99 protein-coding genes, 4 pseudogenes and 1 riboswitch (1 of these 104 running past the window's edge) are annotated in these 115,343 nt (G+C 53.9%); of the genes and pseudogenes, 59 read left to right on the top strand and 44 right to left on the bottom strand.

What is annotated here, in order from left to right; all coding sequences use genetic code 11:
• The 6 genes and pseudogenes from ACLD4F_RS16990 to ACLD4F_RS16965 form a co-directional block, all read left to right on the top strand.
• A protein-coding gene (locus ACLD4F_RS16990; RefSeq protein ID WP_001287773.1) for an FAD-dependent oxidoreductase crosses the window boundary here: on the top strand, window positions 1–562 show its final stretch. The gene continues 725 nt to the left of window position 1, outside the view; the window shows 562 of its 1,287 coding nt (coding positions 726–1,287); its start codon lies beyond the left edge, outside the window; its stop codon occupies window positions 560–562.
• The gene (gene fixX / locus ACLD4F_RS16985; protein ID WP_000203736.1) at window positions 559–846 is read left to right on the top strand and encodes a ferredoxin-like protein FixX; all 288 of its coding nucleotides are present in this window, start codon (window positions 559–561) and stop codon (window positions 844–846) included. Before ACLD4F_RS16990 ends, fixX begins: the two co-directional genes overlap by 4 nt.
• A 146-nt stretch (window positions 847–992) precedes the next feature.
• Entirely contained in the window at window positions 993–2,333 is a 1,341-nt protein-coding gene (locus ACLD4F_RS16980) for an MFS transporter (protein WP_001187057.1), read from the top strand.
• 88 nt (window positions 2,334–2,421) lie between these two features.
• Complete coding sequence (locus ACLD4F_RS16975; protein ID WP_001172089.1) at window positions 2,422–2,652, top strand: YgdI/YgdR family lipoprotein; 231 nt, start codon at window positions 2,422–2,424, stop codon at window positions 2,650–2,652.
• Between the two features lie 26 nt (window positions 2,653–2,678).
• Window positions 2,679–2,773, top strand: a pseudogene (locus ACLD4F_RS16970) (glutathione-regulated potassium-efflux system ancillary protein KefF); the annotation flags it as partial.
• Window positions 2,774–2,943: 170 nt separating this feature from the next.
• Entirely contained in the window at window positions 2,944–3,360 is a 417-nt protein-coding gene (locus ACLD4F_RS16965) for a hypothetical protein (RefSeq protein WP_161976238.1), read from the top strand.
• Window positions 3,361–3,583: 223 nt separating this feature from the next.
• On the opposite strand, the gene srfN is transcribed toward ACLD4F_RS16965, so the two are convergent.
• Window positions 3,584–3,874: a DUF1471 family virulence protein SrfN gene (srfN, locus tag ACLD4F_RS16960; protein ID WP_411010949.1), complete on the bottom strand. Its 291-nt coding sequence runs from the start codon at window positions 3,872–3,874 to the stop codon at window positions 3,584–3,586.
• 898 nt (window positions 3,875–4,772) lie between these two features.
• Between srfN and ACLD4F_RS16955 the strand changes: the two genes are divergently transcribed.
• Window positions 4,773–6,662 carry a sulfatase-like hydrolase/transferase gene (locus ACLD4F_RS16955; protein WP_000066316.1) on the top strand — a complete coding sequence of 630 codons (1,890 nt, stop codon included), beginning with the start codon at window positions 4,773–4,775 and terminating at the stop codon, window positions 6,660–6,662.
• Between the two features lie 350 nt (window positions 6,663–7,012).
• Here ACLD4F_RS16955 and ACLD4F_RS16950 read toward each other — a convergent pair.
• Window positions 7,013–7,093, bottom strand: a pseudogene (locus ACLD4F_RS16950) (hypothetical protein); the annotation flags it as partial.
• 120 nt (window positions 7,094–7,213) lie between these two features.
• On the opposite strand from ACLD4F_RS16950, the gene kefF reads away from it, so the two are divergent.
• The 3 genes from kefF (at window position 7,214) to folA (ending at window position 10,278) form a co-directional block, all read left to right on the top strand.
• A complete protein-coding gene (gene kefF / locus ACLD4F_RS16945; RefSeq protein ID WP_023202441.1) occupies window positions 7,214–7,744 on the top strand; it encodes a glutathione-regulated potassium-efflux system oxidoreductase KefF in 531 nt (176 codons plus the stop codon).
• Window positions 7,737–9,599: a glutathione-regulated potassium-efflux system protein KefC gene (gene kefC / locus ACLD4F_RS16940; RefSeq protein ID WP_001748918.1), complete on the top strand. Its 1,863-nt coding sequence runs from the start codon at window positions 7,737–7,739 to the stop codon at window positions 9,597–9,599. Before kefF ends, kefC begins: the two co-directional genes overlap by 8 nt.
• 199 nt (window positions 9,600–9,798) lie before the next feature.
• Complete coding sequence (gene folA / locus ACLD4F_RS16935; protein WP_000624378.1) at window positions 9,799–10,278, top strand: type 3 dihydrofolate reductase; 480 nt, start codon at window positions 9,799–9,801, stop codon at window positions 10,276–10,278.
• 148 nt (window positions 10,279–10,426) lie between these two features.
• Here folA and apaH read toward each other — a convergent pair whose 3' ends face one another.
• Genes apaH through lptD form a run of 6 tightly spaced genes read right to left on the bottom strand, consistent with a single transcriptional unit; the run spans window position 10,427 to window position 17,173 of the window.
• The gene (apaH, locus tag ACLD4F_RS16930; RefSeq protein WP_000257211.1) at window positions 10,427–11,275 is read right to left on the bottom strand and encodes a bis(5'-nucleosyl)-tetraphosphatase (symmetrical) ApaH; all 849 of its coding nucleotides are present in this window, start codon (window positions 11,273–11,275) and stop codon (window positions 10,427–10,429) included.
• A gap of 10 nt (window positions 11,276–11,285) precedes the next feature.
• Entirely contained in the window at window positions 11,286–11,663 is a 378-nt protein-coding gene (gene apaG, locus ACLD4F_RS16925) for a Co2+/Mg2+ efflux protein ApaG (protein WP_000610894.1), read from the bottom strand.
• A 2-nt stretch (window positions 11,664–11,665) separates the two neighbouring features.
• The gene (gene rsmA, locus ACLD4F_RS16920; protein WP_411010948.1) at window positions 11,666–12,487 is read right to left on the bottom strand and encodes a 16S rRNA (adenine(1518)-N(6)/adenine(1519)-N(6))-dimethyltransferase RsmA; all 822 of its coding nucleotides are present in this window, start codon (window positions 12,485–12,487) and stop codon (window positions 11,666–11,668) included.
• Window positions 12,484–13,473: a 4-hydroxythreonine-4-phosphate dehydrogenase PdxA gene (gene pdxA, locus ACLD4F_RS16915; protein WP_080095133.1), complete on the bottom strand. Its 990-nt coding sequence runs from the start codon at window positions 13,471–13,473 to the stop codon at window positions 12,484–12,486. The genes rsmA and pdxA overlap by 4 nt, the downstream gene beginning before the upstream one ends.
• The gene (gene surA, locus ACLD4F_RS16910) at window positions 13,473–14,759 is read right to left on the bottom strand and encodes a peptidylprolyl isomerase SurA (protein ID WP_000800482.1); all 1,287 of its coding nucleotides are present in this window, start codon (window positions 14,757–14,759) and stop codon (window positions 13,473–13,475) included. The genes pdxA and surA overlap by 1 nt, the downstream gene beginning before the upstream one ends.
• Window positions 14,760–14,812: 53 nt before the next feature.
• Window positions 14,813–17,173: an LPS assembly protein LptD gene (lptD, locus tag ACLD4F_RS16905; protein ID WP_000746127.1), complete on the bottom strand. Its 2,361-nt coding sequence runs from the start codon at window positions 17,171–17,173 to the stop codon at window positions 14,813–14,815.
• 253 nt (window positions 17,174–17,426) lie between these two features.
• On the opposite strand from lptD, the gene djlA reads away from it, so the two are divergent.
• Complete coding sequence (djlA, locus tag ACLD4F_RS16900; RefSeq protein WP_001200591.1) at window positions 17,427–18,239, top strand: co-chaperone DjlA; 813 nt, start codon at window positions 17,427–17,429, stop codon at window positions 18,237–18,239.
• 94 nt (window positions 18,240–18,333) lie between these two features.
• Here the strand turns inward: djlA and rluA are convergent, their stop codons facing one another.
• From rluA to ACLD4F_RS16880, 4 genes are all read right to left on the bottom strand, one after another.
• Window positions 18,334–18,993, bottom strand: a complete 660-nt coding sequence (rluA, locus tag ACLD4F_RS16895; protein ID WP_000525196.1) for a bifunctional tRNA pseudouridine(32) synthase/23S rRNA pseudouridine(746) synthase RluA — start codon at window positions 18,991–18,993, stop codon at window positions 18,334–18,336.
• An 11-nt stretch (window positions 18,994–19,004) separates the two neighbouring features.
• Entirely contained in the window at window positions 19,005–21,911 is a 2,907-nt protein-coding gene (gene rapA / locus ACLD4F_RS16890; protein WP_001116966.1) for an RNA polymerase-associated protein RapA, read from the bottom strand.
• A 173-nt stretch (window positions 21,912–22,084) separates the two neighbouring features.
• The gene (polB, locus tag ACLD4F_RS16885; protein WP_411010947.1) at window positions 22,085–24,436 is read right to left on the bottom strand and encodes a DNA polymerase II; all 2,352 of its coding nucleotides are present in this window, start codon (window positions 24,434–24,436) and stop codon (window positions 22,085–22,087) included.
• 43 nt (window positions 24,437–24,479) lie between these two features.
• A complete protein-coding gene (locus ACLD4F_RS16880; RefSeq protein ID WP_411010946.1) occupies window positions 24,480–25,100 on the bottom strand; it encodes a YdcF family protein in 621 nt (206 codons plus the stop codon).
• A 715-nt stretch (window positions 25,101–25,815) separates the two neighbouring features.
• Here ACLD4F_RS16880 and ACLD4F_RS16875 point away from each other — a divergent pair.
• On the top strand, window positions 25,816–26,235 hold the full coding sequence (locus ACLD4F_RS16875; RefSeq protein WP_001102194.1) for a DUF4751 family protein: 420 nt from the start codon (window positions 25,816–25,818) through the stop codon (window positions 26,233–26,235).
• 5 nt (window positions 26,236–26,240) lie between these two features.
• Here ACLD4F_RS16875 and araD read toward each other — a convergent pair whose 3' ends face one another.
• From araD to araB, 3 genes are all read right to left on the bottom strand, one after another.
• Window positions 26,241–26,936 (bottom strand): L-ribulose-5-phosphate 4-epimerase, encoded by a 696-nt coding sequence (gene araD, locus ACLD4F_RS16870; RefSeq protein ID WP_000888690.1) that lies wholly within the window; start codon window positions 26,934–26,936, stop codon window positions 26,241–26,243.
• Window positions 26,937–27,076: 140 nt separating this feature from the next.
• Window positions 27,077–28,579: an L-arabinose isomerase gene (araA, locus tag ACLD4F_RS16865; RefSeq protein ID WP_000151692.1), complete on the bottom strand. Its 1,503-nt coding sequence runs from the start codon at window positions 28,577–28,579 to the stop codon at window positions 27,077–27,079.
• Window positions 28,580–28,589: 10 nt separating this feature from the next.
• Window positions 28,590–30,299, bottom strand: a complete 1,710-nt coding sequence (gene araB / locus ACLD4F_RS16860) for a ribulokinase (RefSeq protein WP_079944277.1) — start codon at window positions 30,297–30,299, stop codon at window positions 28,590–28,592.
• Window positions 30,300–30,639: 340 nt separating this feature from the next.
• Here araB and araC point away from each other — a divergent pair, with 340 nt between their 5' ends.
• Window positions 30,640–31,485 carry an arabinose operon transcriptional regulator AraC gene (gene araC / locus ACLD4F_RS16855; protein ID WP_000852387.1) on the top strand — a complete coding sequence of 282 codons (846 nt, stop codon included), beginning with the start codon at window positions 30,640–30,642 and terminating at the stop codon, window positions 31,483–31,485.
• Window positions 31,486–31,603: 118 nt separating this feature from the next.
• Window positions 31,604–32,371 carry a DedA family protein gene (locus ACLD4F_RS16850; protein WP_061377108.1) on the top strand — a complete coding sequence of 256 codons (768 nt, stop codon included), beginning with the start codon at window positions 31,604–31,606 and terminating at the stop codon, window positions 32,369–32,371.
• Window positions 32,372–32,409: 38 nt separating this feature from the next.
• Here the strand turns inward: ACLD4F_RS16850 and thiQ are convergent, their stop codons facing one another.
• The 4 genes from thiQ to sgrR all read right to left on the bottom strand — a co-directional run bounded on the left by thiQ (window position 32,410) and on the right by sgrR (window position 37,506).
• Window positions 32,410–33,117, bottom strand: a complete 708-nt coding sequence (gene thiQ / locus ACLD4F_RS16845) for a thiamine ABC transporter ATP-binding protein ThiQ (protein WP_000915973.1) — start codon at window positions 33,115–33,117, stop codon at window positions 32,410–32,412.
• On the bottom strand, window positions 33,101–34,711 hold the full coding sequence (gene thiP, locus ACLD4F_RS16840) for a thiamine/thiamine pyrophosphate ABC transporter permease ThiP (RefSeq protein ID WP_076726000.1): 1,611 nt from the start codon (window positions 34,709–34,711) through the stop codon (window positions 33,101–33,103). The genes thiQ and thiP overlap by 17 nt, the downstream gene beginning before the upstream one ends.
• Window positions 34,687–35,670 (bottom strand): thiamine ABC transporter substrate binding subunit, encoded by a 984-nt coding sequence (thiB, locus tag ACLD4F_RS16835; protein ID WP_076726001.1) that lies wholly within the window; start codon window positions 35,668–35,670, stop codon window positions 34,687–34,689. Before thiB ends, thiP begins: the two co-directional genes overlap by 25 nt.
• A 31-nt stretch (window positions 35,671–35,701) precedes the next feature.
• A riboswitch (TPP riboswitch) is annotated at window positions 35,702–35,801 on the bottom strand.
• A 46-nt stretch (window positions 35,802–35,847) separates the two neighbouring features.
• Window positions 35,848–37,506 carry an HTH-type transcriptional regulator SgrR gene (gene sgrR / locus ACLD4F_RS16830; protein ID WP_076726003.1) on the bottom strand — a complete coding sequence of 553 codons (1,659 nt, stop codon included), beginning with the start codon at window positions 37,504–37,506 and terminating at the stop codon, window positions 35,848–35,850.
• Window positions 37,507–37,598: 92 nt separating this feature from the next.
• On the opposite strand from sgrR, the gene sgrT reads away from it, so the two are divergent.
• Window positions 37,599–37,721: a glucose uptake inhibitor SgrT gene (gene sgrT / locus ACLD4F_RS16825; protein ID WP_000553886.1), complete on the top strand. Its 123-nt coding sequence runs from the start codon at window positions 37,599–37,601 to the stop codon at window positions 37,719–37,721.
• 285 nt (window positions 37,722–38,006) lie between these two features.
• Here sgrT and leuD read toward each other — a convergent pair whose 3' ends face one another.
• The 5 genes from leuD to leuL form a co-directional block, all read right to left on the bottom strand.
• Window positions 38,007–38,612 (bottom strand): 3-isopropylmalate dehydratase small subunit, encoded by a 606-nt coding sequence (gene leuD / locus ACLD4F_RS16820; protein ID WP_000818267.1) that lies wholly within the window; start codon window positions 38,610–38,612, stop codon window positions 38,007–38,009.
• Window positions 38,613–38,622: 10 nt separating this feature from the next.
• Entirely contained in the window at window positions 38,623–40,023 is a 1,401-nt protein-coding gene (leuC, locus tag ACLD4F_RS16815; protein ID WP_001140632.1) for a 3-isopropylmalate dehydratase large subunit, read from the bottom strand.
• Between the two features lie 2 nt (window positions 40,024–40,025).
• Window positions 40,026–41,117, bottom strand: coding sequence for a 3-isopropylmalate dehydrogenase (leuB, locus tag ACLD4F_RS16810; protein WP_000042336.1), 1,092 nt, complete (start codon window positions 41,115–41,117; stop codon window positions 40,026–40,028).
• The gene (gene leuA, locus ACLD4F_RS16805; RefSeq protein WP_000082819.1) at window positions 41,117–42,688 is read right to left on the bottom strand and encodes a 2-isopropylmalate synthase; all 1,572 of its coding nucleotides are present in this window, start codon (window positions 42,686–42,688) and stop codon (window positions 41,117–41,119) included. The genes leuB and leuA overlap by 1 nt, the downstream gene beginning before the upstream one ends.
• A gap of 87 nt (window positions 42,689–42,775) precedes the next feature.
• Window positions 42,776–42,862: a leu operon leader peptide gene (gene leuL / locus ACLD4F_RS16800; protein ID WP_001575587.1), complete on the bottom strand. Its 87-nt coding sequence runs from the start codon at window positions 42,860–42,862 to the stop codon at window positions 42,776–42,778.
• A 656-nt stretch (window positions 42,863–43,518) separates the two neighbouring features.
• Between leuL and leuO the strand changes: the two genes are divergently transcribed.
• The 23 genes from leuO (at window position 43,519) to mutT (ending at window position 70,893) form a co-directional block, all read left to right on the top strand.
• Entirely contained in the window at window positions 43,519–44,463 is a 945-nt protein-coding gene (gene leuO, locus ACLD4F_RS16795) for a transcriptional regulator LeuO (RefSeq protein WP_024797379.1), read from the top strand.
• A gap of 321 nt (window positions 44,464–44,784) precedes the next feature.
• Entirely contained in the window at window positions 44,785–46,509 is a 1,725-nt protein-coding gene (ilvI, locus tag ACLD4F_RS16790) for an acetolactate synthase 3 large subunit (RefSeq protein ID WP_000425619.1), read from the top strand.
• 2 nt (window positions 46,510–46,511) lie between these two features.
• Window positions 46,512–47,003, top strand: coding sequence for an acetolactate synthase small subunit (gene ilvN / locus ACLD4F_RS16785; RefSeq protein WP_001563086.1), 492 nt, complete (start codon window positions 46,512–46,514; stop codon window positions 47,001–47,003).
• Between the two features lie 284 nt (window positions 47,004–47,287).
• Entirely contained in the window at window positions 47,288–48,292 is a 1,005-nt protein-coding gene (cra, locus tag ACLD4F_RS16780; RefSeq protein WP_000762407.1) for a catabolite repressor/activator, read from the top strand.
• A 605-nt stretch (window positions 48,293–48,897) separates the two neighbouring features.
• A complete protein-coding gene (gene mraZ / locus ACLD4F_RS16775; RefSeq protein WP_000488294.1) occupies window positions 48,898–49,356 on the top strand; it encodes a division/cell wall cluster transcriptional repressor MraZ in 459 nt (152 codons plus the stop codon).
• A 1-nt stretch (window position 49,357) separates the two neighbouring features.
• Window positions 49,358–50,299 carry a 16S rRNA (cytosine(1402)-N(4))-methyltransferase RsmH gene (gene rsmH, locus ACLD4F_RS16770; protein ID WP_000970433.1) on the top strand — a complete coding sequence of 314 codons (942 nt, stop codon included), beginning with the start codon at window positions 49,358–49,360 and terminating at the stop codon, window positions 50,297–50,299.
• Complete coding sequence (gene ftsL / locus ACLD4F_RS16765) at window positions 50,296–50,661, top strand: cell division protein FtsL (RefSeq protein ID WP_000625651.1); 366 nt, start codon at window positions 50,296–50,298, stop codon at window positions 50,659–50,661. The genes rsmH and ftsL overlap by 4 nt, the downstream gene beginning before the upstream one ends.
• Before the next feature lie 15 nt (window positions 50,662–50,676).
• On the top strand, window positions 50,677–52,443 hold the full coding sequence (ftsI, locus tag ACLD4F_RS16760) for a peptidoglycan glycosyltransferase FtsI (protein ID WP_000642235.1): 1,767 nt from the start codon (window positions 50,677–50,679) through the stop codon (window positions 52,441–52,443).
• Window positions 52,430–53,917: a UDP-N-acetylmuramoyl-L-alanyl-D-glutamate--2,6-diaminopimelate ligase gene (gene murE / locus ACLD4F_RS16755; protein ID WP_000775073.1), complete on the top strand. Its 1,488-nt coding sequence runs from the start codon at window positions 52,430–52,432 to the stop codon at window positions 53,915–53,917. Before ftsI ends, murE begins: the two co-directional genes overlap by 14 nt.
• Window positions 53,914–55,272, top strand: coding sequence for a UDP-N-acetylmuramoyl-tripeptide--D-alanyl-D-alanine ligase (gene murF, locus ACLD4F_RS16750; protein ID WP_208293114.1), 1,359 nt, complete (start codon window positions 53,914–53,916; stop codon window positions 55,270–55,272). The genes murE and murF overlap by 4 nt, the downstream gene beginning before the upstream one ends.
• On the top strand, window positions 55,266–56,348 hold the full coding sequence (gene mraY / locus ACLD4F_RS16745; protein ID WP_000964138.1) for a phospho-N-acetylmuramoyl-pentapeptide-transferase: 1,083 nt from the start codon (window positions 55,266–55,268) through the stop codon (window positions 56,346–56,348). The genes murF and mraY overlap by 7 nt, the downstream gene beginning before the upstream one ends.
• 2 nt (window positions 56,349–56,350) lie before the next feature.
• Entirely contained in the window at window positions 56,351–57,667 is a 1,317-nt protein-coding gene (gene murD / locus ACLD4F_RS16740; RefSeq protein WP_000796443.1) for a UDP-N-acetylmuramoyl-L-alanine--D-glutamate ligase, read from the top strand.
• Window positions 57,667–58,911 (top strand): cell division protein FtsW, encoded by a 1,245-nt coding sequence (gene ftsW, locus ACLD4F_RS16735; RefSeq protein WP_001239803.1) that lies wholly within the window; start codon window positions 57,667–57,669, stop codon window positions 58,909–58,911. Before murD ends, ftsW begins: the two co-directional genes overlap by 1 nt.
• A complete protein-coding gene (gene murG / locus ACLD4F_RS16730) occupies window positions 58,908–59,975 on the top strand; it encodes an undecaprenyldiphospho-muramoylpentapeptide beta-N-acetylglucosaminyltransferase (RefSeq protein WP_052867545.1) in 1,068 nt (355 codons plus the stop codon). The genes ftsW and murG overlap by 4 nt, the downstream gene beginning before the upstream one ends.
• Before the next feature lie 118 nt (window positions 59,976–60,093).
• On the top strand, window positions 60,094–61,569 hold the full coding sequence (gene murC, locus ACLD4F_RS16725; protein ID WP_001096069.1) for a UDP-N-acetylmuramate--L-alanine ligase: 1,476 nt from the start codon (window positions 60,094–60,096) through the stop codon (window positions 61,567–61,569).
• Entirely contained in the window at window positions 61,562–62,482 is a 921-nt protein-coding gene (locus tag ACLD4F_RS16720) for a D-alanine--D-alanine ligase (protein ID WP_000763894.1), read from the top strand. Before murC ends, ACLD4F_RS16720 begins: the two co-directional genes overlap by 8 nt.
• A gap of 1 nt (window position 62,483) precedes the next feature.
• Window positions 62,484–63,314, top strand: a complete 831-nt coding sequence (gene ftsQ, locus ACLD4F_RS16715; RefSeq protein ID WP_000075728.1) for a cell division protein FtsQ — start codon at window positions 62,484–62,486, stop codon at window positions 63,312–63,314.
• Window positions 63,311–64,573, top strand: a complete 1,263-nt coding sequence (ftsA, locus tag ACLD4F_RS16710) for a cell division protein FtsA (RefSeq protein ID WP_000588463.1) — start codon at window positions 63,311–63,313, stop codon at window positions 64,571–64,573. The genes ftsQ and ftsA overlap by 4 nt, the downstream gene beginning before the upstream one ends.
• Window positions 64,574–64,633: 60 nt before the next feature.
• Window positions 64,634–65,785: a cell division protein FtsZ gene (gene ftsZ, locus ACLD4F_RS16705; protein WP_000462785.1), complete on the top strand. Its 1,152-nt coding sequence runs from the start codon at window positions 64,634–64,636 to the stop codon at window positions 65,783–65,785.
• Window positions 65,786–65,885: 100 nt separating this feature from the next.
• The gene (gene lpxC / locus ACLD4F_RS16700) at window positions 65,886–66,803 is read left to right on the top strand and encodes a UDP-3-O-acyl-N-acetylglucosamine deacetylase (RefSeq protein WP_000595487.1); all 918 of its coding nucleotides are present in this window, start codon (window positions 65,886–65,888) and stop codon (window positions 66,801–66,803) included.
• Between the two features lie 278 nt (window positions 66,804–67,081).
• On the top strand, window positions 67,082–67,579 hold the full coding sequence (secM, locus tag ACLD4F_RS16695; protein WP_000014336.1) for a secA translation cis-regulator SecM: 498 nt from the start codon (window positions 67,082–67,084) through the stop codon (window positions 67,577–67,579).
• Between the two features lie 61 nt (window positions 67,580–67,640).
• The gene (gene secA, locus ACLD4F_RS16690) at window positions 67,641–70,346 is read left to right on the top strand and encodes a preprotein translocase subunit SecA (RefSeq protein ID WP_000905756.1); all 2,706 of its coding nucleotides are present in this window, start codon (window positions 67,641–67,643) and stop codon (window positions 70,344–70,346) included.
• Window positions 70,347–70,497: 151 nt separating this feature from the next.
• Window positions 70,498–70,893, top strand: a complete 396-nt coding sequence (gene mutT / locus ACLD4F_RS16685) for an 8-oxo-dGTP diphosphatase MutT (RefSeq protein ID WP_000736063.1) — start codon at window positions 70,498–70,500, stop codon at window positions 70,891–70,893.
• Between the two features lie 33 nt (window positions 70,894–70,926).
• Here mutT and ACLD4F_RS16680 read toward each other — a convergent pair.
• Window positions 70,927–71,079: pseudogene (locus ACLD4F_RS16680) on the bottom strand (aldo/keto reductase); the annotation flags it as partial.
• 37 nt (window positions 71,080–71,116) lie between these two features.
• Here ACLD4F_RS16680 and ACLD4F_RS16675 point away from each other — a divergent pair.
• Window positions 71,117–71,218, top strand: a pseudogene (locus ACLD4F_RS16675) (LysR family transcriptional regulator); the annotation flags it as partial.
• Here ACLD4F_RS16675 and yacG read toward each other — a convergent pair.
• From yacG to coaE, 3 genes are read right to left on the bottom strand one after another with little or no spacing between them, the layout of a single operon-like run.
• On the bottom strand, window positions 71,215–71,406 hold the full coding sequence (gene yacG / locus ACLD4F_RS16670; protein WP_001286419.1) for a DNA gyrase inhibitor YacG: 192 nt from the start codon (window positions 71,404–71,406) through the stop codon (window positions 71,215–71,217). The pseudogene ACLD4F_RS16675 and the gene yacG sit on opposite strands and share 4 nt — an antisense overlap.
• Window positions 71,407–71,415: 9 nt before the next feature.
• Window positions 71,416–72,159: a cell division protein ZapD gene (zapD, locus tag ACLD4F_RS16665; protein WP_000557441.1), complete on the bottom strand. Its 744-nt coding sequence runs from the start codon at window positions 72,157–72,159 to the stop codon at window positions 71,416–71,418.
• Window positions 72,159–72,779 (bottom strand): dephospho-CoA kinase, encoded by a 621-nt coding sequence (coaE, locus tag ACLD4F_RS16660; RefSeq protein ID WP_001270913.1) that lies wholly within the window; start codon window positions 72,777–72,779, stop codon window positions 72,159–72,161. The genes zapD and coaE overlap by 1 nt, the downstream gene beginning before the upstream one ends.
• A 225-nt stretch (window positions 72,780–73,004) precedes the next feature.
• Here coaE and ACLD4F_RS16655 point away from each other — a divergent pair, with 225 nt between their 5' ends.
• Window positions 73,005–74,048 carry a GMP reductase gene (locus ACLD4F_RS16655; RefSeq protein ID WP_001217365.1) on the top strand — a complete coding sequence of 348 codons (1,044 nt, stop codon included), beginning with the start codon at window positions 73,005–73,007 and terminating at the stop codon, window positions 74,046–74,048.
• A 30-nt stretch (window positions 74,049–74,078) separates the two neighbouring features.
• Here ACLD4F_RS16655 and hofC read toward each other — a convergent pair whose 3' ends face one another.
• The 4 genes from hofC to nadC all read right to left on the bottom strand — a co-directional run bounded on the left by hofC (window position 74,079) and on the right by nadC (window position 78,218).
• Window positions 74,079–75,281 carry a protein transport protein HofC gene (gene hofC, locus ACLD4F_RS16650; protein ID WP_080108381.1) on the bottom strand — a complete coding sequence of 401 codons (1,203 nt, stop codon included), beginning with the start codon at window positions 75,279–75,281 and terminating at the stop codon, window positions 74,079–74,081.
• Window positions 75,271–76,656 (bottom strand): type II secretion system protein GspE, encoded by a 1,386-nt coding sequence (gene gspE, locus ACLD4F_RS16645; RefSeq protein ID WP_411010945.1) that lies wholly within the window; start codon window positions 76,654–76,656, stop codon window positions 75,271–75,273. The genes hofC and gspE overlap by 11 nt, the downstream gene beginning before the upstream one ends.
• A gap of 9 nt (window positions 76,657–76,665) precedes the next feature.
• Entirely contained in the window at window positions 76,666–77,103 is a 438-nt protein-coding gene (gene ppdD / locus ACLD4F_RS16640; protein WP_000414982.1) for a prepilin peptidase-dependent pilin, read from the bottom strand.
• 221 nt (window positions 77,104–77,324) lie between these two features.
• Window positions 77,325–78,218 (bottom strand): carboxylating nicotinate-nucleotide diphosphorylase, encoded by an 894-nt coding sequence (nadC, locus tag ACLD4F_RS16635; protein WP_079972944.1) that lies wholly within the window; start codon window positions 78,216–78,218, stop codon window positions 77,325–77,327.
• A gap of 87 nt (window positions 78,219–78,305) precedes the next feature.
• Between nadC and ampD the strand changes: the two genes are divergently transcribed.
• Window positions 78,306–78,869, top strand: a complete 564-nt coding sequence (gene ampD, locus ACLD4F_RS16630; protein WP_079972945.1) for a 1,6-anhydro-N-acetylmuramyl-L-alanine amidase AmpD — start codon at window positions 78,306–78,308, stop codon at window positions 78,867–78,869.
• Window positions 78,866–79,720 carry a beta-lactamase regulator AmpE gene (gene ampE / locus ACLD4F_RS16625; protein WP_001647699.1) on the top strand — a complete coding sequence of 285 codons (855 nt, stop codon included), beginning with the start codon at window positions 78,866–78,868 and terminating at the stop codon, window positions 79,718–79,720. The genes ampD and ampE overlap by 4 nt, the downstream gene beginning before the upstream one ends.
• Before the next feature lie 91 nt (window positions 79,721–79,811).
• Here the strand turns inward: ampE and ACLD4F_RS16620 are convergent, their stop codons facing one another.
• The 3 genes from ACLD4F_RS16620 to aroP all read right to left on the bottom strand — a co-directional run bounded on the left by ACLD4F_RS16620 (window position 79,812) and on the right by aroP (window position 83,706).
• The gene (locus ACLD4F_RS16620) at window positions 79,812–80,762 is read right to left on the bottom strand and encodes a family 43 glycosylhydrolase (protein ID WP_079944281.1); all 951 of its coding nucleotides are present in this window, start codon (window positions 80,760–80,762) and stop codon (window positions 79,812–79,814) included.
• Complete coding sequence (locus ACLD4F_RS16615; protein WP_000357539.1) at window positions 80,762–82,168, bottom strand: glycoside-pentoside-hexuronide (GPH):cation symporter; 1,407 nt, start codon at window positions 82,166–82,168, stop codon at window positions 80,762–80,764. Before ACLD4F_RS16615 ends, ACLD4F_RS16620 begins: the two co-directional genes overlap by 1 nt.
• A 164-nt stretch (window positions 82,169–82,332) precedes the next feature.
• Window positions 82,333–83,706 carry an aromatic amino acid transporter AroP gene (gene aroP, locus ACLD4F_RS16610; RefSeq protein WP_115400776.1) on the bottom strand — a complete coding sequence of 458 codons (1,374 nt, stop codon included), beginning with the start codon at window positions 83,704–83,706 and terminating at the stop codon, window positions 82,333–82,335.
• 562 nt (window positions 83,707–84,268) lie between these two features.
• Between aroP and pdhR the strand changes: the two genes are divergently transcribed.
• The 5 genes from pdhR to ACLD4F_RS16585 all read left to right on the top strand — a co-directional run bounded on the left by pdhR (window position 84,269) and on the right by ACLD4F_RS16585 (window position 91,958).
• Window positions 84,269–85,033 carry a pyruvate dehydrogenase complex transcriptional repressor PdhR gene (pdhR, locus tag ACLD4F_RS16605; protein WP_000331771.1) on the top strand — a complete coding sequence of 255 codons (765 nt, stop codon included), beginning with the start codon at window positions 84,269–84,271 and terminating at the stop codon, window positions 85,031–85,033.
• A gap of 159 nt (window positions 85,034–85,192) precedes the next feature.
• The gene (gene aceE / locus ACLD4F_RS16600) at window positions 85,193–87,856 is read left to right on the top strand and encodes a pyruvate dehydrogenase (acetyl-transferring), homodimeric type (RefSeq protein WP_000003840.1); all 2,664 of its coding nucleotides are present in this window, start codon (window positions 85,193–85,195) and stop codon (window positions 87,854–87,856) included.
• 14 nt (window positions 87,857–87,870) lie between these two features.
• Window positions 87,871–89,760, top strand: a complete 1,890-nt coding sequence (gene aceF, locus ACLD4F_RS16595) for a pyruvate dehydrogenase complex dihydrolipoyllysine-residue acetyltransferase (RefSeq protein ID WP_411010944.1) — start codon at window positions 87,871–87,873, stop codon at window positions 89,758–89,760.
• Between the two features lie 200 nt (window positions 89,761–89,960).
• Window positions 89,961–91,385 (top strand): dihydrolipoyl dehydrogenase, encoded by a 1,425-nt coding sequence (gene lpdA / locus ACLD4F_RS16590; RefSeq protein WP_001529952.1) that lies wholly within the window; start codon window positions 89,961–89,963, stop codon window positions 91,383–91,385.
• 288 nt (window positions 91,386–91,673) lie between these two features.
• Window positions 91,674–91,958, top strand: coding sequence for an outer membrane protein (locus ACLD4F_RS16585; RefSeq protein ID WP_000765363.1), 285 nt, complete (start codon window positions 91,674–91,676; stop codon window positions 91,956–91,958).
• A gap of 37 nt (window positions 91,959–91,995) precedes the next feature.
• Here ACLD4F_RS16585 and ACLD4F_RS16580 read toward each other — a convergent pair whose 3' ends face one another.
• Entirely contained in the window at window positions 91,996–92,787 is a 792-nt protein-coding gene (locus tag ACLD4F_RS16580) for a DUF2950 family protein (RefSeq protein ID WP_076934756.1), read from the bottom strand.
• Between the two features lie 12 nt (window positions 92,788–92,799).
• Window positions 92,800–94,425 (bottom strand): DUF3300 domain-containing protein, encoded by a 1,626-nt coding sequence (locus tag ACLD4F_RS16575; RefSeq protein ID WP_079981123.1) that lies wholly within the window; start codon window positions 94,423–94,425, stop codon window positions 92,800–92,802.
• A 388-nt stretch (window positions 94,426–94,813) separates the two neighbouring features.
• Here ACLD4F_RS16575 and acnB point away from each other — a divergent pair, with 388 nt between their 5' ends.
• The 6 genes from acnB to ACLD4F_RS16545 all read left to right on the top strand — a co-directional run bounded on the left by acnB (window position 94,814) and on the right by ACLD4F_RS16545 (window position 102,167).
• Entirely contained in the window at window positions 94,814–97,411 is a 2,598-nt protein-coding gene (gene acnB / locus ACLD4F_RS16570; RefSeq protein ID WP_000888949.1) for a bifunctional aconitate hydratase 2/2-methylisocitrate dehydratase, read from the top strand.
• 187 nt (window positions 97,412–97,598) lie between these two features.
• Window positions 97,599–97,961: a protein YacL gene (gene yacL / locus ACLD4F_RS16565; RefSeq protein ID WP_000384308.1), complete on the top strand. Its 363-nt coding sequence runs from the start codon at window positions 97,599–97,601 to the stop codon at window positions 97,959–97,961.
• Between the two features lie 234 nt (window positions 97,962–98,195).
• Window positions 98,196–99,149, top strand: coding sequence for a 2-keto-3-deoxygluconate permease 1 (locus tag ACLD4F_RS16560; RefSeq protein ID WP_001022089.1), 954 nt, complete (start codon window positions 98,196–98,198; stop codon window positions 99,147–99,149).
• Entirely contained in the window at window positions 99,146–100,417 is a 1,272-nt protein-coding gene (gene dtnK, locus ACLD4F_RS16555) for a D-threonate kinase (protein WP_175268553.1), read from the top strand. Before ACLD4F_RS16560 ends, dtnK begins: the two co-directional genes overlap by 4 nt.
• Complete coding sequence (locus ACLD4F_RS16550) at window positions 100,407–101,390, top strand: D-threonate 4-phosphate dehydrogenase (protein ID WP_000448749.1); 984 nt, start codon at window positions 100,407–100,409, stop codon at window positions 101,388–101,390. Before dtnK ends, ACLD4F_RS16550 begins: the two co-directional genes overlap by 11 nt.
• A gap of 9 nt (window positions 101,391–101,399) precedes the next feature.
• Window positions 101,400–102,167, top strand: a complete 768-nt coding sequence (locus tag ACLD4F_RS16545; protein ID WP_000678254.1) for a DeoR/GlpR family DNA-binding transcription regulator — start codon at window positions 101,400–101,402, stop codon at window positions 102,165–102,167.
• A 29-nt stretch (window positions 102,168–102,196) separates the two neighbouring features.
• Here ACLD4F_RS16545 and speD read toward each other — a convergent pair whose 3' ends face one another.
• From speD to ACLD4F_RS16530, 3 genes are all read right to left on the bottom strand, one after another.
• On the bottom strand, window positions 102,197–102,991 hold the full coding sequence (gene speD / locus ACLD4F_RS16540) for an adenosylmethionine decarboxylase (protein WP_000734276.1): 795 nt from the start codon (window positions 102,989–102,991) through the stop codon (window positions 102,197–102,199).
• 20 nt (window positions 102,992–103,011) lie between these two features.
• Window positions 103,012–103,872 carry a polyamine aminopropyltransferase gene (gene speE, locus ACLD4F_RS16535; RefSeq protein ID WP_000829968.1) on the bottom strand — a complete coding sequence of 287 codons (861 nt, stop codon included), beginning with the start codon at window positions 103,870–103,872 and terminating at the stop codon, window positions 103,012–103,014.
• A 106-nt stretch (window positions 103,873–103,978) separates the two neighbouring features.
• Entirely contained in the window at window positions 103,979–104,326 is a 348-nt protein-coding gene (locus tag ACLD4F_RS16530; protein ID WP_000846613.1) for a YacC family pilotin-like protein, read from the bottom strand.
• Window positions 104,327–104,527: 201 nt separating this feature from the next.
• Between ACLD4F_RS16530 and cueO the strand changes: the two genes are divergently transcribed.
• The gene (gene cueO, locus ACLD4F_RS16525) at window positions 104,528–106,138 is read left to right on the top strand and encodes a multicopper oxidase CueO (RefSeq protein WP_411010943.1); all 1,611 of its coding nucleotides are present in this window, start codon (window positions 104,528–104,530) and stop codon (window positions 106,136–106,138) included.
• Window positions 106,139–106,215: 77 nt separating this feature from the next.
• Here cueO and ACLD4F_RS16520 read toward each other — a convergent pair whose 3' ends face one another.
• On the bottom strand, window positions 106,216–108,606 hold the full coding sequence (locus ACLD4F_RS16520; RefSeq protein WP_411010942.1) for a glucose/quinate/shikimate family membrane-bound PQQ-dependent dehydrogenase: 2,391 nt from the start codon (window positions 108,604–108,606) through the stop codon (window positions 106,216–106,218).
• 205 nt (window positions 108,607–108,811) lie between these two features.
• Here ACLD4F_RS16520 and hpt point away from each other — a divergent pair, with 205 nt between their 5' ends.
• The gene (gene hpt / locus ACLD4F_RS16515; RefSeq protein WP_000683342.1) at window positions 108,812–109,348 is read left to right on the top strand and encodes a hypoxanthine phosphoribosyltransferase; all 537 of its coding nucleotides are present in this window, start codon (window positions 108,812–108,814) and stop codon (window positions 109,346–109,348) included.
• A gap of 57 nt (window positions 109,349–109,405) precedes the next feature.
• Here the strand turns inward: hpt and can are convergent, their stop codons facing one another.
• Window positions 109,406–110,068 (bottom strand): carbonate dehydratase, encoded by a 663-nt coding sequence (can, locus tag ACLD4F_RS16510; protein ID WP_000651590.1) that lies wholly within the window; start codon window positions 110,066–110,068, stop codon window positions 109,406–109,408.
• Window positions 110,069–110,176: 108 nt separating this feature from the next.
• On the opposite strand from can, the gene ACLD4F_RS16505 reads away from it, so the two are divergent.
• The 4 genes from ACLD4F_RS16505 to ACLD4F_RS16490 all read left to right on the top strand — a co-directional run bounded on the left by ACLD4F_RS16505 (window position 110,177) and on the right by ACLD4F_RS16490 (window position 113,706).
• A complete protein-coding gene (locus tag ACLD4F_RS16505) occupies window positions 110,177–111,103 on the top strand; it encodes an ABC transporter ATP-binding protein (RefSeq protein ID WP_001523220.1) in 927 nt (308 codons plus the stop codon).
• Entirely contained in the window at window positions 111,100–111,870 is a 771-nt protein-coding gene (locus ACLD4F_RS16500; RefSeq protein WP_000983418.1) for an ABC transporter permease, read from the top strand. The genes ACLD4F_RS16505 and ACLD4F_RS16500 overlap by 4 nt, the downstream gene beginning before the upstream one ends.
• Before the next feature lie 104 nt (window positions 111,871–111,974).
• Window positions 111,975–112,415 carry a PTS sugar transporter subunit IIA gene (locus ACLD4F_RS16495; RefSeq protein WP_000901967.1) on the top strand — a complete coding sequence of 147 codons (441 nt, stop codon included), beginning with the start codon at window positions 111,975–111,977 and terminating at the stop codon, window positions 112,413–112,415.
• A gap of 61 nt (window positions 112,416–112,476) precedes the next feature.
• Window positions 112,477–113,706, top strand: coding sequence for a polysaccharide deacetylase family protein (locus tag ACLD4F_RS16490; RefSeq protein WP_079945047.1), 1,230 nt, complete (start codon window positions 112,477–112,479; stop codon window positions 113,704–113,706).
• Between the two features lies 1 nt (window position 113,707).
• Here the strand turns inward: ACLD4F_RS16490 and ACLD4F_RS16485 are convergent, their stop codons facing one another.
• Both ACLD4F_RS16485 and ACLD4F_RS16480 read right to left on the bottom strand, forming a co-directional pair.
• The gene (locus ACLD4F_RS16485) at window positions 113,708–114,769 is read right to left on the bottom strand and encodes a fimbrial protein StkG (protein ID WP_411010941.1); all 1,062 of its coding nucleotides are present in this window, start codon (window positions 114,767–114,769) and stop codon (window positions 113,708–113,710) included.
• Window positions 114,770–114,781: 12 nt separating this feature from the next.
• Window positions 114,782–115,342 carry a fimbrial-like protein gene (locus ACLD4F_RS16480; protein WP_411010940.1) on the bottom strand — a complete coding sequence of 187 codons (561 nt, stop codon included), beginning with the start codon at window positions 115,340–115,342 and terminating at the stop codon, window positions 114,782–114,784.
• Between the last annotated feature and the right edge of the window lies 1 nt (window position 115,343).

Here is a 115,343-nt window from a genome sequence, read left to right as displayed (position 1 = left end):
TCATCTGAAAGACGCGAAAAAATCGGTCCCGCAAATGCTGGAAGATTTCAAACAGCATCCGGCAGTTGCGCCGCTGATCGCCGGTGGCAAGCTGGTGGAATATGCCGCGCACGTTGTACCCGAGGCGGGAATGAATATGCAGCCTGAACTGGTGGGCGATGGCGTACTGATTGCCGGGGATGCTGCCGGCATGTGTATGAACCTCGGCTTTACCATCCGTGGTATGGATCTTGCCATATCCGCAGGCGAAGCGGCGGCGAAGACGGTGCTTTCGGCGATGAAGCGCGACGATTTTAGCAAGCAATCGCTGGGGGAATACCGTCAGCATTTGGACGAAGGTCCGATGCGCGATATGCGCATGTATCAGAAACTACCGGCTTTTCTTGATAATCCCCGCATGTTTACCGCCTATCCCGAAATGGCGGTCAATATCGCGCGCGACCTGTTCACCGTGGATGGCTCCGCGCCGGTGCCGATGCGTAAAAAAATCCTGCGCCATGCGAAGAAAGTGGGCTTCATCAACCTGATGAAAGATGGCCTGAAAGGAGTGACCGTATTATGACATCTCCCGTTAATGTGGACGTCAAACTGGGCGTCAATAAGTTCAATGTGGATGAAGATAGCCCGCACATCATTCTCAAAACCGATCCTGATAAACAGGCGCTGGAGGTGCTGATTAAGGCCTGTCCGGCGGGACTGTATAAAAAGCAGGACGACGGTAGCGTTCGTTTTGATTACGCCGGGTGCCTGGAGTGCGGAACGTGCCGGATCCTCGGCCTTGATACGGCGCTGGAGAAATGGGAATACCCACGCGGGACGTTTGGCGTGGAGTTCCGCTACGGCTAATAAGTACGAAGTTGTGCCCCCGTAGGCCGGATAAGATGCGGTAGCGTCGCCATCCGGCAATCATGTGGCGCCAATGCCGGATGGCGGCGGAAACGCCTTATCCGGCCTACAGATGCGCTTTGCCCGTGTTGAAACAGGACATCACCATGCAGCAGCCCAGGAACTTTGATGACCTTAAATTCTCCTCCATTCATCGCAGAATTATGCTGTGGGGAAGCGGCGGCCCGTTCCTTGATGGCTACGTGCTGGTGATCATTGGCGTGGCGCTGGAACAACTGACGCCGCTATTGCACCTTGATGCTGAATGGATTGGCGCGCTCGGCGCGGCTACGCTTGCCGGACTGTTTATCGGCACCTCGTTGTTTGGCTATATTTGCGATAAAGTCGGGCGGCGTAAAATGTTCCTGCTTGATATTATCGCTATCGGCGTTATCTCCGTGGCGACCATGTTTGTTTCCACGCCGCTTGAATTGCTGGTGATGCGCGTTTTAATTGGCATTGTTATCGGCGCGGATTACCCTATCGCCACTTCCATGATTACGGAGTTTTCCAACACCCGCCAGCGCGCGTTCTCCATCGGTTTTATCGCCGCGATGTGGTACGTCGGCGCGACCTGTGCCAACCTGGTGGGTTACTGGCTGTATGACATGGAAGGCGGTTGGCGCTGGATGCTTGGCAGCGCCTTTATCCCGTGCTTAATCATTTTGATTGGCCGCTTTGACCTGCCGGAATCGCCACGCTGGCTATTGCGAAAAGGACGGGTAAAAGAGTGCGAACAAATGATGATCAAACTGTTCGGCGAACCGGTCTGCTTTGACGATGAGCCGCCGCAGGAGACCCGCTTCCTGCAACTGTTTAACCGCCGTCATTTTCCGTTTGTACTGTTCGTTGCGGCTATCTGGACCTGTCAGGTAATCCCGATGTTCGCTATCTATACCTTTGGGCCGCAGATCGTCGGGTTACTCGGCTGGGAGCAGGGGCGCAACGCGGCGCTCGGCAATGTGGTGATTAGCCTCTTTTTTATGCTGGGCTGTATCCCGGCGATGTTCTGGCTAAACAGTATTGGCCGTCGCCCTCTGCTTATTGGCAGCTTCGCCATGATGACTATCGCGCTGGCGCTGCTGGGGCTGGTGTCAAATCTGGGCATCATACTGGTCGTGGTAGCGTTTGCGGTATACGCCTTCTTTTCCGGCGGGCCGGGCATACTGCAATGGCTTTATCCTAATGAACTCTTCCCGACGGATATTCGCGCTTCGGCCGTGGGGGTCATCATGTCATTAAGCCGCATCGGAACCATTGTCTCCACCTGGGCATTACCGATTTTCATTACTCGTTACGGTATTAATAACGTCATGCTGATTGGCGCGTTGATTTCGTTAGTCGGGCTTGGCGTATCGGTGATGTTTGCCCCGGAAACTCGCGGCTTGACGCTAACACAGACCGGAAACATGACTTTGCGCGGAACGCCATCGGATAACCCGCGTTAAGAGTGTTCTGCATTTCTCCCTGCTTTTCGCCAATAACGCTACAGTTAACAGTCACATGCTAAAACAACTGAAAAGCAGGGAGAACACCATGCAAAAACGTCTTATGACCGCACTGTTTACCGCAGCAACACTATTCACCGTAGCAGGATGCTCTTCTAACCAGGCGGTTGAAACCACGGATGGCAAAACTATTGTCACCGACGGGAAACCCGAGGTCGATAACGATACCGGTATGGTGTCTTACAAAAACGCCGCCACCGGGAAAACCGAACAGATTAACCGCGATCAGCTGAAAAATATGAGTGAGCTGGATAATTAATTCAATTTTTTCTGGTTAGCCGCTCAATAATATTCTCTCTTTATGCGCATCCATTTATTCCCATGCGAATAAACGGATGCCTGAGCAGGCAGGGACGCCGGAAAACGTCGAAATACGTTCGCCCGTGTTCCCGCTTTCCCCACCGCGCTGTCCGCTTACATGAGGTTACACTCATCGACATTTCTCTGAACAGCGGCTCAACATTTCCCGGAAAAAAACATATCGCAGGGCATTTATCCTTATGATTAGGTATAAATGATGAGGTATAAGGAACAGGAGTCTGTAATGAAACTGAAACTAATACCTTTTTATTTGCTCGCGCTATTTTCTGCCGCCTCCGGGGCTACGGAGATAAACGCCTGCAAAGACCTGATCGGAACATGGAAAACCACGGCAGATAACCCGCCTTATACCATGACAATATTGCCGCCAGTAGAAGGCTGCGGGGAAAAATGTGTGAAACTGAACGTACAGTATGAACTTGACGTGACTCACCGCAACGCGCTTTATTGCCATGAAGGACAAGAGGGGGTAAAAGGGCAGGGACCCATGGTGATAGCATTTGAAGGGGCGTATGGTGGACACGCTATTGGAACCTATAATCGACAGCTGCAATTACTGTGGGCTGGCGTAATACCGAAAAATAAAAAGGGGAAATGGATAACGAAAATGGAAAGTTACTGGTTCAGGCAGGTAAAAGCGCACTAAACATCATCTTAAAACAGCCCGCAAAACCGTCTTATTCACGAAGGGCTTACTGCCTGCGCGCATACATTCTACCGACTTGCCTGCCCTGGATGAACTGTTGATAAAAAAGAGGGCCAGCATCTGTTTCCAGACGGCCCTGAGTGGATTGTGACGTAACATGGCACCTTGTTGGCGCTCTCTTATTATTTCATGCCTGTGCCCTCGTTATGGCGCAATCAGAGCTTTATTTCGTCGCATCGTTATAAACTTCGGCAACGGCTTCAAAATTCGGATCATGCTCACGTGCAGCGATAATATGGTAATATTTTCCGCCTTTCGCATCGGCTAATGCTGACAATTTTTCGCGTAAATCAGTGGGTGAGGAAATCTGCCCGCCACTCTGGGACACATTTATGGTGCCGACCTTAACCAGTTTGAAGTGGCTGATTTCTTGCTTAGAGACCTGCTCTGCCGCAAGTGTGCTGAATGAAGCAACCGTTGCCAGTAATGCGGCGGCAATAATGCGTTTTTTCATAGTTCTGTTCCTGTTGCATTGATGATAAGGTTTGCGCAATATCAGTAATCCGTAACGAAATTATTTATACCCTTCATACTTCAAGTGGCTTATGTGTTGGCTACGGATTACCCGGCCCATCCATGGGCCTCGCCCTGACGGGCCGTCGCACGCGACGTTCAAATCTGCTCCCGGCAGATTTGTCGCTCACCCCAGTCACATAATTATCTATGCTCCAGGGGACTCACTCCCTTGCCGCCTTTAAGCAACTCGAATTATTTTGGGTATATAACCTCGGTTGATTATCTGAAAATAGACTTATTTGGTGTGACCGTCTTATATCTTGTTATAGTCACCTCTTTATGTTGTTGTCAATGTAAAATAATGCACTGTCAGTTAAAAAGAAACTTAACCCCCTGTAAATAATAGTTTTTATATTATTTCTTGTAATGACGGAATTTTTATTGAATCACGCGGCAATACGCTAGTTTTATTCATAAGCAACATAACAGAATTGAGTTATGTTTTAATTTCCCAGAGTGATATTACCGGTTGTATGTCTATGGTTGTGCGGCCTGTTACTGATAGTGTTTCTTTCGGGGCGATTTTATTGTAGCGGCATAGGGTAATCACCGTAGTTGAAGGGAAAAGGCACGAACACAGCGTTATAGAGTATGTTTAACAATGTATTTTTTTATGAAGTAATGTCTGCAGTTGTATCTCTAAAATAAAAATAATGAATTTTTTATCTAAATAATTTTTCAGTGAATTATAGTTATTTATTAATATATTTCTAATTTGAAATAAAAATCAATTTATAACACATATTCTTACCCGGAAGGCATTGATACATATCCACGCTTCCTCGTACAGTAATAAATGAATATGTGATAAAGTTACTGACTACAGGTATAATAATATGAGTAATAAAAAAAATCTGTCCGCAGAAGAGACGGATCTTACGCGTAGGAAACTGTTAACCAGTGCCGGTATTCTTGCCGCAGGCGGTATGCTATCCGGCGCGGTAAAGGCTGATGAAAAATGCGCCGTCAAGGCGAAACCGGCGTGGGATAAACCGTTTACCGGCGAAATCCCGGAAAAATTGCCAGAAGGATATAATATTCTGTTAGTCGTGACCGACCAGGAGCGTTTTTTTCCTACGTTTCCCTTCCCGGTACCCGGCAGAGAGCGGCTCATGAAAACGGGGGTGACATTCTGTAATCATCAGAATACCAGTAATGTCTGTACGCCTTCCCGCTCCGTATTGTATACCGGCTTACATATGCCCCAGACAAAAATGTTTGATAATCTGGGCTTACCCTGGATGCCTTATGACCTTGACCCCGCTCTTGGAACCACAGGCCATATGATGCGGGAACTGGGATACTATACGGCCTATAAAGGTAAGTGGCATCTTACAGAAAAACTGGAGAAGCCTTTGCCTGACGAAAAAGATGAGGATATTGATGTCGGGGATATTCCTGAACCAGAATTACATAAAATTATGGAAAAATATGGTTTTGCTGACTATCACGGCATCGGCGATATTATTGGCCATAGTAAAGGCGGCTATTTTTATGATTCAACCACCACGGCTCAGACTATAAATTGGTTAAGATGCAAGGGGCAGCCCTTGAATGACCAACACAAGCCCTGGTTCCTGGCCGTTAACCTCGTTAATCCTCATGACGTCATGTTTATTGATACCGATAAAGAGGGAGAAAAGGTACAGTGGCGTGGCGAGTTGGATCAGGATGATAATACCCTGGCGCCCACGCAGCCGCCGGAAAACGAGCTTTATCAGGCAAGCTGGCCGAACTATCCGCTGCCGGCAAACAGGCATCAATCATTCAATGAGCAGGGAAGACCGCCGGCGCATCTTGAATACCAGACGGCGCGCGCTGCGCTGGAAGGGCAGTTTCCTGATGAAGATCGTCGTTGGCGTAAACTGCTTGACTACTATTTCAACTGTATCCGCGATTGTGATACTCACCTTGACCGGATATTAAATGAACTGGATGCCCTCAAGTTAACTGATAAAACGATTGTTGTATTTACTGCCGATCATGGAGAATTAGGCGGAAGCCATCAGATGCACGGTAAAGGCGCTTCCGTTTATAAAGAACAGATCCATGTACCGATGATTATTTCCCACCCGGCGTACCCCGGTAATAAGAAATGTCAGGCGTTGACCTGTCATCTTGATATCGCGCCGACATTAGTTGGGCTGACCGGTTTGCCGGAAGAAAAACAACACCAGGCGTTAGGCAACCGCAAAGGCGTTAATTTTAGTGGATTGCTAAAAAACCCGGAGGGCGTTGCGGTTAATGCGGTGAGAAATGCCAGCTTATATTGCTATGGCATGATCTTGTATACCGATGCCCATTATCTCCACCGCGTTATCGCGCTACAAAGAGATAAACAAAAAACGGTGGCGCAAATCAAGCAGGAAATATCCCATTTGCATCCTGATTTCAGCCATCGTTCAGGGACGCGGATGATTAACGATGGTCGTTATAAGTTTGCGCGTTATTTCTCGCTAAGGGAGCATAATACGCCGGAAACCTGGGAGGATCTTATTAAGTACAACGATCTTGAACTTTACGATCTTAAAAATGATCCCGATGAGAACCATAACCTTGCTGCTGATAAACAGAAATATCAGGATCTCATTCTTACGATGAATGAAAAACTGAATAAAATTATCAAAGACGAAATTGGCGTGGATGACGGCAGTTTTATGCCGGATGCGGCCCGTGAGCCGTGGGATCTTACTATTGAGCAGTTTAACCGCATGGCGAAAGATTAAGAGCCTGGCCATTAGGCTATTTTATTCGCCATTTTGGGACCGGGCAGTGCTCAAAATCCTCACGTACTACGTGTACGCTCCGGTTTCTGCGCGCTGGTCGGCCCCAAACTGGCTTCAACAATTACGCCTACTGGGCCAGGCTCTAAGTACCTGACCCATTAGGTTAACTTATGCGTCGGCGATCTGGCATCCAGCGTGTCTGGAGGTTCAGATGCTGTTGGTGCTGCGCTTATTGGGCCTGTGTCATCATGTAATAGATTGATATTACAGTCATTACAGGAAAATTTAGCGCAGCGCCGCCCGACAAGAAGGCCTTAAACCGATTGGTCAGCAATTTAAGGCTGCCATCATCACCAACCCTTCCACACCGGATCGCGCTTTTCCGCAAACGCCTGCGGCCCTTCGAGAGCGTCTTCCGGGAGCAGGATGGCGTCAACCCTTGCTGGCGTTAATTCAATTTTTTCTGGTTAGCCGCTCAATAATATTCACTATTAGCCTGGCGAATTTGTCACTACACTTTGTAATAAAAAACAGATCATCACAGGCTAATCATGATCCTCATTATTTATGCGCATCCGTATCCGCATCATTCTCATGCGAATAAGCGGATGCTTGAACAGGCAGGGACGCTGGAAAACGTCGAAATACGTTCGCTTTATCACCTCTATCCCGATTTCAATATTGACGTTGCCGCCGAGCAGGAGGCGCTGTCGCGCGCGAGTCTTATCGTCTGGCAGCATCCGATGCAGTGGTACAGCGTCCCTCCTTTACTCAAATTATGGATGGATAAAGTCCTCACCCACGGCTGGGCTTACGGTCATGGCGGTACGGCATTGCACGGTAAACATCTGCTGTGGGCGGTAACGACCGGCGGTGGTGAAAACCACTTTGCTATCGGTTCACATCCCGGATTTGACGTCCTTTCTCAGCCGCTACAGGCGACGGCGCTCTATTGCGGCCTCAAATGGCTGCCGCCGTTTGCCATGCACTGCACGTTCATTTGCGATGACGACACCTTACAGGCGCAGGCGCGTCAGTATAAACAGCGTTTACTGGTATGGCAGGAGGTGAATCATGGATAGCCATACTCTACTGCAGGCGCTGATCTATCTTGGTTCGGCGGCGTTGATTGTGCCGATTGCGGTACGTTTGGGCTTAGGATCGGTGCTGGGGTATCTGATTGCGGGGTGTATTATCGGCCCCTGGGGACTACGGCTGGTGACGGACGCCGAATCTATTCTGCATTTTGCGGAAATCGGCGTCGTGCTGATGTTGTTTGTTATTGGGCTTGAGCTGGACCCGCAACGGTTATGGAAGCTGCGTGCCTCGGTATTTGGCGGCGGCGCGTTACAGATGGTGGTCTGCGGCGGACTGATTGGTCTGTTCTGCATGTTTCTTGGCCTGCGTTGGCAGGTGGCGGAACTGATTGGCATGACGCTGGCGCTTTCGTCCACGGCTATCGCCATGCAGGCAATGAATGAGCGTAACCTGACCGTTTCACAAGTAGGGCGTAGCGCATTTGCAGTGCTCTTGTTCCAGGATATCGCGGCGATCCCGCTGGTGGCGATGATTCCGCTGCTGGCCGCCAGCGGCGCATCCACCACGCTTGGCGCGTTTGCGCTATCGGCGTTGAAAGTCGCAGGCGCGTTGGCGCTGGTGGTGTTGCTGGGACGCTACGTTACGCGCCCGGCGCTGCGCTTTGTCGCGCGTTCTGGTTTGCGGGAAGTGTTCAGCGCCGTGGCGCTATTTCTGGTGTTTGGTTTCGGCCTGTTGCTGGAAGAGGTTGGGCTGTCAATGGCGATGGGCGCGTTCCTGGCGGGCGTTCTGCTGGCGAGTTCAGAATATCGTCATGCGCTGGAAAGCGATATTGAACCCTTTAAGGGGTTGCTGCTGGGGCTGTTCTTTATTGGCGTCGGCATGTCGATTGATTTCGGCACGCTGGTGGAGAATCCGCTGCGCATTCTGCTGTTGTTGGCCGGTTTTCTGGCAATCAAAATCGTCATGCTGTGGCTGGTCGCGAGGCCCCTGGGCGTACCGGCAAAACAGCGTCGCTGGTTTGCCGTCTTATTAGGCCAGGGAAGTGAGTTTGCGTTTGTGGTTTTTGGCGCGGCGCAAATGGCGGGTGTACTTGAGCCGGAATGGGCAAAAGCGCTGACGCTGGCGGTCGCGCTGTCGATGGCGGCAACGCCGATTTTTCTGGTGCTGCTGACGCGCATGGAGAAGACCGCGACGGGTGAAGCGCGCGAGGCGGATGAAATCGACGAAGAGCAACCGCGGGTTATTGTGGCCGGGTTTGGACGATTTGGTCAGATAGCCGGGCGTTTGCTGCTGTCGAGCGGGGTGAAGATGGTGGTGCTCGATCACGACCCCGATCATATCGAAACACTGCGTAAATTCGGCATGAAGGTTTTTTATGGCGACGCGACGCGTATGGATTTGCTGGAATCTGCCGGAGCGGCGAAGGCGGAGGTATTGATTAACGCCATTGACGATCCGCAAACCAATTTGCAACTGAGTGAACTGGTGAAGTCGCATTTCCCGCATCTGCAGATTATCGCCCGTGCCCGTGATGTCGATCATTACATTCGCCTGCGCCAGGCTGGTGTGGCGATGCCCGAACGTGAAACCTTCGAAGGCGCGCTCAAAAGCGGGCGACAGGCGCTGGAGGCGCTGGGGCTGGGGCGTTATGAAGCCCGCGAGCGCGCGGATCTGTTCCGTCATTTTAATACCCGGATGGTGGAAGAGATGGCGAAAGGGGAAAACGATCCGTTATCTCGCGCCGCCGCCTATAAACGTACCAGCGCGATGTTGAGCGAAATTATTACCGAGGACCGGGAGCATCTGTCGTTGATTCAGCGCCACGGCTGGCAGGGAACGGCTGAGGGCAAACATTCCGGAGAGGTCGCCGATGAACCCGAAGTCAAACCGTCAATCTAAAGTAAAAAATGTGATGTTCTGCAAACTTTACTGCTAATTGGCTGTTTTTGAACTACTGTAATGCTGGCGCTCCACATCAAATGAGTGGCGTCGCCAGCAGAACGAAAAATTTTCGTGCTCATCCTCTTTTCGTCAGTCGACGAAAGATTGCGCTTTACGTATAGTGGCGGCAATTTTTTTTTGTATCAGGAAATAATTAATGATCAGTCTGATTGCGGCGTTAGCGGTGGATCGCGTCATCGGTATGGAAAACGCCATGCCGTGGAACCTGCCTGCCGATCTCGCCTGGTTTAAACGTAACACGTTAAATAAACCTGTCGTCATGGGACGTCACACCTGGGAGTCCATCGGACGCCCCTTACCGGGACGTAAAAACATTATTATCAGCAGCCAGCCGGGCACCGACGATCGCGTGCAGTGGGTGAAGTCTGTCGATGAGGCGATTGCCGCTTGCGGCGATGCGCCGGAAATTATGGTCATTGGCGGCGGGCGCGTGTACGAGCAGTTCCTGCCAAAGGCGCAGAAGCTTTATCTGACGCATATTGATGCGGAAGTCGAAGGCGATACCCATTTTCCGGATTATGAACCGGATGACTGGGAATCGGTATTCAGTGAGTTTCACGATGCCGACGCGCAGAATTCTCACAGCTATTGTTTCGAGATTCTGGAGCGTCGTTAATACTGTAGTGCCGGATGGCGGCGAAACGCCTTATCCGGCCTACTCTTGAGCCGGATGTAGGCCTGATAAGCGTAGCGCCATCAGGCATAAACCAATCCTTGAGCCAGATGTAGGCCTGATAAGCGTAGCGCCATCAGGCATAAACCTATCAGGCGTTGACCGCTTCGCCTTCGCCCATATCCATCTGGCGGTTTGACGGCTGCACAAAATACTGTTTATCTTCCCAACGTAAACAGGTTAACTCCCCGCCCCAGCAGCAGCCGGTATCCAGCGCGTAAATACCTTCCGGCGTCCCTTTCCCTTCCAGCGACGCCCAGTGCCCGAACGCAATACTGTAAGCTTCGCTCACCGGCCCCGGAATGGCGAACCACGGCTTCAGCGGCGCAGGGGCATTTTCCGGCGACGCTTTACTGTACATATCCAGTTGACCGTTAGGAAAGCAGTAACGCATACGGGTAAAGGCATTAGTAATAAAGCGTAGCCGCGCCAGACCGCTTAACTCCGGCGACCAGTTATTTGGCATATCGCCATACATCGCGTCGAGGAAAAACGGATACGAGTCGCTCGACAGCACCGCTTCAACATCGCGGGCGCACTCTTTTGCCGTCTGCAAATCCCACTGCGGGGTAATACCCGCATGCGCCATGACCAGCTTTTTCTCTTCATCTACCTGCAACAGCGGCTGACGGCGTAACCAATTCAACAGCTCATCGGCGTCCGGCGCTTCAAGAAGCGGGGTCAGCCGGTCTTTAGGTTTGTTGCGGCTAATCCCGGCGAATACGGCCAACAGGTGTAAATCGTGATTCCCCAGCACCAAACGCACGCTATTGCCAAGCGATTTGACGTAGCGTAACACGTCCAGCGAACCGGGACCGCGGGCGACCAAATCGCCAGTCAGCCACAGAGTGTCTGTATCTGGCGTAAATTCCACTTGCTGTAATAAGGCGATCAGTTCGTCGTAGCAACCGTGAACGTCGCCGATGAGATAAGTTGCCATTGTTATAATTTTAGTGAATGAGTGTAGGGACGGCGAGTCGAAACACGGGAATGTCGATGGTAAAGGCGTCGCCATTTTCATCGATCATTTCGTAATGACCCTGCATGGTGCCCAGCGGCGTTTCAATTACCGCGCCGCTGGTGTACTGATACTCTTCGCCAGGCGCAATGCGCGGCTGGACGCCAACCACACCTTCGCCCTGGACTTCAGTTTCACGGCCATGACCATTGGTAATCAGCCAGTAGCGGCCCAATAGCTGCACTGGCGCCCGGCCCAGATTGCGGATGGTTACGGTATAGGCAAAAACGTAACGTTCATCGTCAGGTGAGGATTGCGCCTCAATGTAGACGCTTTGCACCTGAATACACACTCTGGGCGAATTGATCATGTTTAACTCTCCTTCAAAGGCGCGTTTTCCGACAGATAGTTGGCCATCTGGCAGTACTGCGCGACAGAGATATTTTCCGCGCGCATTGCCGGGTCAATACCCATTTCCGTCAACGTCTCAACGCTAAAAAGGTTGCCGAGACTGTTACGGATCGTTTTACGGCGCTGGTTAAAGGCCTCGGTGGTAATACGGCTCAACACGCGAATATCTTTAACCGGGTAAGGCATTATTGCGTGTGGAACCAGACGCACCACGGCGGAGTCCACTTTGGGCGGCGGCGTGAAGGCGGATGGCGGCACTTCAAGCACCGGGATCACCTGACAGTAATATTGCGCCATCACGCTTAAACGACCATACGCTTTGCTGTTCGGCCCTGCAACCAGACGATTTACCACTTCTTTTTGCAACATAAAGTGCATGTCGGCAATGGCATCAGTATAGCTAAAGAGATGGAACATCAGCGGGGTGGAGATATTATAGGGCAGATTGCCGAACACACGCAGCGGTTGGCCCAACTGCGCAGACAGTTCGCCAAAGTTCATGGTCATGGCGTCCTGCTGATAAATAGTCAGCTTCGGCCCTAAAAACGGATGGGTTTGCAAACGCGCCGCCAGATCGCGGTCAAGTTCAATGACCGTGAGCTTATCCAGTCGTTCGCCGACCGGCTCCGTCAGCGCCGCCAGACCGGGGCCGATTTCAACCATCGCCTGGCCTTTTTGCGGATTAATAGCAGAAACAATACTGTCGATCACAAACCGATCGTTGAGAAAGTTTTGCCCGAAGCGTTTACGGGCTAAATGGCCCTGATGGACTCGATTATTCATTGGGTATTAACAATCATTTTGATGGCGAGATTAAGCGCCGTAATAAAACTGCCGACATCCGCTTTTCCACGACCCGCCAGTTCAAGCGCGGTGCCGTGGTCAACGGAGGTTCGAATAAAAGGTAGGCCGAGCGTAATATTCACTCCCCGACCGAATCCCTGGTATTTTAGCACGGGCAGGCCCTGATCGTGGTACATTGCCAGCACCGCGTCGGCATTATCGAGATATTTGGGCTGAAACAGCGTATCAGCAGGTAGCGGCCCGTTGAGTTTCATCCCCTGCGCCCGCAGCTCGTCGAGCACCGGAATGATGGTGTCTATCTCTTCCGTGCCCATATGACCGCCTTCGCCCGCGTGCGGATTCAGGCCACAGACAAGAATGCGCGGTTCGGCAATACCAAATTTGGTCCGCAAATCGTGATGCAAAATAGCAATCACTTCGTGCAAAAGCGCAGGGGTGATGGCGTCTGCAATCACCCGTAGCGGCAGATGCGTGGTCGCCAGCGCCACGCGAAGTTCTTCGGTTGCCAGCATCATCACGACTTTTTTCGCCTGCGAACGCTCTTCGAAAAACTCGGTATGACCGGTAAACGGAATGCCTGCGTCGTTAATAACGCCTTTGTGCACTGGGCCTGTGATCAGCGCGGCAAATTCACCGTTCAGACAGCCATCACACGCTCGCGCCAGCGTCTCTACCACATAGGGGCCATTTTCTACCGTCAACTGACCGGGGATGGCAGGCGCGTGCAGCGAGACCGGCAATAGGGTCAGCGTTCCCGCGGGCTGCGGCGCAGCGGGGACATCAGGCGAGTAAGGGAGAAGCGAGAGGGGCAGGCCGAGCATGGCGGCCCGCTCCGTCAGGAGCGCGCCGTCCGCACAGACGACCAGTTCAATCGGCCACGCGCGTTGCGCCAGTTGGACGACAAGATCGGGGCCAATCCCGGCGGGTTCGCCGGGAGTGATAACAACGCGTTGCGCACTGCTCATTAGTTACTCAAAATCTTAACGTAAGCGCTGGCGCGCTGTTCTTGCATCCAGGTCGCCGCTTCTTCTGAGAATTTACGGTTCATCAGCATACGATAAGCGCGATCTTTCTGCGCCGCATCGGTTTTGTCTACCTTACGCGTATCCAGCAATTCGATCAGATGCCAGCCAAAAGAGGAGTGTACCGGCGCGCTTATTTGGCCTTTATGCAGCTTCGTCAGCGCGTCGCGGAACGCCGGATCGAAAATATCTGGCGTAGCCCAACCCAAATCACCGCCCTGGTTAGCGGAGCCCGGGTCCTGAGAGTACTCTTTCGCCGCAGCGGCAAATGTGGTTTTACCACTCTTAATGTCAGCCGCGATTTCTTCCAGCTTCAGGCGCGCCTGCTGATCGTTCATGATCGGCGACGGCTTAAGCAGAATGTGACGAGCGTGAACTTCGGTCACGGAGATACTCTGGCTCTGACCGCGCAGGTCATTTACTTTCAGAATGTGGAAACCGACGCCGGAGCGAATCGGGCCGACAATGTCGCCTTTCTTCGCAGTGCTCAGCGCCTGGGCGAAAATCCCCGGCAGCTCCTGGATACGGCCCCAGCCCATCTGACCGCCTTTTAGCGCCTGCTGGTCGGCAGAGTAGGTAATCGCCAGTTTGCCGAAATCTGCGCCGTTACGCGCTTCTTCAACAATGCTTTCCGCCTGGCGCTGCGCGTCGTTAACCTGCTCGGAGGTTGGGTTTTCCGGCAGAGCAATCAGGATATGGCTCAGGTTCAGCTCGGTGCTGGCATCGTTTTGGGTGCCAATCTGTTTTGCCAGCGCGTCAACTTCTTGCGGCAAAACGGTGATACGGCGACGAACCTCGTTGTTGCGCACTTCAGAGATAATCATCTCTTTACGAATCTGGTTACGGTAGGTTGAATAGTTCAGCCCATCGTAAGCCAGACGGCTGCGCATCTGATCCATCGTCATATTGTTTTGTTTGGCGATGTTGGCGATGGCCTGATCCAACTGCTCATCCGTGATCTTCACCCCCATCTTCTGACCCATCTGCAGGATAATTTGATCCATAATCAAACGTTCCAGGATCTGGTGACGCAGCGTGGCGTCGTCCGGAAGCTGCTGACCTGCCTGACCCGCGTTGAGTTTGACTGATTGCATTAAGCCATCAACGTCGCTTTCCAGCACGACGCCATTATTGACGACGGCTGCGACTTTATCGACTACCTGGGGGGCAGCGAAACTGGTATTCGCGATCATGGCGATACCGAGAAGCAGCGTTTTCCAGTTCTTCATACTTTTTCCATTTCAATTAACCGCAATGCGGATTACGTTGTAAATCAATCAGATCACATAGAGCTTTGGTACGGCAGAATGTTCGAACGCAACATTTCTTGCGTGCCGAGGCCGTAGTTAGAGCTCAAACCGCGCAGCTCAATGTTGAAGCCAATCGCGTTATCATAAATCGCGTGTTGTTTATCGTTATCCCAACCGTTCAGCTTACGTTCGTATCCGACGCGGATCGCATAGCAGCAAGAGTTGTACTGCAAGCCGAGCATCTGGTCTGCAGGTTTGCTCGAATTGGTATCGAAGTAGTACGCGCCGACAATCGACCAGCGATCGGCAATCGGCCAACTTGCCACCGCGCCCACCTGGTTGATGCCGTTTTTATACTGCTCTGCCGTGGAATAATACGAAGGCAACGTAGCCTGAATATATTCCGGGCTGGCATAGCGGTAGTTCAACTGTACCAGACGATCCTGATCCCGACGGTATTCGAGGCTGCTGCTGCTGGTAGCGACGCTATCCAGACGGGTATCGTACTGCACTCCGCTACGCAGCCCCCAGCGTTCTGAAATACGCCAGTAAGTGTCGCCTGCCCAAACCAGCGAACCGGTTTTGTCGTCATTCTCCCATTTAATGTTGTCATCGCCGGTGCGAGACTCCGTGAAATAGTAGATTTGACCAACAGAAACGTTAAAACGTTCAACGGCGGCATCATCATAAATGCGTGTTGTGACGCCGGTCGTGACCTGGTTGGCGGAAGCAATACGGTCGAGACCGCCATAAGTGCGGTCGCGGAACAGGCCGTTATAGTCGGATTGCAGCAAAGAAGAATCGTAGTTATAGATGCCGCTCTGGTCGCGGTACGGCACATACAGGTACTGCACGCGTGGTTCCAGCGTCTGGGTATACCCCGGCGCCAGCATCGCCATATCGCGTTCGAAGATGAGCTTACCGTCGACTTTAAACTGCGGCATGACGCGGTTAACCGAATCTTCCAGCTTATTTTTATTGTTTGGATCGCTGTTATAGCTGTCCAGATTCGTTTGCTGATAGTGCGTCGCCATCAGCTTCGCTTCGGTGTTCAGGCTGCCCCATCGGTTGGAGAGCGGCAAATTAATGGTTGGCTCCAGGTGGACGCGGGTCGCTTCCGGCATATTGTCTTTGGTGTTGACGAAATGTACCGCCTGGCCGTAAATCCGGGTATCAAACGGCCCGAGATCGTTATGGTAGTAGTTAACGTCTAACTGCGGCTCCGCAGAGTAGCTGCTGGTGTTTTGATCGTTAAAGACCTGGAATTGTTTGGTCGACACCGTAGCGTCAAAGTTTTGTACGGCGTAGCCGACGCTGAATTTCTGCGTTGCGTAGCCGTCGGTACTGGAACCGTACTTACTGTCGAAATCATTAAAGTAGCTGGAGTCGCTGACTTTGGTGTAATCGACGTTAAAACGCCACACCTGATCCATCACGCCTGAGTGCTGCCAGTAGAATAACCAGCGGTGCTTATCGCCCTCTTTGGGATGATCGTCCTCGTAAACTTTATCAGAAGGCAGATAATCTAATTCCATCACTCCCTCGCCCGCCTGCGTGAGATAACGGAATTCGTTCTCCCACATAATATTGCCGCGGCGGTGCATATAGTGCGGGGTGATGGTGGCGTCCATATTGGGCGCGATGTTCCAGTAATACGGTAAGTAGAACTCGAAATAGTTCTTGGTCGTGTATTTCGCGTTCGGGATCAGGAAACCTGAGCGACGTTTGTCACCGACGGGGAGCTGTAAATAGGGGCTATAAAAGATCGGAACCGGACCTACTTTAAACCGGGCGTTCCAGATCTCCGCAACCTGTTCTTCACGGTCATGGATGACTTCACTCCCCACCACGCTCCAGGTATCGGAGCCAGGCAGACAGGAGGTAAAGCTGCCGTTTTCCAGAATGGTATAGCGGTTTTCGCCGCGCTGCTTCATGAGATCGGCTTTACCGCGCCCCTGACGGCCCACCATCTGGTAATCGCCCTCCCAGACGTTCGTGTCTTTGGTGTTCAGGTTCGCCCAGCCCTTCGGCCCTTTAAGGATGACCTGATTGTCATCATAATGCACATTACCCAGCGCATCGACGGTGCGTACAGGTTCCGGCTGACCTTCCGCCTGCTTCTGATGAAGCTGCACTTCATCCGCTTGCAGGCGGCTATTCCCCTGCATAATGTCCACGTTGCCGGTAAAAACGGCATCGTCCGGGTAGTTACCTTTAGCGTTATCGGCATTGATAGTCACCGGCAGATCGTTGGTATCGCCTTTTACCAGAGGACGATCGTAGCTCGGCACGCCCAACATACACTGTGAGGCAAGATCGGCTGCCAGCCCCTGATGACTATAAAGGGCGCTGGCGATCATGGTGGCCAGAAGAGTGGGAATACGTTTTTTCATACGTTGTATTTATTGTTCCATCATCGGTAGCGTTGCGCGTGACAAACGGTCACAGCCTAACTTACTCATCTTCGCTGCGCCAGTGTTAATCCTGCCGTTTAGCGTCTGTGGTGTTAGGCACGGCATTGAATGACAGGTATGATAATGCAAATTATAGGCGATGTCCCACAATTGACCGTAGCCTTCATTCGCAGAAAAGCACCTTATTTTGTGGGAGATAGCCTCACCGATAGCGTAACGTTTTGGGGAGTCTATGCAGTACTGGGGAAAGATAATTGGCGTCGCCGTAGCCCTGATGATGGGCGGCGGCTTTTGGGGCGTGGTCCTGGGTCTGCTGGTGGGCCATATGTTCGACAAAGCCCGCAGCCGAAAAATGGCGTGGTTTGCCAACCAGCGGGAACGGCAGGCGCTGTTTTTTGCCACCACCTTTGAGGTGATGGGCCACTTAACCAAATCAAAAGGACGGGTGACGGAAGCGGATATTCATATCGCCAGTCAGTTGATGGATCGTATGAATTTACACGGCGATTCACGTACAGCCGCGCAGAACGCCTTTCGGGTCGGAAAAGCGGATAATTACCCATTACGTGAAAAGATGCGGCAGTTTCGTAGCGTCTGCTTCGGGCGTTTTGATCTGATCCGGATGTTTCTGGAAATTCAGATCCAGGCGGCGTTTGCCGATGGCTCGCTACACCCTAATGAGCGGGAAGTGCTGTATGTGATTGCGGAAGAGCTAGGTATTTCCCGCATACAGTTCGATCAGTTTCTGCGTATGATGCAGGGCGGCGCGCAGTTTGGCGGCGGTTATCATCAACAGTCCGGCGGCGGCTGGCAGCAGGCGCAGCGCGGCCCGACGCTGGAAGATGCCTGTAATGTGCTGGGGGTTAAAACCACCGACGATGCAACCACCATTAAACGCGCTTATCGCAAACTGATGAGCGAGCATCATCCGGACAAACTGGTCGCGAAAGGTTTACCGCCGGAAATGATGGAAATGGCGAAGCAAAAAGCGCAGGAAATTCAGAAAGCGTATGAGCTAATCAAAGAACAGAAAGGCTTCAAGTGATTGAATTGCCGGATGCGGCTAGCGCCTTATCCGGCCTACGTTAATGAATGTAGGCCGGGCAAGCGAAGCGCCCCAGCATAAATTGGCTCTGAATTTAAAAATCTGCCGGGACTTTAAACGTCATGCTGTTACCGTAAGCGGGATGGGTAATGGTCAGCATTTCGGCGTGTAACTGCAAACGCGGCGCCAGCGACAACGCTTCCGGCGAGGCGTAAAACCGATCGCCTAAAATCGGGTGGCCTAACGCCAGCATATGCACACGAAGCTGATGCGAACGTCCGGTGATCGGCTTGAGCACCACGCGGGCGGTATTATCCGCCGCAAACTCCACCACGTTATATTCCGTTTGCGCCGGTTTGCCGGTTTCATAACACACTTTCTGCTTTGGCCGGTTTGGCCAGTCGCAGATGAGCGGTAAGTCAACCAGCCCTTCCGCCGGGGAGGGATGCCCCCATACGCGCGCCACATACTGCTTTTTCGGCTCACGTTCGCGGAACTGGCGTTTTAGCTCCCGCTCCGCGGCTTTGGTCAGCGCCACTACAATCACGCCGCTGGTGGCCATATCCAGACGATGCACCGATTCTGCCTGCGGGTAGTCGCGCTGGATACGCGTCATAATGCTGTCTTTGTGCGCTTCCAGACGCCCCGGCACGGACAACAGGCCGCTGGGCTTATTGACCACCATAATGTGCTCATCCTGATACAGGATAACCAGCCAGGGTTCCTGCGGCGGATTGTAGTTTTCCATCCCCATGTACGGCTCCGTTATTGGTGCGTGACGACGATAAGACGCAGCGCGTCCAGACGCCAGCCTGCCTGATTCAGGCTTTCCAGTACCTGCTGACGGTTACTGTCGATAGCGGCAAGTTCGTCGTCGCGAATGTTCGGGTTGACGGCGCGCAGCGCTTCCAGACGCGACAGTTCCCCGGACAGTTTTTCATCCGCCTCGCGACGCGCGTTATCAATCAGCGCTCTGGCGGACTTTTCAATCTGCGTCTCGCCCAGTTGCAAAATGGCGTGGACGTCCTGTTGTACGGCGTTCACCAGTTTGCTGCCGGTGTGGCGATTCACGGCGCTGAGCTGACGGTTGAAGGTTTCAAACTCGACCTGGGCGGCCAGATTGTTGCCGTTTTTATCTAACAGCATACGTACCGGCGTCGGCGGCAGGAAGCGGTTCAGTTGTAGCTGTTTCGGCGCCTGCGCTTCCACGACGTAAACCAGTTCGACCAGCAGCGTGCCGACTGGCAGCGCTTTATTTTTCAACAGCGAAATGGTGCTGCTGCCGGTATCGCCGGAGAGGATCAGATCCAGTCCGTTACGGATGAGCGGATGTTCCCAGGTAATAAACTGCGCATCTTCGCGAGACAGGGCTACGTCACGTTCAAACGTGATAGTACAGCCGTCTTCCGGCAGGCCGGGGAAATCCGGCACCAACATGTGGTCGGACGGCGTCAGCACGATCAGGTTGTCGCCGCGATCGTCCTGGTTAATGCCGACGATATCGAACAGGTTCATGGCGAACGCGATCAGGTTGGTGTCGTCGTCCTGTTCTTCAATGCTTTGTGCGAGCTGTTGGGCTTTTTCTCCGCCGTTGGAGTGGATCTCCAGCAGGCGGTCGCGGCCCTGTTCTAACTGGGCTTTTAGCGCTTCATGCTGTTCGCGGCAGGATTTGATCAGATCGTCAAACCCGTCGGTTTCTTCAGGCGCGGCCAGATAGTTAATCAGACTGGCGTAGGCTGAATCATAAATCGCGCGACCGGTCGGGCAGGTGTGCTCAAAGGCGTCCAGCCCTTCGTGATACCAGCGAACCAGCACCGACTGGGCGGTTTTTTCCAGGTACGGGACGTGGATCTGGATATCATGCGCCTGGCCGATACGATCCAGACGACCAATACGCTGTTCCAGCAGATCCGGGTTAAACGGCAAGTCGAACATCACCAGATTGCTGGCAAACTGGAAGTTACGTCCTTCGGAGCCGATTTCGGAACATAACAGCACCTGCGCGCCGGTATCTTCTTCGGCGAACCAGGCGGCGGCGCGGTCGCGTTCAATAATCGACATGCCCTCATGGAACACGGCGGCGCGGATGCCTTCGCGTTCGCGCAGCACCTGCTCCAGCTGTAACGCGGTGGTCGCCTTAGCGCAGATCACCAGCACTTTTTGCGAACGATGGCTGGTCAGATAGCCCATTAGCCACTCAACGCGTGGGTCGAAGTTCCACCAGGTGCCAGTATCGCCTTCGAACTCCTGATAAATTTGTTCCGGATAGAGCATATCGCGGGCGCGATCTTCCGCGCTTTTACGCGCGCCCATAATGCCGGAGACCTTAATGGCGGTCTGATACTGGGTCGGCAGCGGCAGTTTTACCGTATGCAGTTCACGTTTCGGGAACCCCTTGACGCCGTTACGGGTGTTGCGGAACAGAACGCGGCTGGTGCCGTGGCGATCCATCAGCATCGACACCAGCTCATCACGGGCGGCCTGCGCGTCGTCGCGATCGCTATTAGCGGCCTGCAACAGCGGTTCAATATCCTGTTCGCCGATCAGATCGCCCAGCCTGTTCAGTTCGTCGTTGCTGAGTTTATTGCCCGCCAGCAGCATGGCCACCGCATCAGCGACAGGGCGGTAGTTTTTCTGTTCTTCGACAAACTGTTCGAAATCGTGGAAACGGTTCGGATCGAGCAGGCGCAAACGAGCGAAATGGCTTTCCATCCCCAGCTGTTCTGGCGTGGCGGTCAGCAGCAGCACGCCCGGTACGCGTTCAGCTAACTGTTCGATGGCCATATATTCACGGCTCGGCGCATCGGTACTCCACACCAGATGATGCGCTTCGTCGACCACCAGCAAATCCCACTCGGCGTCGCACAAATGTTCCAGACGCTGCTTATTACGGCGGGCGAAATCCAGCGAGCAGATCACCAGTTGTTCGGTTTCAAACGGGTTATACGCGTCGTGTTGCGCTTCGGTATAGCGTTCGTCATCGAACAGCGCGAAGCGCAGGTTGAAACGGCGCAGCATTTCTACCAGCCACTGGTGTTGCAGGGTTTCCGGCACGATGATCAATACGCGTTCCGCCGCGCCGGATAATAACTGTTGATGCAGAATCATCCCGGCTTCAATGGTTTTACCTAAGCCCACTTCATCCGCCAGCAGTACGCGCGGCGCGTGGCGACGACCTACATCATGAGCGATATTAAGCTGATGCGGGATCAGATTGGTCCGCTGACCGCGCAGACCGCTGTATGGCATCCGGTACTGCTCGCTCTGAAATTTACGGGCGCGATAGCGCAGCGCGAACCGATCCATTCGATCGATTTGACCGGCGAACAGACGATCCTGGGGCTTACTGAAAACCAACTTGCTGTCGAGCAGAACTTCGCGCAACGTCACATTGGTCTCTTCGGTATCCAGGCGGGTGCCGACATAAACAAGCAGGCCATTTTCTTCTTTTACTTCATCGATATGTAGCTGCCAGCCTTCATGGCTTGTAATCGTATCGCCAGGGTTGAACATGACGCGGGTCACGGGAGAATCACTGCGCGCATACAGGCGGTTTTCCCCCGTGGACGGGAAAAGTAAGGTGACGGTTCGCGCATCCATCGCAACAACGGTTCCAAGTCCCAGCTCGCTTTCTGTATCGCTGATCCAGCGTTGACCAAGTGTAAAAGGCATATGTGTTCGGCTCTATATCTTTAATTGCAGGCATTACTCGCCATTCCCAGGCGACAGCACTGGATAATTGCGAGTATACGACCCCGCTACCAGGCTAATGTGGTAGTGGCGTTAATTAGGTCCAGGAATGGAAAGGGCGCTATGGTACTGGAAGGCGGCGCTTTCGTCACGCGTCAAAATAGCCCCAGTTGCCCGGTCAGTAGTGTAGCAAAATTATCTTCAACGAAGGGAAGAATTCCTTCCGCCACGGGTTGTAGCTGGCGGGTAAGATAGTGTTCGTAATCCAGAGGCGACTGCTGGTAATCCACGGGCTCGGGGCCGTTAACAGTCCAGACATATTTTATGGCGCCGCGATTCTGATACTGCGCCGGACGACCCCGCTTCAGGTTTTGTTCATCCGCCAGCCGGGCGGCGCGAACGTGCGGCGGGATGTTACGTTGGTACTCATGTAAAGGGCGACGCAGACGCTTACGATAAACCAGCTGCGCGTCCAGCTCGCCCGCCATCAGTTTATCAATAGTCTCGCGCACATAGTCTTGATAAGGTTCATTGCGAAAAACGCGCAGATACAGCTCCTGTTGAAAGCGCTGCGCCAGCGGCGTCCAGTCGGTCCGCACCGTTTCCAGACCTTTAAATACCATGCGCTGGCTGTCGCCTTCCTGAATCAGGCCCGCGTAGCGTTTTTTACTGCCAGTATCCGCGCCGCGGATGGTCGGCATCAGAAAACGGCAAAAGTGGGTTTCAAACTCCAGCTCCAGCGCGCTGGTCAAATTTTGCTGTTGTAACGTCTGCGCCCACCATTCGTTCACGTGACGCACCAGCCTGTGCCCGATTTCCGCCGCGTCGGCTTCTGAATGCGCACGCCGGAGCCAGACGAAAGTGGAATCGGTATCGCCATAAATTACGTTATAACCCTGCGCCTCAATCAGCGCTTTGGTCTGGCGCATAATCGCATGGCCGCGCATGGTGATTGACGACGCCAGACGGGGATCGAAAAAGCGACAGGCCGTGGTGCCGAGTACGCCATAAAAGGCGTTCATAATGATTTTAAGCGCCTGCGAGAGCGGTTTATTGCCCTGACGTTTGGCTTCATCGCGCCCGTGCCAGATTTGGCTAACAATTTCCGGCAGGCAGTGCTTTTCTCGTGAAAACCAGGCGTCAAGGAAACCTTCGGTACTGTGTTCCGGATCCGGCTGCGCCATGCCTTCGACCAGCCCGACGGGATCAATCAAAAACGTGCGGATAATCGACGGGTACAGGCTTTTATAATCCAGCACCAGTACTGAATCGTATAATCCGGGTTGTGAATCCATTACGTAGCCGCCGGGACTTGCCAGCGGCGGCACTTCGCCGAGATTGGGCGCGACATAGCCGGCGCGGTGCATTCGCGGAAAGTAAAGATGCCCGAATGCGGCGACCGAACCGCCGTGGCGATCGACCGGCAGGCCGTTGATCGTCGCGCGTTCCAGCAAAAACGGCATGATCTCGGTTTTATGGAAAATGCGCGTGACCAGCTCGCAGTCTTTCAGGTTGTAGGTGGCGAGGGCGGGTTTATCCTGGGCAAAGCGACGATCGATCTCATCCATACGATCCCAGGGATTATCAATGGATTTTCCTTCGCCGAGCAGTTCCTGCGAGACGGCTTCCAGCGAAAAAGACGAAAAATTCCAGAACGCGGATTTAAGCGCGTCAATACCATCGATAATGACTCGCCCTCTGGCCTGGGCGAAAAAAACGCCGTTTTTGAAGCCATGTTCGCGCCACTCCAGTTCGCTATTGTCTCGCCCCAGCCGTAAAGGGATACGGTAGCGTTCGGCATGTTTTTGCAGCATACGCAGGTCGAACTGCACCACGTTCCAGCCGATGATGACGTCAGGATCATGCTCGGCAAACCAGGCGTTGAGTTTTTCCAGCAACTGCGAGCGGCTGGCGACATACACAAGCTCGAAGTCCAGTTGGCGGTCATCGCCATTCGCCGGGCCCAGCATATAAACGGTACGCTGGCCGCAGCCTTCCAGACCAATGCAATACAGTTCGCCGTGTCGCGTGGTTTCGATATCCAGCGAGACCCATTTTAGCGGCGGTCGATAGTCGGGGTGGGGTTTAAGACGCGCATTGCGGATAACGCCGTTGCGCATCTCGCCGTCTACCCAAACGGGCGACGTAATAAAACGTTCCATCAGGTAACGTTCCGGCGGGCGTACATCCGCTTCATAAACGGTGACGCCGCTTTCGCGCAGCAGTTTCTCCATCCGCATAAGCTGGCGGTGAGTGCGGCAATACAGACCGGATACCGGCTGACGATGAAAGTCTCGCAGCTGGAGCGGCGTCAGGCGATAGTCTTTTTCCGCCTGTAGCAGCGAGGCGGCGCGGGAGGTCTGGCTGGTCGGAATAAACGCCACGGATTCCTGCGGTGCCAGCGTCGCCTGCACAGGGCCGTTGTCTGTCGCCAGCCAGAAAGAGACCTCCGTTCCTTGCGGCGTATCCCGCCAGTGCCGGGTTAAAATGAAACCTGCCTGCGCCACGATGATTACCTGTCTAAAAAATTCACGCTAATTATAACCTGTTTTAGGGGGGGGTACTGTTATTTTGTACAGGCATATAACGTAAAAGCCGATATCCGCTGTAATAAAAAGTTTCTCGCAGTAAGAAGCGGGTTTTCGCCCACCAGGATTTATAGCGGGTGGATCGCGTGGGTGATGAGCGGCTATCGATACCATTATCCTGAGCGATAGTTTTCAGACGCAGCATATGCAGCGGATCGCTGACCAGTAACGCTGTGCGCCATTGTTGTTGTCGCAGTATCTGTTTTGCGTAACGAATATTTTCGCGCGTCACGGTAGAGCGCTCTTCAATAAAAATCGCCTTAGCCGGAATGCCTTTTTCCAGAACGTATTGACGGGCTATCGCCGCGTCGGAAACCGTTGCGCCAGCGCCGTAGCCGCCGGTTAATACCAACGCGCGGACAATGTGTTGTTGGTAAAGCCAGATGGCATGATCCAGTCTGGCCTGAAAAACGGGAGAAGGCGTTTTTCCGCTAACGCCTGCTCCTGCGACAATCGCGCAGTCAGCTACGCGCGTCTGGTCTTGCTGACTGAACTGATAAATAGCGATAGCGTTATTGATAAACACCGTGGCCATAATGAGAATTATGCCTGCCGCGATTCTGGTGATGTAGCGATATTTCATGAATGAGTTCGTTCCCCGTGACGGGTGTAATGGATATTTTAACGATAAAAGGATTTTTAGCGTCAGATATTTTTGCTGACGTCTATTTATCAATATATACCCAAAATAATTCGAGTTGCTTAAAGGCGGCAAGGGAGTGAGTCCCCAGGAGCATAGATAACTATGTTGGGGTGAGCGACAAATCTGCCGGGAGCAGATTTGAACGTCGCGTGCGACGGCCCGTCAGGGCGAGGCCCATGGATGGGCCGAGTAATCCGTAGCCAACACATAAGCAACTTGACGTATGAAGGGTATAATGATGCTGGTGTAGACAGCTGATATAATTATCCTATAACTGCTAATTTTGAATCATGTTTATTTACAATTTTTATCCATAGGTTGGCTGTTTTGTGTCAAGTCTGTTTCCATACATTAAGTATTTTTCAGAATAGTGCTTGCTTGAATCTGTTACTTATTTCTCGGATTAACAAAAAAGCGATATTTTTTGTTTGTTTTAATTAATGAAAAGTGTAAGAATTTCATTTGAAACATCCGCACCGCCAGGTAGAAATATAATATTCCAATTGGCCGCTATGGTTAAATAAAAATGGATTACAGTGCGAATTCGTCGGGAACTCTCTGCATAATTTAATTTTTATTTTAGAATATAATTTTATTTTGACTTTCAGGTGCGGGTGTTTTTATCAAAATGTGTGGTATTCGGGAATGATCTTTTATGAATGTGAATATGCAGGCGTGTCCGGTAGGGAACGAACGTTATCTTTTCGTCAATACTCAACGCGCTAACCCTTCCATAAAAACCGTGAGTCGATTTTTTGAGTATAAAACATGGACAGATCAGATTTGGCGTACCGAAATTATTGAAAACGGCAATGCTTTTTTTCACTGGCAAGGACACGACAGAAAAAACGGGCATCGGGATACCATTATTAATTATCTGTTAAATGGGCAACGCTGGCAGTCAACAATTGAAGATTATATTTTCTTCCATGCGCTGGAAGGAAAAGTGTTGCAGGGACATTATGATAATATTATTGAATATGTGAGTTCTGATAATTACGTCTATCAAAGCGCATTTGCTGAATATATCACCGACCAGATTCATCAACGCGCCCCCAATGGGACGCGTTTTTAGAGGCATTACTGCCCGTAATAGGCTTTTGCGCCGTGTTTGCGTAGATAGTGTTTATCCAGCAGGGATTGCTGCATGTCGGGCAACTGCGGCGCAAGCTGGCGGCAGAAGATCCCCATATAGGCCACTTCTTCCAGCACGATGGCGTTATGCACGGCATCCTCGGCATTTTTACCCCAGGCAAACGGGCCGTGCGAATGGACAAGCACGCCGGGCATTTGAGCGGCGTCAATGCCTTGTTTTTCAAAGGCTTCAACAATGACATTGCCCGTTTCCCATTCATACTCGCCATTAATTTCCGCCTCGGTCATTTTGCGAGTGCAGGGAATCGTACCGTAGAAATAGTCGGCGTGGGTGGTTCCCGTCGCCGGAATCGGCTGACCCGCCTGCGCCCAGATAGTCGCGTGGCGCGAATGGGTGTGTACGATGCCGCCGATAGTCGGAAATGCCTGATATAACAAACGGTGGGTTGGCGTATCGGACGACGGTTTCTTATGACCTTCAACGACTTCACCGGTCTCCAGACTGACCACCACCATATCCTCAGCGGTCATGACGCTATAATCGACGCCGGACGGCTTAATCACCAGTACGCCGCGTTCGCGATCGACGGCGCTGACGTTACCCCAGGTAAGGGTGACCAGGTTGTGTTTTGGCAGCGCCAGATTGGCTTCCAGTACCTGGCGTTTGAGATCTTCTAACATTGTTTTCTCCCTGCCGGATGGCGCTTCGCTTATCCGGCCTACGAGCGACGGTGTGCCGGATGGCGACATAAATGCCTTATTCGGCCTACAGGACCGTAGGCCCGGTAAACGCAGTGCCACCGGGCAATCCGTTTCACCAATTAACGTTTGAAACCGTAATACACCTCGTTCCAGCGCAGCGCGTCCTTAAAGGCCGGCAGACGGGTATCATTATCAATTACCGCGATTTCGATATCGTGTATTTCTGCGAACTGGCGCATATCGTTCAGATCCAGCGCGTGGCTGAAGACGGTATGGTGCGCGCCGCCAGCCAGAATCCACGCTTCGGAGGCGGTCGGCAGATCCGGCTGCGCCTTCCACAGCGCGTTAGCTACCGGCAGTTTCGGCAGGGAGTGCGGCGTTTTTACGGTGTCAATGCAGTTGACCAGCAGGCGATAACGATCGCCGAGGTCGATCAGGCTGGCGACGATCGCCGGGCCGGTTTGGGTATTGAAAATCAAACGCGCCGGATCTTCCTTGCCGCCAATGCCGAGGTGCTGGACGTCGAGGATCGGTTTCTCTTCCACCGCGATGGACGGACACACTTCCAGCATGTGCGAGCCGAGCACCAGATCGTTGCCTTTCTCGAAGTGGTAGGTGTAATCCTCCATAAATGAGGTGCCGCCCTGCAGACCGGTTGACATCACTTTCATAATGCGAAGCAGAGCGGCGGTTTTCCAGTCGCCTTCGCCCGCAAAGCCGTAGCCCTGTTGCATAAGACGCTGTACGGCCAGACCCGGAAGCTGTTTCAGACCGTGTAAATCTTCAAAGGTAGTAGTGAATGCGTGGAAGCCGCCCTGTTCCAGGAAACGCTTCATACCGAGTTCAATACGCGCCGCTTCCCGCACGTTCTGGCGTTTATCGCCGTGGATCTGGGTGGCGGGCGTCAGGGTATAGCTGCTTTCATACTCGTCAATCAGAGCGTTGATATCGCCGTCGCCGATAGAATTCACCACCTGCACCAGATCGCCGACCGCCCAGGTATTGACCGAAAAGCCAAATTTGATTTGCGCGGCCACTTTATCACCGTCAGTCACTGCGACTTCACGCATATTGTCGCCGAAGCGGCAGACTTTTAGCTGGCGGGTATCCTGTTTAGAGACCGCCTGGCGCATCCAGGCGCCGATACGCGTATGGGCCTCTTTATCCTGCCAGTGGCCAGTGACGACCGCGTGCTGCTGGCGCATCCGCGCACCGATGAAGCCGAACTCGCGGCCGCCGTGCGCAGTCTGGTTCAGGTTCATAAAGTCCATATCGATGCTGTCCCACGGCAGGGCGGCGTTAAATTGGGTATGGAATTGCAGTAGTGGTTTGTTAAGGATACTCAGCCCGTTGATCCACATTTTGGCCGGGGAGAAGGTGTGCAGCCAGACCACCAGCCCCGCGCAGCGATCGTCATAATTGGCGTCACGACAAATGGCGGTAATCTCATCCGGCGAGGTGCCCAGCGGTTTTAATACCAGTTTACATGGCAGTTTGGCTTCGGTATTCAGCGCGTTGACCACATGCTCGGCATGTTGAGTGACCTGACGCAGGGTTTCTGCGCCATACAAATGCTGGCTGCCAATCACAAACCATACTTCATAATTATCAAAAATCGTCATTGTCGTGTCCTTAATGAGTCAGGATTGCCTGATTGGCCGGGGTCGTTGGCGCCGGCGCGGCAGTCGGAAGATAATGTTGTTCTGCACTTAGCGCCCACTGCTGGTAGCGGCGGTAAAGCTGTTCGAGGCGTTGCGCCTGTTCAGGGCGGGGGCGCAGAGTGAGTTCTACCGCGCTCGCCATGCTTTGCTGGGCGGCAGGAATATCGGCATGGACCTTCGCAGCGACGGCGGCAAAGATAGCGGCGCCTAATGCGCAGCACTGGTCGGAAGCGACGATCTGCAACGGACGATTCAGTACGTCGCAGCAGACCTGCATAATGACCTGATTTTTACGGGCGATGCCGCCAAGCGCCATCACGTTATTGACCGCGATACCCTGATCGGTAAAACACTCCTGAATGGCGCGCGCGCCGAAGGCGGTCGAGGCGACCAAACCGCCAAACAGCGCTGGCGCGTCGGTGGCGAGATTGAGATCGGTAATGACGCCTTTCAGACGTTGGTTGGCATTGGGCGTGCGGCGACCGTTAAACCAGTCGAGCACCACCGGCAGGTGATCCAGGGACGGATTTTTCGCCCAGGCGTCGGTGAGCGCTGGCAGTAGCTGCTTCTGGCTGGCGTTAATCTGGGTTTTCAGTTCCGGGTGCTGCGCGGCAAGTTGTTCCAGCGGCCAGCTCAACACGCGGCTAAACCAGGCGTAGATATCGCCGAAAGCAGATTGGCCCGCTTCCAGACCGATAAAGTTCGGCACCACGCTGCCGTCAACCTGACCGCAAATGCCTTTCACGGCGCGATCCCCGACGCTCTGTTTATCCGCAATCAGAATGTCGCAGGTAGACGTGCCGATGACTTTTACCAGCGTATTGGGCTGTGCGCCCGCGCCGACCGCGCCCATATGACAGTCGAACGCGCCGCCGGAAATCACTACGCTTTCCGGCAAGCCGAGGCGCTGCGCCCATTCGGCGCACAGGGTGCCCACGGGCAGATCGGCGGTGAAGGTTTCGCTAAATAACGGGTAGCGCAGATGACGGTTAATGCACGGATCGAGTTCATCAAAGAAGCTCGCGGGCGGCAGGCCGCCCCAGCTTTCATGCCACAGCGTTTTGTGCCCGGCGCTGCAGCGGCCACGGCGGATATCCTGCGGGCGAGTGGTGCCGGAAAGCAGCGCCGGCACCCAGTCACACAGTTCAATCCACGAGACGGCGGCCTGCGCGACGGCGCTATCCTGACGGGTGACGTGCAGAATCTTCGCCCAGAACCATTCGCTGGAGTAAATGCCGCCAATATAGCGGGAGTAGTCGACCTTGCCTGGCTTATGGCACAGACGAGTGATTTCATCGGCCTCTTCCACCGCGGTGTGATCTTTCCACAGCACAAACATCGCATTCGGGTTCTCGGCGAACTCCGGACGCAGCGCCAGGACGTTACCGTCGGCGTCAATCGGCGCTGGCGTAGAACCGGTGCTGTCAACGCCAATGCCAACGACATTTGCGCGTTGCGCGGCGCTTAATTGTGCCAGAACGGCTTTCAGCGCGGCCTCCATTGACTCCATGTAGTCGCGCGGATGATGACGGAACTGGTTGTTCGGGCCGTCGCAATAACGGCCTTCTTGCCAGCGCGGATACCACTCTACGCTGGTGGCGATCTCGTCGCCGGTGGCGCAGTCCACTGCCAGAGCGCGCACTGAATCACTGCCAAAATCGAGGCCAATTGCAATTGCCATCGTCTTACTCCATCCAGAAAAACAGGTATGGAGAAACAGTAGAGAGTCGCGGCAAAAACCGTCAGGCAGGATCCGCTAATCTTATGGACAAAAATGCTAATGCTTTGCAAAGTGTGACGCTGTGCAAATATTCAATGTGGACATTCCAGCCATAGTTATAGACACTTCTGTTACTTAATTTTATCGCCTGAACTGTACGCTTTTGTTACAAAGCGCTTTTCACAAGCGGGGTTGATACGTGCTTTCATCAAGCGCAAAGTCTTGCGGAGACGTAAGCATTGTCGTCCTGGTCAATATGGACAATTTGTTTCTTCTCTGAACATCGGGGGGTAGATAAATCATGGCTGAAACGCAAAATGATCCGCTATTGCCGGGATATTCATTTAATGCCCATCTGGTCGCCGGGCTGACGCCGATTGAAGCGAATGGATATCTGGATTTTTTTATCGATCGTCCGTTGGGCATGAAGGGATATATTCTTAACCTGACTATCCGCGGAGAAGGCGTCATTAATAATAATGGCGAGCAGTTTGTCTGTCGGCCTGGCGATATATTATTGTTTCCGCCGGGCGAGATTCATCACTATGGACGGCATCCGGACGCCAGCGAGTGGTATCACCAGTGGGTTTATTTCCGGCCTCGCGCCTACTGGCAGGAGTGGCTGACCTGGCCGACAATCTTTGCCCAGACAGGATTTTTCCGCCCGGACGAGGCGCGCCAGCCGCATTTCAGCGAACTGTTCGGGCAGATCATCAGCGCCGGGCAAGGGGAAGGCCGCTATTCTGAGCTACTGGCGATCAATCTGCTGGAGCAGTTGTTGCTCAGACGTATGGCGGTAATTAATGAGTCGTTGCACCCGCCGATGGATAGCCGTGTGCGCGATGCCTGCCAGTATATCAGCGACCATCTGGCAGACAGCCATTTTGATATCGCCAGCGTCGCCCAGCATGTCTGCCTGTCGCCCTCCCGGTTATCGCATCTGTTCCGCCAGCAGTTAGGCATTAGCGTATTGAGTTGGCGCGAAGATCAGCGTATCAGCCAGGCGAAACTCCTGCTTAGCACCACGCGAATGCCGATAGCGACCGTTGGGCGCAATGTTGGATTTGACGATCAGCTCTATTTTTCGCGGGTATTTAAAAAATGCACAGGGGCAAGTCCTAGCGAGTTCAGGGCCGGATGTGAATAAAAAGTGAATGATGTGTCCACAAAGATGTCATAAGCCGTAACTATTCGGATAATTGACGGCTTGACGAAGGGGGACGGGGTAAGCAGAATCCCTGCTTCATCACGCTGACGGACACACTATGCAAGCACTGCTGGAACACTTTATCACCCAATCCACTTTGTATTCGCTTATCGCCGTGTTGCTGGTCGCCTTCCTGGAATCGCTGGCGCTGGTGGGGTTGATTTTACCCGGTACGGTACTGATGGCGGGGCTGGGCGCGCTTATCGGCAGCGGCGAGCTCAATTTTTGGCATGCCTGGCTGGTGGGTATTATCGGCTGTCTGATGGGCGACTGGATTTCGTTCTGGCTGGGGTGGCGCTTTAAAAAGCCGCTACACCGCTGGTCTTTTATGAAAAAGAACAAGTCGCTGCTGGATAAAACCGAACACGCGCTGCATCAGCACAGTATGTTCACGATCCTGGTCGGACGTTTTGTCGGTCCGACGAGGCCTCTGGTGCCGATGGTGGCAGGGATGCTGGATCTTCCCGTGGCGAAATTTATTGGGCCGAACTTGATTGGCTGTTTGCTGTGGCCGCCGTTTTATTTCCTGCCGGGCATTCTGGCGGGAGCGGCAATCGATATTCCTTCCGATATGCAGAGCGGAGATTTCAAATGGCTGCTGCTGGCGACGGCGTTGCTGCTGTGGGTCGGAGGCTGGCTATGCTGGCGGCTGTGGCGCAGCGGCAAAGCGGCAGTCGATCGTTTAACCGCGTATTTCCCCCGCAGCCGTTTGCTGTATCTGGCGCCGTTGACGCTCGGGATCGGCGTGGTCGCGCTGGTGGTGCTGATTCGCCACCCGCTGATGCCGGTATATATCGATATTCTGCGCAAAGTTGTGGGTTACTAACGATTCCTTTGCCGGATGGCGGCTTCGCCTTATCCGGCCTACAAAATATGGGATTTGATGCCCAATAGCGCTGAGGCGCTGGCTTGACCGCTTAGTAGCTCGTCTGTTTTGCCTTGCCACGCGATACGCCCGTCGGCCACGACGATTGACCGGGGCGCAATTCGCGCCGCATCTTCCACACTGTGCGAGACCATCAACAGCGTGAGCTGTCGCTCGCGGCAGATATCGCTGACCAACGTCAGCATCTCCTGGCGCAGCGCGGGATCGAGCGCGGAGAACGGTTCATCCAGCAGCAGTACTGGCTGTTCACGTACCAGGCAGCGCGCCAGCGCTACCCGCTGACGCTGGCCGCCGGACAGTTCGCCCGGCAAACGCGCCATCAGACTCTCAATGCCCATCTGACGTGCGATAGCGTCCCGTTTTTCCCGCTGGCTGGCGTTGAGCGTTAACCCGGGGTTTAGCCCCAGACCGATATTTTGCTGCACATTCAGGTGGCTGAATAAATTATTCTCCTGAAACAGCATTGAGACCGGACGGCGTGAGGGCGGCGTAAGCGTATGATCTTCACCGGCAATAAGTAACGTACCGCTGGCAGGCGCAAGAAAACCGGCAATTAAATTCAACAACGTGCTTTTCCCCGCGCCGCTGGGGCCAAGAATCGCCACCTGCTCGCCGCGTTCTACCGCCAGCGTAAAACGCATCGGCAAATGATGGTAAAGCCAGGTGATATCAATCAGTTTTAGCATGTCGGCCCGGTAGTTTCTCTATGAGGGTAAATAACGTAAAGCAGAGCAGCAATAGTATCAGCGCGGTCACCGCTCCGTCCTGGCTGCGGTAGGAGCCGATCTGCTGATACAGATAAAACGGCAGCGTGCGGAAATTGTCATTGCCGAAAAGCGCGACGACGCCAAAATCACCGATAGAAAGTACGCAGGCAAACGCCAGCGCCTGCGCCAGCGGACGTTTCAGCGCCCGCAGTTCCACGACCTTTAACCGCGACCAGCCTTCAATTCCTAATGACTGGCACAGCATTCCATAACGGGCGGTAATATCGCGCATTGGGTTTTCCAGGACTTTTAGCGCGTAGGGGATTGCCATCAGCGCATTGGTGAAAATCACGATGCCGTCGGCGGATTCCGGTAAGCCAACGCTGTTATTGAGCAGTAAAAAGAAGCCTGTCGCCAGCACGATCCCCGGCATCGCGAGGATCAACATCCCGCTGAGTTCCAGCGTTTGTCCGGCGAATAGTTGCTGGCGTTGGCGTAGCTCGCGGCTACTCCACAGCAGCATCATGGTCAGCACCACACACAGAACGCCCGCCGCCAGCGCAATGCGTAGCGATGTCCAGACAGCCTGCCACAGAATGGGTTGCGCCAGCACCTCCGGCAGGCTGCGGTTGACGCCATCGACCACCACGGCGACCAGCGGCGGAAGCAGCAGCAGCAGCGCCAGCACGATTAATAAGGCGTCCGTCAGACGGCTGTGGAGACGATCGTCAGGATCGCGCCAGCCCTGCGTCAGCGTCATCCCCGGCGCAATCGCTTTGCTCAACCGTTGGCTTAGCAGTACCAGCGCCAGGCAGCAGACCATCTGGATTAATGCCAGCATCGCCGCGCGGGCAGGATCGTAGTCATAACTGAGCGCCTGAAAGATAGCCAGTTCGATAGTGGTGGCCTGCGGGCCGCCGCCGAGCGACAGGACCGTTGCGAAACTGGCGAAGCAGAGCATAAAAATCAGCGCCGCGACGGGCGGAATTTGGCGGCGCAGCCACGGCCATTCGACAAAACGAAAAAAATGCCAGCCGCGCATACCGAGCTGGGCGGCGAGCTGGCGCTGCTCGCCGGGAATGCTTTCCAACGATTGCAGCAACAAACGGCTCGCCATTGGCAGATTAAAAAAGACGTGCGCCAGTAAAATGCCCTGCAAGCCGTAGGGGGAGAATGTCCACTGAAGCCCCAGCATCTGCCACAGCGAGGCCAGCCAGCCCTGACGGCCATACACGCTAAGAATACCGAACACGGCAACCAGTACCGGCAGAATCAGCGTCATGGCGCACAGACGCAGCAGCGCCAGACGTCCAGGAAAACGGCGTCGATAAAGCGCGCGAGCGAGAAAAACCGCCGGGACCACAGACAGCACTGCGGACAGAAACGCCTGCCAGAATGAGAAGCGCACCACATGCCACAGGTAGCTATCCCGCCAGATTGTCGACCACGCGCCCGCCGGCGCGTTCAGCCAAAGCGCCAGAAAGGCCGCCAGCGAGACGGTTATCATCAGCGCGGCGGCGCACAGCCCCGGAGCCAGCCAGCCGGGAATTAACGGCTGACGGCGCGTTGCCATTCGCTAATCCATGCCTGGCGTTGTGCTGCCACTTGTTGCGGCGTGAACTCCAGCGTTGTGGCGGGTTTGGCCAATGATTCAAACCCTGCTGGTAAGGCGACGTCCGCTACCGGGTACATCCAGTTGCCGGTGGGTATGGCGTTCTGAAACGCCGGAGAAACCATAAACTTGAGGAATTTCTCAGCCAGTTCCGGCTGCTTACTGGCGACGGTACGCGCCGCGACTTCTACCTGTAAGTAATGGCCTTCGCTGAAGTTCGCGGCGGCGTAATTGTCCTTCTTCTCTTCAATAATGTGATACGCCGGAGAGGTGGTGTAACTGAGCACCAAATCGCTTTCACCTTTCAGAAATAAACCGTAGGCCTCGCTCCAGCCTTTCGTCACCGTCACCGTTTTGGCCGCCAGTTTTTGCCAGGCCTGCGGCGCGTTATCGCCATAGACTTTGCGCATCCACAGTAACAGCCCCAGCCCTGGCGTACTGGTACGCGGATCCTGATAAATCACCCGCCATTTTTGATCGCTCTCGACCAGTTCTTTCAGGCTTTTCGGCGGATTTTTCAGCTTGCTTTTATCGTAGACAAAGGCGAAATAGCCGTAATCGAACGGCACAAATGTGTCGTTTTTCCAGCCGCCGGGCACCTTGACCGCCTCATTCGCCACGCCGCTTTTGGCAAAGAGTTTAGTTTGCGTGGCCGCTTCCAGCAGATTGTTGTCCAGCCCCAACACCACATCGGCTTTGCTGTTCTTCCCCTCCATCCGCAGGCGGTTGAGCAGTGAAACGCCATCCTCCAGCGCCACCAGTTTCAGCTCGCAGTTGCAATCGGCTTCAAACGCTTTTTTCACCGCCGGGCCTGGCCCCCAATCGGCGGCGAACGAGTCGTAGGTATAGACGGTGAGAACGGGGTTGGCGAAAGCAGGCGCCGCGCACAGGAGTAAAAGCGGAAGATATTTTTTTAACACTTTGCACCTCAGTTAAAGAGTGGCAAAGGACTTGAGAGGTAACCTCAAATCCCTTCGCCGGCATTATCCGGATCAGGTTCGACGGGTATTTTCTCAGCGCGCGCATGAGCGCGGCACCCCGTTGAGTTCGGCGTTAGTGTAGTGATTTTGTTGCCGGGCAGCAATCAAGAGCTGGCGTTAAGGATCTGGCGGCGCAAACCACGCCGATTTAAAATCAAACCAGCCGAGGGTATTCATGCGCAGCCCGCGCATACTGCGTTGTCCCTGGATAATCAGCCAGTGGTGGATCAACGGCACAATCGCTTTGTTGGTCAGCAGCTGCTGGCACCAGTTCGCCAGGTTCATCTCGCCAGCGCGCCACTGCGCGGCGTCGTCCTGCCAGTCGCGCGGAATGCAGTTCTGCAAGAGCGGTACTTCGCACAGGTGCGCGAACAGCGAGAAATCCAGCGGCAGCGTAAAGTTAGCGCTATTGAGCCAGATATCGCTTTCGATCTCGCCGGCGTGCCATTGATCGTAGTCGATCTCCTGAATATGCAGATGCACCTGATGTTCAGCCAGAAGCGCGCTCATGATACGGGCGATAACCCGGTGCTCAATGTGTTCGCGATAGAAGGTCAGCGTGAGGGTTTCCAGCCCGGCGGGTTTTTCGCCCGGGCCTGGACGGGCGTGATGCCAGCGCGGTAAAAGCCCATAGGCCGGGAACCAGAGCTGCTGTAGCGGTTCATCGGCATGATAGAGTAAATTGGTGGGGGAGAGGACGTGGCTTACCCATTCTCTGACCTGCGGATGCGCGCCGCGCGGCGTTCTGGCGTCGAATAGCAGGTAATAGCACCCCTCTTCCAGTCGGCTTTCTATCGCTTTTTCACCGCCTTGTATCGGCCCTTCCAGCATCAAGCCGCAGGCCGGTTCTTCACTGATATCCGGCAGTACCCAGACGTTCACTTCGTCTATCAACGCCCGATAGCCGAAGTAATCATCAAAGGCGAGTATCTTGAGTTGGTTCGGCGTATTACGCCGCACGGCATAAGGCCCGGTGCCGATAGGGTGGCTGGCGAAATTAGCCAGCGTTTCCCACTCCCGCGGCAAAATCATCGCCGGGACCTGGCCCAGCAGCCACGGCAACCAGCGATCCGGCTGGGAAAGATGAATATCCAGCGTCCACGCGGTAGGGGAGTCTATCTTTGTGATGTGCGAGTAAAGCGGAAGCGTATTGATACGCGTCAGCGAGGCGATGACATCTTCCATCTCCAGCTCGCGGCCATGATGAAAATGAATGCCGGGGCGCAGGTAGAAGCGCCACAGTAAAGGGGAAATTTGCTGCCAGTGGTGCGCAATGTCCGCTTCCAGTTCCCCGTTTTCCTCATTTACCCGTGTGAGCGAACTGAAAATTTGCCGGGCAATATGGGTTTCCGAGCGACGTAATGCGGTTCCCGGCAGGAGATTATGCATCGGACGATAGTAAAGAACCCGCAGAATATGCCGCCCCTGGCGGAAGCTGCGTCCCAGATGGGAAATCAGCATTTGCCTGACAGCGCTTTTATCGCCGACCAGTTGTACCAGTTGATCGATTCGATCTTGTTCCAGCAGGTCTTCCGCCCGCTGCTGTTGCAGCGCCAGTCCGGTATACAGGAACGTCAGACGCGAACGCTTTCCGCGTCCAACTTCGGCTTCCCATGTTAGCCAACCGCGCGCCTGCATCGTATTTAGCAGCGTACGCATATGGCGACGCGAACAGTTCAGCAGATCCGCCAGCTCATTAAGCGTGGTGTCTTGCGTTTTACCGTCACAACATTGCCAGAGACGGATAAATTGTTGTTGCAGGCGACCTGAGGGCATAAAAGGGGAACTCCGATGAAAAACTCAGCAATTTTATTATCCCTATATTAGGCCAATAATATCTTTCGATGAAGCAAGAGGAAGAGGTCACTATGCACCAGTTCTGGTTGAGATATTTTGCCGCGACGGAAAAAACGTCCTGGCTGGCTTGCCTGAGCGCGCCGCAGCGCTTAAAAATGCTCGCGGAACTGATGCAGTGGGAGGCGACCGATTGAAGCCAATTGCAGACATCATGTGTGACTGAGTATTGGTGTAGGCGATAGCCTAAAATCACCCGCCAGCAGATAATATCTGCTGGCTTTTTTTATTTCGGCTGTTTCTGTGGTCACGCAGGTGGTGACCGGGCGAGTAAAAATCGTATAAAAAATGCCGGAATATCCCCGGCATGAGCGACTGATGAGTAACCCGGAGCTTGATGGCGCTACGCTTATCAGGCCTACAGAATATAATGGCAACCGGGTGATATTGCATAACCTGTAGGCCCGGTAAGGCGTCAAGGGTTACCGCATAAATGCCGGTTGTTTATTTTCGTAGGCGGCAATCGCGTCTTCGTGCTGCAGCGTCAGCCCAATGCTGTCCAGACCGTTCAACATGCAGTGGCGGCGGAAGTCGTCGATTTTAAAGCTGTAGGTCTTATCGCCTGCTTTCACCACCTGTGCTTCCAGATCCACTTCAAATTTAATGCCCGGATTGGCTTTCACCAGGGCAAACAGCTCATCGACCTGTGCGTCGCTCAGGGTTACCGGCAGCAGTTGATTATTGAAACTGTTGCCGTAGAAAATGTCGGCGAAGCTTGGCGCGATCACCACTTTAAAGCCGTAATCGGTCAGCGCCCACGGCGCGTGTTCGCGTGAAGAGCCGCAGCCAAAGTTTTCTCGCGCCAACAGAATCGACGCGCCTTGATATTCCGGAAAGTTCAACACGAATTCCGGATTTGGCTGTTGGCCCTTTTCGTCCAGGAAGCGCCAGTCGTTAAACAGATGGGCGCCAAAACCGGTGCGCGTAACCTTCTGCAAAAACTGTTTAGGGATAATTGCATCGGTATCGACGTTGGCGGCATCCAGTGGGACAACCAGGCCGGTATGCTGGGTAAATTTCTCTGCCATGGTAGTTTCCTTATTTGATGCTGCGAATATCGGCGAAGTGGCCGGTAACGGCGGCAGCGGCGGCCATCGCCGGGCTGACTAAATGCGTGCGACCCCCGCGGCCCTGACGGCCTTCAAAGTTACGGTTGCTGGTGGATGCGCAGCGCTCGCCCGGGTTCAGGCGGTCATTATTCATGGCCAGGCACATGGAACAGCCCGGTAAGCGCCATTCAAATCCTGCTTCGATAAAGATCTTGTCCAGACCTTCCGCTTCTGCCTGCGCTTTCACTGGACCTGAACCCGGCACCACCAGCGCCTGCACGCCAGGCGCAACTTTGCGCCCTTTGGCGACTTCCGCCGCCGCGCGCAAATCTTCAATACGCGAATTGGTACAAGAGCCGATAAAGACTTTATCAATAGCAACGTCCGTTAACGGTACGCCCGGTTGTAAGCCCATATAAGCCAGCGCTTTTTCGGCGCTGGCGCGCTCAACCGGATCGCTAAAAGAGGCGGGATCGGGGATGATGTCGGTGACGGAAATCACCTGGCCCGGATTCGTGCCCCAGGTCACCTGCGGCGCGATCTCTTCTGCTCGCAGGGTGACGACAGTATCAAAGGTCGCGCCGTCATCGGTTTTCAGCGTTTTCCAGTACTCGACGGCTTCGTCAAAATCGCGGCCCTTCGGCGCGTGCAAACGCCCTTTTACGTAGTTGAAAGTGGTTTCATCCGGGGCGACCAGACCGGCTTTGGCGCCCATCTCAATCGCCATATTGCACAGCGTCATGCGGCCTTCCATACTCAGCGCGCGGATAGCGTCGCCGCAAAATTCAACCACGTGCCCGGTGCCGCCGGCGCTGCCGGTTTTACCGATGATCGCCAGCACGATGTCTTTGGCGGTAATGCCCGGCGCGGCGTTGCCCGTGACTTCAATCTTCATGGTTTTAGCGCGCCCCTGTTTCAGGGTTTGCGTCGCCAGTACATGTTCTACCTCAGAAGTGCCGATGCCGAAGGCCAGCGCGCCAAACGCGCCGTGGGTGGCGGTGTGGGAGTCGCCGCAGACGATGGTCATGCCCGGCAGGGTGACGCCCTGTTCCGGCCCCATCACATGGACGATGCCCTGATACGGGTGATTCAGGTCATACAGCTCGACGCCGAACTCGTTACAGTTCTTAATCAGCTCCTGCATCTGGATACGCGCCATTTCACCGGAAGCATTAATGTCTTTAGTCTGCGTCGAGACGTTGTGATCCATCGTGGCGAAGGTTTTCCCTGGCTGACGTACCGGACGATGGTGCGCGCGCAGACCGTCAAACGCCTGCGGAGAGGTGACTTCATGCACCAGGTGGCGGTCGATGTACAGCAGCGGCGTTTCGTTTGGCGCCTCAAAGACCACGTGGGCATCAAATAATTTTTCGTATAACGTTTTGGCCATGATTACACCCCTTCTGCGACATAGCGGGCGATAATATCGCCCATCTCATCGGTACTGACTGCGGCAGCGCCCCTGGCTAAATCGCCGGTGCGAACGCCCTCTTCTAATGCGCGATTGATCGCCTGTTCAATGGCCGTTGCCGCATCGTTGGCATCCAGGCTGTAGCGCAGCAGCAGCGCCAGCGACAGGATCTGCGCAATTGGATTGGCGATATTTTTCCCGGCGATATCCGGCGCGGAGCCGCCAGCCGGTTCATACAGGCCAAATCCTTGCTCGTTCAGGCTGGCGGAGGGCAACATCCCCATTGAGCCGGTGATCATCGCGCATTCGTCGGACAGAATGTCGCCGAACAGGTTAGAGCACAGCAGTACGTCAAACTGCGACGGGTCTTTAATCAACTGCATGGTGGCGTTATCGATATACATGTGCGCGAGTTCCACATCGGGATACGTTTTCGCGACATCATTGACGATCTCACGCCACAGGATAGAGCTTTGCAGTACGTTGGCTTTATCAATAGAGGTGACTTTACGGCGGCGTTTACGCGCCGATTCAAAGGCGATACGGGCAATGCGCTCGATCTCAAAGCGGTGATAAACTTCGGTATCAAAGGCTTTTTCGTACTGACCGCTGCCTTCGCGGCCTTTTGGCTGTCCGAAATAGATCCCGCCGGTCAGCTCGCGCACGCACAGGATATCGAAACCGTTAGCGGCGATATCGGCGCGCAACGGGCAAAATGCTTCCAGTCCCTGATACAGTTTCGCCGGACGCAGGTTACTGAATAATTTGAAATGTTTGCGCAGCGGCAGCAGAGCGCCGCGCTCTGGCTGGCTTTCCGGGGGCAAATTTTCCCATTTCGGGCCGCCGACGGAGCCAAACAGAATGGCATCCGCCTGCTCGCACCCTTCAACGGTGGCTTTCGGCAGTGGATGACCATGATTGTCGATAGCAATACCGCCGACGTCATAGCGGCTGGTGGTGATACGCATATCAAAACGGCTGCGTACCGCATCCATAACTTTCAGGGCTTGCGCCATGACTTCTGGGCCGATACCGTCGCCCGGCAGTACGGCAATATGATAGTTCTTCGACATTACACGGTTTCCTTGTTGTTCTCTTTATTTTGAGCTTTGCGTTGCAATTCTTTTTCAACTTCGGCGGCGCGCCAGATATTGTTCAGTACGTGCACCATCGCTTTGGCGGAGGATTCGACGATATCCGTCGCCAGCCCGACGCCGTGGAAGCGGCGACCATGATGGTTCACGACGATATCGACCTGACCCAGCGCGTCTTTGCCCTGGCCTTTGGCGTTCAGGTCGTATTTAACCAACTCAACGTCGTAGCCAGTGATGCGGTTAATCGCCTGATAGATGGCGTCGACCGGGCCGTTGCCGTTCGCCGCTTCGGCCTTGATCTCTTCACCACAGGCCAGCTTCACGGAAGCGGTGGCGATATCGCTGGAGCCGGACTGCACGCTGAAGTAATCCAGACGGAAATGCTCTGGTTCTTCTTGCTGTTTATTAATAAACGCCAGCGCTTCCAGGTCATAGTCGAACACCTGGCCTTTTTTGTCCGCCAGCTTCAGGAATGCGTCGTACAGGTGGTCCATGTTGTAGTCTGTGTCCTTGTAACCCATCTCTTCCATGCGATGTTTCACGGCGGCACGGCCAGAGCGGGAGGTCAGGTTCAGCTGTATCTGGTTCAGACCGATGGACTCTGGCGTCATGATTTCATAGTTTTCGCGGTTCTTGAGGACGCCATCCTGGTGGATGCCGGAAGAGTGGGCGAAAGCGCCGCTGCCGACAATTGCTTTGTTGGCCGGGATCGGCATGTTACAGATCTGGCTGACGGTCTGGCTGGTGCGCCAGATTTCGTGGTGATTGATGTTGGTGTGTACGTTCATGATGTCTTTGCGCACTTTAATCGCCATGATCACTTCTTCCAGTGCGCAGTTACCGGCACGTTCTCCGATACCGTTCATCGCGCCTTCAACCTGACGCGCGCCCGCATGTACTGCCGCCAGCGAGTTGCCTACCGCTATCCCTAAATCGTCGTGGGTATGAACGGAGATGATAGCTTTGTCGATATTGGGGACACGTTCATACAGGCCGGAAATGATTCCCGCAAACTCAAACGGCATGGTATAGCCCACGGTATCGGGAATATTAATGGTTCTCGCGCCGGCGTTTATAGCGGCTTCCACCACGCGCGCCAGATCGTCAACAGGCGTCCGGCCAGCATCTTCGCAGGAGAACTCTACGTCATCAGTGTAATTACGCGCCCGCTTAACCATGTATACCGCGCGTTCGATGACCTCATCCAGCGTGCTGCGCAGCTTAGTGGCGATGTGCATTGGCGAGGTGGCGATAAAAGTATGGATGCGAAACGCGTCGGCGACCTTCAGCGCCTGTGCCGCGACGTCGATGTCTTTTTCTACACAACGCGCCAGGGCGCAAACGCGGCTGTTTTTGATGGTGCGGGCGATGGTTTGGACAGATTCAAAATCACCCGGAGAAGAGACCGGGAAGCCTACTTCCATGACATCAACACCCATGCGCTCAAGGGCCAGGGCAATCTGCAGCTTCTCTTTCGCGCTCAGGCTGGCCTGTAACGCTTGTTCGCCGTCGCGTAAGGTCGTATCAAAAATAATGACTTGCTGGCTCATGATGTGGTCCTTGTCTCCAGGGGCGCCTTGCGTCAGGCATAAAAAAACCCGCGCAACGGCGCGGGTTTTGTTTGACTTCGAGCTGACTTAATGTTGAATGCCGCCCACCGGTCTACCGCGCACAATAAATGCGTTGAGTAGTAGTAGCCCAGTGAAACGAACGATATGTGACATTAATTCAGCTCCAGCGAATGCGTTATGCTTTTAGTGGTACTGGATATGCCGTTTAATGTCAACTCTATTTTCTGTCGCTATTGCATTTTGTTGACGATATCCGGATACGTACTTTAGCTAATTGTGCTGGGCTGCGCGTCCAATAAAGGATAAAAGAACGAGTGGACATTCATACTTTTCATTGTTTGAAATATTTAGGCATTTTTGTTTGCAAGTTGGTTAGGGCAGTGGCCTGTTAAAGGTATGCTAAAGGTTTGGTTTATCTTTTTGATTTATTTTGTATTTTAACAAATAACCTTGTTTACTTAATGGATAAGGATAAAGTTATTGATAAATTAATGTTAACTTTTTAGCTATTAATAATATAAACATTTAATTGAAACTTAAATGATCATTCACTTGGTGTATGATTGTGTATTCGCCATAGTTATGGTTATATTGCTTGCGTAATTTAAACATTATGAATCGCAATGGTGTGACTCAGGACACATTACGCTTGCGCTGGCATTCTATTTGTCTCTGTCAGCGTCTTTATGTTTTCCGAATTTTAACGCTTTCCCTTTTTCTTATTTTATATGCATGGTAAATCATATTTTCAGGAATTATTTCTGCCTTCAGCCAGAAAAAGGGAGTTAAGCGTGACAGTGGAGTTAAATATGCCAGAGGTCAAAACCGAAAAGCCGCATCTTTTAGATATGGGCAAACCACAGCTTCGCATGGTTGATTTGAACCTATTGACCGTGTTCGATGCGGTAATGCAAGAGCAGAATATTACGCGCGCCGCCCACACGCTGGGAATGTCGCAGCCTGCGGTCAGTAACGCCGTAGCGCGTCTGAAGGTTATGTTTAATGACGAACTTTTTGTTCGATATGGACGAGGAATTCAGCCGACTGCCCGTGCATTTCAGTTATTTGGTTCAGTCCGTCAGGCGTTGCAATTGGTGCAAAATGAATTGCCGGGATCGGGGTTTGAGCCGACCAGCAGCGAACGTGTATTCAATCTTTGCGTGTGCAGTCCGCTGGATAATATCCTGACGTCACAGATTTATAATCGTGTAGAACAAATTGCGCCAAATATTCATGTCGTTTTTAAAGCGTCGTTGAATCAGAATACTGAGCATCAGCTACGCTATCAGGAAACCGAGTTCGTTATTAGTTATGAAGAATTCCGTCGTCCTGAGTTTACCAGCGTACCGCTATTTAAAGATGAAATGGTTTTAGTCGCCAGCCGAAAACACCCGCGTATTAGCGGCCCGCTACTGGAAGGCGATGTTTATAATGAACAACATGCGGTTGTTTCTCTCGATCGTTATGCGTCATTTAGCCAGCCGTGGTATGACACGTCGGATAAACAGTCAAGCGTGGCTTATCAGGGCATGGCGCTTATCAGCGTTCTGAATGTGGTCTCGCAGACGCATTTGGTCGCTATTGCCCCGCGCTGGCTGGTGGAAGAGTTTGCGGAGTCGCTGGAGCTGCAAATATTGCCGTTGCCTTTAAAACTGAATAGTCGGACATGCTACCTTTCCTGGCATGAAGCGGCTGGGCGTGATAAAGGGCACCAATGGATGGAAGATTTATTAGTTTCTGTTTGTAAGCGATAAAACCGGGCAGAATAAATCAGAAACAAATTCTGGTTTATTCTGCTTTTTAGCGTATATCAAAAATTTTATGCTGAATTAACGGTGAGCGATTCTTTTCGTCGCTGTGAAAAATAGATGAATTGCTGTAAGTCTGCATTTATAAGCGATTATTTATTACCTGGTGTGATTCAGACGGAGTATTTCTCCATTTCTTCTCTTCTTGCCTCCTGATTATTCTAACCTTCCCCATCTTTACGTCATTCCACCCAATTGCCAGGCGTGATAGCGAGCGGTTAAGGTGTCCGTCAAACCGTGATGACAGGTATAAAGTGGAGGCAAGCCGTGGAGATGTTGTCTGGAGCCGAGATGGTCGTCCGATCGCTTATCGATCAAGGCGTAAAGCAGGTGTTCGGCTATCCTGGAGGCGCAGTGCTTGATATTTATGATGCGCTACATACCGTTGGAGGGATCGATCATGTGCTGGTGCGTCATGAGCAGGCCGCGGTGCATATGGCGGATGGCCTGGCGCGAGCCACTGGCGACGTTGGCGTGGTGCTGGTGACTTCCGGACCGGGAGCGACCAATGCGATTACCGGGATTGCTACGGCCTATATGGATTCCATTCCGCTGGTGATTCTTTCCGGCCAGGTCGCCACCTCATTGATTGGCTATGATGCCTTTCAGGAGTGCGACATGGTGGGGATTTCCCGACCGGTGGTCAAACATAGCTTCCTGGTCAAACAGACGGAAGATATTCCCCAGGTGCTTAAAAAGGCCTTCTGGCTGGCGGCAAGCGGACGTCCTGGGCCGGTGGTCGTGGATTTACCGAAAGATATTTTGAATCCGGCGAAAAAAATGCCGTATGTCTGGCCGGAAACGGTCAGTATGCGCTCTTACAATCCCACAACATCAGGACATAAAGGACAAATTAAGCGTGCCTTGCAAACGCTGGCGTCGGCAAAAAAACCTGTGGTCTACGTTGGGGGAGGGGCGATAAGCGCGGCCTGCTATGCGCCGCTGCGCCACATCATTGAAACCTTTAACCTGCCGGTGGTCTCTTCATTAATGGGACTGGGCGCGTTTCCTGCTACTCATCGCCAGTCGTTAGGAATGCTGGGAATGCATGGCACTTATGAAGCCAATATGACCATGCATAACGCCGACGTGATTTTCGCTGTTGGCGTACGATTTGACGACCGCACGACGAATAATCTCGCTAAATATTGTCCGAACGCGACGGTATTACACATCGACATTGACCCGACGTCCATATCCAAAACGGTTAACGCTGATATCCCGGTGGTGGGCGATGCCCGCCTGGTACTGGAACAAATGCTGGAGCTACTGGCGCAGGATGCGCCGTCTCAGCCGCAGGATGATATTCGCGACTGGTGGCAGCAGATAGAGAGCTGGCGCGCCCGTCAGTGCCTGAAATATGACGCGGAAAGCGAAAGTATTAAACCCCAGGCGGTGATTGAAACCCTCTGGCGTCTGACGAAGGGCGACGCTTACGTGACGTCCGATGTAGGACAACACCAGATGTTTGCTGCTCTCTATTACCCGTTCGATAAACCACGTCGCTGGATTAATTCCGGCGGGCTCGGCACGATGGGTTTTGGCCTACCGGCTGCGCTGGGCGTTAAAATGGCCCTGCCGAAAGAAATGGTGGTCTGCGTGACCGGCGATGGCAGTATACAGATGAACATTCAGGAACTATCGACAGCCTTACAGTATGAATTGCCGGTACTGGTTCTGAACCTGAACAACCGTTATCTGGGGATGGTGAAACAGTGGCAGGATATGATCTATTCCGGTCGCCATTCTCAGTCTTATATGCAGTCGTTGCCGGATTTTGTGCGCCTGGCGGAAGCATATGGCCATGTCGGGCTGCAGATTAACCGTCCGGATGAGCTGGAAAGTAAACTCAGCGAAGCCCTTGAGCATGTGCGTAATAACCGACTGGTGTTCGTCGATGTCACCGTTGATGGCAGCGAGCATGTCTATCCGATGCAGATTCGCGGGGGCGGGATGGACGAAATGTGGTTAAGCAAAACGGAGAGGACCTGATGATGCGCCGGATTTTATCGGTATTACTGGAAAACGAATCTGGGGCGTTATCGCGGGTTATCGGCCTCTTTTCGCAACGCGGATATAATATTGAAAGCCTGACCGTCGCGCCGACAGACGATCCGACGTTGTCGCGCATGACTATCCAGACGGTAGGCGATGAAAAAGTGCTTGAGCAAATTGAAAAGCAACTGCACAAGCTGGTTGATGTGCTGCGCGTCAGCGAGCTGGGGCAGGGAGCGCACGTTGAGCGGGAAATCATGCTGGTGAAAATCCAGGCCAGCGGCTACGGACGGGAAGAGGTGAAGCGTAATACGGAAATTTTCCGTGGTCAGATTATTGACGTTACGCCAACGCTGTATACCGTTCAACTGGCGGGCACCAGCGATAAACTGGATGCTTTTCTGGCCTCGCTGCGCGACGTGGCGAAAATTGTTGAAGTGGCGCGTTCAGGCGTCGTCGGGCTTTCGCGCGGCGATAAGATTATGCGCTGAGCAGATTCGCCGGATGACGACGCGGTTGCGTTTTATCCGGTCTACAGGCTGATATCTGGCCCAGGTCCGATAAGCGTAGCGCCATCAGGCAGGTTTGCCGGATATCAGCCAACAGGAATTATCGCCCAACCCAATATCACCGGTTGGGCTTTTTTTTTGCGAAATCCGTGGTAACCCGGAATAAAAGCGGTTGCCGGAGTGATCAAACTGCGCTTAGATGTTAACGATTTTAACCCATGCCGACATAAAGGTTATGGTTTGTACAATTTACACAAGGGGCAATTGTGAAACTGGATGAAATCGCTCGGCTGGCCGGTGTCTCGCGCACAACTGCAAGCTACGTTATAAACGGTAAAGCAAAGCAATACCGCGTGAGCGACAAAACCGTAGAAAAAGTCATGGCGGTAGTGCGTGAGCACAATTACCATCCTAACGCTGTGGCTGCCGGGCTGCGTGCTGGACGCACACGTTCCATTGGTCTGGTGATCCCGGACCTTGAAAACACGAGCTACACCCGTATCGCAAACTATCTTGAGCGCCAGGCACGCCAGCGTGGCTACCAACTGCTGATCGCCTGTTCTGAAGATCAGCCGGATAACGAAATGCGCTGCATTGAGCACCTTTTGCAACGCCAGGTGGATGCAATCATTGTTTCAACTTCGTTACCGCCGGAGCATCCCTTCTATCAGCGCTGGGCCAACGATCCGTTCCCCATCGTCGCGCTCGACCGCGCGCTGGATCGCGAACATTTCACCAGCGTGGTCGGCGCCGATCAGGATGATGCCGAGATGTTGGCGGAAGAGCTGCGTAAATTCCCGGCGGAAACGGTGCTTTATTTGGGCGCGCTGCCGGAGTTGTCCGTCAGTTTCCTGCGCGAGCAGGGGTTCCGCACCGCATGGAAGGACGATCCGCGGGAGGTGAGTTTCTTATATGCCAACAGCTATGAGCGCGAAGCCGCCGCGCAGTTGTTTGAGAAATGGCTGGAAACGCATCCTATGCCGCAGGCGCTCTTTACGACATCGTTCGCGCTATTACAGGGCGTGATGGACGTTACGCTGCGGCGCGATGGAAAACTGCCTTCGGATTTAGCGATTGCGACCTTCGGCGATCATGAGCTGCTGGATTTTCTGCAATGCCCGGTACTGGCGGTGGCGCAGCGTCATCGTGATGTCGCGGAACGCGTGCTGGAGATTGTGCTGGCAAGTCTTGATGAACCGCGTAAACCGAAACCCGGCTTAACGCGTATTCGGCGAAACCTGTATCGTCGCGGCATTCTGAGCCGTAGCTAAAGGACCGGCGGTGAAAGACTCTCTCTTCTGCCGCCGTCAAACAAATGCGTATCAGTAAAAATATCCCTTAAATAATTAAGATTATTCCTTAAAATTATCCGAAAATTCTTTTTTATTACCTTTCTTTTGCCCGAAACCGTCCATATTCCACTAATTAAGACGTAACGAGTCTTTTCCTTTGTCTTGTTTTGTTACAAGCAGGCAAGAAATCGTCGAATTAACAGCCACTTTTTGTCTTTGGCGCGACAGTCGCTCGTAGGCGCTGGTATAGCAGGCGCTGCACACGTTAAACAGGCACTGTTAACACGGTGCAATATGTCCTAAAATGCCGCTCGCGTCGCAAACTGACACTTTATATTTTTCTCGGATTATATTGAGTCCGTTTTAAACGGCGGTGGGTCTTTGGTTTTTTTCTTACAAATATTCATAACGTTAATTTGGCTTGCACGCTGGGTGGAAATTAATCAACGCAGATATTCGCCGTAAACATTGGCTTTTTTACTTAGGTAAGCGTTGTGACTTGCTTGACAAGCTTTTCCTCCGCTCCGTAAACTCCTTCGAGTGGGAATTTGTGGGATAAAGTGGTAAGAAGGGGTGAGACTGGCATGTTCCGGGGGGCAACGTTAGTCAATCTCGACAGTAAAGGGCGCCTGACCGTGCCGACCCGTTATCGGGAGCAACTGATCGAGAGCGCTACCGGTCAAATGGTATGTACCATTGACATCCATCACCCATGCCTGCTGCTTTACCCCCTGCCTGAATGGGAAATTATTGAACAAAAGTTATCTCGTCTGTCGAGCATGAACCCGGTAGAACGTCGCGTACAGCGTTTACTGTTGGGCCATGCCAGCGAATGTCAGATGGATGGTGCAGGTCGATTACTGATCGCGCCAGTTCTGCGGCAACATGCCGGACTGACGAAAGAAGTGATGCTGGTTGGACAGTTCAACAAATTTGAGCTGTGGGATGAAACGACCTGGTATCAACAGGTCAAGGAAGATATCGACGCTGAACAGTCAGCTACCGAAACGTTATCGGAGCGGCTGCAGGACTTGTCTCTATAAGATGATGGAAAATTTTAAACACACTACGGTACTGTTGGATGAAGCCGTTAATGGGCTGAATATTCGTCCGGATGGTATCTATATTGATGGCACATTTGGTCGCGGCGGCCACTCGCGCCTGATCCTCTCGCAACTGGGCGAAGAGGGGCGCTTGCTGGCGATCGATCGCGATCCGCAGGCGATCGCCGTTGCGCAGGCCATCAATGATCCTCGCTTCTCCATCATTCATGGACCTTTTTCCGCGTTGGCTGATTATGTAGCCGAGCGCGAGCTTACCGGCAAGATTGACGGGATCCTTCTCGATCTTGGCGTCTCTTCTCCGCAGCTTGACGATGCGGAGCGCGGTTTTTCATTTATGCGCGACGGTCCGCTGGATATGCGAATGGACCCGACGCGCGGCCAGTCTGCCGCCGAGTGGTTACAAACGGCGGAGGAGGCGGATATCGCCTGGGTGCTGAAAACATTCGGCGAGGAGCGTTTTGCCAAACGTATTGCTCGCGCCATTGTTGAGCGCAATCGCGAACAGCCGATGACCCGCACCAAAGAGCTGGCGGAAGTGGTTGCGGCGGCGACCCCGGTAAAAGACAAATTCAAACATCCCGCGACCCGTACCTTCCAGGCGGTGCGCATCTGGGTAAACAGTGAACTGGAGGAGATAGAGCAGGCGCTAAAAAGCTCGCTCAGCGTACTGGCCCCAGGCGGGCGGCTTTCAATCATCAGTTTCCACTCGCTGGAAGACCGTATTGTGAAACGCTTTATGCGTGAGCAAAGCCGCGGTCCGCAGGTACCGGCGGGATTACCGATGACGGAAGCGCAGCTCAAAAAACTGGGCGGTCGTGAGTTACGAGCGTTAGGCAAGTTGATGCCGGGTGAAAAAGAGGTAGCTGAAAATCCTCGGGCCCGTAGTTCAGTTCTGCGTATCGCAGAGAGGACGAACGCATGATCAGCAGAGTGACAGAAGCCCTAAGCAAAGTGAAGGGATCGATAGGAAGCAACGAGCGCCATGCCTTGCCTGGCGTGATCGGTGACGATCTTTTGCGGTTCGGGAAGCTGCCACTCTGCTTGTTCATTTGCATCATTTTAACGGCGGTGACGGTGGTCACGACGGCGCACCATACTCGTTTACTCACCGCGCAGCGTGAACAACTGGTTCTGGAGCGCGATGCATTGGACATTGAATGGCGCAACCTGATCCTTGAAGAAAATGCGCTCGGCGATCACAGCCGGGTGGAGCGGATCGCAACGGAAAAGCTGCAAATGCAGCATGTTGATCCGTCCCAAGAAAATATCGTAGTGCAAAAATAAGGATAAACGCGACGCATGAAAGCAGCGGCAAAAACGCAAAAATCGAAGCGCCAGGAAGAACAGACCAACTTCATCAGTTGGCGTTTTGCGTTGCTGTGCGGCTGTATTTTACTGGCGCTGGTTTTTTTACTTGGACGCGCGGCGTGGCTACAGATTATCGCCCCGGATATGCTGGTGCGTCAGGGCGATATGCGTTCGCTGCGTGTTCAGGAAGTCTCCACCTCACGCGGTATGATTACCGACCGTTCCGGGCGTCCACTGGCGGTCAGCGTACCGGTTAAGGCGATTTGGGCCGACCCGAAAGAAGTTCATGACGCCGGCGGCATCAGCGTCGGCGATCGCTGGAAAGCGCTTTCTACTGCGCTCAATATTCCGCTCGATCAGCTCTCCGCCCGTATCAACGCCAACCCGAAAGGGCGTTTTATTTATCTGGCGCGCCAGGTAAATCCTGACATGGCGGACTACATCAAAAAACTCAAACTGCCGGGCATTCATTTGCGTGAAGAATCCCGCCGCTACTACCCGTCAGGAGAAGTAACCGCTCACCTCATCGGTTTTACCAACGTCGACAGTCAGGGGATTGAAGGCGTTGAAAAGAGCTTTGATAAGTGGCTTACCGGTCAGCCTGGCGAGCGAATCGTGCGTAAAGACCGCTATGGCCGCGTGATTGAGGATATCTCCTCCACTGACAGTCAGGCAGCGCACAACCTGGCGTTAAGCATTGATGAACGCTTACAGGCGCTGGTTTACCGCGAACTGAACAACGCGGTGGCGTTTAACAAGGCGGAATCCGGTAGCGCGGTGCTGGTCGATGTCAATACCGGTGAAGTACTGGCGATGGCGAATAGCCCTTCCTATAACCCCAACAACCTTGCCGGTACGCCGAAAGACGCGATGCGTAACCGTACCATCACCGACGTGTTTGAACCGGGTTCTACGGTTAAGCCGATGGTGGTGATGACTGCGCTTCAGCGCGGTATCGTCAACGAAAATACGGTGTTGAATACCGTTCCATACCGAATTAACGGCCACGAAATTAAAGACGTGGCGCGCTACAGCGAATTAACCCTGACCGGGGTTCTACAGAAGTCGAGTAACGTCGGTGTATCCAAACTGGCGTTAGCGATGCCGTCCTCAGCGTTAGTAGATACTTACTCACGTTTTGGGCTAGGAAAGGCGACCAATTTGGGGTTGGTCGGAGAACGCAGTGGCTTATATCCTCAAAAACAACGGTGGTCCGACATAGAGAGGGCCACCTTCTCTTTCGGCTACGGGCTAATGGTAACGCCGTTACAGTTAGCGCGAGTCTATGCAACGATCGGCAGCTATGGCATTTATCGCCCGCTGTCGATTACCAAAGTTGATCCGCCTGTACCCGGCGAACGCATCTTCCCTGAATCCACCGTACGCACCGTGGTGCATATGATGGAAAGCGTGGCGCTGCCGGGCGGCGGCGGCGTGAAGGCGGCAATTAAAGGCTACCGTATCGCGATTAAAACCGGTACGGCGAAAAAAGTGGGGCCGGACGGTCGCTACATCAACAAATACATTGCTTATACCGCAGGCGTCGCGCCTGCGAGTCAGCCGCGCTTCGCGCTGGTGGTTGTCATCAACGATCCGCAGGCGGGTAAATACTACGGCGGCGCCGTTTCCGCGCCGGTATTTGGTGCCATCATGGGCGGCGTTCTGCGCACCATGAACATCGAACCGGACGCGCTGGCAACGGGCGAAAAAAATGAATTCGTAATTAATCAAGGCGAGGGAACAGGTGGCAGATCGTAATTTGCGCGACCTTCTTGCTCCGTGGGTGGCTGGACTACCCGCGCGAGAACTGCGAGAGATGACGCTCGACAGCCGTGTGGCTGCGGCGGGCGATCTCTTTGTGGCAGTGGTGGGTCATCAGGCGGACGGGCGTCGATATATCCCGCAGGCGATAGCGCAAGGCGTAGCTGCCATTATTGCAGAGGCGAAAGACGAGGCGAGCGACGGTGAGATTCGCGAAATGCACGGCGTACCGGTCGTCTATCTCAGCCAGCTCAATGAGCGTTTATCTGCGCTGGCGGGCCGCTTTTACCATGAGCCATCTGAAAACATGCGTCTGGTGGCGGTGACCGGCACCAATGGCAAGACCACCACCACCCAACTACTGGCGCAGTGGAGCCAGTTGCTCGGCGAAACCAGCGCAGTGATGGGGACGGTAGGTAACGGACTGTTGGGTAAAGTGATCCCGACGGAGAACACAACCGGTTCCGCAGTGGATGTTCAGCATGTGCTGGCCAGTCTGGTTGCGCAGGGCGCGACCTTCGGCGCGATGGAAGTCTCTTCTCACGGCCTGGTGCAGCATCGCGTGGCGGCGCTGAAATTTGCCGCCTCCGTGTTTACTAATTTGAGCCGCGACCATCTCGACTATCATGGCGATATGGCGCATTACGAGGCGGCAAAATGGATGCTTTATTCCACCCACCATCACGGTCAGGCAATCGTCAACGCCGATGATGAAGTTGGACGCCGCTGGCTGGCGTCGCTACCCGATGCGGTCGCGGTATCAATGGAAGGGCATATCAACCCTAACTGTCACGGTCGTTGGCTGAAAGCGGAGGCGGTAGAGTACCACGACCGCGGAGCGACGATTCGTTTTGCTTCAAGCTGGGGTGAAGGCGAAATCGAAAGCCGCCTGATGGGCGCGTTTAACGTCAGCAACTTACTGCTGGCATTGGCGACGCTGCTGGCGCTGGGCTATCCGTTAACGGATTTGCTGAAAACCGCCGCGCGTTTGCAGCCGGTTTGCGGGCGTATGGAAGTGTTCACTGCGCCAGGCAAACCGACGGTGGTGGTGGATTACGCGCACACGCCGGATGCGCTGGAAAAAGCGTTGCAGGCGGCGCGCCTGCACTGCGCCGGAAAATTGTGGTGCGTCTTTGGCTGTGGCGGGGATCGTGACAAAGGTAAGCGCCCACTCATGGGGGCCATTGCCGAAGAATTCGCGGATATCGTCGTGGTGACTGACGATAACCCGCGTACCGAGGAGCCGCGCGCCATTATCAACGATATTCTGGCCGGAATGCTGGACGCCGGGCAGGTCAGGGTAATGGAAGGCCGCGCTGAGGCGGTAACCAATGCCATTATGCAGGCAAAAGACAATGACGTCGTGCTGATTGCAGGTAAAGGGCACGAGGATTACCAGATTGTCGGCACGCAGCGTCTTGATTATTCAGACCGCGTGACCGCAGCGCGTTTGCTGGGGGTGATCGCATGATTAGCGTAACGCTCAGCAAAATTGCCGATGTCCTTGGCGCCGAACACCGCGGGGCGGATCTCACGCTCGATACGGTCATTACCGACACACGGAAAGTGACGCCGGGATGCCTGTTCGTGGCGCTGAAAGGGGAACGCTTTGATGCGCATGATTTTGCTGATAAAGCAAAAGCGAACGGCGCTGGCGCCCTGCTGGTCAGTCGTCCTCTGGATATCGATCTCCCGCAGGTGATTGTAAAAGACACGCGTCAGGCATTTGGCCAACTGGCCGCCTGGGTACGTATGCAGGTACCGGCGCGGGTGGTGGCGTTAACCGGTTCGTCCGGCAAAACCTCGGTCAAAGAGATGACCGCCGCGATTCTTAGCCAGTGCGGAAATACTCTGTATACCGCAGGCAATTTTAACAACGACATCGGCGTGCCGATAACGCTGCTGCGCTTAAACCATGATTATGACTATGCGGTAATCGAGTTAGGCGCTAATCACCAGGGAGAAATCGCCTGGACCGTTAGCCTGACGCGCCCGGAAGCGGCGCTGGTCAATAACCTGGCGGCGGCGCATCTGGAAGGCTTCGGCTCGTTGGCCGGCGTGGCGAAAGCGAAAGGCGAAATCTATACCGGTTTGCCTGAGAACGGTATCGCGATTATGAATGCCGATAATAATGACTGGCTGAACTGGCAAAGCATTATTGGCGATCGTCAGGTGTGGCGTTTTTCGCCGAATGCGGCAAACAGCGACTTTACCGCTGCGAATATCCACGTGACGTCACACGGTACCGAATTTACTCTGCAAACGCCGATGGGCAGCATTGATGTGCTGCTGCCGTTGCCGGGGCGGCACAATATTGCCAACGCGCTGGCGGCCGCTGCTTTATCAATGGCGGTGGGGGCGACGCTGATGGCGGTTAAAGCAGGGTTGGCGGCGTTAAAAGCTGTACCCGGGCGTCTGTTCCCGATTCAACTAAGTGAAAACCAACTGGTACTGGATGACGCTTATAACGCCAACGTCGGTTCGATGACCGCCGCAGTGCAGGTCCTTTCTGAAATGCCCGGCTACCGCGTGCTGGTGGTAGGCGATATGGCCGAGCTGGGCGCAGAAAGCGAAGCGTGCCACATCCAGGTTGGCGAGGCCGCAAAAGCGGCGGGTATTGATCGCGTGTTAAGCACCGGAAAACTCAGTCAGGCTATCAGCCACGCCAGCGGCGTCGGCGAACATTTTGCCGATAAAGCCGCGCTCATTGCGCGTTTACACGCTCTGCTTCAGGAGCAACCGATGATGACTATTTTAGTGAAAGGATCACGCAGCGCCGCGATGGAAGATGTGGTTCATGCGTTACAGGAGAAAGGTTCATGTTAGTTTGGCTGGCCGAGCATTTGGTCAAATATTATTCCGGCTTTAACGTCTTTTCTTATCTGACGTTTCGCGCCATCGTCAGCCTGTTGACCGCGCTGTTCATCTCTTTATGGATGGGCCCGCGTATGATCGCTCGTCTGCAAAAACTCTCTTTTGGCCAGGTGGTACGTAACGATGGCCCGGAATCGCACTTCAGTAAACGCGGTACGCCGACGATGGGCGGCATCATGATCCTGACGGCGATTGTGATTTCCGTTCTGTTATGGGCTTACCCGTCTAACCCGTACGTCTGGTGCGTGCTGGTGGTATTGATCGGCTACGGCATTATCGGTTTTGTCGATGACTATCGCAAAGTGGTGCGGAAAGATACCAAAGGGCTGATTGCGCGCTGGAAATATTTCTGGATGTCGGTTATCGCGCTCGGCGTGGCCTTTGCGCTTTATCTCGTCGGGAAAGACACACCCGCGACCCAACTGGTGGTGCCGTTCTTTAAAGATGTTATGCCGCAATTGGGGCTGTTTTACATTCTGCTGTCCTACTTTGTCATCGTCGGTACGGGTAACGCCGTAAACCTGACTGACGGGCTTGATGGTCTGGCGATTATGCCGACTGTTTTCGTTGCTGCCGGCTTTGCGCTGGTGGCCTGGGCGACCGGGAACATGAACTTCGCCAATTACCTGCATATTCCGTATTTACGCCATGCGGGCGAGCTGGTGATTGTCTGTACGGCGATTGTCGGCGCGGGATTAGGATTCTTGTGGTTTAACACCTATCCGGCGCAGGTTTTTATGGGCGATGTCGGATCGCTGGCGTTGGGCGGCGCGTTGGGTATTATCGCCGTGCTGCTGCGTCAGGAATTTCTGCTGGTGATCATGGGCGGCGTCTTTGTGGTGGAAACTCTGTCGGTCATCCTGCAGGTGGGTTCCTTTAAACTACGCGGACAGCGTATTTTCCGTATGGCGCCTATCCATCACCACTATGAACTGAAAGGCTGGCCGGAACCGCGCGTGATTGTGCGCTTCTGGATTATTTCGCTGATGCTGGTGCTGATTGGCCTGGCAACGCTGAAGGTACGTTAATCATGGCTGATTACCAGGACAAAAACGTCGTCATTATCGGTCTGGGCTTAACCGGACTCTCTTGCGTGGACTTTTTTCTCGCCCGCGGTGTGACGCCGCGGGTGATGGATACTCGCGTGACGCCGCCGGGTCTGGATAAGCTGCCGCAAGAGGTTGAGCGTCACGTTGGCGGCCTGAACGACGAGTGGCTCTTAGCGGCGGATTTAATCGTCGCCAGCCCTGGCATCGCCCTGGCGCATCCCTCTCTTAGCGCTGCCGCCAGCGCTGGAGTGGAAATTGTCGGCGATATCGAACTGTTTTGCCGCGAAGCGCAAGCGCCGATTGTGGCCATCACCGGCTCGAACGGCAAAAGCACCGTGACCACCTTAGTGGGCGAGATGGCGAAAGCGGCGGGCGTCAATGTCGGCGTTGGCGGCAATATCGGTCTTCCGGCGCTGATGCTACTGGATGCCGATCGCGAATTGTACGTGCTGGAATTATCCAGTTTCCAACTGGAAACCACGTCAAGTTTGCAAGCGGCGGCGGCAACGGTGCTCAACGTCACTGAAGATCATATGGACCGGTATCCGTTTGGTTTGCAACAGTACCGGGCGGCGAAACTGCGCGTCTACGAGAAGGCGAAAGTGTGCGTAGTGAATGCCGATGATGCGTTGACGATGCCGGTTCGTGGGGCCGATGAGCGCTGCGTCAGCTTTGGCGTCAATATGGGTGATTATCACCTTAATCGTCAGCAGGGCGAAACCTGGCTGCGAGTCAAAGGCGAGAAGGTGCTGAACGTGAAAGAGATGAAGCTTTCCGGGCAGCATAACTATACCAATGCGTTAGCGGCGCTGGCGCTGGCGGATGCCGTAGGTTTGCCGCGCGCCAGCAGTTTGAAGGCGTTGACGACATTCACCGGTCTGGCGCATCGCTTCCAGCTGGCGTTGGAGCATAACGGCGTACGTTGGATCAATGACTCGAAAGCGACCAACGTCGGCAGTACCGAAGCGGCGCTAAACGGTTTGCATGTGGACGGTACGCTACATCTGCTGCTGGGCGGCGACGGTAAGTCGGCAGACTTTTCTCCGCTGGCGCGCTATCTGACCGGCGATCGTATCCGCCTGTATTGCTTTGGGCGCGATGGCGCGCAGCTTGCCGCACTGCGTCCGGAAATCGCCCAACAGACTGAGACGATGGAAGAGGCGATGCGTTTGCTGGCGCCGCGCGTTCAGCCGGGTGATATGGTGCTGTTGTCGCCCGCCTGCGCCAGTCTCGATCAGTTTAAAAATTTTGAGCAACGGGGCGATGTCTTTACCCGTCTGGCGAAGGAGTTAGGTTGATGCGTTTATCTCTCCCCCGTCTGAGAATGCCGCGCGTACCAGGCTTTGGCCTCCTGGCCTGGCTGTTTGCGGCGCTTAAAGGCTGGGTGATGGCTTCGCGCGATAAAGACGCCGACAGTCTGATCATGTATGACCGCACGCTGCTATGGCTGACCTTCGGGCTGGCGGCGATTGGTTTTGTCATGGTGACGTCGGCCTCCATGCCAGTCGGGCAGCGCCTGGCGAACGATCCGTTTTTGTTTGCCAAACGTGATGCGCTCTATATCTTCCTGGCATTTTGTCTGGCGATGGTCACGCTACGTTTGCCCATGACCTTCTGGCAAAAATACAGCACGACGATGCTGATAGCGTCGATCATTATGCTGCTTATCGTGCTGGTCGTCGGGAGCTCGGTCAACGGGGCGTCGCGCTGGATTGCGCTGGGGCCGCTGCGTATTCAGCCTGCGGAGTTTACCAAGCTGTCGCTGTTCTGCTACCTCGCGAACTATCTGGTGCGTAAGGTTGATGAGGTGCGAAATAACCTGCGCGGCTTTTTAAAACCAATGGGCGTGATTCTGGTGCTGGCGGTGTTACTGCTGGCGCAGCCTGACCTCGGGACGGTGGTCGTACTGTTTGTCACCACGCTGGCGATGCTGTTTCTCGCCGGGGCGAAATTATGGCAGTTCATCGCCATTATCGGGATGGGCATCTCGGCGGTGATTCTGTTAATCCTCGCCGAACCGTATCGTATTCGCCGCGTTACCTCGTTCTGGAACCCCTGGGAAGATCCGTTCGGCAGCGGTTATCAGCTGACGCAGTCGCTGATGGCTTTTGGTCGCGGTGAGATATGGGGGCAAGGGCTGGGGAATTCGGTGCAGAAACTGGAGTATTTGCCGGAGGCGCACACCGATTTCATCTTCGCCATTATTGGGGAAGAACTGGGTTATATCGGTGTGGTATTGGCGCTTTTAATGGTATTCTTCGTCGCTTTTCGCGCGATGTCGATTGGCCGTAAGGCATTGGAGATTGACCACCGTTTTTCCGGATTTTTAGCGTGTTCTATCGGTATCTGGTTTAGTTTCCAGGCGCTGGTAAACGTTGGCGCGGCCGCGGGGATGCTGCCGACCAAAGGTCTTACGCTGCCGCTCATCAGTTATGGCGGGTCGAGTCTGTTGATTATGTCGACGGCCATTATGTTTTTATTACGTATTGATTATGAAACGCGTCTGGAAAAAGCGCAGGCGTTTACACGAGGTTCTCGATGAATGGTCAACCGAAGCGGTTAATGGTGATGGCGGGCGGTACCGGCGGGCACGTGTTCCCGGGACTGGCCGTTGCGCATCATTTAATGGCCCAGGGCTGGCAGGTTCGCTGGCTGGGTACCGCCGATCGTATGGAAGCGGATTTAGTGCCGAAGCATGGCATCGACATTGACTTTATTCGGATCTCCGGTCTGCGCGGTAAAGGCGTAAAAGCGCTTCTGGCGGCGCCGCTGCGGATTTTTAACGCCTGGCGGCAGGCGCGGGCGATCATGAAGCGGTTTAAGCCGGATGTCGTGCTGGGAATGGGCGGTTATGTTTCCGGCCCCGGCGGTCTTGCCGCCTGGTCATTGGGTATTCCGGTCGTCTTGCATGAGCAAAACGGTATCGCCGGGCTAACCAATCAGTGGCTGGCCAAAATCGCGACCACGGTGATGCAGGCGTTTCCCGGTGCATTCCCGAACGCGGAAGTGGTGGGTAACCCGGTGCGTACCGACGTACTGGCGTTGCCGTTGCCGCAGGTGCGTCTGGCCGGTCGTGACGGCCCGATTCGCGTGTTAGTGGTCGGCGGTTCTCAGGGGGCGCGAGTCCTGAACCAGACGATGCCGCAGGTTGCCGCCAGACTGGGCGATACGGTTACAATCTGGCATCAAAGCGGAAAAGGCGCTCAGCTCACGGTAGAGCAGGCATATGCCGGGGCGGGGCAACCGCAACATAAGGTAACGGAATTTATCGATGACATGGCCGCCGCCTATGCGTGGGCGGATGTGGTGGTGTGCCGTTCCGGCGCTTTAACGGTGAGCGAGATCGCCGCCGCCGGGTTACCGGCGATATTCGTGCCGTTTCAGCATAAAGACAGGCAGCAGTACTGGAATGCGCTGCCGTTAGAAAACGCCGGCGCAGCTAAGATTTTTGAGCAGCCGCAGTTTACTGTAGAGGCTGTCGCCGACACCCTGGCGGGGTGGTCGCGCGAGGCGTTGTTAACCATGGCGGAGCGTGCCCGCGCGGTATCCATTCCGGATGCTACCGAACGCGTCGCCAGTGAAGTCAGCCGGGTTGCCCGGACATAATTTGTGGCGGTGCCTTTTGCATCGCAGGGTTTTTCTACCCTCAATAATTTGGGTTGCAGGCAAGCCAACGCATCTGCAATTTGAAGTATGGCGGGTATTGGAGTTAATGGCGTAAAGAATGAATACACAACAACTGGCAAAACTGCGTTCCATCGTGCCCGAAATGCGTCGCGTTCGGCACATTCACTTTGTCGGCATCGGTGGTGCTGGTATGGGCGGTATTGCCGAAGTTCTGGCCAATGAAGGGTATCAGATCAGTGGTTCCGATTTAGCGCCGAATCCGGTGACCCAGCAGTTGACGAGCCTGGGGGCGACGATTTTCTTTAACCATCGTCCGGAAAATGTGCGTGATGCCAGCGTGGTCGTCGTTTCCAGCGCAATTTCCGCGGATAACCCGGAAATTGTCGCGGCGCATGAAGCGCGTATTCCGGTTATTCGCCGTGCGGAAATGCTGGCGGAACTGATGCGTTTTCGCCACGGCATCGCCATTGCCGGGACGCACGGAAAAACCACAACGACCGCGATGGTGTCCAGTATTTATGCCGAAGCGGGGCTGGACCCGACTTTCGTGAATGGCGGACTGGTGAAAGCCGCAGGCGTTCATGCGCGTCTGGGCCATAGTCGTTACCTGATTGCCGAGGCAGATGAGAGCGACGCATCCTTCCTGCATTTGCAGCCGATGGTCGCGATCGTCACCAATATCGAAGCCGACCATATGGATACCTATCATGGCGACTTTGAAAATTTAAAGCAGACGTTTATTAACTTCCTGCATAACCTGCCGTTCTACGGTCGCGCGGTAATGTGCGTCGACGATCCGGTCATCCGCGAGTTGCTGCCGCGGGTGGGGCGTCAGACCACGACGTATGGCTTTAGCGAGGATGCTGACGTCCGCGTAGAAGATTATCAGCAGATAGGGCCGCAGGGGCACTTTACGCTGTTGCGCCAGGGAATGCCGGATCTGCATGTCACGTTGAATGCGCCGGGTCGCCACAATGCTCTGAATGCCGCCGCGGCAGTGGCGGTAGCGACCGAAGAAGGCATCGCCGATGACGCTATCCTGCGCGCGCTGGAAAGCTTCCAGGGGACCGGGCGTCGTTTTGACTTCCTCGGCGAGTTCCCGCTTGAGCCGGTGAATGGTAAAGCCGGGACGGCGATGCTGGTGGATGATTATGGCCATCATCCGACTGAAGTAGACGCCACCATTAAAGCTGCGCGAGCAGGGTGGCCGGATAAAAAACTGGTGATGCTGTTTCAGCCGCACCGTTACACGCGCACGCGCGATCTGTATGACGATTTCGCCAATGTGCTGACCCAGGTCGATGCGCTGCTGATGCTGGACGTTTACCCGGCGGGCGAAGCGCCGATTCCGGGCGCGGATAGCCGTTCTTTATGTCGTACGATTCGTAATCGGGGAAAAATTGACCCGATTCTGGTTTCCGATCCGGCTCAGGTTGCGACAATGTTAGCGCCGGTGCTGACGGGTAACGACTTGATATTAGTGCAAGGCGCAGGAAATGTTGGCAAAATTGCGCGTTACTTATCTGAAATCAAGCTGAAGCCGCAAATCCAGGAGGAAGAGCAACATGGCTGATAAAATCGCGGTCCTGTTGGGCGGAACCTCTGCGGAGCGGGACGTTTCGTTAAATTCCGGCGCGGCAGTGTTGGCCGGGTTACGTGAAGGCGGCATTGATGCGCATCCCGTCGATCCGCAAGAGGTCGATGTCGCGCAGCTTAAAGCAATGGGCTTTCAGAAGGTCTTTATTGCGTTGCATGGCCGTGGCGGTGAAGATGGCACCTTACAGGGAATGCTTGAACTGCTCGGCCTGCCTTATACCGGCAGCGGCGTGATGGCCTCGGCGCTTTCCATGGATAAACTGCGCAGTAAATTGCTGTGGCAGGGCGCAGGCTTACCGGTTGCGCCGTGGGTCGCGCTGACGCGCGCTGAGTTTGAAAAAGGCCTTAGCGAAGAACAAAAAGCGCGAATTTCGGCGCTGGGTTTACCGCTGATCGTCAAACCCAGCCGTGAAGGCTCCAGCGTCGGTATGACGAAAGTAGTAGAAGAAAATGCTTTACAGGGTGCGTTATCATTGGCTTTTCAGCATGATGACGAAATACTGATTGAGAAATGGCTGTGCGGTCCGGAATTTACGGTGGCGATAGTTGGCGAAGAAATTTTACCGTCAATTCGTATCCAACCGGCAGGAACCTTCTATGATTATGAGGCGAAGTATCTCTCTGATGAGACTCAGTATTTCTGCCCTGCCGGTTTAGATGCGTCCCAGGAAGCCGCGCTACAGTCTCTCGTCCTGCAGGCATGGAAAGCTTTAGGCTGCACGGGATGGGGGCGTATTGACGTCATGCTGGACAGCGATGGTCAGTTTTATCTGCTGGAAGCCAATACTTCTCCGGGGATGACCAGCCATAGTCTGGTGCCGATGGCGGCGCGTCAGGCGGGAATGAGCTTCTCGCAGTTAGTGGTACGAATTCTGGAGTTGGCGGACTGATATGTCGCAGGCTGCGCTGAACACGCGAAACAGTGATGAAGAGACGCCTTCTTCACGCCGCAATAATGGAACGCGTCTTGCAGGAATTTTATTCCTGCTGACGGTACTGTGCACCGTGTTTGTTAGCGGGTGGGTCGTGTTAGGGTGGATGGAAGATGCGCAGCGTTTACCGTTATCAAAGCTGGTATTAACCGGCGAGCGTCACTACACGCGTAACGATGATATCCGTCAGGCGATACTGGCTCTGGGCGCGCCGGGAACCTTCATGACGCAGGATGTGAACATTATCCAGAGCCAGATTGAGCGTTTGCCGTGGATTAAACAGGCCAGCGTCAGAAAACAGTGGCCTGATGAATTGAAGATTCATCTGGTTGAATATGTGCCGATTGCGCGTTGGAATGATCAACATATGGTCGATGCTGAAGGGAACACCTTCAGCGTGCCGTCAGACCGCATCGGCAAACAGGTTTTACCCATGTTGTATGGCCCGGAAGGCAGCGCGAGTGAAGTGTTGCAGGGATACCGCGAGATGGGGCAGGTGCTGGCTAAGGATAAATTCACTCTAAAGGAAGCGGCGATGACCGCACGTCGCTCCTGGCAATTGACGCTTAATAACGGCATTAAGCTCAATCTCGGCAGGGGCGATACGATGAAAAGGTTGGCTCGCTTTGTAGAACTCTATCCGGTTTTACAGCAGCAGGCGCAAACCGATGGCAAACGGATTAGCTACGTTGATTTGCGTTATGACTCAGGTGCGGCAGTTGGCTGGGCGCCGCTCCCCCCTGAGGAATCTAATCAGCAACAGAATCAGGCACAGGCAGAACAACAATGATCAAGGCGACGGACAGAAAACTGGTAGTAGGACTGGAGATTGGCACCGCGAAGGTTGCCGCTTTAGTAGGGGAAGTTCTGCCCGACGGTATGGTCAATATCATTGGCGTGGGCAGTTGCCCATCGCGGGGTATGGATAAAGGCGGGGTGAATGACCTTGAGTCAGTGGTGAAATGCGTTCAGCGCGCCATTGACCAGGCGGAATTGATGGCCGATTGCCAGATCTCCTCGGTATATCTGGCGCTTTCCGGCAAACATATTAGCTGTCAGAATGAAATTGGTATGGTGCCCATTTCCGAAGAGGAAGTGACGCAGGAAGATGTGGAAAACGTCGTGCATACTGCGAAGTCAGTGCGCGTGCGCGATGAACATCGCGTGCTGCATGTGATTCCTCAGGAGTACGCCATTGACTACCAGGAAGGCATTAAAAATCCGGTCGGTCTTTCCGGCGTGCGTATGCAGGCGAAAGTACATTTGATTACCTGCCACAACGATATGGCAAAAAACATTGTCAAAGCTGTTGAACGTTGTGGTCTGAAAGTTGACCAACTGATATTTGCCGGACTGGCGGCCAGTTATTCCGTGTTAACGGAAGATGAACGTGAACTGGGCGTCTGTGTCGTGGATATCGGCGGTGGTACAATGGATATCGCCGTTTATACTGGCGGCGCGCTGCGTCATACCAAAGTGATCCCTTACGCGGGGAACGTGGTGACCAGCGATATCGCTTATGCCTTTGGTACGCCGCCGAGCGATGCTGAAGCCATTAAAGTCCGCCACGGTTGCGCGCTGGGTTCCATCGTCGGTAAAGACGAAAGCGTTGAAGTACCGAGCGTAGGCGGGCGTCCGCCGCGCAGCCTGCAACGTCAGACGCTGGCGGAAGTGATTGAGCCGCGTTACACCGAGCTGCTCAATCTGGTCAACGAAGAGATATTGCAATTACAGGAACAGCTTCGCCAACAAGGGGTAAAACATCACCTGGCGGCGGGGATTGTGTTAACCGGCGGCGCGGCGCAAATCGAAGGGCTTGCTGCTTGCGCTCAGCGCGTGTTTCATACGCAGGTGCGTATCGGCGCGCCGCTGAATATCACCGGTCTGACGGATTATGCCCAGGAGCCGTATTACTCAACGGCGGTGGGATTGCTTCACTACGGGAAAGAGTCCCACTTAAACGGTGAAGCAGAAGTGGAAAAACGTGTTACGGCATCAGTTGGCTCGTGGATCAAGCGACTTAATAGCTGGCTGCGAAAAGAGTTTTAATTTTTATGAGGCCGCCAGATATTACGGCCTCAGGCGACAGGCACATGACGGAGAGAGATTATGTTTGAACCTATGGAACTAACCAACGACGCGGTGATTAAAGTCATCGGCGTCGGTGGTGGCGGCGGTAACGCTGTTGAACACATGGTGCGCGAGCGCATCGAAGGTGTTGAATTCTTCGCGGTGAATACCGACGCTCAGGCGTTGCGTAAAACGGCGGTTGGCCAGACCATTCAAATTGGTAGCGGCATTACCAAAGGTCTGGGCGCTGGCGCTAACCCGGAAGTCGGTCGTAACGCGGCGGACGAAGACCGTGAAGCGCTGCGTGCGGCGCTTGAAGGCGCAGACATGGTATTTATCGCGGCAGGCATGGGCGGCGGTACCGGAACCGGCGCGGCGCCAGTGGTTGCTGAAGTGGCAAAAGATTTAGGTATTCTGACCGTTGCCGTGGTGACTAAGCCTTTCAATTTTGAAGGCAAAAAGCGCATGGCATTTGCGGAGCAGGGTATCACCGAGCTGTCCAAGCATGTGGACTCGTTGATCACCATCCCGAACGACAAGCTGCTGAAAGTGCTGGGCCGTGGTATCTCCCTGCTCGACGCGTTCGGCGCGGCTAACGACGTGCTGAAAGGCGCGGTTCAGGGCATCGCAGAGCTGATCACCCGCCCGGGTCTGATGAACGTCGACTTTGCTGACGTGCGTACCGTGATGTCTGAAATGGGCTACGCAATGATGGGCTCCGGCGTGGCGAGCGGTGAAGACCGTGCGGAAGAAGCGGCTGAAATGGCTATTTCTTCTCCGCTGCTGGAAGATATCGACCTGTCCGGCGCGCGCGGCGTGTTGGTCAACATTACGGCGGGCTTCGACCTGCGTCTGGATGAGTTTGAAACCGTCGGTAACACCATTCGCGCGTTTGCGTCGGATAACGCCACCGTGGTTATCGGTACCTCTCTGGACCCGGATATGAATGATGAACTGCGCGTGACGGTAGTGGCGACCGGTATTGGTATGGACAAACGTCCGGAAATCACTCTGGTCACCAATAAACAGGTGCAGCAGCCGGTGTTGGATCGTTATCAGCAGCACGGTATGGCGCCGCTGACGCAGGAGCAAAAAACGGTCGCGAAAGTGGTTAACGACAATACACCACAGGCGGCGAAAGAGCCGGATTATCTGGATATCCCCGCATTCCTGCGTAAGCAAGCTGATTAAGAATTAGCTGGAATTTGGGATTCTGGGCTCTTTGTGCTAAACTGGCCCGCCGAATGTATAGTACACTTCGGTTGGATAGGTAATTTGGCGAGATTATACGATGATCAAACAAAGGACACTTAAACGTATCGTTCAGGCGACTGGCGTCGGTTTACACACCGGCAAAAAAGTCACCCTGACATTACGCCCTGCGCCGGCCAATACCGGGGTCATCTATCGTCGCACCGACTTGAATCCACCGGTAGATTTCCCGGCCGATGCCAAATCTGTGCGTGATACCATGCTCTGTACGTGTCTGGTGAATGAGCATGATGTACGGATTTCAACCGTTGAGCACCTGAACGCTGCTCTGGCGGGCTTAGGTATCGATAACATCGTTATTGAGGTTAATGCCCCGGAAATCCCGATCATGGATGGCAGTGCCGCTCCGTTTGTCTACCTGCTGCTTGATGCCGGTATTGATGAACTGAACTGCGCCAAAAAATTCGTACGCATCAAAGAGACTGTTCGGGTTGAAGATGGCGATAAATGGGCTGAATTCAGACCGTACAATGGTTTTACGTTGGATTTCACCATCGACTTTAACCATCCGGCGATCGATTCCAGCAGCCAGCGCTACGCGATGAACTTCTCTGCGGATGCGTTCATGCGCCAGATCAGCCGTGCGCGTACCTTCGGTTTTATGCGTGATATCGAATATCTGCAGTCCCGCGGCCTGTGCCTGGGCGGCAGCTTCGATTGTGCCATCGTTGTTGACGATTATCGCGTATTGAACGAAGACGGCCTGCGTTTTGAAGATGAATTCGTTCGTCACAAAATGCTCGACGCGATCGGTGACTTGTTCATGTGTGGTCACAATATTATTGGTGCGTTTACCGCGTATAAATCCGGTCACGCATTGAATAACAAATTGTTACAGGCAGTCCTGGCAAAACAGGAAGCCTGGGAATTTGTGACCTTCCAGGACGACGCAGAACTGCCGTTGGCTTTCAAAGCGCCTTCGACGGTACTGGCATAACGACATACGCTGTCGTATAAAATTCGACTGGTTAACCTGGCACTCTCTCCGGCCAGGCGAGCCAGTCGTTTTTTTTACTATCCTTTATCTGCGCTTTCCTTAATACAGCCATTTTGACAGGGTTAAATGGAAACACGGCGCGTTCGCTGTTTTCTTAGCCGATTTTCACCTTAGCTTCTCGTCATTACTGCTGTAGCGCGTACGCTTTAATGATAAGATTTGTGCGCAAATTGTTTTGATTCCGTAAGCCCATGAGGGGCATATCAGGTGGCAATGACGTGAGTGGAATACTGACGCGCTGGCGACAGTTAGGCAGACGATACTTCTGGCCGCATCTCTTATTAGGGATGGTCGCGGCGAGTTTTGGTTTGCCCGCGCTCAGTAACGCCGCTGAAACCAATACGCCTGCAAGGACGACCGCCAGCACCGCGTCTAAAGTTAACTTTAGCCATCTTGCGCTGTTAGAAGCCTCTAACCGTCGTCCCAATTTCACCGTAGATTACTGGCATCAGCACGCTATTCGCACGGTGATTCGCCACCTTTCTTTTGCAATGGCGCCGCAAACGCTGCCCGTTGCCGACGCGCCGTCGCCATTACAGGCGCATCATATCGCCTTACTGAATACGCTCAGCGCGATGCTCACGCAGGAGGGCACGCCGCCGGCGATTGTTCGCCGCCTCTCCCTGGCGTATTTTGCGCCACAAACCGCATTTAGCATCCCGGCCTGGATAAGTCAGGCGCAGGGTATCCGCGCCGGTCCGCAACGTCTCAGCTAACGAAAAAAGACCCTTTTACTTTATTTGTAGCTCCGCGGCGCGGGGCATTTGAGACTTTATTATGCTAATCAAATTATTAACCAAAGTATTCGGTAGCCGTAACGATCGTACGCTGCGTCGTATGCGTAAGGCCGTCAGCCTTATTAATGCGATGGAACCGGAGATGGAAAAACTCTCCGATGACGAACTGAAAGCGAAAACCAACGAATTTCGCGCCCGTATTGAAAAAGGCGAAAGCGTAGAGAGCCTGATTCCGGAAGCGTTCGCGGTGGTGCGTGAAGCCAGTAAACGCGTCTTTGGGATGCGTCACTTCGACGTTCAGCTATTGGGTGGTATGGTGCTCAACGATCGCTGTATCGCCGAAATGCGTACTGGTGAAGGTAAAACGCTGACCGCAACGCTGCCAGCCTACCTGAACGCGCTGTCCGGCAAAGGCGTTCATGTGGTAACCGTGAACGACTATCTGGCGCAGCGTGACGCCGAAAACAACCGCCCGCTATTCGAATTCCTCGGTATGTCCGTTGGTATCAACCTGCCAGGTATGCCTGCGCCCGCCAAACGTGAAGCTTACGCTGCCGACATCACTTACGGCACTAACAACGAATACGGTTTTGACTACCTGCGCGACAACATGGCGTTCAGCCCGGAAGAGCGCGTGCAGCGTAAACTGCATTATGCGCTGGTGGATGAGGTTGACTCCATCCTGATCGATGAAGCGCGTACGCCGCTGATTATTTCCGGCCCGGCGGAAGATAGCTCGGAAATGTACAAAAAAGTGAACAAAATCATTCCGCACCTGATTCGTCAGGAGAAAGAAGATTCTGACACTTTCCAGGGCGAAGGCCACTTCTCCGTTGATGAGAAAGCGCGCCAGGTTAACCTGACCGAACGCGGTCTGGTGCTGATTGAAGAGCTACTGGTGCAAGAAGGCATTATGGATGAAGGCGAGTCGCTCTACTCGCCTGGCAATATTATGCTGATGCATCACGTCACCGCCGCGCTGCGCGCGCACGCGCTGTTTACCCGTGACGTGGATTACATTGTGAAAGACGGTGAAGTCATCATTGTTGATGAACATACCGGTCGTACCATGCAGGGGCGTCGCTGGTCTGACGGTCTGCACCAGGCGGTAGAAGCGAAAGAAGGCGTTGAAATTCAGAATGAAAACCAGACGCTGGCGTCTATCACCTTCCAGAACTACTTCCGTCTGTATGAAAAGCTGGCCGGTATGACCGGTACGGCGGATACTGAAGCCTTCGAATTTAGCTCTATCTATAAGCTGGACACCGTCGTTGTTCCGACCAACCGTCCGATGATCCGTAAAGATTTGCCGGATCTGGTGTACATGACCGAAGCGGAAAAAATCCAGGCCATTATCGAAGATATTAAAGAACGTACCGCGAACGGTCAGCCAGTGCTGGTCGGGACGATTTCTATCGAGAAATCTGAAGTGGTCTCCAGAGAGCTGACCAAAGCGGGCATCAAACATAACGTCCTGAACGCAAAATTCCACGCCAACGAAGCAGGCATCGTTGCGCAGGCTGGTTATCCAGCGGCGGTCACTATCGCTACCAACATGGCGGGGCGTGGTACCGATATTATGCTGGGCGGTAGCTGGCAGGCTGAAGTCGCCGCGCTGGAAGCGCCGACGGAAGAACAGATTGCGCAGATTAAAGCGGACTGGCAGGTACGCCATGACGCGGTTCTGGCTGCCGGCGGTCTGCATATCATTGGCACCGAGCGCCATGAATCCCGCCGCATCGACAACCAGCTGCGTGGCCGTTCCGGTCGCCAGGGCGATCCGGGTTCTTCCCGTTTCTACCTGTCGATGGAAGATGCGCTGATGCGTATTTTCGCCTCCGATCGTGTCTCCGGTATGATGCGTAAACTGGGGATGAAGCCGGGCGAAGCGATTGAGCACCCGTGGGTGACGAAAGCTATCGCTAACGCGCAGCGTAAAGTAGAAAGCCGTAACTTCGATATTCGTAAGCAACTGCTGGAATATGATGATGTGGCGAACGATCAGCGCCGTGCAATTTATACCCAGCGTAACGAACTGCTGGATGTGTCTGACGTGAGCGACACCATTAACAGCATTCGCGAAGATGTCTTTAAGGCGACTATCGACGCCTACATTCCGCCGCAGTCGCTGGAAGAGATGTGGGATATCCCGGGTTTGCAGGAACGCCTGAAAAACGACTTCGACCTGGAGATGCCGATTGCCGAATGGCTGGATAAAGAGCCGGAGCTGCATGAGGAGACGCTGCGTGAGCGCATCCTGGCGCAGTCCATCGAGGTGTATCAGCGTAAAGAAGAGGTGGTTGGCGCTGAAATGATGCGTCATTTCGAAAAAGGCGTGATGCTGCAAACGCTCGATTCCCTGTGGAAAGAGCATCTGGCGGCGATGGATTACCTGCGTCAGGGTATTCATCTGCGCGGCTATGCGCAAAAAGATCCGAAGCAGGAATACAAGCGCGAATCCTTCGCTATGTTCGCCGCGATGCTGGAATCGCTGAAATATGAAGTGATCAGTACCCTGAGCAAAGTCCAGGTACGTATGCCGGAAGAGGTCGAAGCGATGGAAATGCAGCGTCGCGAAGAGGCGGAGCGCCTGGCGCAGATGCAGCAGCTAAGCCATCAGGATGACGATGCCGCCGTGGCTGCCGATCTGGCCGCCCAAACCGGCGAACGTAAGATTGGACGTAACGATCCTTGCCCTTGCGGTTCCGGTAAGAAATACAAACAGTGTCACGGTCGCCTGAGCTAATGCGATAAACTTACCGGCCTGATAAGACATAATGTGTTGCCATCAGGTCGGTGCTGGCATTATTGCCGAAGGGCGCTACGCTTATTCGGCCTGGCATTGAACACAGATAAAAAGGCGCAGGCGACTGCGCCTTTTTTATGGATGCAACAAGATGAAAAAACTGCAAATCGCGGTTGGGATTATCCGCAACCCGAACGACGAAATTTTTATTACCCGACGCGCCGCTGATGCGCATATGGCGAACAAGCTGGAATTTCCCGGCGGAAAAATTGAAGCCGGCGAAACACCAGAGCAGGCGTTGATCCGGGAGCTACAGGAAGAGGTGGGGATTACGCCAACACAGGTGACATTATTCGACACTCTGGAATATCAATTCCCGGATAGACACATTACGCTGTGGTTTTGGCTGGTTGAACGCTGGGAGGGCGAACCGTGGGGGAAAGAAGGACAGCCGGGACGGTGGATCGCGCAAAACGCGTTGAATACGGACGATTTTCCGCCGGCCAATGAACCGATTATTCGTAAATTACGCCAATTTGCGCCTTAGTGGGGGATCGCAACACGATCCCCATCGATCTTATTAGCGATTTAATGTCGACATAATTTCCGGCCAGTAGCGGGGGCCAGCTGCGGCGTCGTGAGGAAAAACCGCCTCAATTGCCGCCAGCTCCTGCGGGCTTAGGGTCAGTGATAACGCGCCGAGGTTTTCATCCACCCTGGCGCAGTGGCGGCTACGTTTCTGTTATAGCCTAATCTCGCCGGTTGATTGGTATTATCCCGGCCGCGCGCATATGGCGCCAAAACTACGCGTATTTATTGATTATTTTTGTCATAAGGCGATATTGCCGTCTCAACAGAGCCATCACTGTTAGCGCTCTTCGCTCCAGTCGTCGCTATCAGACTGGTCGCCGCTGCTGGCGATTCGTTTCTCTTCGGCGGCCCATTCGCCCAAATCAATTAACTGACAGCGTTTAGAACAAAATGGGCGGAAGGGGCTAATTTCCCCCCAGACGACCGGTTTACCGCAGGTCGGACAGTTTACGACGGTCACGTCAGACATTTTTACTCCTTAGCAACAGGCCAGTTCAAAATCAAGACGCTCCGGCACCAGACCATTTTCACTATCCAGCGGCATAAAGCGAATGGCAAAACGGCTCTTATGGCCGGAAATTTGCGGATAAAGTTGTGAATCGAGCGTCAGCATAAGACGCAGCAAATCGGCGTCGTCCCCGTTATCCTGATAAAAACCGTTCAGGCTGGTTTGCTTACGGAAAGGCGCTGAATTACGGATCAGATCAAGCACCAAAGTCAGCGCCTGGGTGAGGGGATTCAGGCTGGCAAGCCAGCTTTCAATCTGGGCGTCGCGCTGCGCCTGTTGTAGGTGTAACCAGATATGCAGAGTGGGTAAATCGAAACTGCAACAGCCGCCAGGAATACTTAAGCGTTGACGCACAAGGGCAATCAAGCGATCTTCGCGTAGCTGCTGGCCAATCCTCGGGGCGGAGATCAGCACGCTGCCCGCCGATTTTAACTGCTGGCGCAGGGCTTCAATACGGTCTTGATCGACGCCGGGAACCTCAACCCAGGCCTGTAATTTACGCTGCTGGCGCTCCAGTTCTTTCAGCAGTTCGGTACGGACTTCGCCTCGTTCGAACACATCCAGTAGATCGCTGATGTTACGGAAAAAATGCAGTGCGCCAGCATGGTCTGCAATTGGCAGGTTGATGGAGAGCTGTTGGATCAAAAACTCTATGCGCAGCCACGTACGCATCTTCTCATTGAGAGGGTGTTCAAATAGGACCTGGGTGTGCATTACGGTTTTTCCTGTGAGACAAACTGCGACGCGAGCTTAAGATAACTGGCGTGCAGGCGGGCCACATCTGATGCGATAGCATCCGGTGCGCCGTTATTATCAATAACATCGTCCGCCACGGCAAGGCGTGCTTCACGCGTCGCCTGCGCAGCGAGAATGTGTTCAACATGTTCGCGCGTAACATCATCACGCTGCATTGTGCGTATGAGCTGCGTTTCGGGCGTCACGTCAACCACCAGTACGCGGTTGGCTTTTTGATACAGCCTGTTTTCAACCAGCAGAGGCACAACCCATAACACATAGGGCGACGTAGCCTGTTGAAACTGTCGTTGGGTTTCCTGCTGAATTAAGGGATGAAGCAGAGCGTTAAGCCAGGCTTTTTCTTCCGGATGCGAAAAAATACGCTCACGCAGCGCCCGGCGACGTAACGTGCCGTCGGCGGCGATAAGTTCAGAACCAAAATGTTCCGCTATTGCGTTCAGGGCGGGCTGCCCTGGCTCAACCATCTGGCGCGCGATAATATCCGCGTCAATGACGGTTATTCCGAGGTCAGCGAAGGCATCAGCGACGGTACTTTTACCGCTGCCAATACCGCCGGTTAAGGCTACGGTATACCTCATATCTCCAGCTTCCGGAATTTTAGTTTGACAATCAAAAGGTTAAATTTTAAACATACAAAGACGATGCGCTCTGAGCATTAACCTACTATTCGCCAGGTAAATTTATGGGATTGTAACGTAAAAAAAGAGAATTTCGCAGTCTTGTACGGCCATGATTAGTGCGTATGATAGCGTCACTGGAGTTGTGAGTTTCGATTTTTCGCCATTAACCCCAGGAATCCGCACATGCGTATTGAAGAAGATCTGAAGTTAGGTTTCAAAGACGTTCTTATCCGTCCTAAACGTTCTACCCTCAAAAGCCGTTCCGATGTCGAACTGGAACGTCAATTCACCTTTAAACACTCAGGTCAGACCTGGTCTGGCGTACCGATTATTGCGGCCAATATGGATACCGTCGGGACGTTTGAAATGGCGCAAGCATTGGCCGGGTTTGATATTCTGACTGCTGTACATAAACATTATACCGTTGAAGAGTGGGCAGCTTTTATCAACACGGCTTCGGCTGATGTTCTGAAGCATGTGATGGTTTCCACCGGGACCTCTGATGCTGATTTCGAAAAAACCGTGCAGATTCTGGCGCTGAATCCTGCGCTGAACTTTGTCTGTATTGATGTGGCCAATGGCTATTCAGAACATTTTGTGCAGTTCGTCGCGAAAGCACGTGAAGCATGGCCGACAAAAACAATCTGCGCAGGCAATGTGGTAACGGGCGAGATGTGCGAAGAGCTTATCCTCTCCGGCGCCGATATCGTGAAAGTGGGAATTGGTCCTGGCTCCGTATGCACGACGCGTGTAAAAACCGGCGTTGGTTATCCGCAACTGTCGGCGGTTATCGAATGCGCTGACGCGGCGCATGGCCTGGGCGGCATGATCGTCAGCGATGGCGGCTGCACTATGCCAGGCGACGTAGCAAAAGCCTTCGGCGGCGGCGCGGATTTCGTTATGTTGGGCGGCATGCTGGCGGGGCACGAAGAGAGCGGCGGCAGCGTGGTAGAAGAGAACGGCGAGAAATTTATGCTGTTCTACGGCATGAGTTCGGAATCTGCGATGAACCGTCATGTCGGCGGCGTTGCGAAATACCGCGCGGCAGAAGGTAAAACGGTTAAATTGCCGCTGCGTGGGCCGGTGGGCAATACCGCCCGCGATATCCTGGGCGGTCTACGCTCAGCCTGCACTTATGTCGGCGCGTCTCGCCTGAAAGAGTTGACCAAACGCACCACCTTTATTCGGGTGCAGGAACAAGAAAACCGCATTTTCAATAGCCTCTAATATTCTGGCTGGCGTAAATGTGCGCCAGCCTTATCCCATCCCGCTCATCGCGTCTCCCAGATGAAAAATTGGCAAATACATCGCCACCACCAGCGTACCGATAATTAAGCCGGTGATGATCAATAACGCCGGTTCCAACAGCGACGCCAGATTATCGGCCAGCGCCAGCGTAGTTTCACTGTGGTGACGGGCAAGGTTATGCAGCATGATATCGAGTGAACCGGACGCTTCGCCCGTTCTGACCAGTTGCAGGCATAGCGGACTAAATTCCTGGGTATTTTTTAGCGCCAACCAGACCGGATTGCCCGCGGCGATCTCCTGATGTACCTGCGTTAAACTCTGTGACCAGTAAGGGCAGCCGAGGCTATCGATAGCGCTTTCCAGTCCCTGAAGAAAAGGAATGCCTGCGCTTTGGGTTAATGCCAGTACGGTGAATATTTGCGCTAGTTTCTGGCCTCTTATCAGGCGACCCATAACGGGAAGCCGTAGCAGAAGACGCTGCCGCTGCGCTTGCCAGGACGGCTTTTGTTTTACCCTGCGGTGAGCGATAGCAACGAGCATCGTCAGGAACAAGATGAGCCAACCCCATGTCGACCCCCATTGCGCTATCGCGATAATACCGCGCGTCAGAAGAGGGAGCGGGGTATTGAAGCTACGGTAAATGGCGGCAAATTCCGGCAGGACAAAGTGCAGCATGGCGAAAACGACCAGGGCGGCCATTGTCAGAATAATGGCGGGATAGCGCAGCGCCTTTTTCACGCTAACCGTAATCTGCCGTTGCGCTTTTTGCTGACGGGCCAGTTCAAAGCAGCATTCGGCCAGTTTGCCGGTCAGTTCTCCGGTGCGGATCATCGTCTGGTAGAGCGGCGGAAATACCTGCGGCCAGGAGACTAATGCGCTGGAAAAAGGGACGCCCTGTTCAAGCTCGTGAGCCAGCGTGCGCAACAGCGCTTGCCATTGTCGGTGTGGATGCTGTTTCGCAAGGAGTTCCAGCCCTTCAGAAAGCGTCAGTCCGGCATGAATGAGCGTGGCCAACTGATGAATAATTTCAGCGCTTTGCTCTTCTTTCCACAGTGCGGCGTTAACGCCTATGCGCTTGATGCGAAGCGGCATAATGCGCTGATGTTGCAGGGTGATGATCAGCGCCAGACGATTGTCCGCCCATACAACGTCTTGTTCCAGTTGACCTTTATCGTTAACGCCTTGCCAGCGCCAGAGCTGTTTAACGCTCATGGGGCATTCCCAGAACGCGCAGTATCTCTTCAAAGGACGTCATACCTTGCTCAACGGCGCGACAGCCATTTTCAAAAAGCGTCCCTGTACCGGTCTGTTGGAGGTGGGCTTCTAGTGCTTGCGCCGATGCGCCGCTCGCAATTAACTGACGTAATGCCGGGGTAACGGTTAACACTTCGAATAACGCGGTTCGGCCATAAAAGCCGTGGTAGCAATGCTGACAGCCGCTTGCCTGCCAGCGCGGTAGCGCGCTGGGCCAAAGATTGGGCGATAGCACCACGGGATCGCTCAGGCGCTGTTTGCAGTGCGGGCAAAGCTTTCTTACCAGGCGTTGCGCTATCACCAGCGTAAGCGCCGATGAGATCATCCAGCGTGCTACGCCCATTTGTTGTAAACGTATCAGGGTTTCGCTGGTGGAGTTCGTATGGAGCGTGGAAAGTACCAGATGGCCCGTTTGTGCCGCCTTAATGGCGATTTCTGCGGTATCGCCGTCACGAATTTCACCTACCATGATGATGTCAGGGTCCTGGCGTAAAAGCGCGCGCAGCACATTTTGAAAGGTGAGCCCGGCGCGGGGATGGATCTGCGTCTGGTTAATCCCATCCAGTGGAATTTCTATCGGATCCTCAACGCTACAGAGGTTGATATCCGGCGTATTCCGGGTTTGTAGCGCGCTGTATAGCGTGACCGTTTTTCCGCTACCGGTGGGGCCAGTCACCAGTACCAGCCCCTGAGGTTGCTGTAGGGCTTGTCTAAAAGCGGTAAGTTGTGCCCCGTACATGCCCAGCGTGTCCAGATCCAGCGTTTGTTCAACCTGATGCAACAACCGTAAGACGACTTTTTCGCCTTCTTTACAGGGAAGCGTGGCGATACGAAAAGAGATGCTGTTGCCCGTCAGGTCAACGGTAAATTGCCCGTCCTGCGGCAGCCGATGTTCAGCGATGTCCAAATTTCCCAGGACTTTCAATCTGGCCGTCAGCGCAAGCCCCATCTCTTTGGCGATGTCCTGCAGAATATGAAGAACGCCATCGATGCGGAGCCTTATCCGGTAGCGGCTGGCGCCTGGTTCGAGATGGATATCAGAGGCGCGTTTCGCCATCGCCGAGCGTAATGTCTGATTGAGAAGCTGGGCCGCGGTTTCTCCGCCTTTCGCGGCGTTTGCCGAGGGTGCCTGATCCGGCTTATGCCGATGATTTTCCATTTGCTGGCGAGTCCAGCACACAATATCAATCTGTTTTTGCGTGGCGAAATGCAGAGCGTCCAGTAACGCATGAGAGGGCGCGTCGACCACCGCAACAGTGATACTGTTGCTGGCGCTATTGATCAGTACAGCCTGATGACGTTGACACAAGGTGTTGAGCTGAGCGTCTTTCATCTTGTCTCCTTAGTTGGCGTCAAAACGGAAGACATCTTCACAAGCCTGTTGTAACGCGCTGTCGCTTTGAATATTGCAGTTACGCGTCCAGCCGGTAATGCCGTTAGCATTGTCCCAGGCGGGCGTCATGATGACGCTAAGCCCGCTCAGACTCTCCTGGCCGGTAAGCGTGATGACGCCTTTTTCCACGCTCATGCCCGAAACATAACGGGTGATGACGGGCGAGGGGATACCGTTGACGCCCGCATCGCATGTGTTCGTCCCACCATGTTCCAGAGCGCAGAGTTCGACGGCAGTACGGTAGGGGACAAACGTTTGCAACATATCCGTCAGCGCCGCTTTACGCAGATAGTTCTGGTAAGCCGGAATGCCAATGGCGCTTAAAATGGCGATGATGCCAATAACGACCATCAGTTCGATAAGCGTGAAACCGCGTTGTTTTTCCATTGTTCGCTCCTTGAGTTAGCTGGCGCTACTGTGGCAAACGAGGAAAGAGCGGGCGAGCGGCAAAAGGTAAAACGGGAAGGCGGATTCTGAAGATTTTCGCTGCGTTACATGACACGGCAACGTTATTGCGAGGCGCTACGAATATTTTACCGAATCACGACGCGGATCTACGGACAGGTGATTTATAGACCCGACGGCGCAGCGCCATCGGGCGGAGAGGATCAGCGAAAACGCATGGAGAGATCGAGCGCGCGTACGTGCTTGGTCAGCGCGCCAACGGAGATGAAATCCACCCCGGTTTCAGCAAATTCGCGTAAGGTTTCCGCGGTGACGTTGCCGGATACTTCCAGCCGCGCCTGGCCGTTGACGCGTTTCACCGCCTCGCGCATCTGGTCGGTGTTGAAATTATCCAGCATGATAATATCCGCGCCTGCTTTCAGCGCATCGTCCAGTTCATCCAGATTTTCGACCTCGACTTCTACCGGCACGTCCGGATGGAGCCAGAACGCTTTTTCCACCGCCTGACGAACAGAACCGGAGGCGATGATATGGTTTTCTTTAATCAGGAACGCGTCAGTGAGGCCCAGACGATGATTGGCGCCGCCGCCGCATAAAACTGCATATTTGAGCGCGGTGCGCAGACCCGGCAGCGTTTTACGCGTGTCGAGCAACTGGGTTTGGGTGCCAGCCAGCAGTCCAACGTAGCGGCGTACTTCACTGGCGACGCCGGAAAGGGTCTGGACAAAGTTTAGCGCCGTGCGCTCGCCGGTCAGCAATACGCGAGCCGGGCCGTTCAGTTCAAACACTGTTTGGTTGGCGTGAATGGCGTCGCCGTCATCGACATGCCAGGTGAGGCGCACATCATCGCCCGCCAGTTGGATGAAGACCTCTTCAACCCAGCGCTTGCCGCAGAAAACGCCGTCTTCACGAGTGATCACCGTGGCATGGGCTTGCGTATCTGCCGGCAAAAGTTGCGCGGTGATATCGTTGCCAGCATCGACTTCTCCACCTAAATCTTCACGCAGCGACTGAGCAACGGCGGCAGGGATATCGAGATTAATGCGTTCCAGTAGCGCGTCACGTCGGTCGTCTGGGTTATAACGGCGAGGCGGCATGATAAAACTCCAAATTGCTAACGAATCATAAGGTAGAAACATGCTACTCTGAAGCAGCTATAAGCACCACTCAAAAGGAGACTCCGCATGTTGCCAGATAAGGGTTGGTTGGTAGAGGCGCGACGCGTCCCTTCTCCGCATTATGATTGCCGTCCGGATGACGAAAAACCGTCCTTGCTGGTGGTGCATAATATTAGCCTGCCCCCCGGCGAGTTTGGCGGTCCGTGGATCGATGCATTATTCACCGGAACGATAGATCCAGACGTCCATCCTTTTTTTGCAGAAATCGCTCATCTTCGTGTTTCGGCCCATTGTCTGATTCGTCGCGACGGTGAAATCGTCCAGTATGTGCCTTTTGATAAGCGTGCGTGGCATGCGGGCGTATCAAACTATCAGGGGCGGGAACGTTGTAATGATTTCTCCATTGGTATTGAGCTGGAGGGGACGGATACGCTGGCTTATACCGATGCGCAGTATCAGCAGCTAGCCGCCGTGACGCGCACGCTTATCGCTTGCTATCCGGCGATCGCCGACAATATAACCGGACACTGCAACATTGCGCCTGACCGCAAAACGGACCCTGGCCCTGCCTTTGACTGGCCGCGCTTTCGCGCTTTGGTAGCCCTTTCGTCGCACAAGGAGATGACATGACGCTGTTTACGACATTACTGGTGCTGATTGTCGAGCGCCTGTTTAAGCTGGGCGAGCACTGGCAGCTCGATCATCGGCTGGAGGCGCTATTCCGTCGGATTACGCATTTTTCGATGTTGCGCACGATGGGAATGACGGCGATCGCGATGGTGGTGACTTTTCTACTGCTCCAGGCGTTAAAAGGGCTGCTATTTAACGTGCCGACGCTGGTGATGTGGATTCTCCTGGGCGTGCTGTGTATCGGCGCGGGCAAAGTGCGAGTACATTATCACGCCTGGCTGAAAGCGGCGTCCCGCAACGATCCGCATCCTTGCGAGGCGATGGCCAGCGAGCTTACGCTGATTCACGGCGTGCCGCCGGATTGTAATGAGCGTGAATTTTTGCGTGAGCTGCAAAATGCGTTGTTATGGATAAATTTCCGTTTTTACCTCGCACCGCTATTTTGGTTTATCGTTGGCGGTCCATGGGGGCCGGTAACGCTGGTGGGCTATGCGTTTTTACGGGCCTGGCAGACCTGGCTGGCGCGCTATCAGACGCCGCACCAACGTTTGCAATCCGGCATTGACGCTATTCTTCATGTGCTGGACTGGATTCCGGTACGTCTGGCGGGCGTAGTGTATGCATTACTGGGGCATGGCGAGAAAGCGTTGCCGGCCTGGTTTGCCTCGCTGGCGGATCTGCATACTTCGCAATATCAGGTGCTCACACGTCTGGCGCAGTTCTCACTGGCGCGCGAACCGCATACTGACAAAGTAGAAACCCCCAAAGCGGCGGTGTCGATGGCGAAGAAGGCCTCGTTTGTGGTGGTGGTGATTATTGCGTTGCTCACCATTTATGGGGCATTAGTATAGCGTTGTGCCGATGGCGCTAACGCTTATGCGGCCTACAATGGAAAAATCTGTAGGCCCGGTAAGCGTTAGCGCCACCGGGCAGTGCAACGGCTTAGATCGTATCGGCTGGCGGCACGCCAAAATCAGGCATCCCGTTTTCGTCCCAGCGCACCCGTTTCAGACGCGTATGGCGGTTGGGATCGTACAACGGATCGCCTTCAATTTCGGTGTAATTTCTCGCGTGGTACACCAGTACATCTTCACCTTCCGGCGTTTGCGTAAAGCTGTTATGTCCCGGCCCATACTGGCGATTTTCATAGCTGGTGGTAAAGACCGGGCGCGGTGATTTATGCCAGTTGGCCGGATCGCGCGGATCGTCGTTTACGTTAATCCACAGTAACCCCATACAGTAGTTTTCATCGGTGGCGCTGGCCGAATAGCTGATAAACAGCTTGTCGCCATGCACCACGACGGCCGGACCTTCGTTAACCCAAAAACCCCGACACTCCCAGTCGTACTCTGGCTTACTGAGCCTTACCGGCTCGCCTTTAATCGTCCACGGATTTTCCAGTTCAGCCAGATAAATATTTGAGTTACCGGCAATATCCGGCGCTTTTTGCGCCCACAGATACCACTGCTTTCCCTGATGATAAAAAGTGGTGGCATCGAGGGCGAAGGTATCAAACGATGTTTTAATTTGACCTTTCTCCGTCCACTTGCCGGTGAGTGGGTCGGCATCGGCGCACTCCAGGGCAAACATGCGGTGCTGGAACATTCCCAGCTTATCAAGCGCTTGAGTATGGGTAGCGGCAAAATAGATGTACCACTTGCCGTTGATGCGGTGCATTTCCGGTGCCCAGATGAGCTGGCTCATCGGGCCGCTTTCCGGTTTGCGCCAGACGACAACGGGGTCGGCGGCGCGCAACCCTTCCAGCGAATTAGCCCGGCGGATTTCCAGCCTGTCATATTCCGGTACGGAGGCAATAAAGTAGTAATCGCTGCCGTCGCGTAAAATAAACGGATCGGCACGTTGTTCAATAAACGGGTTTGGCCAGTTTGCCATCAGGCTTTCCTTACGCTTTCAGCGGCTTTGAGCTCCTGCAACTCACTCAATTCGCGGTAATTAGTGCGACGTTTTTCTAAATCGTCCTGGATTTTTTTCATCAGTTCACGGTCAACTTTCAGCAGACGTACCACGCCTGCGGTAATCAGATAGCCAACGCCGGGGATAACGGTAAACAACAGCATAATACCGTTCATCGCCGAGGCGCTTTGCGCTTTAGCGCTGGCGTCATAACCGTACCAGGAGAGCAAAAAGCCGACCATCGCCCCGGCAATCGCCAGGCCCAGCTTGAGGAAGAACAGGTTACCGGAGAAGCTGATACCGGTAATGCGTTTGCCGGTTTTCCATTCGCCGTAATCATCGACGTCCGCCATCAGCGACCAGTGCAGCGGGGAAGGGATCTGATGCAGAATATTGAGCAGGAAGTAGAGCGCCACTATCATCACGGTGGCTTTCGGGTCAAAGAAATAGAATGCGCAGGAGAAAATCGCCAGCGCGATATTGGTCCAGAAAAATACCTTCAATTTACACCAGCGATCGGTTAAGACTTTTGCCAGCATACTGCCGATCATCATACCGACCACGCCAAGACTAATAAAAAGCGTAGCGAAATGGGTGCTTTGTCCCATCACCCAGGTGACGTAATACATGGTCGCCGCCATACGGATAAACCCCGGGCAGACGTTACATAAGGTCAATAGCAGAATGCGTACCCACTGATCGTTTTTCCACACGTCTTTGAAATCATTCTTCATATCATCGTGCGTCGGAACGGCAGGGCGAACGCGTTCGCGGACGCTGGCAAAGCAGAACAGAAACATACCCATGCCGATAATCGCCAGCACGGTCATCGCCAACTGATAGCCTTTGGCTTTGTCGCCGCCGCCAAACCAGTCCACCATCGGCAATAGCGTTAACGATAGCAACAGCGTCGCGATGCCGACTAACACGAAGCGATAAGCCTGACAGGCCACGCGCTCTTTTGGATCATTGGTGATCACGCCGCCCAGTGAGCAATAGGGAATATTGATGGCGGTGTAGGTCACGGAAAGCAGAAAATAGGTGACGAAAGCATAGACAACTTTGCTGTTATAGCCCCAGTCCGGCGTCGTAAACATCAGAACGCTGAACAGCGCGTAGGGAAATGCAATCCACAGTAGCCAGGGGCGGAAACGACCATATTTACTTTGGGTACGATCGGCAAGCGCGCCCATCACCGGATCGGTAACGGCATCGATAACGCGTACTGAAAGGAGTAAAACACCGACTAACGCCGGGGCAAGACCAAAAATATCCGTATAAAAATAATTAACAAACAGCATGATAGCGCCAAAAATAATGTTACATCCGGCGTCGCCCATGCCATACCCGATTTTCTCTCTTACCGAAAGTCTGCCCTTATCCATTGAGACTTCTCCCCATCAGATGATGGCGGTAATTATTCGCCTGCGAGCTTTTATTTGCGTAGCAGGATCACGCCGCTGATATGGATAAAATGGTTATACGTGGGAAACTGTGAGGCAGATAACACCCTCCCCCGGACGGGGAGGGCGGAAAAGTAATGCCACGATCAGTGGGCTTTCACCGTTTTTGCCGTTTTTTCTTTACACAGGTAGCCGACGCCCAGGATGAGCAGCCATACCGGAATCAGCCACACGGAGATCGCCATACCTGGCGTCATCAGCATAATGATCAATACCGCCGCCATAAACAGCAGACAGAGAACGTTGCCGAACGGATAAAACAGGGCCGGGAAGCGGGTGTTCACGCCCTGCTGCTGTTTCGCGCGACGGAACATCATATGGGCAAGGCTAATCATCGCCCAGTTAATGACCAGCGCGGAGACCACCAGCGCCATCAGCAGTCCGAATGCGGACTCTGGGGCCAGGTAGTTGAGCAGCACGCACAACGCCGTCACGACGGCGGAAACCAAAATGGAGCTCACCGGCACGCCGCGTTTGTCGACGTTCAGCAGCGCTTTCGGCGCATTTCCCTGCTGGGCCAGACCGAACAGCATACGGCTGTTGCAGTAAACGCAGCTGTTATAAACCGATAGCGCGGCGGTGAGAACCACGATATTCAGCGCATTGGCGACAAACGTATCGCCCAGTTCATGGAAGATAAGGACAAACGGGCTGGTATCGGCGGTGACGCGAGTCCATGGCAGCAGCGAAAGCAGGACCGCCAGCGAGCCGATATAAAAAATCAGGATGCGATAGATAACCTGATTGGTAGCTTTGGGGATGCTCTGTTCCGGGTTATCGGCTTCAGCGGCGGTGATCCCTACCAGCTCCAGTCCGCCAAACGAAAACATAATAATGGCCATCATCATCACCAGCCCGGTCCAGCCATGCGGCAGAAAGCCGCCCTGTTCCCACAGGTTGCGCACGGTTGCCTGCGGACCAGCGGTATCGCTGAAGAGTAACCACGCGCCGAACAGAATCATAGCGATGACGGCGATCACTTTAATAATGGCGAACCAAAACTCCATCTCACCGAACACTTTAACGTTGGTCAGGTTGATGGCGTTAATAATCACAAAGAAGGCTGCCGCAGAAGCCCAGGTGGGGATCTCCGGATACCAGAACTGGATATATTTACCCACTGCGGTCAGTTCCGCCATGGCAACTAATACGTACAGTACCCAGTAGTTCCAGCCGGAAGCGAATCCGGCAAAGCCGCCCCAGTATTTATAGGCGAAGTGGCTAAAAGAGCCGGCGACCGGTTCTTCAACCACCATCTCCCCCAGCTGGCGCATAATCAGAAAGGCAATAAAGCCTGCAACCGCATAGCCCAGGATAATTCCTGGCCCCGCCGACTGAATAACGGAGGCGCTTCCCAGGAACAAGCCTGTCCCTATCGCGCCGCCCAATGCGATAAGCTGAATATGGCGGTTTTTCAGGCCGCGCTTGAGCTGCTCGCCGTGCTGCTGACTGTCCATCATAAAACCTCGTGTATCGGGCGCGGTTTATTTATAACGCGCTTATTTTGAACGATGCAGTAGTGCGTGTGTAAGTTTGCAATTCCGCTTTTTGTATTGATTTATTTACAGATTCGTTTTTTTAAATGTCACTTCAACTCTTTCGTCTTGATCAGAATAATGGTATGTGGCCGCGAATGCACCTGCTTTGTGCAGGGGTGATGACGAGTTGCGTAAAAAGAAAGCACTTGTAAATACCTCCTTTTATTTTCCCTTGCAGAGGTTAATTTATTTCTATTCATTATTTATGCATATAAATGCATTTAATCTGCTGTTGAATCGGTTCAGATGAGATTTTTTGTCGTTTCAAATACGTTAAATCTACCTCCTGGTGGGTAAATTTAACATTTGTGCACAGTTACAGTTTTGAAACATGATTTCTGTAAAATTGTTAAAATGTGCCTCCTTTACTGATTTCAATCAAAACCTGTATGGACAGAAGGTGAATACTTTGTTACTTTAGCGTCACAGACATGAAATTGGTAAGACCAATTGACTCCGGGCAAATGGCTTAAGACAGGAAATCATGGCCTACAGCAAAATCCGCCAACCAAAACTCTCCGATGTGATCGAGCAGCAGCTGGAGTTTTTAATCCTTGAGGGAACATTGCGTCCCGGAGAAAAACTCCCACCGGAACGTGAACTGGCAAAACAGTTCGACGTCTCCCGTCCCTCCTTGCGCGAGGCGATTCAACGTCTCGAAGCGAAGGGATTGTTGCTTCGTCGCCAGGGCGGCGGAACCTTCGTGCAGAGCAGCCTGTGGCAGAGCTTTAGCGACCCGCTGGTGGAACTGCTCTCCGATCACCCTGAATCCCAGTTTGACCTGCTCGAAACGCGCCATGCGCTGGAAGGCATTGCGGCTTATTACGCGGCGCTGCGCAGCACCGACGAAGATAAAGACCGTATTCGCGAGCTGCACCATGCCATTGAGCTGGCGCAAGAGTCCGGCGATCTGGATGCCGAGTCCGAAGCCGTGCTCCAGTATCAAATCGCCGTCACCGAAGCGGCGCACAACGTGGTATTGCTTCATCTGCTAAGGTGTATGGAGCCGATGCTGGCGCAAAACGTGCGGCAGAACTTCGAATTGCTGTATGCGCGTCGGGAGATGCTGCCGCTGGTGAGTACGCATCGCACCCGTATATTTGAAGCCATTATGGCCGGAAAACCAGAAGAAGCGCGTGAAGCGTCACACCGCCATCTGGCGTTTATCGAAGAGATTATGCTGGACAGAAGCCGTGAGGAGAGCCGTCGTGAACGCGCCTTACGCCGTCTGGAGCAGCGCAAGAATTAGTTTTTTCTGGCAGAACGTTAACCAGAAGATGTTGTGAATAACGCGTAAAAATGTGCGCGGCAACTAAACGCAGAACCTGTCTTATTAAGCTTTCTGACGAAAGTTTAATGGGACAGGTTCCAGATAACTCAACGTATTAGATAGATAAGGAATACCCCCATGTCAGAACGTTTCCCAAATGACGTGGATCCGATCGAAACTCGCGACTGGCTACAGGCGATCGAATCGGTCATCCGTGAAGAAGGTGTTGAGCGCGCTCAGTATCTGATTGACCAACTGCTTTCTGAAGCTCGCAAAGGCGGCGTGAAAGTCGCGGCAGGCGCAGGGGCCAGTAATTACATCAACACTATTGCCGTTGAAGACGAACCGGAATACCCGGGCAATCTGGAGCTGGAACGTCGCATTCGTTCTGCTATCCGCTGGAACGCCATCATGACCGTGCTGCGCGCGTCTAAAAAAGACCTTGAGTTGGGCGGCCACATGGCGTCCTTCCAGTCTTCCGCCACGATCTATGATGTCTGTTTCAACCATTTCTTCCGTGCGCGCAACGAACAGGATGGCGGCGATCTGGTGTACTTCCAGGGCCACATCTCTCCGGGCATCTACGCTCGCGCGTTCCTGGAAGGTCGTCTGACCCAGGAACAGATGGATAACTTCCGTCAGGAAGTTCACGGTAATGGCCTCTCTTCCTATCCGCACCCGAAACTGATGCCGGAATTCTGGCAGTTCCCGACCGTCTCTATGGGTCTGGGCCCAATCGGTGCTATCTACCAGGCGAAATTCCTGAAATATCTGGAACACCGCGGCCTGAAAGATACCTCTAAACAGACCGTTTACGCCTTCCTCGGCGACGGCGAGATGGATGAGCCGGAATCCAAAGGCGCGATCACCATCGCCACCCGTGAAAAACTGGACAACCTGGTCTTTGTTATCAACTGTAACCTGCAGCGTCTTGACGGCCCGGTCACCGGTAACGGCAAGATTGTTAACGAACTGGAAGGCATCTTTGCAGGTGCTGGCTGGAACGTTATTAAAGTCATGTGGGGCGGTCGTTGGGATGAACTGCTGCGTAAAGACACCAGCGGTAAACTGATCCAGCTGATGAACGAAACCGTTGACGGCGACTACCAGACCTTCAAATCCAAAGACGGCGCTTACGTGCGTGAGCACTTCTTCGGTAAATACCCGGAAACCGCCGCGCTGGTGGCCGACTGGACCGATGAGCAGATTTGGGCGCTGAACCGCGGTGGTCACGATCCGAAGAAAGTCTATGCTGCACTGAAAAAAGCGCAGGAAACCAAAGGCAAAGCGACCGTAATCCTGGCCCATACCATTAAAGGTTACGGCATGGGCGACACCGCGGAAGGTAAAAACATCGCTCACCAGGTTAAGAAAATGAACATGGACGGCGTGCGTTACGTCCGCGATCGTTTCAACGTGCCGGTTGCCGATGCTGATCTCGAAAAACTGCCGTACATTACCTTCCCGGAAGGTTCTGAAGAACACAAATACCTGCATGAACGCCGTCAGGCGCTGCATGGCTACCTGCCAAGCCGTCAGCCGAACTTCACCGAGAAGTTAGAGCTGCCTCAACTTTCAGATTTCGGCGCGCTGCTGGAAGAGCAAAGTAAAGAGATTTCCACTACGATCGCTTTCGTGCGTGCCCTGAACGTGATGCTGAAGAACAAGTCGATCAAAGATCGTCTGGTTCCGATCATCGCCGACGAAGCGCGTACTTTCGGTATGGAAGGTCTGTTCCGTCAGATTGGTATCTACAGCCCGAACGGCCAGCAGTACACCCCGCAGGACCGTGAGCAGGTTGCTTACTACAAAGAAGACGAGAAAGGCCAGATTCTGCAGGAAGGTATCAACGAGCTGGGCGCAGGCGCATCCTGGCTGGCTGCGGCGACCTCTTACAGCACCAACGATTTGCCGATGATCCCGTTCTACATCTACTACTCCATGTTCGGGTTCCAGCGTATCGGCGACCTGTGCTGGCAGGCTGGCGACCAGCAGGCTCGCGGCTTCCTGATCGGCGGGACTTCCGGTCGTACAACGCTGAACGGCGAAGGTCTGCAGCACGAAGATGGTCACAGCCACATTCAGTCGCTGACTATCCCGAACTGTATCTCTTACGACCCGGCTTACGCTTACGAAGTGGCTGTCATCATGCATGATGGTCTGGAGCGTATGTACGGTGAGAAACAAGAGAACGTTTACTACTACATCACCACCCTGAACGAAAACTACCACATGCCGGCCATGCCAGCAGGTGCCGAGGAAGGTATCCGTAAAGGTATCTACAAACTCGAAACCCTTGAAGGTAGCAAAGGTAAAGTTCAGCTGCTGGGCTCCGGTTCTATCCTGCGTCATGTGCGTGAAGCAGCACAGATCCTGGCGAAAGACTACGGCGTAGGTTCTGACGTGTACAGCGTAACCTCCTTCACCGAACTGGCGCGTGATGGTCAGGATTGTGAACGCTGGAACATGCTGCACCCGCTGGAAACCCCGCGCGTACCGTACATCGCTCAGGTGATGAACGACGCTCCGGCTGTAGCATCTACTGACTATATGAAACTGTTCGCCGAGCAGGTTCGTACTTACGTACCGGCTGACGACTATCGCGTACTGGGTACGGATGGCTTCGGTCGTTCCGACAGCCGTGAGAACCTGCGTCACCACTTCGAAGTTGATGCTTCTTATGTGGTTGTTGCAGCGCTGGGCGAACTGGCTAAACGTGGCGAAATCGACAAGAAAGTGGTAGCGGATGCGATTACCAAATTCAACATCGATGCAGATAAAGTTAACCCGCGTCTGGCGTAAGAGGTAAAAGAATAATGGCTATCGAAATCAAAGTACCGGACATCGGGACAGATGAAGTTGAAATCACCGAGATTCTGGTCAAAGTGGGCGACAAAGTTGAAGCTGAACAGTCGCTGATCACCGTAGAAGGCGACAAAGCCTCTATGGAAGTCCCGTCTCCGCAGGCTGGCGTCGTGAAAGAGATTAAAGTCTCTGTCGGCGACAAAACCGAGACCGGTGCACTTATCATGATTTTCGATTCCGCCGACGGTGCAGCTGACGCTGCGCCTGCTAAGGCAGAAGAGAAGAAAGAAGTGGCTCCGGCAGCAGCACCTGCTGCGGCAGCGGCGAAAGACGTTCATGTTCCGGATATCGGCAGTGACGAAGTTGAAGTGACCGAAGTGATGGTTAAAGTGGGCGACACCGTTGCGGCTGAGCAGTCGCTGATCACCGTTGAAGGCGACAAAGCCTCTATGGAAGTGCCGGCGCCGTTCGCGGGCACCGTGAAAGAGATCAAAGTGAACACCGGTGATAAAGTGTCTACCGGCTCTCTGATTATGGTCTTCGAAGTGGCGGGCGCAGCGCCTGCCGCAGCACCAGCGAAAGCGGAAGCCGCTCCGGCTGCGGCTGCTCCAGCAGCAGCGACGGGCGTGAAAGACGTTAACGTACCGGATATCGGCGGCGACGAAGTTGAAGTCACCGAAGTGATGGTCAAAGTCGGCGATAAAGTTGCCGCTGAACAGTCGCTGATCACCGTGGAAGGCGACAAAGCCTCCATGGAAGTGCCTGCGCCGTTCGCGGGCACCGTGAAAGAAATCAAAATCAGCACCGGCGATAAAGTGAAAACCGGTTCTCTGATTATGGTCTTCGAAGTAGAAGGCGCAGCGCCTGCGGCCGCTCCGGCTAAACAGGAAGCGGCGGCGCCGGCTCCGGCGGCGAAAGCTGAGAAGCCTGCTGCCCCGGCTGCCAAAGCGGAAGGCAAATCTGAGTTCGCTGAAAACGACGCTTACGTTCACGCTACCCCACTGATTCGCCGTCTGGCGCGCGAGTTTGGCGTCAACCTGGCGAAAGTGAAAGGCACCGGTCGTAAAGGCCGTATTCTGCGCGAAGACGTTCAGGCTTACGTGAAAGACGCAATCAAACGCGCGGAAGCTGCGCCGGCTGCTGCGGGCGGTGGTATCCCGGGTATGCTGCCGTGGCCGAAAGTGGACTTCAGCAAGTTTGGTGAAGTTGAAGAAGTGGAACTGGGCCGTATCCAGAAAATCTCTGGCGCGAACCTGAGCCGTAACTGGGTGATGATCCCGCACGTTACGCACTTCGACAAAACCGATATCACCGATCTGGAAGCGTTCCGTAAACAGCAGAACGCCGAAGCTGAGAAGCGCAAACTGGACGTGAAATACACGCCAGTGGTCTTCATCATGAAAGCGGTTGCCGCTGCTCTGGAACAGATGCCGCGCTTCAACAGCTCTCTGTCCGAAGACGGTCAGCGTCTGACCCTGAAAAAATACATCAACATCGGCGTGGCGGTTGATACTCCGAATGGCCTGGTGGTTCCGGTCTTTAAAGACGTGAATAAGAAGAGCGTGACCGAGCTGTCTCGTGAACTGACCACCATCTCCAAAAAAGCGCGTGATGGTAAGCTGACCGCTGGCGAAATGCAGGGTGGTTGCTTCACTATCTCCAGCATCGGCGGTCTGGGAACTACCCACTTCGCGCCGATTGTTAACGCGCCGGAAGTGGCTATCCTCGGCGTTTCTAAGTCGGCGATGGAACCGGTGTGGAATGGGAAAGAGTTTGTGCCGCGTCTGATGATGCCTATCTCTCTTTCCTTCGACCACCGTGTGATCGATGGTGCTGATGGTGCGCGTTTCATTACCATTATCAACAATATGTTGTCTGACATTCGCCGTCTGGTGATGTAAGCGAAAAGCCGGCCCGACGGCCGGCTTTTTTTTGATAATCTCATGGAGTTTGTGAGGTTATTAGCGAAAGCGATAATTCGTGATCCGTTTGTTGTTTCAAAATTGTTAACAATTTTGTAAGATACGGGCGGATAGAACGACCCGGTGGATGATGGGCGATCAAGTACCCCGGACCGCCGGATACAAATAAAGAGGTCATGATGAGTACTGAAATCAAAACTCAGGTCGTGGTACTTGGGGCGGGCCCGGCAGGCTATTCTGCCGCTTTCCGTTGCGCTGATTTAGGTCTGGAAACCGTAATTGTAGAACGCTACAGCACCCTTGGCGGTGTTTGTCTGAACGTCGGCTGTATCCCTTCTAAGGCGCTGCTGCACGTAGCAAAAGTTATCGAAGAAGCCAAAGCGCTGGCTGAACACGGTATCGTCTTCGGTGAGCCGAAAACCGATATCGACAAGATTCGTACCTGGAAAGAGAAAGTGATCACGCAGCTGACCGGCGGTCTGGCGGGTATGGCCAAAGGCCGTAAAGTGAAAGTGGTCAACGGTCTGGGTAAATTCACCGGGGCGAACACCCTGGAAGTTGAAGGCGAAAACGGCAAAACCGTGATCAACTTCGACAACGCGATCATCGCGGCAGGTTCTCGTCCGATCCAATTACCGTTTATTCCGCATGAAGACCCGCGCGTATGGGATTCTACCGACGCTCTGGAACTGAAAGAAGTGCCGAAGCGTATGCTGGTCATGGGCGGCGGTATCATCGGTCTGGAAATGGGTACCGTATACCACGCGCTGGGTTCAGAGATTGACGTGGTTGAAATGTTCGATCAGGTTATCCCGGCGGCTGATAAAGACATCGTTAAAGTCTTCACCAAGCGCATCAGCAAGAAATTCAACCTGATGCTGGAAACCAAAGTGACTGCCGTTGAAGCGAAAGAAGACGGTATCTACGTTTCGATGGAAGGCAAAAAAGCCCCGGCTGAAGCGCAGCGTTATGATGCGGTTCTGGTGGCGATCGGTCGTGTACCGAACGGCAAAAACCTCGATGCGGGTAAAGCAGGCGTGGAAGTTGACGACCGTGGCTTTATCCGCGTGGACAAACAGCTGCGCACCAACGTGCCGCACATCTTCGCTATCGGCGATATCGTCGGTCAGCCGATGCTGGCGCACAAAGGTGTTCACGAAGGTCACGTTGCCGCTGAAGTTATCGCCGGGAAGAAACACTACTTCGATCCGAAGGTTATCCCGTCTATCGCGTACACCGAGCCAGAAGTGGCATGGGTTGGCCTGACCGAGAAAGAAGCGAAAGAAAAAGGCATCAGCTATGAAACCGCCACCTTCCCGTGGGCAGCTTCTGGCCGTGCTATCGCTTCTGACTGCGCAGATGGTATGACCAAACTGATTTTCGACAAAGAATCTCACCGCGTGATCGGCGGGGCGATTGTCGGCACCAACGGCGGCGAGCTGCTGGGTGAAATCGGTCTGGCGATCGAAATGGGCTGCGACGCGGAAGACATTGCGCTGACCATTCATGCGCACCCGACTCTGCATGAGTCCGTGGGCCTGGCGGCGGAAATCTTCGAAGGTAGCATTACTGACCTGCCGAACCCGAAAGCGAAGAAGAAATAATCTTCTGTAGGTGGCAATGCGCCATCCGACACAGAAAAGCGGCTTTACAGCCGCTTTTTTTATGCATGGCAAATCAGATGTGTCAAATGATGGCGAAGGATAACGAAAGCGCAAAATTTATCTTTTCCGCAGCAGTACGCTTTTCAAAGCTTATGCCGTCGGTAGTGCCTTTGTCTGTCATTTGCGACCAACTAATTGTTTCATAAGAAATACCTCTCCTTACTTTGTCATCACCCTGAAATTAGTAACGCTATAAAATAATAGCGAGCTAATTATGAGGTTTGATATATGAAACTTTTTCTGACAACAGCAGCGCTAACTGCGACGTTGATTTCCGGCATGGCATTTGCCAGCGATCCCGTCATCCCCTGGGCGACTAACAGCGGCGGTACGGAAAGTACGCATATTGCGGCAATGGGCGAGGATTTGAATGCGCAGCATCAGCAGATCACCCACACGCATGAAGGCGTATGGGCGGCCAATTCCGGCAGCATTCAGGCTGATGAAGCCGCGCTGACCAGCAACAAGCCGCCGGTACAAGGCCACCCGGAATTAATGCCGCATCAGGGCTAATGATCATGGCCTGGCGATAACGCCAGGCGCTTACGGGTTATTCGGCGACCTGCCACTGCGCGTCTGGCGCAAAACGCGTGATAGCCTGAACTTTACTCTCCGTCTCCTTGCCTAAATCCGCCTGATAAATACGATCGTCCTGGTTGACCATAAAACTCATCACCCCGGTTTCGCCGTAATGCATCGGCCAGGCCAGAAGCGCCGCGCCGTGACCGTCGTTATCGCTGATAATACGGAAATGGTAGCCGTGGTAACCCTCGTCTGGCGCTGCGGGGCTAAAGTTTGGGCCTAACGGACTGGGGACGTCGCCTGCTTTGGTTGGCCAGTACAGGCCATCTTTTTGGCCTTCGCTACTGATTATCCTGTGTGCCCAGCGATGGTTTTGTAAGTAATAGTCCTGCTGCGCATCAACGTAAGCATGCATGGCCTGTAAGGTAGAAAGTTCATTTCGCCCAATAGTACGGGTGAGGATCTCATTCCCGGCTGCCGCCATATCAAAGCGCCAGCCGCCAGTATCTTTCACCATGGGCACCGGGAGCTGCCAGTCTTCTCGTCCGACATTCAGGTGCGCCGTATTGTCTTTCTGTACAATGCGATGGCCTTCGCGCCAGTCACGATTGAAGCGGGCCACGGCCTCGGGATCGGCACCTTCCGGCGGCAGAAATTGCCGCCAGTCATCGCCCAGTAGCGCGGTAAGCTGCGTTTCGTTTTTTCCGGCTACCGCCGCGGCGAAGGCGCTGGCGGCCGCTTCCGGGGAGGGGAACCGTTCCTGCGCGTAGCCCAGCAAGGGTAACGACAGTAACAGAGCGCTTAACATAACCTTTTTCATTATCTGCTCCGGTTAACGGCGATGAAATTCATGATGTTCAGAAAAATGTTCCCGCGCGGCGGCGCGTTGCTCGGTGTTTAAGTGACTGCCGCGACGGCTTTCCAGGCCGCGTAGCTGTTGCGATTGCCATGACGGCGATCGACTGTCGTTCCCGCTAAACACATTGGCGTGCATATTCTGGCGAAATGCCTGACGCTGCTGCGGCGTAGAGGATTCAATACGCTGGCGGGCGGTGTCTCTCTGCTGTTGTGAAACAGGGTGCTGCTGGGCTTTAGCCTTCAGCTCGGAACGATGCTGCTGCGTGGTGGATTTATTCAGTGTCTGCTGCGCCGCCTCGCGACGACTGCTGTTTTGTGTTCCGTCATAGCCACGGTAATTATTACGCTGGGCAATTTGATTTAACTGCTGCGATGCCGCTTTGCGCTGTCTATCGCGGGATGTCTCGCCTGACAGGTTAGCGGGTGATGTATGGCTGCGTTGTTGGAATTGCGCCATGGCCGCCTGGCGCTGACTGTCGCGAGACACTGGCGCTTGCTGCGTTGCGCTTAACCCGCCGCTAACATTGGTGGGATGGAACCGTTGCGCAACGGTATTATTCGGATAGGGGACGCCATTGCGCCAGGCGGGATTATGCTGCCAGCCCATCGTTTGGCCCGGCAGGTTTTGCCCGGATATCCGGTTGAAATTATTGACATTGATGTTGATATTATCGCCATTATGTTGATAACCGTTACCACCATGATGGTAATCATCATCATGATGGTCGTCGTCATGGTGGTGATGATCGTCGTCATCCCAGTCTATGCTGCTGAACAACGCATAGGTGGTGGCGACGCCCAGGCTATAACCAAAACCTTTAACAAAACTGTCGGCAAACTGCTGCCCCGGAGGAGGCGGTAAATACACCGGCGGATAAGCGGTATTGGGCCAGGCGCCATACACCGTCGCGGGGTTATAGTTCGGCACGTACACCACCTGCGGGTTCGCGGGTTCAATTTTGATGACGGTCGACGGTGTCGCTGGCGTACTGGCGGATGTGGTGGTGGTTGTTGTCGTGACGGCGGTAGAAGCGCTGGACTTCGGCACGCTGGTGACGGTTTGCTGCGGCGTTGATTTTAGCGAACCGGTTTGTTGAGCGAGTAGACGCAACCTTTGCACCGCATCCATCACATCCTGTGGCTGGGCTAAGAACGCATCGCCCAGGTTTTGCACCCATTGCGGATTCTCGCCCATAAGCGCCATCAACTGGGGAAAGGCGACCAGCGATTTGACGCTGGGATCCCACGGTTGGCTGGCCACCGCCTGAATAGCGGCATCGCCCTGCAGCGTGGGGTTATCTCGCGACCACTGGACGGCCTGAACCACGTTCGCCGGGTAGGTGGAGGCCATGAGCACCTGCGAAAGCAGGGCATCGGGATAAAGCGCGACAGGCGCGACCCATTGATCGATTTGCGCAGTGGTAAAGGTCGTTTTCGCGACAGGCGCGGGCACAGCGGTCTGCGTTGGCTCAGGGGCGGGAGCCGCCGCCTGCGCGGGCGCTTCGGGAGCGCGGCTTTTCACATACAGTACGCCCGAAGCGGCAAATAACCCGGCACTGCACACAAGGGCAATGAGATGGGGTTTAAAGGGCAACGTCATTTTATCTCTCCCGATTCCAGAGAATCGCTATGGTCATTATGCCTGCCGCCGACGGGGTGCAGTTTCGCGTGAGTATAAAGGGACGATAGTTTAATTTTTAGCTAATGTTGGGATCGATAACGTTACGTGACGATCAAAGCACGAAATGAGGTAAGCATTTATGGCTGTAGCTCCCGTCTCAGTAGAGCATTAGACCATCCTTAACGATTCAGCCACTTTTTTATGTTGCTTTTTTGTAAACAGATTAACACTTAAAGAAAATCCTGTTATTGTGCCGTATGCGGTACCGGGCATTTACCCTACTAACTACTGTCTCACAGGAGCGTGAAGAGAATCGCCCATCAACAAAAGCGCCGCATTATGACAATGAGAGCGAGGAGATATCGTCGTGCTAGAAGAATACCGTAAGCACGTAGCTGAGCGTGCTGCCCAGGGGATTGTGCCAAAACCTTTAGACGCAACCCAAATGGCTGCGCTTGTCGAGCTGCTGAAGACCCCGCCTGTGGGCGAAGAAGAATTCCTGTTAGACCTGTTGATCAACCGCGTTCCTCCTGGCGTAGATGAAGCCGCTTATGTTAAAGCCGGTTTTCTCGCTGCTGTCGCGAAAGGCGACACCACCTCCCCGCTGGTCTCCCCAGAAAAAGCCATTGAACTGCTGGGCACCATGCAGGGTGGTTACAACATTCATCCGCTGATTGATGCGCTGGACGATGCGAAACTGGCGCCGATTGCGGCCAAAGCGCTGTCCCACACCCTGCTGATGTTCGATAACTTCTACGACGTAGAAGAGAAAGCCAAAGCGGGCAATGAATACGCCAAACAGGTGATGCAATCCTGGGCTGACGCCGAATGGTTCCTGAGCCGTCCGCCGCTGGCGGAAAAAATCACTGTCACCGTTTTCAAAGTGACCGGCGAAACGAATACCGACGATCTCTCTCCGGCGCCGGATGCGTGGTCGAGACCGGATATCCCGTTACATGCGCAGGCGATGCTGAAAAACGCCCGTGAAGGCATTGAGCCGGATCAGCCAGGCGTTGTTGGCCCCATCAAACAAATCGAAGCATTGCAGAAAAAAGGCTACCCGCTGGCTTACGTGGGTGACGTGGTGGGCACCGGTTCTTCCCGTAAATCCGCGACCAACTCCGTGCTGTGGTTCATGGGTGACGACATCCCGAACGTGCCGAATAAGCGCGGCGGTGGTCTGTGCCTCGGCGGCAAAATTGCGCCTATCTTCTTTAACACTATGGAAGATGCGGGCGCGCTGCCGATTGAAGTTGACGTTTCTAACCTGAATATGGGCGATGTGATTGACGTCTACCCGTACAAAGGCGAAGTACGCAATCATGAAACCGATGAACTGCTGGCAACCTTCGAACTGAAAACCGACGTGCTGATCGACGAAGTGCGTGCCGGTGGTCGTATCCCGCTGATTATCGGCCGTGGCCTGACCACCAAAGCGCGTGAAGCGCTGGGTCTGCCGCACTCTGATGTTTTCCGTCAGGCAAAAGACGTGGCGGAAAGCAGCCGTGGCTTCTCTCTGGCGCAGAAAATGGTCGGTCGCGCCTGCGGCGTGAAAGGCATTCGTCCGGGCGCGTACTGCGAACCGAAAATGACCTCCGTCGGTTCTCAGGATACTACTGGCCCGATGACCCGCGATGAGCTGAAAGACCTGGCCTGTCTGGGATTCTCCGCCGATCTGGTCATGCAGTCGTTCTGTCACACCGCAGCCTATCCGAAGCCGGTTGACGTCACCACGCACCACACGCTGCCAGACTTCATTATGAACCGTGGCGGTGTCTCCCTGCGTCCGGGCGACGGAGTGATCCACTCCTGGCTGAACCGTATGCTGCTGCCGGATACCGTCGGTACCGGCGGTGACTCCCATACCCGTTTCCCGATTGGTATCTCTTTCCCGGCGGGTTCTGGTCTGGTGGCGTTTGCCGCCGCGACCGGCGTGATGCCGCTGGATATGCCGGAATCCGTGCTGGTGCGCTTCAAAGGCAAAATGCAGCCGGGCATCACCCTGCGCGATCTGGTCCATGCCATCCCGCTGTACGCCATCAAACAGGGCCTGCTGACCGTTGAGAAGAAGGGCAAGAAAAACATCTTCTCTGGCCGCATCCTGGAAATCGAAGGTCTGCCGGATCTGAAAGTGGAGCAGGCGTTTGAGCTGACCGATGCTTCTGCCGAGCGTTCCGCTGCCGGTTGTACCATCAAGTTGAACAAAGAGCCGATCATTGAATACCTGACCTCCAACATCGTCCTGCTGAAGTGGATGATTGCGGAAGGCTACGGCGACCGTCGTACGCTGGAACGTCGTATCCAGGGCATGGAAAAATGGCTGGCGGACCCGCAGCTGCTGGAAGCCGATGCTGACGCGGAATACGCGGCGGTGATCGACATCGATCTGGCGGATATCAAAGAGCCAATCCTGTGCGCGCCGAACGATCCGGACGACGCGCGCCTGCTGTCCGATGTGCAGGGCGAGAAGATCGACGAAGTGTTCATCGGTTCCTGCATGACCAACATCGGCCACTTCCGCGCGGCTGGTAAGCTGCTGGATAACCACAAAGGCCAGTTGCCAACCCGCCTGTGGGTAGCGCCGCCAACCCGTATGGACGCCGCGCAGCTGACCGAAGAAGGTTACTACAGCGTGTTCGGTAAGAGCGGCGCGCGTATCGAAATTCCGGGGTGTTCCCTGTGTATGGGTAACCAGGCGCGTGTGGCCGACGGCGCGACGGTGGTCTCTACCTCTACCCGTAACTTCCCGAACCGTTTAGGTACCGGTGCGAACGTCTTCCTGGCTTCTGCGGAGCTGGCGGCGGTGGCGGCGCTGATCGGCAAACTGCCGACGCCGGAAGAGTACCAGACCTTTGTGGCGCAGGTAGATAAGACGGCGGTGGATACCTACCGTTACCTGAACTTCGACCAGCTCTCTCAGTACACTGAGAAAGCGGACGGCGTGATTTTCCAGACTGCGGTGTAATTTGCCTGACGGCGTCAGGCTTACCATGCCTACGCCTCTTATTGCCCGGTGGCGGCTACGCTTACCGGGCCTACAAAACCCATCGCAACTGCGGTGGGTTTTTATTTTCATTCCGCCTGCTGTTCCCGCTTTTTTTCTTCTCCGCTGCTGCGATAATGACTGTAAGGGCTTTGCAGAGGAACACATTATGGATTACGAATTTCTGCGCGACGTTACCGGAGGGGTAAAAGTACGAATGTCGATGGGCCACGAGGTGGTCGGTCACTGGTTTAATGAAGAGGTTAAAGACAACCTATCGCTACTGGATGAAGTAGAACAAGCCGCGCGTACGGTCAAAGGCAGCGAACGCTCCTGGCAACGAGCAGGGCATGAATACACGATCTGGATGGACGGCGAAGAAGTGATGATTCGCGCCAATCAGCTGGATTTTTCCGGCGATGAGATGGAAGAGGGGATGAGTTATTACGATGAAGAGAGTTTATCCCTGTGCGGCATGGAGGATTTTCTGCGGGTCGTCGCCGCGTATCGGGAATTCGTCAGTAAAGCCTGACCCTCTCTTCGTTATTGTCCCGTAACGCCAGTCGACGGACAGTTGGGGGCGGTAGTGGAAACGAAATCACCACACATTCCAGCCGGGAGTATCCCGGCTTTTTTATTGCAGAATGATTTTTTGATTTTTATTAATCATTTTAAAACTGTGATCTGACGCGTTTGTGATCTTAATTTGATTGAATATAATCGTTATGATTTTATTCAATCACAACAAGCAACAGGCGGTAAGACCATGAACATCAAAAAAGCAATAGAGCGCGTACCCGGCGGCATGATGGTCGTACCGCTCGTTATTGGCGCAGTCATTAACACCTTCGCTCCACAGGCGCTTGAGATCGGCGGTTTTACCACCGCCTTATTTAAAAACGGCGCGGCGCCGCTGATTGGCGCTTTTCTGCTGTGTATGGGAGCCGGTATCAGTGTGAAAGCCGCGCCCCAGGCGTTATTGCAGGGCGGGACGATTACGCTCACTAAGTTGCTTGTCGCCATCGGCATTGGCCTGGGCGTGGAGCATCTTTTCGGCGCGGAGGGTATTTTTGGCCTGAGCGGCGTGGCGATTATCGCGGCGATGAGCAATTCGAATGGCGGACTTTATGCTGCGCTGGTAGGCGAATTCGGCAATGAGCGCGACGTCGGCGCTATCTCTATTTTGTCTCTTAATGATGGCCCTTTCTTTACGATGATTGCGCTGGGCGCGGCAGGGATGGCGAACATTCCCATTATGGCGCTGGTGGCGGTGCTGGTTCCGCTGGTTGTCGGCATGATCCTCGGCAATCTTGATCCTCATATGCGCGATTTTTTGACCAAAGGCGGCCCGCTGCTCATTCCTTTCTTTGCTTTTGCGCTGGGGGCGGGCATCAACCTGGAAATGTTACTGCAAGGCGGACTTGCCGGAATTCTGCTCGGCGTGCTGACAACATTCGTTGGCGGTTTCTTTAATATTCGCGCAGATCGTCTGGTTGGCGGAACTGGCATTGCCGGAGCGGCGGCCTCCAGCACCGCGGGTAATGCCGTTGCGACGCCGCTGGCTATTGCGCAGGCCGACCCTTCGCTCGCCGAGGTGGCCGCTGCTGCCGCTCCGCTGATTGCCGCCTCGGTGATCACCACGGCAATCCTGACGCCAGTGTTGACCTCCTGGGTTGCGAAAAAACAGGCGCGTCAGGCTTCTTTGGAGAAAAACGCATGAAAATGATGGTTATCGCCGATGATTTTACCGGATCGAATGATACCGGCGTCCAGTTGGCGAAGAAGGGGGCGAGAACGGAAGTCATGTTGAGCGCGTCGCAAAAACCGTCCCGCCGCGCCGATGTGTTAGTCATTAACACCGAAAGCCGGGCGATGCCCGCAGATCAGGCGGCATCTGCCGTTTATGCCGCGCTTTCCCCGTGGTGTGAGACATCGCCAGCGCCGCTGGTGTACAAAAAAATCGACTCCACATTTCGCGGCAATATCGGCGCCGAAGTGACGGCGGCCATGCGCGCCAGTCAGCGAAAACTGGCCGTTATCGCCGCCGCGATCCCTGCGGCTGGACGCACGACGCGTGAAGGAAAATGTCTGGTTAATGGCGTCCCGTTACTGGAAACCGAATTTGCCAGCGATCCGAAAACGCCCATTGTCTCTTCCCGCATTGCCGAGATAGTGGCGTTGCAAAGTGAGATCCCTGTGTATGAAGTCTTTTTGCAGGATGTCCGACGCGGCGGGTTAAGCGCCTTACTTACGGCTTATGCGGCTGAGGGCGAAGGGATTATCGTCGTGGATGCGGTAGAAGAGCGGGACCTGACGTTGATTGCGCAAGCGGCGTGCGAACAACCGTCGATGCCGCTGCTCGTCGGCGCAGCTGGTCTGGCGAATGCGTTGCCGGTTGAACTTTTTATGCAAGACCGGCAGCGGCTGCCGGTACTGGTGGTAGCCGGTTCGATGAGTGAAGCCACGCGACGTCAGGTGGATAATGCGCTGTGCCGGGGACGTGCGGAGGTCGTGGATATTGATGCCGCGCGCATGGTGTCGGATCGCGCGGAGCAGGAAATCGCGTCTGTCGTAGAACAGGCCTGCGCGCTGTTAAGTCAGCATCGACATACGATTTTACGCACCAGCCGTCGCGCAGAAGATCGACAGTTAATCGACGCGTTGTGCGAAAAATCCGCGATGAGCCGTCAGCAATTGGGCGAGCGACTGAGCCAGCGGCTTGGCGTCGTCACGTTAAACATTATTGAGCAGGCGCGGATTGGCGGGCTGTTTCTGACCGGCGGCGATATCGCTACCGCCGTCGCCGGCGCACTTGGCGCTGAAGGTTATCGCATTCAGAGCGAGGTGGCGCCCTGTATTCCCTGTGGAACGTTTGTAAACAGCGAAATTGACGATCTGCCGGTCATTACCAAAGCGGGCGGATTCGGTTCAGACAGTACGTTGTGTGACGCGCTTTATTATATTGAGGAGATGTATTGTGGAGACTAAAACCGTTGCCATTACCATGGGCGATCCAGCGGGCATTGGGCCGGAAATTATTGTTAAAGCGCTAAGCGAAGACGGTCTCAACGGCGCGCCGCTGGTGGTTATTGGATGCCTCGCAACGTTGAAACGTTTACAGGCGAAGGGCATCACGCCGAACGTCGAGTTACGGGCCATTGAACGGGTCGCCGAAGCGCGTTTTGCGCCCGGCATCATTCATGTGATTGATGAGCCGCTGGCGCAGCCGGAGGCGCTGGAGGCCGGGAAAGTTCAGGCGCAGGCGGGGGATTTAGCGTATCGCTGCGTGAAGCGCGCCACCGAGTTAGCGTTACGGGGCGACGTACAGGCTATTGCTACCGCGCCGCTGAATAAAGAGGCGCTGCACCTGGCGGGGCACAACTATCCGGGCCATACCGAGCTGCTCGCGACCCTGACCCATAGCCGCGATTACGCGATGGTACTTTACACCGATAAACTAAAAGTGATTCACGTTTCAACGCATATCGCGCTGCGTAAATTCCTTGATACGTTAAGTACCACGCGTGTCGAAACGGTGATTGGTATTGCTGATACTTTCCTCAAGCGTGTGGGTTACGTTAAACCGCGTATCGCCGTGGCAGGCGTGAATCCTCATGCGGGCGAGAATGGCCTGTTTGGCGATGAAGAGACGCGTATCCTGACGCCAGCCATTACCGATGCCCGCGCAAAAGGTATGGACGTTTATGGGCCGTGCCCGCCGGATACTGTATTTCTCCAGGCTTATGAGGGGCAGTATGATATGGTGGTGGCGATGTATCATGACCAGGGGCATATCCCGTTGAAATTGCTTGGCTTTTATGATGGCGTGAATATCACCGCGGGGCTGCCGTTTATTCGGACCTCTGCCGATCATGGCACCGCATTTGATATCGCCTGGACGGGAAAAGCAAAATCTGAGAGCATGGCCGTATCGATCAAACTGGCAATGCAACTGGCATAATTCCCTGTTATGAAAGGACAACACCGTCTGGATCTCATTGTGGCGTATCTGAAAAACCATACGCTGGTTACGGTAGAACAGCTGGTTGAGGCGGTTGACGCATCGCCAGCCACTATCCGTCGCGATTTGATCAAGCTGGATGAGCAGGGCGTGATCAGCCGTAGTCATGGCGGCGTGGCGCTGCGGCGTTTTGAACCCGCCCAGCCCACCACCAATGAAAAACAACTGCGATCGCCCGCTGAAAAACGGGCGATCGCACGCGTTGCCGCATCGCTGGTCAATGCTGGCGATGCCGTCGTGCTGGATGCCGGTACGACAATGATGGAGCTGGCGAAATGCTTAACCCATCTTCCGCTGCGGGTCATCACCGTCGATCTGCATATTGCGCTGTTTTTAGCTGAGTTCCGGCAAATTGAAGTGACGATTGTCGGCGGTCGTATCGATGACAGCAGTCAGTCCTGTATCGGTGAGCATGGGCGTAAGCTGTTGCGCAGCGTGTATCCGAACATCGCGTTTATGAGCTGTAATTCATGGGGGGTAAAAACGGGCGTGACGACCCCAACGGAAGATAAGGCCGGGCTTAAACAGGAGATTATTGCTAATGCGCAGCGCAAAGTGTTGCTGGCGGACAGCAGTAAGTATGGCGCGCATTCGCTCTTTAATGTGGTGCCGCTTGAGCGCTTTAATGATGTGATTACCGACGTCAATCTGCCGCCGTCAGCGCAGGTTGAACTGAAAGGGCGCGCTTTTGCGCTAACGCTGGTGCAGCCGGAGTGACAGCGCCGTCAGGCGCTGCCAGTGGTGAATCAGACCGCAGAAATATTGCGGCCGTAGTAAATCTCGCGCATCTCTTTCCACAACGCGGCGGTGATCTCCTGGCGTTCGGTTTCAGTGAGATCTTCCGGTTTGGTGTGAAACATGTAGTGCTTAAGATCGAACTCTTTAAGCAGCATCTTGGTATGGAAAATATTTTCCTGATACACGTTTACATCCACCATGTCATACAGCGACTTCATATCTTCCGACATAAAATTCTGAATAGAATTAATCTCATGATCGATAAAGTGCTTCATACCGTTGACGTCGCGCGTAAAGCCGCGCACGCGGTAATCGATGGTGACAATATCGGACTCTAGCTGGTGGATCAGGTAATTGAGCGCTTTTAGCGGTGAAATCACCCCGCAGGTTGACACTTCGATGTCGGCGCGAAAGGTACAAAGCCCGCCTTCCGGATGGCTTTCCGGATAGGTATGCACGCAGATATGGCTCTTATCGAGGTGCGCCACCACGGTTTCCGGCAGCGGGCCGGGATGTTCGGTTTGATCGATAAGTTTCGGGTCGATCGGCTCTTCGCTCACCAGAATCGTGACGCTGGCGCCCTGGGGTTCATAATCCTGACGGGCGATGTTCAGGATGTTCGCGCCGATAATGGAGCAGGTCTCCGACAGGATCTCGGTCAGTCGGTTGGCGTTATAGAGTTCATCGATATAGGCGATATAGCCATCGCGCTCTTCTGCGGTTTTGGCGTAGCAGATATCGTAAATACAAAAACTCAGGCTTTTCGTCAGATTGTTAAAGCCATGCAGTTTCAGCTTTTTCAATTTTTATCACCTCCTTAACGTCACTGTGCGGACAGTGCGTCATGTAGATATTGCGGTAGCGCAAATGCAGCGGCATGAATAGCCGGGTTGTAATAGCGACATTTGAGGCCGGCGGCATGAAAACGCGCCTGAATAATTTCGCTCGACAGGTGACGAAGAGCATCGTTGTCCGTCGCCCAGGCGAAGGTCATGATGCCGCCGTAATAGGTCGGAATCGCCGCCTGGTAGAAGCCGACATCGCTGAAGTAATGACTCAGCTTGCGGTGGCTGTCGAGCGCTTCATCCTGTTGCAGGAAGCACACGCCGTTCTGGGCGACAAAAATGCCGCCCGGATTCAGGCAACGCTTACAGCCTTCATAAAAGGCGGAGGTAAACAGGCTTTCGCCGGGGCCTATCGGATCGGTACAGTCGGAAATGATCACATCAAAGGTCTGATGGGTCTGATTGACGAAATTCACGCCGTCGTCGATTACTAGCGTAAAGCGCGGATCGTCGTAGCTGCCGGCATTGTGGTTGGGTAAATACTGGCGGCAAAACGAGACTACGCCAGCGTCGATCTCCACCATGGTGATGGTTTCGACGTTTTTATGCCGGGTAACTTCACGTAGCATTGCGCCGTCGCCGCCGCCGATAATCAGAACGTGTTTCGCATGACCGTGCGCCAGCAGCGGGACGTGGGTCATCATTTCATGATAAATAAACTCGTCGCGTTCGGTGGTCTGTACCACGCCGTCCAGCGCCATCACGCGGCCAAAAGCGGCGTTTTCAAAGATGATTAAATCCTGGTGATCGGTTTTTTCATGATACAGAACGTTGTCTACGGCAAAGTACTGACCAAACTGGTCGTGTAGCGTTTCATGCCACATCGTATTTTCGGCCATTGGCTGATACCTCCATTGTTAACACCCGTAAAAAAAGGGCGCAACATCATAGCTAACAATGACCGTGGATGCACGGTCATTATTTCAGCAATAGGATCGCGGAGGATTATTTAACGTAGGCTAACAGGCTCAGAGAATCGCGGGCCAGAGCTTTGCATTTTTTAGCGACCGGGATACCGATGCCGCTAAGATCGCGGTAGCTGTCTTCGCCCAACGATTTCATATCGAAGGTGTCGTAGTTGCTCAGGTCCCACTGATTTTGCTGGGCAAAAAAGACCAGCGCACGGCGAATCTGACTGTTGGGTAAATTTTGGTAACCACAGTCATTTTTCAGAAAAACGAAAACTGCCGTTAAATCGGCCATATCTTCAGCTTCGGATTCAGTAAGCGCATAGCTATTTGCGCATAAGGCCATCAGGCTGCCAAACAACACGGGTCTGAAAAACGTCTTCATTGCTTCTACCACGGCATCAGGGAAAGTCAACGTTAGCATACTGAGAACGTAGCGACGACTTTTATTATCAGGATTGGTCGCGGCGTTTTCATTCTTATTGTATTGCTGTCAGGAATGGTAAAGACGTGTTGCTGGCTTGACCTTCCCGTTAGGGCAGGGTCTAAGCTTAGACACCCGCCTGTTCATTATAAGGAAATGATTATGTTACGCCGTGATTTCTTAAAATATTCAGTGGCGCTGGGGGTTGCATCAGCGCTGCCGCTGTGGAGCCGCGCCGCTTTTGCCGCCGAACGTCCCGCGTTGCCTATTCCTGACCTGTTAACGGCAGATGCGAGCAACCGTATGCAGTTAATTGTTAAAGCCGGACAGTCCACATTCGCCGGTAAGAACGCGACAACCTGGGGCTACAACGGTAATTTGCTGGGGCCAGCGGTACAGCTTCACAAAGGAAAAAGCGTGACCGTTGATATCCATAACCAACTGGCCGAAGACACGACGCTTCACTGGCATGGTCTGGAGATTCCGGGCATCGTCGACGGCGGCCCGCAGGGGATTATTCCCGCAGGCGGAACCCGCACGGTGACGTTTACGCCGCAGCAACGCGCCGCGACCTGCTGGATTCATCCGCACAAACACGGCAAAACCGGGCACCAGGTGGCGATGGGCCTTGCCGGACTGGTGCTGATTGAAGATGACGAGATTCGCAAATTGCGCCTGCCGAAACAGTGGGGCATCGACGATGTGCCGGTGATCATTCAGGACAAACGTTTCTCCGCCGATGGCCAGATTGATTATCAACTGGATATTATGACCGCCGCCGTCGGCTGGTTTGGCGATACGCTGCTGACCAATGGCGCTATCTATCCGCAGCATTCCGCGCCGAAAGGCTGGCTACGTCTGCGCTTGTTGAATGGCTGTAATGCGCGTTCGCTGAATATCGCCGCCAGCGATAATCGCCCGCTTTATGTGATCGCCAGCGATGGCGGCCTGCTGGCGGAGCCGGTGAAAGTCACCGAACTGCCGTTATTAATGGGCGAGCGTTTTGAAGTGCTGGTGGATATCAGCGACGGGAAAGCCTTTGATCTGGTGACGCTGCCGGTCAGCCAGATGGGAATGGCGATCGCTCCGTTTGATAAATCGCATCCGGTGATGCGTATCCAGCCGCTGCGGATTACTGCCTCCGGTACGCTGCCGGATACGTTGACGACGATGCCGGCGTTGCCGTTGCTGGAAGGGCTGACGGTGCGCAACCTGAAACTGTCGATGGACCCGCGTCTTGATATGATGGGGATGCAAAGGCTGATGAAGAAATATGGCGCTCAGGCGATGAGCGGCATGGATCATGACAGCATGAACGCGCATATGCAGGGCGGCAATATGGGGCATGGCGAAATGGATCATGGCAACATGGATCACAGCGGGATGAATCATGGCGCGATGGGCAATATGAATCACGGCGGAAAATTCGACTTCCATAACGCTAACTTTATCAACGGCCAGGTCTTCGATATGAACAAACCGATGTTCGCGGCGCAAAAAGGCCGACATGAACGTTGGGTCATTTCCGGCGTGGGCGACATGATGCTGCATCCTTTCCATATTCACGGCACGCAGTTCCGTATTCTGTCAGAGAACGGCAAAGCGCCAGCGGCGCACAGAACGGGCTGGAAGGATACGGTACGCGTTGAGGGCGGTATCAGCGAAGTGTTGGTCAAGTTCGATCACGACGCGCCGAAGGAACATGCCTATATGGCGCACTGTCATCTGTTAGAACATGAAGATACGGGGATGATGTTAGGATTTACGGTCTGACCGATGTCTGTGACGCAGGCCGGGTAAGGCGAAGCCGCCACCCGGCACAATGCCCGGCATACGCCGGGCATTAATGGTTATTTCGCGTCGTCAGGCAAAGCATAGGCCACGATATAGTCGCCCATCTTCGTACCAAACGAACCGTGGCCTCCGGCAGAAACGACCACGTACTGCTTACCGTTTACCTCATAGGTCATCGGCGTTGCCTGGCCTCCGGCGGGTAAACGTCCCTGCCACAGTTTTTCCCCGTTGCTCATGTTATAAGCGCGCAGGTAGTTGTCGGCGGTCGCGGCGATAAACAGCACGTTACCGGCGGTTGAGATTGGCCCGCCGAGCATGGGCATCCCCATGTTGAACGGCACCGGAACCGGCATCGGGAACGGCATACTGTCGCGCGGCGTCCCTATACGTTTCTTCCACACGATTTCATTGGTCTTCAGATCCAACGCGGAAATATAGCCCCAGGCCGGTTGTTTACACGGCAGGCCAAACGGCGAAAGGAACGGATTCAGCGTGACGCCGAACGGTACGCCGTACTGTGGCTGAATACCCGCTTCTGTTCCGGTACCTTTCGCGTCTTTCGGCGGCTCCATTGGATTACCCGGGCCGCGTGGGATCAGCTTCGAGACAAACGGCAGCGCCATCGGGTTAGCGATAGCGACCTGACGGTCTGGATCGACGGAAATACCGCCCCATTCAAACATCCCCAGGTTGCCAGGGAATACCAATGTCCCCTGCTCGGACGGCGGGGTGAAGATACCTTCATAGCGCAACTGGTGGAACATAACGCGGCACACCAGTTGGTCGAACATGGTCGCGCCCCACATATCCGCGCCGGAGAGATCTTTTTTCGGGCGGAAGGTTAAATCAGAGAACGGCTGAGTTTTGGCGACGTAATCGCCTTTTGCCGCGCCCTGTGGGACCGGTTTTTCCGGGGCGGGCACGACCAGCTCGCCATTACGTCTGTCGAGCACAAAGATATTACCGGTTTTCGCTGGCGCATAGATAACCGGAACGGTGGTACCGTCAACGGTAATATCCGCCAGCGTCGGCTGTGCCGGCAGGTCCATATCCCACAGATCGTGATGGACGGTCTGATAACTCCAGGCCAGTTTCCCGGTGGTGGCATTCAGCGCCAGGATGGAGCTGGCATAACGTTCCTGCTCCGGCGTGCGGTTACCGCCCCAGATATCCGGCGTGGTCACGCCCATCGGCAGATAGACCAGATCCAGTTTCGCATCATAGGCAGCAGGCGCCCAGGAGTTCGGCGAGTTAAAGGTAAAAGCGTGCTCATCGGCTGGAATCGAGTTCGGATCTTTCGCCCCCGGATCGAAGGCCCACAGTAGTTTACCGGTATTAACGTCAAAACCACGGATAACGCCGGACGTTTCGCGGGTAGAGAAGTTATCCGTGACCGAACCGGCAATGACAATCGTTTTATCGGTGATAATCGGCGGCGACGTCGGTTCATACAGTCCCGGCGTGGTGTCCGGCATATTAGTTTGCAGATTCAGGACGCCTTTGCTGGCGAAGGTTTCACACAGCTTGCCGGTTTCGGCATTCACCGCGAAAAGGCGACCGTCATTGACCGGAAGGATAATGCGGCGCGGACAGTCGGCGATGACCTCCGGCGAGGCGGTATCCGCTTTGGCCTCATGATAAGAGACGCCGCGGCAGGTCACATGCTGGAAAGACGAATCGGTCTTCAACTGAGGATCAAAATGCCACTTCTCTTTACCGCTGGCGGCGTCCAGCGCGAACAGACGCTGGTGAGCTGTACACAGATAAAGCGTATCGCCGACTTTAATCGGGGTCACTTCGTTGGTGATTTCGCCCGGATCGTTGGGTTGTTTCAGATCGCCGGTGCGGAAGACCCACGCTTCTTTCAGTTGGTGAACGTTATCCGCAGTGATCTGTTTCAGCGGCGAATAGCGTTGGCCTTCCTGATTACGTCCATAGGCCGGCCAGTCTTCGTCGGCGATCGACGAGCTTGTTGTGGCGGGCGTGGCGTCGGCGCGAAGCGTTCCGTTGATCTCCTGCGGGTCGTTGAAGCCAGCCCAGGTTAGAATGCCGCCGCTAATCAGCAGCGCCACGACCAGCGCCGCCACTGCGCCGCTGGAAGGAACCACCAGCCGATGCCAGACAAACGGCAATATTAGCCAGATGCCGAAAAACACCAGGATATCGCTACGCGGCGTGAGCGCCCAGAAGTCGAACCCGACTTCCCACACGCCCCAAATCATTGTCGCCAGCAGCAGGGCGGCATACAGCCACAGCGCGGCACGTTTACTGCGCCATAGCAATCCGGCCACAACCAGCATCACGAGGCCCGCGATGGGGTAGTACCAGGAACCGCCAATAGCAACCAGCCAGACACCTCCGATAAGAAGATACAGCCCGCAAAGTGCTGCAAAGAGGGCCGTCAGCGTCACGAGTAATCGTGGCGATCGTGCGTTATTTTCTGCCATAAAAAGACACCATCCCAAATTGTTAATTTTTTAGTAGCAATTAAGTATAGGAATTAACATGTGTGATCGTAATCACAAAATGAGCTTTCTTATCAAATGCCGCGAATGAATACGTTTGCTGTTATACTGCGTGCCTTGCGCGTCAATGCGGCGTTATTAGTCACCGGCATTGAGTGATTTGTTTTTAAATCATATGGTTATAAATATGAAACATACTGTTGAAGTCATGATCCCCGAAGCGGAGATCAAAGCACGTATTGCCGAGCTGGGTCGTCAGATTACCGAACGTTATAAAGACAGCGGCAGTGAAATGGTGCTGGTAGGTCTGTTGCGTGGCTCATTTATGTTTATGGCGGACCTGTGCCGTGAAGTTCAGGTTCCTCATGAAGTCGATTTTATGACCGCCTCCAGTTATGGTAGCGGCATGTCCACCACCCGCGACGTGAAAATCCTCAAAGATCTGGATGAGGATATTCGCGGTAAAGACGTGCTGATTGTCGAAGACATTATTGATTCCGGTAATACGCTGTCGAAGGTCCGTGAAATCCTGGGCCTGCGCGAGCCGAAATCGCTGGCGATTTGTACGCTGCTGGATAAACCGTCTCGTCGCGAAGTGGACGTGCCGGTTGAGTTCGTTGGCTTTTCGATTCCGGACGAATTTGTAGTCGGTTACGGTATCGACTACGCCCAGCGTTATCGCCATCTACCGTATGTTGGTAAAGTGGTGCTGCTGGACGAGTAAGCGCAGAAATGCCGGATGGCGTCGCTAAAGCGACTTATCCGGCCTATAGCTAATGGCTTATTGGTGGGGAATGTATTTCAGACTTAGGGCGGAGATACCCTTATGATAGCCGTTCTCCAGCGTTTTTTTGTTGGTGGCGGTGACGTCAAGATCGCGCAGCAGGCCATCATTGATACTGTACGCCCAGCCGTGAATGGTCACATTCTGCCCGCGTTTCCACGCTGACTGCATAATGGTGGAATGCCCCAGGTTATAGACCTGCTCCATGACGTTCAATTCATAGAGCGCGTCCAGACGTTGCTCTTCGGGCATTTTTCCCAACAGCGAGCTATGTTTAAGCCAGATGTCGCGAATATGCAGCAGCCAGTTATTAATCAAGCCCAGCTCAGGGTTTTCTACCGCAGCCTTGATACCGCCGCAACCGGAGTGGCCGCAAATGATAATATGCTCAACTTCCAGAACATCTACCGCATACTGAACCACGGAGAGACAGTTCAGATCGGTGTGAATAACCAGGTTAGCCACATTACGGTGAACAAACAATTCGCCCGGTTCAAGCCCGGTTAAACGCTCTGCGGGAACGCGGCTGTCGGAACATCCAATCCATAGAAAGCGCGGTTTTTGCGCTTGCGCCAGTTTCTCAAAAAATCCGGGGTCCTCTTCCACCAGCATTTTTGACCATAGTGCATTGTTGCTGATGAGTGTATCTATGTCTTTCATGGAAGTTAACGACCTGTAACCAAATAAGTGCGTTGGGCTAATATAGGGCAACTCCGTAGTTATTTAAACCATATATAAAGTGTAAGAACGTAAAGTAAGTGAGAATTTATGACCATTGCGCTGGAACTTCAACAACTTAAAAAAACCTATCCCGGCGGCGTTCAGGCGCTGCGCGGCATAGATTTGCAGGTCGAAGCGGGGGATTTTTACGCGCTTCTGGGGCCAAATGGAGCAGGGAAATCGACCACCATCGGTATTATCAGCTCATTGGTTAATAAAACGTCCGGGCGCGTTAACGTTTTTGGTTACGACCTGGAAAAAGACGTGGTTAACGCCAAGCGACAGCTTGGACTGGTGCCACAGGAGTTTAACTTTAACCCGTTTGAAACGGTGCAACAGATCGTAGTGAATCAGGCCGGTTATTACGGCGTGGAACATAAAGAGGCGGTTTTACGTAGCGAAAAGTATTTAAAACAGCTCGATCTGTGGGAAAAACGTAGTGAACGCGCGCGGATGCTGTCCGGTGGGATGAAACGCCGCCTGATGATCGCCCGCGCATTGATGCATGAACCTAAACTATTGATTCTCGACGAGCCGACGGCGGGCGTCGATATCGAGTTGCGTCGCTCGATGTGGGGATTCCTGAAAGACTTAAACGCCAAAGGCACCACGATTATTCTCACCACCCACTATCTGGAAGAGGCGGAAATGCTGTGCCGCAATATCGGTATTATTCAGCACGGCGAGCTGGTGGAAAATACCTCCATGAAAAATCTGCTTTCAAAGCTGAAATCGGAGACGTTTATTCTGGATTTAGCGCCAAAAAGCCCGCTGCCTAAGCTTGCGGGTTATCAATATCGTCTGGTGGATACCTCGACTCTGGAGGTGGAAGTGTTACGCGAGCAGGGAGTTAACAGCGTTTTTAGCCAACTGAGCGAGCAGGGGGTTCAGGTATTAAGTATGCGTAATAAAGCCAACCGTCTGGAAGAACTGTTTGTGTCTCTGGTGCATGAAAAACAAGGAGATCGCGCATGATGCAGCTTTACTGGGTTGCCCTTAAAAGCATCTGGGCGAAAGAGATCCACCGCTTTATGCGGATCTGGGTGCAAACTCTGGTGCCGCCTGTCATCACGATGACGCTCTATTTTATTATTTTCGGTAACCTGATCGGTTCGCGCATCGGCGAAATGCATGGTTTTAGCTATATGCAATTTATTGTGCCGGGCCTGATTATGATGGCGGTCATTACTAACTCCTACGCGAATGTCGCGTCGTCATTTTTTAGCGCCAAGTTTCAGCGCAATATTGAGGAACTGCTGGTCGCGCCGGTACCAACGCACGTGATTATCGCCGGATTTGTCGGAGGCGGCGTGGCGCGCGGGCTGTGCGTGGGGATTCTGGTGACGGCGATTTCGCTCTTTTTCGTGCCTTTCCAGGTGCATTCCTGGGTATTTGTCGCGCTAACGCTGATTCTGACCGCGATTCTGTTCTCGCTGGCCGGACTGCTGAACGCCGTGTTTGCGAAAACCTTTGACGATATCAGCCTGATCCCGACCTTTGTGCTGACGCCGCTAACCTACCTCGGCGGGGTATTTTACTCGCTGACGCTGCTGCCGCCGTTCTGGCAAGGGTTGTCGCACCTGAACCCGATCGTCTACATGATCAGCGGCTTCCGCTACGGCTTCCTGGGTATCCATGATGTGCCGCTGGTGACCACATTTGGTGTACTGGTGATCTTTATCGCCGCTTTCTACCTGCTGTGCTGGTCGCTGATCCAGCGTGGGCGCGGTTTGCGTAGCTGATACGATTCTCCTCTTCTCCAGGAGGGAAGAGGAGACTTTTGACGGCTGTCATCATTCCTGATTGGTAACCCTGATAAACTACTTGACTGCTAAGGAGGTAGGCTATGTTAGGTTGGGTGATTACCTGCCATGACGATCGCGCACAGGATATGCTTGATCGCCTGGAGAGAAAAAATGGTCCGTTGGCGCAATGCCGGGCGGTCAATTTTTGGCGCGGCCTGAGCTCAAACATGCTGAGCCGTATGATGTGTGATGCCCTCCATGCCACCGACTCCGGTGAAGGCGTGATATTTTTAACCGACATTTCCGGCGCGGCGCCTTATCGTGTAGCGTCGCTGATGAGCCATAAACATTCTCAATGTGAAGTTATTTCAGGTGTCAGCTATTCATTGATAGAGGAAATGCTTCCTTTGCGAGAGTCGATGAGCAGTTCAGCATTTCGCGACCAGATTGTCGCGCTTGGCGCACCGGATGTCACCAGTCTCTGGCATCAGCAGCAGAAAAATCCGCCTTTTGTATTGCTGCATGATTTGTATGAGTTTTGATCAATACCATTGACGACGCTTTTGCTACAATAACGGCGTTTTTTCGCCTCGGTTATGATATATGGTTATGCGCGTTGTCCTTATCTTGCTGTTCTTTTTCTCCGGTAATGTGTTGGCTGCCTTGCCCGCTCGTTATATGCAAACGACGAAAGACGCCGCCATCTGGTCGCAGATTGGCGATAAAATGGTGACCGTAGGGAATATCCGCGCCGGACAAATTCTTTCCGTAACGCCTGTTGCGGCTGATTATTATGCCTTTAAATTCGGCTTCGGCGAGGGGTTTATCGATAAAGGCCATCTGGAATCCGTGCAGGGAAAACAAAAAGTGGAAGATGGGCTGGGCGATCTTAACAAGCCGCTCAGCAATCAGAATCTGGTGACCTGGAAGGACACGCCGGTGTATAACGCGCCGGACATCAGTAGCGCCCCGTTTGGCGTATTAGTGGATAATTTGCGTTACCCCATTATTAGCAAGCTGAAAGGCAGGCTACATCAAACCTGGTATCAGATCCGTATTGGCGACAGGCTGGCTTATGTCAGCGCCATGGATGCGCAGGAAGACAACGGCATTCCGATTTTGACCTATCATCACATCTTACGTGATGAAGAGAATACCCGTTTTCGCCATACGTCCACCACGACTTCGGTTCGGGCATTCAGCAATCAAATGACCTGGCTTCGCGATCGCGGCTATGCCACGTTGACGATGTACCAACTGGAGGATTACATCCATAACCGCGCTAATTTCCCGGCGCGCGCGGTGGCTATCACCTTTGACGATGGCCTTAAATCGGTGAGTCGCTATGCGTATCCGGTATTAAAGCAGTACGGTATGAAAGCGACGGCATTTATTATCTCATCGCGTATTAAGCGCCATCCGCAAAAATGGAATCCCAGAACGCTGCAATTTATGAGCGTGTCCGAATTGCGCAAGATAAGCGATGTTTTTGATTTTCAGTCACATACCCACTTTTTACATCGGGTGGACGGGCATCGTCGCCCGATTTTATATAGCCACAGCTACCATAATATTCTGTTTGATTTTAAACGCTCGCGGCGTGCGCTCGCACAGTTTACTCCGCACGTGTTTTATCTTTCTTATCCCTTTGGCGGCTATAACGCGACCGCGATCAAAGCAGCAAAAGACGCTGGTTTCCATCTGGCGGTCACCACGGTGAGAGGGAAGGTGAAGCCTGGCGATAACCCGATGTTGCTCAAAAGGCTGTATATTCTGCGCACGGATTCGTTGGAGACCATGTCGCGGCTGATCAGCAACCAGCCGCAGGGGTAATTTACTGGTAGGTCACCTGGAAGGTGATGGTCGTTCCGAAAACGCCAGGCGTTACGGCTTCGGTGTTGGTTTTCACCAGCTTTGCGTTATAAGTGGCGCTAACCTGATAAACAGGCGCACCTATCGGGTTGCCCGCAGCGATAGTCTCTGACTGGTTATTGTGGATCTGTGAATATGCGGGAGTGCGCAGTTTTACACCTACACCTTTTGCCGCGGTAACGCTGGAATTACTGGAAATGGAATTGGTAAATAATGCCCCATCTGACGTGGTGTGTTCCGATACCACTTTCGCATCGACCTCAATGACGTTTGCGCAGGAACCCTCAATTTTAAACGACACCTCTGTTGTGTTATCGTTTTCCAGATCGGAGCGATACCAGTCCCCAAGGTCTACGGTGGTCGGCGCACGAAGCACGCAGGAAGGTGCATGCAGCGGGAGCTGGAACGACATATCATTGATATTGATCGGCACGCGGGGGTGATCGCTCTCGGTTCCGGTATGAGGGTCGCCAATCACCGCATGCCCTAGCATGCCGCCTGCTGCCGTTAAAAACTCCACGTTTGTAGGAAGCCCTTTAAATGTGGGGTCCTGATAAATATCCATCCGGGCGTGCCAGTATCTGGCATTGACGACGCCCTCGTCGTTATTCGCATCGCCTGTTTCATAGTAACTGCCCGCTTGCGGGGGAAACCACGCAGTGACGGTATTGGCGTCCGGGTAAATCGCCAGGGTGTAGTAAATTCCCTCCACGTTGGTGCGAAACGTTGCGTGACCGTTTACGTTTCCCCACAGCAATGCGTTATCGGTCATTTGCCAGACACTTTCACCGTCGTTACCAACGTTACAGGAGGACTGCAGAGGCGTGTCAAATTCAAGAAGGATCGTGGGGCTGATCTGTGTGGGGACCGAAATGGTTCCTGGCGGAAGCGGGACGATCATCGTTGACATGCCCGGCATAATTGTCCGGGTGTTGCCGTCATTAAATTTACACTCCATGGCGGCATGCGCTGCGCCCGATGCACCAATTGCGATAAGCGCGAGCCAAAAGTGTTTCAGTCTCATCAATAATTCCTTTTATTCGTAGTTCACATCCACCAGCACGTTACTGGTGACAACGCCGCTGACAACTGCGCCCGTATTCTGATAGCGCGCGTAAAACTGATAATCCGTTAAATACAGAGAACTACTTTTCCCGCTGACGTCGTAAATCACGTTAGAACTGCCATCGCTGTTTAAGACGTTAGTTTTATGGTCCGCAGAGAAAATGACGATACCAACATTTTGTGCCGCACCTGTCGTGGCATCATTTTTGAATACCTGGTTTTGATTGCTCCAAAAACCGGATTGCGGCGTAAAGCTGAATATCAATTGCTTGATGCTACCGTTATCTGCACAGTCTTCGAGACGCACGTTAAAAGGCGTGCCACCCGCCTCGTCGGTAGGCGCATATTTACTGCTGCCGTCGCTATTATAAAACCATGCCCGCGTGACGTTGGGGAGGTAGACTTCCCCCCCATTTTCCAGACTGAGTTTGCAAGTGCTGTTAACAATACTGGCGGTCAGATTGATATCTAAATTGGAACCCGCCTGGCTGATGCCAGACCAAAGCCAGCCCGTCAGACCCATAAGCAACACA

Origin of the sequence: Salmonella sp. 741265050_HSA (assembly GCF_046569445.1) — a bacterium.
Classification (GTDB): Bacteria; Pseudomonadota; Gammaproteobacteria; order Enterobacterales; family Enterobacteriaceae; genus Salmonella; species Salmonella enterica.
The sequence above is the reverse complement of the archived record's forward strand: the minus strand, read 5'-3'. Positions and strand labels throughout refer to the sequence as shown.

Bases quoted from the DNA above. Each gene is read 5' to 3' on its own strand.
- fixX (WP_000203736.1), top strand. From the start codon at position 559: ATGACATCTCCCGTTAATGTGGACGTCAAACTGGGCGTCAATAAGTTC.
- ACLD4F_RS16980 (WP_001187057.1), top strand. From the start codon at position 993: ATGCAGCAGCCCAGGAACTTTGATGACCTTAAATTCTCCTCCATTCAT.
- ACLD4F_RS16975 (WP_001172089.1), top strand. From the start codon at position 2,422: ATGCAAAAACGTCTTATGACCGCACTGTTTACCGCAGCAACACTATTC.
- srfN (WP_411010949.1), bottom strand. From the start codon at position 3,874: ATGAAAAAACGCATTATTGCCGCCGCATTACTGGCAACGGTTGCTTCA.
- ACLD4F_RS16955 (WP_000066316.1), top strand. From the start codon at position 4,773: ATGAGTAATAAAAAAAATCTGTCCGCAGAAGAGACGGATCTTACGCGT.
- kefF (WP_023202441.1), top strand. From the start codon at position 7,214: ATGATCCTCATTATTTATGCGCATCCGTATCCGCATCATTCTCATGCG.
- kefC (WP_001748918.1), top strand. From the start codon at position 7,737: ATGGATAGCCATACTCTACTGCAGGCGCTGATCTATCTTGGTTCGGCG.
- folA (WP_000624378.1), top strand. From the start codon at position 9,799: ATGATCAGTCTGATTGCGGCGTTAGCGGTGGATCGCGTCATCGGTATG.
- apaH (WP_000257211.1), bottom strand. From the start codon at position 11,275: ATGGCAACTTATCTCATCGGCGACGTTCACGGTTGCTACGACGAACTG.
- apaG (WP_000610894.1), bottom strand. From the start codon at position 11,663: ATGATCAATTCGCCCAGAGTGTGTATTCAGGTGCAAAGCGTCTACATT.
- rsmA (WP_411010948.1), bottom strand. From the start codon at position 12,487: ATGAATAATCGAGTCCATCAGGGCCATTTAGCCCGTAAACGCTTCGGG.
- pdxA (WP_080095133.1), bottom strand. From the start codon at position 13,473: ATGAGCAGTGCGCAACGCGTTGTTATCACTCCCGGCGAACCCGCCGGG.
- surA (WP_000800482.1), bottom strand. From the start codon at position 14,759: ATGAAGAACTGGAAAACGCTGCTTCTCGGTATCGCCATGATCGCGAAT.
- lptD (WP_000746127.1), bottom strand. From the start codon at position 17,173: ATGAAAAAACGTATTCCCACTCTTCTGGCCACCATGATCGCCAGCGCC.
- djlA (WP_001200591.1), top strand. From the start codon at position 17,427: ATGCAGTACTGGGGAAAGATAATTGGCGTCGCCGTAGCCCTGATGATG.
- rluA (WP_000525196.1), bottom strand. From the start codon at position 18,993: ATGGGGATGGAAAACTACAATCCGCCGCAGGAACCCTGGCTGGTTATC.
- rapA (WP_001116966.1), bottom strand. From the start codon at position 21,911: ATGCCTTTTACACTTGGTCAACGCTGGATCAGCGATACAGAAAGCGAG.
- ACLD4F_RS16880 (WP_411010946.1), bottom strand. From the start codon at position 25,100: ATGAAATATCGCTACATCACCAGAATCGCGGCAGGCATAATTCTCATT.
- ACLD4F_RS16875 (WP_001102194.1), top strand. From the start codon at position 25,816: ATGAATGTGAATATGCAGGCGTGTCCGGTAGGGAACGAACGTTATCTT.
- araD (WP_000888690.1), bottom strand. From the start codon at position 26,936: ATGTTAGAAGATCTCAAACGCCAGGTACTGGAAGCCAATCTGGCGCTG.
- araA (WP_000151692.1), bottom strand. From the start codon at position 28,579: ATGACGATTTTTGATAATTATGAAGTATGGTTTGTGATTGGCAGCCAG.
- araB (WP_079944277.1), bottom strand. From the start codon at position 30,299: ATGGCAATTGCAATTGGCCTCGATTTTGGCAGTGATTCAGTGCGCGCT.
- araC (WP_000852387.1), top strand. From the start codon at position 30,640: ATGGCTGAAACGCAAAATGATCCGCTATTGCCGGGATATTCATTTAAT.
- ACLD4F_RS16850 (WP_061377108.1), top strand. From the start codon at position 31,604: ATGCAAGCACTGCTGGAACACTTTATCACCCAATCCACTTTGTATTCG.
- thiQ (WP_000915973.1), bottom strand. From the start codon at position 33,117: ATGCTAAAACTGATTGATATCACCTGGCTTTACCATCATTTGCCGATG.
- thiP (WP_076726000.1), bottom strand. From the start codon at position 34,711: ATGGCAACGCGCCGTCAGCCGTTAATTCCCGGCTGGCTGGCTCCGGGG.
- sgrR (WP_076726003.1), bottom strand. From the start codon at position 37,506: ATGCCCTCAGGTCGCCTGCAACAACAATTTATCCGTCTCTGGCAATGT.
- sgrT (WP_000553886.1), top strand. From the start codon at position 37,599: ATGCACCAGTTCTGGTTGAGATATTTTGCCGCGACGGAAAAAACGTCC.
- leuD (WP_000818267.1), bottom strand. From the start codon at position 38,612: ATGGCAGAGAAATTTACCCAGCATACCGGCCTGGTTGTCCCACTGGAT.
- leuC (WP_001140632.1), bottom strand. From the start codon at position 40,023: ATGGCCAAAACGTTATACGAAAAATTATTTGATGCCCACGTGGTCTTT.
- leuB (WP_000042336.1), bottom strand. From the start codon at position 41,117: ATGTCGAAGAACTATCATATTGCCGTACTGCCGGGCGACGGTATCGGC.
- leuA (WP_000082819.1), bottom strand. From the start codon at position 42,688: ATGAGCCAGCAAGTCATTATTTTTGATACGACCTTACGCGACGGCGAA.
- leuL (WP_001575587.1), bottom strand. From the start codon at position 42,862: ATGTCACATATCGTTCGTTTCACTGGGCTACTACTACTCAACGCATTT.
- leuO (WP_024797379.1), top strand. From the start codon at position 43,519: ATGCCAGAGGTCAAAACCGAAAAGCCGCATCTTTTAGATATGGGCAAA.
- ilvN (WP_001563086.1), top strand. From the start codon at position 46,512: ATGCGCCGGATTTTATCGGTATTACTGGAAAACGAATCTGGGGCGTTA.
- mraZ (WP_000488294.1), top strand. From the start codon at position 48,898: ATGTTCCGGGGGGCAACGTTAGTCAATCTCGACAGTAAAGGGCGCCTG.
- rsmH (WP_000970433.1), top strand. From the start codon at position 49,358: ATGATGGAAAATTTTAAACACACTACGGTACTGTTGGATGAAGCCGTT.
- ftsL (WP_000625651.1), top strand. From the start codon at position 50,296: ATGATCAGCAGAGTGACAGAAGCCCTAAGCAAAGTGAAGGGATCGATA.
- ftsI (WP_000642235.1), top strand. From the start codon at position 50,677: ATGAAAGCAGCGGCAAAAACGCAAAAATCGAAGCGCCAGGAAGAACAG.
- murF (WP_208293114.1), top strand. From the start codon at position 53,914: ATGATTAGCGTAACGCTCAGCAAAATTGCCGATGTCCTTGGCGCCGAA.
- mraY (WP_000964138.1), top strand. From the start codon at position 55,266: ATGTTAGTTTGGCTGGCCGAGCATTTGGTCAAATATTATTCCGGCTTT.
- murD (WP_000796443.1), top strand. From the start codon at position 56,351: ATGGCTGATTACCAGGACAAAAACGTCGTCATTATCGGTCTGGGCTTA.
- ftsW (WP_001239803.1), top strand. From the start codon at position 57,667: ATGCGTTTATCTCTCCCCCGTCTGAGAATGCCGCGCGTACCAGGCTTT.
- murG (WP_052867545.1), top strand. From the start codon at position 58,908: ATGAATGGTCAACCGAAGCGGTTAATGGTGATGGCGGGCGGTACCGGC.
- murC (WP_001096069.1), top strand. From the start codon at position 60,094: ATGAATACACAACAACTGGCAAAACTGCGTTCCATCGTGCCCGAAATG.
- ACLD4F_RS16720 (WP_000763894.1), top strand. From the start codon at position 61,562: ATGGCTGATAAAATCGCGGTCCTGTTGGGCGGAACCTCTGCGGAGCGG.
- ftsQ (WP_000075728.1), top strand. From the start codon at position 62,484: ATGTCGCAGGCTGCGCTGAACACGCGAAACAGTGATGAAGAGACGCCT.
- ftsA (WP_000588463.1), top strand. From the start codon at position 63,311: ATGATCAAGGCGACGGACAGAAAACTGGTAGTAGGACTGGAGATTGGC.
- ftsZ (WP_000462785.1), top strand. From the start codon at position 64,634: ATGTTTGAACCTATGGAACTAACCAACGACGCGGTGATTAAAGTCATC.
- lpxC (WP_000595487.1), top strand. From the start codon at position 65,886: ATGATCAAACAAAGGACACTTAAACGTATCGTTCAGGCGACTGGCGTC.
- secA (WP_000905756.1), top strand. From the start codon at position 67,641: ATGCTAATCAAATTATTAACCAAAGTATTCGGTAGCCGTAACGATCGT.
- mutT (WP_000736063.1), top strand. From the start codon at position 70,498: ATGAAAAAACTGCAAATCGCGGTTGGGATTATCCGCAACCCGAACGAC.
- yacG (WP_001286419.1), bottom strand. From the start codon at position 71,406: ATGTCTGACGTGACCGTCGTAAACTGTCCGACCTGCGGTAAACCGGTC.
- zapD (WP_000557441.1), bottom strand. From the start codon at position 72,159: ATGCACACCCAGGTCCTATTTGAACACCCTCTCAATGAGAAGATGCGT.
- coaE (WP_001270913.1), bottom strand. From the start codon at position 72,779: ATGAGGTATACCGTAGCCTTAACCGGCGGTATTGGCAGCGGTAAAAGT.
- ACLD4F_RS16655 (WP_001217365.1), top strand. From the start codon at position 73,005: ATGCGTATTGAAGAAGATCTGAAGTTAGGTTTCAAAGACGTTCTTATC.
- hofC (WP_080108381.1), bottom strand. From the start codon at position 75,281: ATGAGCGTTAAACAGCTCTGGCGCTGGCAAGGCGTTAACGATAAAGGT.
- gspE (WP_411010945.1), bottom strand. From the start codon at position 76,656: ATGAAAGACGCTCAGCTCAACACCTTGTGTCAACGTCATCAGGCTGTA.
- ppdD (WP_000414982.1), bottom strand. From the start codon at position 77,103: ATGGAAAAACAACGCGGTTTCACGCTTATCGAACTGATGGTCGTTATT.
- nadC (WP_079972944.1), bottom strand. From the start codon at position 78,218: ATGCCGCCTCGCCGTTATAACCCAGACGACCGACGTGACGCGCTACTG.
- ampD (WP_079972945.1), top strand. From the start codon at position 78,306: ATGTTGCCAGATAAGGGTTGGTTGGTAGAGGCGCGACGCGTCCCTTCT.
- ampE (WP_001647699.1), top strand. From the start codon at position 78,866: ATGACGCTGTTTACGACATTACTGGTGCTGATTGTCGAGCGCCTGTTT.
- ACLD4F_RS16620 (WP_079944281.1), bottom strand. From the start codon at position 80,762: ATGGCAAACTGGCCAAACCCGTTTATTGAACAACGTGCCGATCCGTTT.
- ACLD4F_RS16615 (WP_000357539.1), bottom strand. From the start codon at position 82,168: ATGGATAAGGGCAGACTTTCGGTAAGAGAGAAAATCGGGTATGGCATG.
- aroP (WP_115400776.1), bottom strand. From the start codon at position 83,706: ATGATGGACAGTCAGCAGCACGGCGAGCAGCTCAAGCGCGGCCTGAAA.
- pdhR (WP_000331771.1), top strand. From the start codon at position 84,269: ATGGCCTACAGCAAAATCCGCCAACCAAAACTCTCCGATGTGATCGAG.
- aceE (WP_000003840.1), top strand. From the start codon at position 85,193: ATGTCAGAACGTTTCCCAAATGACGTGGATCCGATCGAAACTCGCGAC.
- aceF (WP_411010944.1), top strand. From the start codon at position 87,871: ATGGCTATCGAAATCAAAGTACCGGACATCGGGACAGATGAAGTTGAA.
- lpdA (WP_001529952.1), top strand. From the start codon at position 89,961: ATGAGTACTGAAATCAAAACTCAGGTCGTGGTACTTGGGGCGGGCCCG.
- ACLD4F_RS16585 (WP_000765363.1), top strand. From the start codon at position 91,674: ATGAAACTTTTTCTGACAACAGCAGCGCTAACTGCGACGTTGATTTCC.
- ACLD4F_RS16580 (WP_076934756.1), bottom strand. From the start codon at position 92,787: ATGAAAAAGGTTATGTTAAGCGCTCTGTTACTGTCGTTACCCTTGCTG.
- ACLD4F_RS16575 (WP_079981123.1), bottom strand. From the start codon at position 94,425: ATGACGTTGCCCTTTAAACCCCATCTCATTGCCCTTGTGTGCAGTGCC.
- yacL (WP_000384308.1), top strand. From the start codon at position 97,599: ATGGATTACGAATTTCTGCGCGACGTTACCGGAGGGGTAAAAGTACGA.
- ACLD4F_RS16560 (WP_001022089.1), top strand. From the start codon at position 98,196: ATGAACATCAAAAAAGCAATAGAGCGCGTACCCGGCGGCATGATGGTC.
- dtnK (WP_175268553.1), top strand. From the start codon at position 99,146: ATGAAAATGATGGTTATCGCCGATGATTTTACCGGATCGAATGATACC.
- ACLD4F_RS16545 (WP_000678254.1), top strand. From the start codon at position 101,400: ATGAAAGGACAACACCGTCTGGATCTCATTGTGGCGTATCTGAAAAAC.
- speE (WP_000829968.1), bottom strand. From the start codon at position 103,872: ATGGCCGAAAATACGATGTGGCATGAAACGCTACACGACCAGTTTGGT.
- ACLD4F_RS16530 (WP_000846613.1), bottom strand. From the start codon at position 104,326: ATGAAGACGTTTTTCAGACCCGTGTTGTTTGGCAGCCTGATGGCCTTA.
- cueO (WP_411010943.1), top strand. From the start codon at position 104,528: ATGTTACGCCGTGATTTCTTAAAATATTCAGTGGCGCTGGGGGTTGCA.
- ACLD4F_RS16520 (WP_411010942.1), bottom strand. From the start codon at position 108,606: ATGGCAGAAAATAACGCACGATCGCCACGATTACTCGTGACGCTGACG.
- hpt (WP_000683342.1), top strand. From the start codon at position 108,812: ATGAAACATACTGTTGAAGTCATGATCCCCGAAGCGGAGATCAAAGCA.
- can (WP_000651590.1), bottom strand. From the start codon at position 110,068: ATGAAAGACATAGATACACTCATCAGCAACAATGCACTATGGTCAAAA.
- ACLD4F_RS16505 (WP_001523220.1), top strand. From the start codon at position 110,177: ATGACCATTGCGCTGGAACTTCAACAACTTAAAAAAACCTATCCCGGC.
- ACLD4F_RS16500 (WP_000983418.1), top strand. From the start codon at position 111,100: ATGATGCAGCTTTACTGGGTTGCCCTTAAAAGCATCTGGGCGAAAGAG.
- ACLD4F_RS16495 (WP_000901967.1), top strand. From the start codon at position 111,975: ATGTTAGGTTGGGTGATTACCTGCCATGACGATCGCGCACAGGATATG.
- ACLD4F_RS16490 (WP_079945047.1), top strand. From the start codon at position 112,477: ATGGTTATGCGCGTTGTCCTTATCTTGCTGTTCTTTTTCTCCGGTAAT.
- ACLD4F_RS16485 (WP_411010941.1), bottom strand. From the start codon at position 114,769: ATGAGACTGAAACACTTTTGGCTCGCGCTTATCGCAATTGGTGCATCG.